General features: G+C 36.3%; 101 protein-coding genes and 6 pseudogenes. 44 read left to right on the top strand and 63 right to left on the bottom strand.

Going from position 1 to position 115,343, the window contains the following annotated elements; translation table 11 throughout:
• Positions 1-1,501: 1,501 nt before the first annotated feature.
• Both ACK1JC_RS01705 and ACK1JC_RS01700 read right to left on the bottom strand, forming a co-directional pair.
• Positions 1,502-3,292 carry a hypothetical protein gene (locus ACK1JC_RS01705; RefSeq protein ID WP_409510116.1) on the bottom strand — a complete coding sequence of 597 codons (1,791 nt, stop codon included), beginning with the start codon at positions 3,290-3,292 and terminating at the stop codon, positions 1,502-1,504.
• Positions 3,293-3,450: 158 nt separating this feature from the next.
• Positions 3,451-3,669, bottom strand: coding sequence for a hypothetical protein (locus ACK1JC_RS01700; RefSeq protein ID WP_409510115.1), 219 nt, complete (start codon positions 3,667-3,669; stop codon positions 3,451-3,453).
• A 256-nt stretch (positions 3,670-3,925) separates the two neighbouring features.
• Between ACK1JC_RS01700 and ACK1JC_RS01695 the strand changes: the two genes are divergently transcribed.
• From ACK1JC_RS01695 to ACK1JC_RS01670, 6 genes are all read left to right on the top strand, one after another.
• Positions 3,926-4,276, top strand: a complete 351-nt coding sequence (locus ACK1JC_RS01695; RefSeq protein ID WP_409510114.1) for a helix-turn-helix domain-containing protein — start codon at positions 3,926-3,928, stop codon at positions 4,274-4,276.
• 3 nt (positions 4,277-4,279) lie between these two features.
• Complete coding sequence (locus ACK1JC_RS01690; RefSeq protein WP_409510113.1) at positions 4,280-4,819, top strand: ImmA/IrrE family metallo-endopeptidase; 540 nt, start codon at positions 4,280-4,282, stop codon at positions 4,817-4,819.
• A 156-nt stretch (positions 4,820-4,975) separates the two neighbouring features.
• Complete coding sequence (locus ACK1JC_RS01685; RefSeq protein ID WP_409510112.1) at positions 4,976-5,128, top strand: hypothetical protein; 153 nt, start codon at positions 4,976-4,978, stop codon at positions 5,126-5,128.
• Between the two features lie 62 nt (positions 5,129-5,190).
• Positions 5,191-5,439 carry a hypothetical protein gene (locus ACK1JC_RS01680; RefSeq protein WP_409510111.1) on the top strand — a complete coding sequence of 83 codons (249 nt, stop codon included), beginning with the start codon at positions 5,191-5,193 and terminating at the stop codon, positions 5,437-5,439.
• 12 nt (positions 5,440-5,451) lie between these two features.
• Positions 5,452-5,673, top strand: a complete 222-nt coding sequence (locus ACK1JC_RS01675; RefSeq protein ID WP_409510110.1) for a hypothetical protein — start codon at positions 5,452-5,454, stop codon at positions 5,671-5,673.
• A gap of 11 nt (positions 5,674-5,684) precedes the next feature.
• Positions 5,685-5,873, top strand: coding sequence for a YodC family protein (locus ACK1JC_RS01670; protein WP_409510109.1), 189 nt, complete (start codon positions 5,685-5,687; stop codon positions 5,871-5,873).
• A 17-nt stretch (positions 5,874-5,890) separates the two neighbouring features.
• Here the strand turns inward: ACK1JC_RS01670 and ACK1JC_RS01665 are convergent, their stop codons facing one another.
• Both ACK1JC_RS01665 and ACK1JC_RS01660 read right to left on the bottom strand, forming a co-directional pair.
• A complete protein-coding gene (locus ACK1JC_RS01665) occupies positions 5,891-7,018 on the bottom strand; it encodes an HNH endonuclease (RefSeq protein WP_409510108.1) in 1,128 nt (375 codons plus the stop codon).
• Between the two features lie 69 nt (positions 7,019-7,087).
• A complete protein-coding gene (locus tag ACK1JC_RS01660) occupies positions 7,088-7,324 on the bottom strand; it encodes an Arc family DNA-binding protein (protein WP_409510107.1) in 237 nt (78 codons plus the stop codon).
• 334 nt (positions 7,325-7,658) lie between these two features.
• Between ACK1JC_RS01660 and ACK1JC_RS01655 the strand changes: the two genes are divergently transcribed.
• Positions 7,659-8,813 (top strand): MFS transporter, encoded by a 1,155-nt coding sequence (locus ACK1JC_RS01655; RefSeq protein ID WP_409510106.1) that lies wholly within the window; start codon positions 7,659-7,661, stop codon positions 8,811-8,813.
• Positions 8,814-8,898: 85 nt separating this feature from the next.
• On the opposite strand, the gene ACK1JC_RS01650 is transcribed toward ACK1JC_RS01655, so the two are convergent.
• Together ACK1JC_RS01650 and ACK1JC_RS01645 are read right to left on the bottom strand one after the other, a co-directional pair.
• Positions 8,899-10,395 (bottom strand): amidase, encoded by a 1,497-nt coding sequence (locus ACK1JC_RS01650; protein ID WP_409510105.1) that lies wholly within the window; start codon positions 10,393-10,395, stop codon positions 8,899-8,901.
• A gap of 51 nt (positions 10,396-10,446) precedes the next feature.
• Positions 10,447-11,931 carry a diguanylate cyclase gene (locus tag ACK1JC_RS01645; protein WP_409510104.1) on the bottom strand — a complete coding sequence of 495 codons (1,485 nt, stop codon included), beginning with the start codon at positions 11,929-11,931 and terminating at the stop codon, positions 10,447-10,449.
• A gap of 251 nt (positions 11,932-12,182) precedes the next feature.
• On the opposite strand from ACK1JC_RS01645, the gene ACK1JC_RS01640 reads away from it, so the two are divergent.
• Positions 12,183-12,647 carry a hypothetical protein gene (locus ACK1JC_RS01640; RefSeq protein WP_409510103.1) on the top strand — a complete coding sequence of 155 codons (465 nt, stop codon included), beginning with the start codon at positions 12,183-12,185 and terminating at the stop codon, positions 12,645-12,647.
• Between the two features lie 108 nt (positions 12,648-12,755).
• On the opposite strand, the gene accC is transcribed toward ACK1JC_RS01640, so the two are convergent.
• From accC to aroQ, 3 genes are read right to left on the bottom strand one after another with little or no spacing between them, the layout of a single operon-like run.
• Positions 12,756-14,120, bottom strand: coding sequence for an acetyl-CoA carboxylase biotin carboxylase subunit (gene accC / locus ACK1JC_RS01635; protein WP_409510102.1), 1,365 nt, complete (start codon positions 14,118-14,120; stop codon positions 12,756-12,758).
• Between the two features lie 16 nt (positions 14,121-14,136).
• A complete protein-coding gene (gene accB / locus ACK1JC_RS01630) occupies positions 14,137-14,553 on the bottom strand; it encodes an acetyl-CoA carboxylase biotin carboxyl carrier protein (RefSeq protein WP_409510101.1) in 417 nt (138 codons plus the stop codon).
• Positions 14,554-14,570: 17 nt separating this feature from the next.
• A complete protein-coding gene (gene aroQ, locus ACK1JC_RS01625; RefSeq protein ID WP_409510100.1) occupies positions 14,571-15,026 on the bottom strand; it encodes a type II 3-dehydroquinate dehydratase in 456 nt (151 codons plus the stop codon).
• 1,453 nt (positions 15,027-16,479) lie between these two features.
• On the opposite strand from aroQ, the gene ACK1JC_RS01620 reads away from it, so the two are divergent.
• The 4 genes from ACK1JC_RS01620 (at position 16,480) to ACK1JC_RS01605 (ending at position 18,193) form a co-directional block, all read left to right on the top strand.
• Positions 16,480-16,710: a hypothetical protein gene (locus ACK1JC_RS01620; RefSeq protein WP_409510099.1), complete on the top strand. Its 231-nt coding sequence runs from the start codon at positions 16,480-16,482 to the stop codon at positions 16,708-16,710.
• A 316-nt stretch (positions 16,711-17,026) separates the two neighbouring features.
• On the top strand, positions 17,027-17,131 hold the full coding sequence (locus tag ACK1JC_RS01615) for a hypothetical protein (RefSeq protein WP_409510208.1): 105 nt from the start codon (positions 17,027-17,029) through the stop codon (positions 17,129-17,131).
• A gap of 125 nt (positions 17,132-17,256) precedes the next feature.
• Positions 17,257-17,463 carry a hypothetical protein gene (locus ACK1JC_RS01610; RefSeq protein WP_409510098.1) on the top strand — a complete coding sequence of 69 codons (207 nt, stop codon included), beginning with the start codon at positions 17,257-17,259 and terminating at the stop codon, positions 17,461-17,463.
• A 4-nt stretch (positions 17,464-17,467) separates the two neighbouring features.
• Positions 17,468-18,193, top strand: coding sequence for an aminotransferase class I/II-fold pyridoxal phosphate-dependent enzyme (locus tag ACK1JC_RS01605; RefSeq protein WP_409510097.1), 726 nt, complete (start codon positions 17,468-17,470; stop codon positions 18,191-18,193).
• 112 nt (positions 18,194-18,305) lie between these two features.
• Here the strand turns inward: ACK1JC_RS01605 and ACK1JC_RS01600 are convergent, their stop codons facing one another.
• Positions 18,306-19,205: a DUF805 domain-containing protein gene (locus tag ACK1JC_RS01600; protein ID WP_409510096.1), complete on the bottom strand. Its 900-nt coding sequence runs from the start codon at positions 19,203-19,205 to the stop codon at positions 18,306-18,308.
• Between the two features lie 192 nt (positions 19,206-19,397).
• The gene (locus ACK1JC_RS01595) at positions 19,398-20,315 is read right to left on the bottom strand and encodes a LysR family transcriptional regulator (protein ID WP_409510095.1); all 918 of its coding nucleotides are present in this window, start codon (positions 20,313-20,315) and stop codon (positions 19,398-19,400) included.
• 93 nt (positions 20,316-20,408) lie between these two features.
• Between ACK1JC_RS01595 and ACK1JC_RS01590 the strand changes: the two genes are divergently transcribed.
• From ACK1JC_RS01590 to ACK1JC_RS01575, 4 genes are all read left to right on the top strand, one after another.
• The gene (locus tag ACK1JC_RS01590) at positions 20,409-21,653 is read left to right on the top strand and encodes an acyl-CoA dehydrogenase family protein (protein ID WP_409510094.1); all 1,245 of its coding nucleotides are present in this window, start codon (positions 20,409-20,411) and stop codon (positions 21,651-21,653) included.
• Between the two features lie 131 nt (positions 21,654-21,784).
• Entirely contained in the window at positions 21,785-22,906 is a 1,122-nt protein-coding gene (locus ACK1JC_RS01585) for a phosphotransferase family protein (RefSeq protein WP_409510093.1), read from the top strand.
• Positions 22,903-23,601: a histidine phosphatase family protein gene (locus ACK1JC_RS01580; protein ID WP_409510092.1), complete on the top strand. Its 699-nt coding sequence runs from the start codon at positions 22,903-22,905 to the stop codon at positions 23,599-23,601. Before ACK1JC_RS01585 ends, ACK1JC_RS01580 begins: the two co-directional genes overlap by 4 nt.
• A 40-nt stretch (positions 23,602-23,641) precedes the next feature.
• On the top strand, positions 23,642-24,385 hold the full coding sequence (locus tag ACK1JC_RS01575) for an SDR family oxidoreductase (protein ID WP_409510091.1): 744 nt from the start codon (positions 23,642-23,644) through the stop codon (positions 24,383-24,385).
• Positions 24,386-24,516: 131 nt separating this feature from the next.
• On the opposite strand, the gene ACK1JC_RS01570 is transcribed toward ACK1JC_RS01575, so the two are convergent.
• Positions 24,517-24,837 carry a hypothetical protein gene (locus ACK1JC_RS01570; RefSeq protein WP_409510090.1) on the bottom strand — a complete coding sequence of 107 codons (321 nt, stop codon included), beginning with the start codon at positions 24,835-24,837 and terminating at the stop codon, positions 24,517-24,519.
• 19 nt (positions 24,838-24,856) lie between these two features.
• Positions 24,857-25,000, bottom strand: a complete 144-nt coding sequence (locus ACK1JC_RS01565) for a hypothetical protein (RefSeq protein ID WP_409510089.1) — start codon at positions 24,998-25,000, stop codon at positions 24,857-24,859.
• A 216-nt stretch (positions 25,001-25,216) separates the two neighbouring features.
• Between ACK1JC_RS01565 and ACK1JC_RS01560 the strand changes: the two genes are divergently transcribed.
• Positions 25,217-25,945: an SGNH/GDSL hydrolase family protein gene (locus ACK1JC_RS01560; RefSeq protein ID WP_409510207.1), complete on the top strand. Its 729-nt coding sequence runs from the start codon at positions 25,217-25,219 to the stop codon at positions 25,943-25,945.
• Positions 25,946-25,970: 25 nt separating this feature from the next.
• A complete protein-coding gene (locus ACK1JC_RS01555; protein ID WP_409510088.1) occupies positions 25,971-26,564 on the top strand; it encodes a uracil-DNA glycosylase family protein in 594 nt (197 codons plus the stop codon).
• Positions 26,565-26,615: 51 nt separating this feature from the next.
• On the opposite strand, the gene ACK1JC_RS01550 is transcribed toward ACK1JC_RS01555, so the two are convergent.
• Positions 26,616-27,479: a DMT family transporter gene (locus tag ACK1JC_RS01550; RefSeq protein WP_409510087.1), complete on the bottom strand. Its 864-nt coding sequence runs from the start codon at positions 27,477-27,479 to the stop codon at positions 26,616-26,618.
• 160 nt (positions 27,480-27,639) lie between these two features.
• Between ACK1JC_RS01550 and ACK1JC_RS01545 the strand changes: the two genes are divergently transcribed.
• Complete coding sequence (locus tag ACK1JC_RS01545) at positions 27,640-29,046, top strand: PLP-dependent aminotransferase family protein (RefSeq protein ID WP_409510086.1); 1,407 nt, start codon at positions 27,640-27,642, stop codon at positions 29,044-29,046.
• A 39-nt stretch (positions 29,047-29,085) separates the two neighbouring features.
• Here ACK1JC_RS01545 and ACK1JC_RS01540 read toward each other — a convergent pair whose 3' ends face one another.
• On the bottom strand, positions 29,086-29,523 hold the full coding sequence (locus tag ACK1JC_RS01540) for a hypothetical protein (protein WP_409510085.1): 438 nt from the start codon (positions 29,521-29,523) through the stop codon (positions 29,086-29,088).
• 155 nt (positions 29,524-29,678) lie between these two features.
• Between ACK1JC_RS01540 and ACK1JC_RS01535 the strand changes: the two genes are divergently transcribed.
• Positions 29,679-30,326 carry a class I SAM-dependent methyltransferase gene (locus tag ACK1JC_RS01535; RefSeq protein WP_409510084.1) on the top strand — a complete coding sequence of 216 codons (648 nt, stop codon included), beginning with the start codon at positions 29,679-29,681 and terminating at the stop codon, positions 30,324-30,326.
• A 48-nt stretch (positions 30,327-30,374) separates the two neighbouring features.
• Here the strand turns inward: ACK1JC_RS01535 and ACK1JC_RS01530 are convergent, their stop codons facing one another.
• Entirely contained in the window at positions 30,375-31,892 is a 1,518-nt protein-coding gene (locus ACK1JC_RS01530) for a phospholipase D family protein (protein WP_409510083.1), read from the bottom strand.
• A 180-nt stretch (positions 31,893-32,072) separates the two neighbouring features.
• On the opposite strand from ACK1JC_RS01530, the gene ACK1JC_RS01525 reads away from it, so the two are divergent.
• Together ACK1JC_RS01525 and ACK1JC_RS01520 are read left to right on the top strand one after the other, a co-directional pair.
• A complete protein-coding gene (locus ACK1JC_RS01525; protein WP_409510082.1) occupies positions 32,073-33,182 on the top strand; it encodes an S-(hydroxymethyl)glutathione dehydrogenase/class III alcohol dehydrogenase in 1,110 nt (369 codons plus the stop codon).
• Between the two features lie 156 nt (positions 33,183-33,338).
• Complete coding sequence (locus ACK1JC_RS01520) at positions 33,339-33,617, top strand: I78 family peptidase inhibitor (RefSeq protein WP_409510081.1); 279 nt, start codon at positions 33,339-33,341, stop codon at positions 33,615-33,617.
• 58 nt (positions 33,618-33,675) lie between these two features.
• Here ACK1JC_RS01520 and ACK1JC_RS01515 read toward each other — a convergent pair whose 3' ends face one another.
• The 4 genes from ACK1JC_RS01515 to ACK1JC_RS01500 form a co-directional block, all read right to left on the bottom strand.
• On the bottom strand, positions 33,676-35,268 hold the full coding sequence (locus ACK1JC_RS01515) for an ATP-binding cassette domain-containing protein (RefSeq protein WP_409510080.1): 1,593 nt from the start codon (positions 35,266-35,268) through the stop codon (positions 33,676-33,678).
• Between the two features lie 304 nt (positions 35,269-35,572).
• A complete protein-coding gene (locus ACK1JC_RS01510) occupies positions 35,573-36,778 on the bottom strand; it encodes an aromatic amino acid transaminase (protein ID WP_409510079.1) in 1,206 nt (401 codons plus the stop codon).
• A gap of 298 nt (positions 36,779-37,076) precedes the next feature.
• Positions 37,077-38,372: a hypothetical protein gene (locus ACK1JC_RS01505; RefSeq protein WP_409510078.1), complete on the bottom strand. Its 1,296-nt coding sequence runs from the start codon at positions 38,370-38,372 to the stop codon at positions 37,077-37,079.
• Between the two features lie 94 nt (positions 38,373-38,466).
• On the bottom strand, positions 38,467-40,401 hold the full coding sequence (locus ACK1JC_RS01500) for a TonB-dependent receptor plug domain-containing protein (RefSeq protein WP_409510206.1): 1,935 nt from the start codon (positions 40,399-40,401) through the stop codon (positions 38,467-38,469).
• A 261-nt stretch (positions 40,402-40,662) separates the two neighbouring features.
• Here ACK1JC_RS01500 and ACK1JC_RS01495 point away from each other — a divergent pair, with 261 nt between their 5' ends.
• The 5 genes from ACK1JC_RS01495 (at position 40,663) to ACK1JC_RS01475 (ending at position 48,168) form a co-directional block, all read left to right on the top strand.
• Positions 40,663-41,673: a DUF6607 family protein gene (locus ACK1JC_RS01495; RefSeq protein ID WP_409510077.1), complete on the top strand. Its 1,011-nt coding sequence runs from the start codon at positions 40,663-40,665 to the stop codon at positions 41,671-41,673.
• A 217-nt stretch (positions 41,674-41,890) separates the two neighbouring features.
• Positions 41,891-42,664, top strand: coding sequence for an alpha/beta fold hydrolase (locus tag ACK1JC_RS01490; protein WP_409510076.1), 774 nt, complete (start codon positions 41,891-41,893; stop codon positions 42,662-42,664).
• 439 nt (positions 42,665-43,103) lie between these two features.
• Positions 43,104-45,230, top strand: a complete 2,127-nt coding sequence (locus ACK1JC_RS01485; protein WP_409510075.1) for an EAL domain-containing protein — start codon at positions 43,104-43,106, stop codon at positions 45,228-45,230.
• A 451-nt stretch (positions 45,231-45,681) separates the two neighbouring features.
• Complete coding sequence (locus ACK1JC_RS01480; protein WP_409510074.1) at positions 45,682-46,743, top strand: 3-deoxy-7-phosphoheptulonate synthase; 1,062 nt, start codon at positions 45,682-45,684, stop codon at positions 46,741-46,743.
• A 231-nt stretch (positions 46,744-46,974) separates the two neighbouring features.
• Positions 46,975-48,168, top strand: coding sequence for a PilT/PilU family type 4a pilus ATPase (locus tag ACK1JC_RS01475; protein ID WP_409510073.1), 1,194 nt, complete (start codon positions 46,975-46,977; stop codon positions 48,166-48,168).
• Between the two features lie 76 nt (positions 48,169-48,244).
• Here the strand turns inward: ACK1JC_RS01475 and gcvH are convergent, their stop codons facing one another.
• The 9 genes from gcvH to ACK1JC_RS01430 all read right to left on the bottom strand — a co-directional run bounded on the left by gcvH (position 48,245) and on the right by ACK1JC_RS01430 (position 57,189).
• Positions 48,245-48,619 carry a glycine cleavage system protein GcvH gene (gene gcvH / locus ACK1JC_RS01470; RefSeq protein WP_409510072.1) on the bottom strand — a complete coding sequence of 125 codons (375 nt, stop codon included), beginning with the start codon at positions 48,617-48,619 and terminating at the stop codon, positions 48,245-48,247.
• Between the two features lie 99 nt (positions 48,620-48,718).
• A complete protein-coding gene (locus tag ACK1JC_RS01465; RefSeq protein ID WP_409510071.1) occupies positions 48,719-49,750 on the bottom strand; it encodes a helix-turn-helix domain-containing protein in 1,032 nt (343 codons plus the stop codon).
• 102 nt (positions 49,751-49,852) lie between these two features.
• A complete protein-coding gene (locus ACK1JC_RS01460; RefSeq protein ID WP_409510070.1) occupies positions 49,853-50,296 on the bottom strand; it encodes a MaoC family dehydratase in 444 nt (147 codons plus the stop codon).
• Positions 50,297-52,150, bottom strand: a complete 1,854-nt coding sequence (locus tag ACK1JC_RS01455; protein ID WP_409510069.1) for an ABC transporter ATP-binding protein — start codon at positions 52,148-52,150, stop codon at positions 50,297-50,299.
• Between the two features lie 242 nt (positions 52,151-52,392).
• The gene (locus tag ACK1JC_RS01450; RefSeq protein ID WP_409510068.1) at positions 52,393-52,932 is read right to left on the bottom strand and encodes a DUF2058 domain-containing protein; all 540 of its coding nucleotides are present in this window, start codon (positions 52,930-52,932) and stop codon (positions 52,393-52,395) included.
• A gap of 12 nt (positions 52,933-52,944) precedes the next feature.
• A complete protein-coding gene (locus ACK1JC_RS01445) occupies positions 52,945-53,619 on the bottom strand; it encodes a YoaK family protein (RefSeq protein WP_409510067.1) in 675 nt (224 codons plus the stop codon).
• A 42-nt stretch (positions 53,620-53,661) separates the two neighbouring features.
• Positions 53,662-54,858 carry a serine/threonine transporter SstT gene (sstT, locus tag ACK1JC_RS01440; RefSeq protein WP_409510066.1) on the bottom strand — a complete coding sequence of 399 codons (1,197 nt, stop codon included), beginning with the start codon at positions 54,856-54,858 and terminating at the stop codon, positions 53,662-53,664.
• A gap of 178 nt (positions 54,859-55,036) precedes the next feature.
• A complete protein-coding gene (locus tag ACK1JC_RS01435; protein ID WP_409510065.1) occupies positions 55,037-56,779 on the bottom strand; it encodes a SulP family inorganic anion transporter in 1,743 nt (580 codons plus the stop codon).
• Positions 56,780-56,880: 101 nt separating this feature from the next.
• Positions 56,881-57,189, bottom strand: a complete 309-nt coding sequence (locus ACK1JC_RS01430) for a metalloregulator ArsR/SmtB family transcription factor (protein WP_409510064.1) — start codon at positions 57,187-57,189, stop codon at positions 56,881-56,883.
• Between the two features lie 885 nt (positions 57,190-58,074).
• On the opposite strand from ACK1JC_RS01430, the pseudogene ACK1JC_RS01425 reads away from it, so the two are divergent.
• Positions 58,075-58,297: pseudogene (locus tag ACK1JC_RS01425) on the top strand (integrase); the annotation flags it as partial.
• 508 nt (positions 58,298-58,805) lie between these two features.
• Here the strand turns inward: ACK1JC_RS01425 and madM are convergent.
• The 9 genes from madM to mdcA are packed head-to-tail and all read right to left on the bottom strand — an operon-like array spanning position 58,806 to position 66,100.
• Positions 58,806-59,561, bottom strand: coding sequence for a malonate transporter subunit MadM (gene madM / locus ACK1JC_RS01420; RefSeq protein WP_409510063.1), 756 nt, complete (start codon positions 59,559-59,561; stop codon positions 58,806-58,808).
• Positions 59,554-59,970, bottom strand: coding sequence for a malonate transporter subunit MadL (gene madL, locus ACK1JC_RS01415; protein WP_409510062.1), 417 nt, complete (start codon positions 59,968-59,970; stop codon positions 59,554-59,556). Before madL ends, madM begins: the two co-directional genes overlap by 8 nt.
• Positions 59,971-60,028: 58 nt before the next feature.
• The gene (mdcH, locus tag ACK1JC_RS01410; RefSeq protein WP_409510061.1) at positions 60,029-60,961 is read right to left on the bottom strand and encodes a malonate decarboxylase subunit epsilon; all 933 of its coding nucleotides are present in this window, start codon (positions 60,959-60,961) and stop codon (positions 60,029-60,031) included.
• On the bottom strand, positions 60,958-61,572 hold the full coding sequence (locus ACK1JC_RS01405; RefSeq protein WP_409510060.1) for a malonate decarboxylase holo-ACP synthase: 615 nt from the start codon (positions 61,570-61,572) through the stop codon (positions 60,958-60,960). Before ACK1JC_RS01405 ends, mdcH begins: the two co-directional genes overlap by 4 nt.
• Positions 61,573-61,576: 4 nt before the next feature.
• Positions 61,577-62,398 carry a biotin-independent malonate decarboxylase subunit gamma gene (gene mdcE, locus ACK1JC_RS01400; RefSeq protein WP_409510059.1) on the bottom strand — a complete coding sequence of 274 codons (822 nt, stop codon included), beginning with the start codon at positions 62,396-62,398 and terminating at the stop codon, positions 61,577-61,579.
• On the bottom strand, positions 62,395-63,231 hold the full coding sequence (locus ACK1JC_RS01395; RefSeq protein ID WP_409510205.1) for a biotin-independent malonate decarboxylase subunit beta: 837 nt from the start codon (positions 63,229-63,231) through the stop codon (positions 62,395-62,397). Before ACK1JC_RS01395 ends, mdcE begins: the two co-directional genes overlap by 4 nt.
• Positions 63,232-63,238: 7 nt before the next feature.
• Positions 63,239-63,538: a malonate decarboxylase subunit delta gene (locus tag ACK1JC_RS01390; RefSeq protein WP_409510058.1), complete on the bottom strand. Its 300-nt coding sequence runs from the start codon at positions 63,536-63,538 to the stop codon at positions 63,239-63,241.
• A gap of 25 nt (positions 63,539-63,563) precedes the next feature.
• Positions 63,564-64,421, bottom strand: a complete 858-nt coding sequence (locus ACK1JC_RS01385) for a triphosphoribosyl-dephospho-CoA synthase (RefSeq protein WP_409510057.1) — start codon at positions 64,419-64,421, stop codon at positions 63,564-63,566.
• On the bottom strand, positions 64,421-66,100 hold the full coding sequence (gene mdcA, locus ACK1JC_RS01380; RefSeq protein ID WP_409510056.1) for a malonate decarboxylase subunit alpha: 1,680 nt from the start codon (positions 66,098-66,100) through the stop codon (positions 64,421-64,423). Before mdcA ends, ACK1JC_RS01385 begins: the two co-directional genes overlap by 1 nt.
• A gap of 178 nt (positions 66,101-66,278) precedes the next feature.
• Between mdcA and ACK1JC_RS01375 the strand changes: the two are divergent.
• Both ACK1JC_RS01375 and ACK1JC_RS01370 read left to right on the top strand, forming a co-directional pair.
• Positions 66,279-66,450, top strand: a pseudogene (locus tag ACK1JC_RS01375) (IS1595 family transposase); the annotation flags it as partial.
• A gap of 511 nt (positions 66,451-66,961) precedes the next feature.
• Complete coding sequence (locus ACK1JC_RS01370; protein WP_409510055.1) at positions 66,962-67,438, top strand: spore coat U domain-containing protein; 477 nt, start codon at positions 66,962-66,964, stop codon at positions 67,436-67,438.
• A gap of 30 nt (positions 67,439-67,468) precedes the next feature.
• Here the strand turns inward: ACK1JC_RS01370 and ACK1JC_RS01365 are convergent, their stop codons facing one another.
• The 6 genes from ACK1JC_RS01365 to ACK1JC_RS01340 form a co-directional block, all read right to left on the bottom strand.
• Entirely contained in the window at positions 67,469-68,398 is a 930-nt protein-coding gene (locus ACK1JC_RS01365) for a spore coat protein U domain-containing protein (RefSeq protein ID WP_409510054.1), read from the bottom strand.
• Positions 68,399-68,490: 92 nt separating this feature from the next.
• Positions 68,491-69,525, bottom strand: a complete 1,035-nt coding sequence (locus tag ACK1JC_RS01360) for a fimbria/pilus outer membrane usher protein (protein WP_409510053.1) — start codon at positions 69,523-69,525, stop codon at positions 68,491-68,493.
• Complete coding sequence (locus ACK1JC_RS01355) at positions 69,434-70,873, bottom strand: fimbria/pilus outer membrane usher protein (protein ID WP_409510052.1); 1,440 nt, start codon at positions 70,871-70,873, stop codon at positions 69,434-69,436. Before ACK1JC_RS01355 ends, ACK1JC_RS01360 begins: the two co-directional genes overlap by 92 nt.
• A 6-nt stretch (positions 70,874-70,879) precedes the next feature.
• Positions 70,880-71,608, bottom strand: coding sequence for a molecular chaperone (locus ACK1JC_RS01350; protein ID WP_409510051.1), 729 nt, complete (start codon positions 71,606-71,608; stop codon positions 70,880-70,882).
• A gap of 62 nt (positions 71,609-71,670) precedes the next feature.
• A complete protein-coding gene (locus tag ACK1JC_RS01345; protein WP_409510050.1) occupies positions 71,671-72,138 on the bottom strand; it encodes a spore coat U domain-containing protein in 468 nt (155 codons plus the stop codon).
• A 615-nt stretch (positions 72,139-72,753) separates the two neighbouring features.
• On the bottom strand, positions 72,754-73,362 hold the full coding sequence (locus ACK1JC_RS01340) for a TetR/AcrR family transcriptional regulator (RefSeq protein ID WP_409510049.1): 609 nt from the start codon (positions 73,360-73,362) through the stop codon (positions 72,754-72,756).
• A 119-nt stretch (positions 73,363-73,481) separates the two neighbouring features.
• On the opposite strand from ACK1JC_RS01340, the gene ACK1JC_RS01335 reads away from it, so the two are divergent.
• The 7 genes and pseudogenes from ACK1JC_RS01335 to ACK1JC_RS01305 all read left to right on the top strand — a co-directional run bounded on the left by ACK1JC_RS01335 (position 73,482) and on the right by ACK1JC_RS01305 (position 81,564).
• Positions 73,482-74,078 (top strand): NAD(P)H-dependent oxidoreductase, encoded by a 597-nt coding sequence (locus ACK1JC_RS01335; protein ID WP_409510048.1) that lies wholly within the window; start codon positions 73,482-73,484, stop codon positions 74,076-74,078.
• Positions 74,075-74,549 (top strand): annotated as a pseudogene (locus tag ACK1JC_RS01330) (hypothetical protein); the annotation flags it as partial. The gene ACK1JC_RS01335 and the pseudogene ACK1JC_RS01330, both read left to right, overlap by 4 nt.
• Before the next feature lie 164 nt (positions 74,550-74,713).
• Positions 74,714-76,804: a TonB-dependent receptor gene (locus tag ACK1JC_RS01325; RefSeq protein WP_409510047.1), complete on the top strand. Its 2,091-nt coding sequence runs from the start codon at positions 74,714-74,716 to the stop codon at positions 76,802-76,804.
• Positions 76,805-77,280: 476 nt separating this feature from the next.
• Positions 77,281-77,621, top strand: a pseudogene (locus ACK1JC_RS01320) (transposase); the annotation flags it as partial.
• A 262-nt stretch (positions 77,622-77,883) separates the two neighbouring features.
• A complete protein-coding gene (locus ACK1JC_RS01315; protein WP_409510046.1) occupies positions 77,884-78,762 on the top strand; it encodes a homocysteine S-methyltransferase family protein in 879 nt (292 codons plus the stop codon).
• A 9-nt stretch (positions 78,763-78,771) separates the two neighbouring features.
• The gene (locus ACK1JC_RS01310) at positions 78,772-80,100 is read left to right on the top strand and encodes a basic amino acid/polyamine antiporter (RefSeq protein ID WP_409510045.1); all 1,329 of its coding nucleotides are present in this window, start codon (positions 78,772-78,774) and stop codon (positions 80,098-80,100) included.
• Between the two features lie 120 nt (positions 80,101-80,220).
• Positions 80,221-81,564, top strand: coding sequence for a PepSY-associated TM helix domain-containing protein (locus ACK1JC_RS01305; protein WP_409510044.1), 1,344 nt, complete (start codon positions 80,221-80,223; stop codon positions 81,562-81,564).
• 589 nt (positions 81,565-82,153) lie between these two features.
• Here ACK1JC_RS01305 and ACK1JC_RS01300 read toward each other — a convergent pair.
• From ACK1JC_RS01300 to ACK1JC_RS01285, 4 genes are all read right to left on the bottom strand, one after another.
• Positions 82,154-82,849, bottom strand: coding sequence for an LrgB family protein (locus ACK1JC_RS01300; RefSeq protein ID WP_409510043.1), 696 nt, complete (start codon positions 82,847-82,849; stop codon positions 82,154-82,156).
• A complete protein-coding gene (locus ACK1JC_RS01295) occupies positions 82,842-83,231 on the bottom strand; it encodes a CidA/LrgA family protein (RefSeq protein WP_409510042.1) in 390 nt (129 codons plus the stop codon). Before ACK1JC_RS01295 ends, ACK1JC_RS01300 begins: the two co-directional genes overlap by 8 nt.
• Before the next feature lies 1 nt (position 83,232).
• Entirely contained in the window at positions 83,233-84,885 is a 1,653-nt protein-coding gene (locus ACK1JC_RS01290; protein ID WP_409510041.1) for a nitrite/sulfite reductase, read from the bottom strand.
• A 67-nt stretch (positions 84,886-84,952) separates the two neighbouring features.
• On the bottom strand, positions 84,953-85,774 hold the full coding sequence (locus ACK1JC_RS01285; protein WP_409510040.1) for a hypothetical protein: 822 nt from the start codon (positions 85,772-85,774) through the stop codon (positions 84,953-84,955).
• A gap of 389 nt (positions 85,775-86,163) precedes the next feature.
• Between ACK1JC_RS01285 and ACK1JC_RS01280 the strand changes: the two genes are divergently transcribed.
• From ACK1JC_RS01280 to adeS, 6 genes are all read left to right on the top strand, one after another.
• On the top strand, positions 86,164-87,624 hold the full coding sequence (locus ACK1JC_RS01280; RefSeq protein WP_409510039.1) for a cytochrome ubiquinol oxidase subunit I: 1,461 nt from the start codon (positions 86,164-86,166) through the stop codon (positions 87,622-87,624).
• Complete coding sequence (cydB, locus tag ACK1JC_RS01275; RefSeq protein WP_409510038.1) at positions 87,617-88,621, top strand: cytochrome d ubiquinol oxidase subunit II; 1,005 nt, start codon at positions 87,617-87,619, stop codon at positions 88,619-88,621. Before ACK1JC_RS01280 ends, cydB begins: the two co-directional genes overlap by 8 nt.
• A gap of 18 nt (positions 88,622-88,639) precedes the next feature.
• Positions 88,640-88,765 (top strand): DUF2474 domain-containing protein, encoded by a 126-nt coding sequence (locus ACK1JC_RS01270; protein ID WP_409510037.1) that lies wholly within the window; start codon positions 88,640-88,642, stop codon positions 88,763-88,765.
• A 135-nt stretch (positions 88,766-88,900) separates the two neighbouring features.
• The gene (locus ACK1JC_RS01265) at positions 88,901-90,328 is read left to right on the top strand and encodes a PLP-dependent aminotransferase family protein (RefSeq protein ID WP_409510036.1); all 1,428 of its coding nucleotides are present in this window, start codon (positions 88,901-88,903) and stop codon (positions 90,326-90,328) included.
• Between the two features lie 481 nt (positions 90,329-90,809).
• Positions 90,810-91,535, top strand: coding sequence for an efflux system response regulator transcription factor AdeR (gene adeR / locus ACK1JC_RS01260; protein ID WP_409510035.1), 726 nt, complete (start codon positions 90,810-90,812; stop codon positions 91,533-91,535).
• A complete protein-coding gene (gene adeS / locus ACK1JC_RS01255; protein ID WP_409510034.1) occupies positions 91,525-92,631 on the top strand; it encodes a two-component sensor histidine kinase AdeS in 1,107 nt (368 codons plus the stop codon). The genes adeR and adeS overlap by 11 nt, the downstream gene beginning before the upstream one ends.
• Before the next feature lie 145 nt (positions 92,632-92,776).
• On the opposite strand, the gene ACK1JC_RS01250 is transcribed toward adeS, so the two are convergent.
• The 4 genes and pseudogenes from ACK1JC_RS01250 to ACK1JC_RS01235 all read right to left on the bottom strand — a co-directional run bounded on the left by ACK1JC_RS01250 (position 92,777) and on the right by ACK1JC_RS01235 (position 102,236).
• Entirely contained in the window at positions 92,777-95,878 is a 3,102-nt protein-coding gene (locus tag ACK1JC_RS01250; RefSeq protein ID WP_409510033.1) for a multidrug efflux RND transporter permease subunit, read from the bottom strand.
• The gene (locus ACK1JC_RS01245; RefSeq protein ID WP_409510032.1) at positions 95,878-97,044 is read right to left on the bottom strand and encodes an efflux RND transporter periplasmic adaptor subunit; all 1,167 of its coding nucleotides are present in this window, start codon (positions 97,042-97,044) and stop codon (positions 95,878-95,880) included. The genes ACK1JC_RS01250 and ACK1JC_RS01245 overlap by 1 nt, the downstream gene beginning before the upstream one ends.
• Positions 97,045-97,770: 726 nt before the next feature.
• Complete coding sequence (locus ACK1JC_RS01240) at positions 97,771-99,063, bottom strand: dicarboxylate/amino acid:cation symporter (RefSeq protein WP_409510031.1); 1,293 nt, start codon at positions 99,061-99,063, stop codon at positions 97,771-97,773.
• A 1,069-nt stretch (positions 99,064-100,132) separates the two neighbouring features.
• Positions 100,133-102,236, bottom strand: a pseudogene (locus ACK1JC_RS01235) (TonB-dependent siderophore receptor).
• A gap of 386 nt (positions 102,237-102,622) precedes the next feature.
• Between ACK1JC_RS01235 and ACK1JC_RS01230 the strand changes: the two are divergent.
• Positions 102,623-102,859: a VF530 family DNA-binding protein gene (locus ACK1JC_RS01230; protein WP_409510030.1), complete on the top strand. Its 237-nt coding sequence runs from the start codon at positions 102,623-102,625 to the stop codon at positions 102,857-102,859.
• 271 nt (positions 102,860-103,130) lie between these two features.
• Here ACK1JC_RS01230 and ACK1JC_RS01225 read toward each other — a convergent pair whose 3' ends face one another.
• The 11 genes and pseudogenes from ACK1JC_RS01225 to ACK1JC_RS01175 all read right to left on the bottom strand — a co-directional run.
• Positions 103,131-105,554: a glucose/quinate/shikimate family membrane-bound PQQ-dependent dehydrogenase gene (locus tag ACK1JC_RS01225; protein ID WP_409510029.1), complete on the bottom strand. Its 2,424-nt coding sequence runs from the start codon at positions 105,552-105,554 to the stop codon at positions 103,131-103,133.
• 179 nt (positions 105,555-105,733) lie between these two features.
• Positions 105,734-107,086, bottom strand: coding sequence for a carbohydrate porin (locus ACK1JC_RS01220; RefSeq protein ID WP_409510028.1), 1,353 nt, complete (start codon positions 107,084-107,086; stop codon positions 105,734-105,736).
• Between the two features lie 63 nt (positions 107,087-107,149).
• Entirely contained in the window at positions 107,150-108,610 is a 1,461-nt protein-coding gene (locus ACK1JC_RS01215) for a NosD domain-containing protein (RefSeq protein ID WP_409510027.1), read from the bottom strand.
• A 45-nt stretch (positions 108,611-108,655) separates the two neighbouring features.
• Positions 108,656-109,513 (bottom strand): type I 3-dehydroquinate dehydratase, encoded by an 858-nt coding sequence (aroD, locus tag ACK1JC_RS01210; protein WP_409510204.1) that lies wholly within the window; start codon positions 109,511-109,513, stop codon positions 108,656-108,658.
• Positions 109,514-109,651: 138 nt separating this feature from the next.
• Entirely contained in the window at positions 109,652-110,281 is a 630-nt protein-coding gene (pcaG, locus tag ACK1JC_RS01205) for a protocatechuate 3,4-dioxygenase subunit alpha (protein ID WP_409510026.1), read from the bottom strand.
• A 15-nt stretch (positions 110,282-110,296) separates the two neighbouring features.
• Positions 110,297-111,022 (bottom strand): protocatechuate 3,4-dioxygenase subunit beta, encoded by a 726-nt coding sequence (gene pcaH, locus ACK1JC_RS01200; protein ID WP_409510025.1) that lies wholly within the window; start codon positions 111,020-111,022, stop codon positions 110,297-110,299.
• Positions 111,023-111,048: 26 nt separating this feature from the next.
• Positions 111,049-111,483: a 4-carboxymuconolactone decarboxylase gene (gene pcaC / locus ACK1JC_RS01195; protein WP_409510024.1), complete on the bottom strand. Its 435-nt coding sequence runs from the start codon at positions 111,481-111,483 to the stop codon at positions 111,049-111,051.
• Positions 111,484-111,497: 14 nt separating this feature from the next.
• Positions 111,498-112,853 carry an MFS transporter gene (locus ACK1JC_RS01190; RefSeq protein ID WP_409510023.1) on the bottom strand — a complete coding sequence of 452 codons (1,356 nt, stop codon included), beginning with the start codon at positions 112,851-112,853 and terminating at the stop codon, positions 111,498-111,500.
• Between the two features lie 42 nt (positions 112,854-112,895).
• Positions 112,896-113,672, bottom strand: a complete 777-nt coding sequence (gene pcaD / locus ACK1JC_RS01185) for a 3-oxoadipate enol-lactonase (RefSeq protein ID WP_409510203.1) — start codon at positions 113,670-113,672, stop codon at positions 112,896-112,898.
• 8 nt (positions 113,673-113,680) lie between these two features.
• Positions 113,681-115,036: a 3-carboxy-cis,cis-muconate cycloisomerase gene (pcaB, locus tag ACK1JC_RS01180; protein ID WP_409510022.1), complete on the bottom strand. Its 1,356-nt coding sequence runs from the start codon at positions 115,034-115,036 to the stop codon at positions 113,681-113,683.
• Between the two features lie 23 nt (positions 115,037-115,059).
• Positions 115,060-115,343, bottom strand: a pseudogene (locus tag ACK1JC_RS01175) (acetyl-CoA C-acyltransferase); the annotation flags it as partial.

The raw sequence follows: 115,343 nt of genomic DNA, 5'->3' as shown, positions 1-115,343 counted from the left end.
GAATGAGTTGTATTTATTTTTAAATGATACTTCTGCTATTTATTAATAAATAAAAACATTCGGTTCTAGTGTTTTAGCAATTTAAAGCTGTTGTATTCAAGTAGAAATATTTAGTATTTTGTCATTAATAAGTTAATTCTTAAATGTTTTGAATTTATAAAAAGACAACTGAGGCTTGTAAATCGTCGTGCTAAAGAGCTTAAGTTATTTGAGAAAGCCCTCAATTGAGGGTTATTTCACATAAGTGCTATTATATTAAATGGTTGCTTATTCAGATGAGTCTTTGTTCAACTTGAAATTATTTTTGCCCTACGTAAATTGTTTTTGAAATCCTTATTACGCTGAAGTGTAAAACAAACATTATCATTTATACTTAATTTACTAAAATCTAATTTGTACTCTTTGATATTATTTCGGAAATAAAATTCACTATAATCATCAAATTTAAAATAATATACCTCAGCCCTTTGCCCCCTAGAACTGGATGCTGGATCAAAACCATTATAAGTGGGAGGGGTAATAATTGATAATATTTAGTATAAAAATAGAGTGTAGGTATAATAATAAAATACCTAACCCATATAACAGTTTTCTAAAAATCAATAATGATAAAAAGAAACAAGTAAATAAAATAAAACTTATATAAGAAAAATAATATTAAATAGTTATCATAAAAAATCATCTGAGGTTAATGAAGATGAGTGTGATACAACAATACACATCACTTGACACAGCCTAAACCGAGACTTTATTTGGTTATAATAGTTTCCTAGTCGACTTCTCTTATCATTAGTTCCAAATAGGATCACTCATGAGTTAAATTTTCCTAAAATTAACATAATACACCTTATGCGAAATGTTTGAAAGTTATCTTTAAGTATCAATGTTTTAAATGAAACTATGATGAGGTTTAGCGCACTATCATGGTTCTTTATGATGACTTACGTTTGTGATTTGATCAATAGAACAAAAGCTGTTTGAAAAAGTCCTTAATTGACGGCTTTTCTTACTTCTTGATTTGATGTTTTGGAGGATTTGATGATTTGTTGTTAATTAATTTATTACCTTTAATCATCTTGGTTGGTGAATAGCGCGAAAACGAAAAAAAGTAGCTTTTAAATACAAATATGCTATTTTGAAAAAAATATTAAGATAATAACAATGACACTTAAATTCACACTGATTACGTTTTTATGTTTATGCGTCTCATATAGTATGTACGCTTATTACGACTATAGGGAAACAGGAGGATTCATAAAAAATTCTGCTGAATACAATGGATACCGTTATTTTAAAGACAACAATATCGTTAATCTAACAAGTTGTAAGGCAGTGAATAAGGAGTTCGGAGAAGAGGCATCCAAAGAATGGATGACAGGATGCAACAAATATTTAGAAATGAATAAGTAAAATCCCTATAAGATATTAACTAGTTATAGAGATTTTACTTAATGTTAAGATTAACAGCTTTATGCTATGTAATCTCTAGAGCGACCAGGTATCATAAAACTGATAAGTCATTGAGTGAAATAATTTTATAATTTTTAAACACAGAACAATAAGTCTGAATTGCTTTTGCTGCTAACATTGCCTCTGCTGAGCTACTAGCTGTTAGGTGTATATAGGCAGCATATCCATGATCTTTTTCTACAGCGACCAACCCAAATCCAGATCTAGTAATATCGGGACTAACAGCATAATCTTTAACAATTCTTAAGGTATTTGGTGTTTTTGAATTAAACTTAGTACCTCGTAAGTCTGTTATTAGTCCACCAATTTTGTAATTTTTTTGGCTGTTAAATGCATTATGAATTGATTTTAGATATGCTTTTGAGTGATGTTCTGGTTCAGAATATTCATATGTCATACTTTTAGGCATTTCGGGGTTTTTAACAAGAATATTAAATATTTTTCTTGAGGAAATATCGTTTCCAACAATCTGATCCAAATTAATTTCCAATTTTTCCTTTTGAGTTTGCAATTCAGATAAATTATTTTTAATTAATTCCAATTCATCTGACTTGCGTTGGATATCATTTTTATATTTATCTTCCATATCTGAAACATAGCTTAAGAATTCATTCAATTCTTTAGCTTTATTTTCGAGATCCTGTTGAGTTTTTAGTTGATCTAATTTGGATGCTGATAAATCTGTATTTAAGTTATTTAGTGATTGGTTTAAATCATTTAATTTTTCAGAAAGAATAATTTCATTATTTTTGCTTTCAGATAATAAGCTTTGAAGTCCCTCGAATTTTTCTTTGGCTTCAGTGTATTCTTTTTTATATTCAGCCTTTTCTTGAAGAGTTTTTGACATATCAACATCATAAGCAGCTTGCTTTTCGTTTAGCTCAAGAAGTAGTTTTTCTTGAGTTTTCAGTTGATCTTCAAGCTTTAAAGATTCTTGAGTTCTATTTTTTTCAAGATTTTCTGTTCGCAAAATTTCAGAATGTAAAAATTGCTTTTCGCTGTTAATTTTTTCAAAATTATTAGCATATTCAGCAACTTTTTGACTATACATGTCTTTTTCATTGCTCAGGTTTTGAATTTTGTTAGATGATTCTGTTTGTAGTTCGTTGAAACTGTGCTGAATATCATCTTTATCTATTTTCATTCTATGTAAAAGATTTTCTTTGTGGAGAATATCTTTTTGAAGGCTATCTAAAGAGGTTTGAAGCTTTCTATTTCTAAATACTAAATTTAAAGTATAAGTGAGTAAGCCTAATGCGATGATCCAAATTGGAAGTACAGGATAAAATCGCCCCCATGCTATGTATTTAAAAAATGTAAAAGCATTCATATCACCAAAGGTTGATGGTTCGCCTTTTATCCATGCTGAGAATGCATCAGCATAATCCAATACTGATAAAAACATTGCATTAAATGAGGATTTAACGAGGTTTTGGTGACGTGTTAGCTTAGAAAGCTTAATAGAATAATCACCTTGAAACTCTTCTAATTTTTTGGATACAACGAGTGCATCTCGATCATCTTTATGCCTTTCATTATTCCAAGATACTATTACTTTGTTGTTTTGTGTAAGTTCACCTGAGCCAGCTGGATTGAGTTCTTGAATGCTTTTAATAAGCAAAGACAAGCATTCATCTTGTGGGGCATATTTGAGACACATTTTATTGGTTTCAGATTTTGCTTTAAGGATATTTTCATACCCATACTTTCGATTTTTTTCTTGGATATCGTAGTATCTTTGTTGATTAAAATACGTTACAAAGAAAATAATCAATAATGTGATGAATAACGCTAGAGTTGAAGTAATTGTCTTATTAGTCATAAAGAACTCAAAAGAGGTTAGGGCTAGATTTATGTTATTTATTAATGTTCAAGTAGTATCATAGAATAATAAAATAATTTCAATTAATACATATATTTAATTTTTAAAAATACAATATTGCTATCGCAGTAATTATTAGCTTTATTATTGTTAGCACGCTATTTCTTCTTCGGGCATTTTGTGCCATTTCCACCTGGCTGGCAATCACATGCATGCCCATCGCCGTCGCTGTCTAAACTTTTCCAACCCGTTTGCCCTGACTTTTTGCGTTGTTCATAGCAAGCTTGTGCTTCTTTTTGTGTTTTAAAGTCAGCGCACTTTTTGGCATAGGCTTGAATGGAAATGAACCCCAAAACTAAAATGAGTAAAAAATTCATAAATTATTTTGAAGTCAAAACATTACGTGAAGTCTAGAACTCTTAGCTCGTTTGCTCAATGAATGTAGGAGTAAAGTCGTATGAATAAAATGGCATCGATTAGCTGAAGGAAGCCTTTTTTTATTAAATTAACCTTTAGATTGATATTTTTAATCTTAGTGTTGAATTAAATTTGTAATTTATGTATTATTGTTTAATACTGTAAAAAGTATTTACTCTTTCAATAATGAATGAGTAACGCAATAGGGTTACGAAAATGTCTAAACTAACAGAATTTGGAAAAGCAATTAGGAAGCTTCGGATTGATTACGATAGCAACCTTAATGAACTTGCGACTTCTATTGGTGTTAGTTCAGCTTTCTTATCAGCTGTTGAAACAGGTAAAAAGCCAATAAGTGCTGAATTAATTACAAAAATTACAAATGCTCTAGGACTGACGAATAATGAAGAAAAGCTGTTAACTCATGCTGCAAGCCAAAGTGTAGAAAACGTAACAATCAAAACGCATGATGCTGAAGAAGCAGAGCTAGCATTAATGTTTGCTCGACGTATTCAAGCACAATCGGTTGATTTGGCTGAACTGAGAAAAATCTTAGAAGGGAATTAATATATGACATCTGGTTGTTCAGTGCCTCGAGGGTATAAAGTTTGCCCTTTGAGTGCACAAAGCATCAAGGATAAAGCTCGTACAGTACGGGATAAATTTTTCAATTTATTACCAACTGATGCCATTGATTTGGTGAGAATTCTTGAACATACATTGCATCAATATAAGGTGACATTTGAGGTTAGAGAAATTCACGAGATGCCTGATGTTGAAGGGTGGACAAACCCAGATGCAGCATTAGTTATTCTACGTGAAGATGTCTATGACGCTTTATGTGACCCCACAAATCCAATGCATAATCGCGCACGTTTTACTGCTGCCCATGAATTGGGACATTTGTTCCTTCATGAAGGAGTTACTTTTGCACGAGGATCATTACCTACTCATAAGCATTTCGAAGACTCAGAATGGCAAGCTGATATGTTTGCAGCTGAATTTTTAATGCCAACAGAGGTTTGTATTGGATTGTCAATTGAACAGATTCAAGCTCAGTTTAAAGTTGGTTACTTAGCAGCCAAAAATAAATTTAATTCTTTAAAATGAAAAAACTGATATGAAAGTTATCTCTCATATCAGTTTCGGATAGTACACCCAAGGGCTATTCGGCTAACTCAGATGACTACTATAAAGCGTAAGGAACTTCATTGTAGATCATTTAAGTTAGCTTTTCAAATCTCCTTGGGAGAGGAGGTGAGTTATGTGCTTAAGAAGTTAGGTACTCAAGAACCGCCACAAGGCATGAAATGGATCTTTTGTAGATTCCGTAAAGTACGAGGCAATTCTGGCAAGGTGTTGGATGCGCATGAGTATGGTTATGAGGCGTGGGCTTTTTTAGTTCGATGTGCAGCTTAAGCAATCTAGTGCACAGGTATTCATACTTGTGTGCTTTCTAAAATTTACAATGGAGTTTTATTATGATTATCTATTACTTACTCGTATTTCAAAGAACAATTTTTATATTTTCCTTTGGAGTACTTTTTACGGCGATTTTAGGAGCGTTTTTTCAGCCTACACCATTTTGGTTGTTGGGTGAAATTTATATGGATATGCAAACCATTCCATTAATAATACAAGGATTTATTCCTTGGATTGCACTAATTGGAACTCTTCGAATTTCATTCGAAGTTGCTTTGAAAGACTTTAGAAGAAGACATTATATATAAAAGGTAGAAATTATGACTCTATTATCAAGTCAAGTAGAATCGCTATTACGCATCGGTGCAAATGTTGATTTATCAAAAACTGAATCTAGATATTTAAGTTCACAACTCGAGCAGTTTGCGAGAATTGCAAGTAGTAATGAAGCCCACTTAACAATTTCTGCTAAGGGTTTACTTAGTTCTCAACTAGAGCAACTTGCTAGGGTTGGCAAAAAATATATAACTATTGTCGTGTAAGGAATTCAAAAATGAACGATTTTGAAGAAGGTGATATAGTTTATTTAAAGTCAGGTGGTCCAGCTATTACTATTACTGAAGTTGGCGATGGTGATAGTGTTTGGTGTACTTGGTTTTGTAAGAATAATGAGCTGCAAGGACAGGCATTTACAAAAGCATCATTAACCAGAAGTAAGCCTGATAAACCTGTTGTTGTTTAATAAATAAAAAAAGCACCTCATGGTGCTTTTTTTATTAAATTTTGAATATAAGGTTGTAGACTTTCAGCGATTTTTTGAGCTTTGATTTCACAGTTCTCTTCATGAGATAGAGATGTATCATGAAATTGATTTGTATATTCGAATGCTTTTTTAAAAGCTCTCTCAAATTCTCTTTCCCTAGAATAGCTTATAGCTCTATCCATTATGTGGCCAAAAGAAAGGCGAACTGATTCCTGTTTATACATTTCATAGTTATTAATTTTTTCAATTTGATCTGGTGTGAAGTTTAAGTCAATAATTAGATCAATTTCTTTACCAGTCATTGGATTTATTGTATAAATTATTTGCTTAGTTTCACCTAAATAATTATTAGACATACAAGCAACAATTCGTTGATAACCAAAATATTCAATATAGGCTAATATTTGACCTTTTTCTTTAATTGCATGTATGTATACAGTGTGAAAGGGGCATCCTAATTCTCGATTCTTCACTAAATCATCATTACAATCATAATATCCAAAGTTGGGTTCCCCATCATTAACTAGAAAATTAATTGCTAAGTCACAGTCAAATGGATTGATGCCACCAGATGTGGCTAAAGCTAAAGCAGACTTTATTGCAGATCGTCCAGATTTCTCAGAATCAAAGGTAAAATTATGTATTATTGGTTCATTAAGATAACTATCTTTAAAAACTATTTGTTCCTGTAATGATTGGATTGTTTCTTTTTTAAATTTATATTTTTTCTCAATCCCTTTAAGCATTTTATTGGCTTCATTAACTGTTCTAGCTTGAATTGCTATATCGAAACTATTTTCCTCCTTTTTAATTATGCTTAAGCTTGGGTTTAATGCTTGGAATGTTCCATCTGAAAATTGTTTGTATTCTACTCCACTTATAGTTTTTACTCTTAATGGTGGAACTTCACCTCTATCTTTTATTATTCCAAACATAGTACAAAAAGGAGCAAATATTTTTGCTAGTTCTGAATCCCAATTTTCCCCAGTTTTGTTATTACAGTCATTACAAATAAAATTACGAATCTTTTTCTTACCACCAATTGAATTAGGGATAATGTGTTCCTTAGTATTATTTTCTTCTGTTATTTGAGTTGAACAAAGTACACATTTAAATTCAGACATTCATTACACTCCAAAGTATTAATTAACTTTCTAACTTAACTTAGATTTAACCCCAAAAACTACCTAAAGTTAATTTTCATCATTTTTTTTTGAGAGTTGTTTTCCACGTTGAATTTCTTCACGAGTTAAGCTTATTGAGTTTTCACCAAGCTTCTTCATAACAACTGATAATAATTTCTCTAAGGGCACGCTTTCTAAATCCCCAATTTTTTGTTCAAAACTTTGCTCCAATCTAGCCACAATATCCGCATTCATTGATCGATTCAGCTCTTTAGCCGATTCTGCAATACTAGATCTATGTTGCATGACAATATGCTCTATATGAATTCTGCTATAAAGGATCTATGCAAAAAGCATGATTTAAAACTGCCAGATTATGACTATGGGCATATGTTTGAACTGAACATGCTACCTCATCAAAGATACTTATTGTTGAAGTGAAAATTAGACCGCCTTAGGGCGGTTTTTTCTTTATAATTGAATAGATAGATTACAGTCTACAAATTTTATTACAATTCACAAAATTATTTTTTGTAGACTGATTTGTAGACTGTTGATCTGCAAAAGTAAACAAATGACTGCAATCTAATGCAACCTTTAATTTTTGTAACTAATTGAAAATACAAGTGAATACAACTATATGCAACCTATGCAAATCCAACACAGACTAAGTGGATTCTACTTTTTCTACTACTGTATTGTTGGTACATTCATGCCATATTGGAGCTTGTATTTGCAAGATCAGGGATTTAGCTTTGAGCAGATTGGCATACTTTCTTCAATTGCAATTATTACCCGATTTTTTGCACCTTTTATATGGGGGTGGGTTGCAGATAAGTCTGGTAAACGCATGCGACTTGTTCGTATTGCAACATGGATGGAAGCCGTTATTTGGTTCCTGATTTTTATTATTCCCAATGATTTTCAATCCGTTGCTATGCTCATGCTAATTTTTAGCTTTTTCCAAAATGCTATATTGGCGCAATTTGAAGGCGTGACTTTATTTTGGCTTGGTGAACGCCGTGCAGAGCTTTATGGAAAAGTGCGTAAATGGGGTTCAATTGGTTTTATTGTTGGTGTATTTAGTATTGGGGCATTGCTTGAAATTGTTGATATTTCAATGTTACCCATTATGTTGTTATGTATCGCATTTACTGCATTTTTATGGTCGTTTACAGTCAAAGAGCCACAAGATGCACCGCAGTCGCAGAAACAACTCGAAGCATTATTACCTGTTTTAAAACGACCTGTGGTATCTGCCTTTTTTTGCATTGAATTTATTATGCTTTTTGCACAAGCCCCATTTTATAGTTTTTATAGTAATTATTTAAAAGCCAATGGTTTTAGTACAACAAGTATTGGCTTTCTATGGTCTGTCGGTGTGATTGCTGAAATTATAATGTTTGCCTATGCAACATTTTTTCTGAAAAAATTAAGTTGGCGTGTCTTGGTAAGTATTTGTCTGCTGATGACGGGATTACGTTTTATTATTGCAGGATCCTTTCCAAATAGTTTTAGCGCACAATTTTTATCACAGACGATGCACGCCTTTAGTTTTGGATTATTTCATATGATTGCAATGCGGATTATATTTCAAAACTTTACCGCAGGTCAGCAAGGGCGTGGGCAAGCATTGTATAGCACGATGTGGGGGCTTGGTGTGGCATCTGGAAGTTTACTTGCAGGGCATTATTGGCAAAGCCTAGGTGGGGAGATGATTTTTAAATTGGCAGGTTGTTCAATCATATTCGGACTTTTCTTAGTAAAAGTATTACCTTCAAAAATACAAGTATAAGAAATGATGTAGATTCGTATTTAAAATCATATCGTATTTAAATTAAATACGATATTTTAGATTGAATTACATTGTATTAAATAGCTTAGACAATAATGCTTTGATAGCATGAATGCCATGGTTGTGCATGTTCTAGTTGTGCCGCGAGTTGTAAAAGTACATCTTCTTGACCAAAAGGTGCAACAAACTGAGAACCTAAAGGTAGATTATTTTTGTTCCAATATAGGGGCACAGACATCGCAGGTAGCCCTGTAATATTGGCAAGTTGAGTAAAGGGTACCCATTGCAAATTATTTTTCACCAATTGATCAATCAGTTTACCTTTCGCCAAGATATGTGCTTTGTCAATTTTTAAAAGTGTTTTGAGAATTGGAATTTGCCAAGCAGGTGTTTTGACTTCACCATTTTTTGGTGCAACGGATGCAGTAGATGGGATGAGGTATAAATCATATTGCTCAAAAAACCGATTCATTTGTGTGATATAAACACCCCAGTTTTCGAGATTGCGAATATAGTCTAAAGCAGAGGTCTGCGCACCAAAAGCTGCAATAGCCAAAGTGTCTAACTCAAAATCACTATTTTTTGCGCCGTGCTGTAATTTTAGTTGTTGAACGGCATAAGCACATTGGCTAAACCAAGTGAGTGTAAAGTCTTTCGCAAGTTGCATACCATCAATTGCGGGTTTGCTTTCCGTTACATGATGCCCAAGTGATTCAAGTAGTTTAGCTGTGAGTTGAATCGCAAGAACCGCATCTTTAGATACTTTTGTGCCCACTGGTGATTCAGTACAAAATGCAATTCGTAATGGTTTTGGTGGTTTTGCAATCAGATTTAAATAAGATTCAGACGGAGGAGCAATATGAAAGGGGCTTTGATGGTTTGGGCCTTGCGTTGCATCTAACATCGCTGCGCTATCACGGACAGATTTGGTTAATACATGTTGCATTGCTGCGCCGTGCATGAGCTCACTAAAATGGGGACCCCATGGCGTACGACCACGACTCGGTTTTAAACCAAATAATCCACAATAGGATGCGGGAATGCGAATAGAGCCACCACCATCGCTTGCACCTGCAATTGGGACAATTCCAGCAGCTACAGCAGAAGCTGAACCACCTGAAGAACCACCACTATTATATTTTAAATTCCAAGGATTATGGCAACTACCCCAAGCTTTAGGTTCAGTAATGCCTTTGATCCCAAATTCAGGTGCATTGGTCAGCCCCATCGCAACGACACCTGCATTTTCCCAACGTTTAACAATTTCAGAGCTTTGATTTGAAATATAATGTGCTCGTTTTAGTGCATTTGAACCAAAAGAAGTTGCAACACCAGCATATTCTTGATGTAAATCTTTCAGTAAGAAAGGTAATCCGGTAAATGCACCCTGAGGCAAATTTTGTTGCTTTATTTTATTGCGAGCGTGTTCGTACATAGGGATGACGATAGCATTTAATTTAGGATTGACTTGTTCAGCTCGAGCATGTGCAGTTTCAAGTAATTCTTGCGCAGTCACTTGTTTAGATTTTACAAGTTGAGCCAATCCAAGCCCATCATATCGAACATATTCTGAAAATTTCATTTGCAATTCCTTTGCGGTATTTTTATCTATTGAATGTTGTTGATATTAACTTCATGAATGTTGCATTTGCATCTTTAATTCATTCTGTAAGGACGATTCAAGACAAAGTTGATTACGACCTTTCTCTTTGGCTTGATAGAGTGCATCATCGGCGCGTTTGACCAATTGTTGGAAAGGAATACAGTATGGCAAAGTTTGATAACTTAGACCAATACTGACACTAATATGCAGTATTTGACCATCTTCAAGGATAATCGGGGTTGAAAATGCTGTATTACAAATGCGTTGCGCAATTTCGACACTTTGTTGTAATGATAAATCTTTGAGTAAAATCGCAAACTCTTCCCCTCCTAAACGTCCAAACAGATCAGAATCGCGGATCTGTTTGCGGACTTGTACTGTGAATTCTTGTAATACAAGATCACCGACATTGTGACCATAAGTATCATTAATTTTTTTAAAATGATCTAAGTCTAAAATTAAAATAGTGACGGTCTTGGCTTGTTGGGGCTTTATTGGGGTAATTGTTACCGCACGTTCACTTTCCTCGTAGAAATAGCGACGGTTCATTGCAGTGGTTAAGCCATCATGATTGGCTAAATACAAAATTTGATGATAAAGCTTTTGTCGATTCATACTGATAATAGTCAGTGTGAGTGGTGTAAGAGCAAGCATGAATAAACCGATTCGCACTGAAATGGTAGTTGCTAAATAGGCATCAGGCGATTGAGCAATATAATATGCGGTTAAACTGTTATACATCATCATACAGACAAAGCAATTGATGATGGATACAAAGAATAAATTATAAGTGAGTGATGCCAAAACCAATGCAGCAATTGGGAACATGATAGCACCCGGACCAATAAAAAAGTGGGTCAAAATAACAGATACAATTACGGCAATAATTGGCGTGAGATTTTTTGGCTGAAAGGGAAGGGTTTTCCAATCTTTTATAAATCTTAGACATGTTTTTTTGTCTGGGATTGCTAAAAGAATCGGTAAGAAGGCAATGACATTAAGAATTTCGCCTGTCCACCACATACCAAAGTCGACCCAAAGTCGATCTGTAGACATAAATGTATTAGGGATATGAGGAATTGTTAAAACGGCAAATACTGGACTTGCAAGACAGCCCCCAAATGCACAGATAATGAATAAAAATAAAAAGGTCATCCCTTTATTGAATTCTTTAAAATCGAGTTTGAATAGGCGTAATAATGCCAAAGTCACAATTGGATTTAAAACATTGGCAATACTTAGAAAGAGCGTCAAGATAAAATAGTTACCAGTGACCAAATCGGCCAACATAAAACTTGTAAATGCGCCGAGCCATCCACCGACGTTTCTTAAATTTTTATAACGAAGAAATAGACCGAGTAATACGGCATTTGCAGGCCAAAAAATAGCGAGGAAAAATAGGGGTCTTCCTAATATTCCAGCAAGTGCGCAAACAAATATTATGATGCCAACAATACAAAAAGAACGAAAATTTTCTTTGAAAGATTGGTCTGAATATTGAATGGATAAAGACAAGTCAATTTCCTATTGTATTCGTTATAATGTTCGTGTGAGACATTAGTGCTAGAAATACTCACATCTTATTGTCTATTTCCATTAAGCATATATTTTTATGAAGAAAAATCAATATGATTTTGATGTAGTTTAGTTTTTTCGGATGATTTGATTCGAAAATACTCAGATTGTTTCTATATGGTTAATATTACATGATTTATTCTAAATTTATGCTAATTTATAAACATATGACATTAAGATGCTGATTAGGTATGAAAAAAACAGCTTTATTTATCACGTTATTGTTTTGTGGTTTTGATTTTGCAGTTGCAGCGGAAACTTTGCCAGCTAATGGTGTTCAGGCAAATACAATAAAAATTACGACTCGTCCCGAAATTTTAGGTCTATGGGGGATGGATATTCCTGGAAACAAGAAATGTGTTGAATATTATAACTTTCGTGGTAGCAATGAGGTTGTAGTAAATAGTGGTAAAGAGTGGTCAGCAGGTTTATATGACTATCAGCCATCTCCAGACAATACTTTAGAGAAATGGCCAGCGTTAGTTATGCAAATTAAGTATGAAAACAATGAAAAAGATTGTTCTGGTAATCAGGTTGATCAGTCGGGCGAAGTTTCGCAGTATTATGTCCGTTGGAAAAATAATTCAACATTGAATTTTTGTGCATCGGAAGCCGATGATAAGTGTTTTGCAACCTTACGCCGTGTTTTACCGTAATAATGATTGATGTAATTGAAATTAAAAATAAATAGATAAAATATGTAATCATAAAAAAACCTCTTACATAAAGAGGTTTTTTTGATTTAAATCTTTTCAAATGATGCATTAAGCATCTTTTTCATGACCTTGCAATTGTTTGAGTAGATGTTTTTCAAGGTAATGAATATCCATTGCTTGTTTGCAGAAGTTTTTATCTTGCAAAATTAAATCTTTATGCAAAGGAATATTGGTTTTAATACCTGTAAGGATCATCTCATCCAATGCTTGTTTCATACGTGCAATGGCAGTTTCACGATCTTGACCGTGTGCAATGAGTTTAGCAATCATCGAGTCGTAATACGGTGGAATGCTGTAATCCTGATAGATGTGTGAATCTAAACGAATACCTGCACCACCTGGTGCATAGAAACTTTCAATTTTACCTGGTGAAGGCATAAAAGTTGAAGGATCTTCAGCATTGATACGGCATTCAATCGCATGACCATGAACTTGAATATCTTCTTGTTGCAAGTTCAAACCTAAGCCTGCCGCAATACGAAGTTGTTGTTCAATAATATCAATGCCCGTCACCATTTCAGAAACAGGGTGTTCAACTTGAACACGAGTATTCATTTCAATAAAGAAGAATTCACCATCTTCAAATAGAAACTCAAATGTACCAGCACCCCGATATTGTATGAGCTTACATGCATTTACGCAGGCTTCTAAAATATCAGCGCGCGCTTGTTCAGGTAAACCTGGTGCTGGTGCTTCTTCAAGCACTTTTTGATGACGACGTTGCAAAGAGCAATCACGGTCGTATAAATGTACTGCATGACCATTACCGTCTGCAAGAACTTGAACTTCTACGTGACGTGGTTTTTGTAGGAAGCGTTCCATATACACAGTATCATCACCAAACCACATTTCAGCATCACGCTGTGCAGCTTGAACAGACTCAAGTAGTGTATCTACACGTTCAACAATACGCATACCACGACCACCACCACCTGAGGCAGCTTTAACGATCAGTGGGAAGCCAATTTCTTTCGCTTCGGCAAGGGCATTATTTGGAGTAACTGCATGAGCTGAACCTGGTACAGTTGGTACGCCTGCTTTACGCATTGCTAAAATGGCAGAAACTTTATTCCCCATTTGTCGAATATGTTCAGGACGTGGACCAATGAAAATAAAACCTGAGCTTTCTACGATTTCAGCAAATTCAGCATTTTCAGATAAAAAACCATAGCCTGGATGAATGGCATCTGCACCTGTAATTTCTGCCGCAGTAATAATGGCAGGAATATTAAGGTAACTTTCACTGCTTGCACCAGGACCAATACATACAGCTTCGTCTACAAAGCGTAAATGCATAAGGTCTTTATCTGCATCAGAATAGATGCCAACAGTTTTAATTCCGAGTGTTTTGCATGCCCGAGTGATGCGTAGCGCAATTTCACCCCGGTTTGCAATGAGAACTTTTTGCAACATATCAATCCCCAATCAATTACGCGCGGTAGCGGAATAGTGGTTGACCGAATTGGATCACATCGCCATTTTTAACTAAAATTTCTTCAATCACGCCACTTTGTGTTGCTTCAATTGGGTTCATGATTTTCATTGCTTCAATGATACCCAGTGTGTCACCAGCAGAAACTGTTTGACCGACATTGACAAAAGGTGCTTCACCTGGGTTTGGTGCAGAGTAAAATACGCCAACCATTGGAGATGTTTCTACTGCACCACGTGATGTAGCTTTAATGACTGGTGCTACTTCAGTTGGTGCTGCAACAGTAGCAACACCTGCAACCACAGGATTACGACGTGTCAGGGCGATTGATTGATCACCTTCCTTGACTTCAATGGCTTGAAGATCTGATTCGATCATCAAATCGATAAGCTTTTTGATTTTGCGAATATCCATGGGTTCGTCGTCCTAATTTATGATTGGATTGAAGATTGAAGTTTTTCAATTGCGTAATTGAGTGCGAAGGAATACCCTTTAGCACCTAAGCCACAAATTACGCCAATGGCTTTATCTGATAAATATGAGTGATGTCTAAAGGCTTCACGGGCATGAACATTAGACAAATGTACTTCAATAAAAGGGATGGCAACGCCAAGTAAGGCATCACGTAGAGCAACAGAGGTATGAGTTAGTGCAGCAGGGTTGATAATGATCATCTGTACACCATCTTGTTGAGCTTGATGAATACGATCTACAACCGCACCTTCCCAATTGCTTTGAAATGTGTCAAGACTAATATCTGATTGCTGAGCTTGAGCAATGAGTTGCTGATTGATGTCATTCAGCGTCAAGTGACCGTAAACTTCGGGCTCGCGTTTGCCCAATAAATTTAAATTTGGTCCGTGAATGACCAAAATGGTCGAACTCATTGTGTCTACTCCAATATATAAGTTGCAAGTTTCTTTGCAAGATGTCTGCAAAGTTTGCATATTATGGCATGTTTTTCTACATAAACTTTATAAATTCTTTGAATTGTCTTAGAAAAGCTATGCCATGAATTCGCTATATATTGTTAATTTTGTAAGTAATTGGCAATGTTAAAATATGACATTTTTTATATTTTTTTATAATATGTCCTTAGCGTGTATATTAAACCGAATTGGCGAAAACTATTCATTTGTTTTATGTAGCAGTTTTGTCCATGTTAATACTATTCATCGTGATGGTATTGTTCAATACGATAAGTAATCGCCTAACGAAAGATAAGATGTTCTGTGATATTTGGTATTTATATACTTTTAACCGTAGCCTGAATCCAAAGTATTTGTACGGAACAGTATTGATTTGAGAATAGTGAGTACTATTTTCATGTTGATCTATGCTCAATTTCGTATTACTCAACATAGCAACGAACAAGTGACTTTTATTGTATTGATATCAAATATTTATTTGATAAATTTCAGTTTTTAAATCAGTCCTGTATTATGAGTGTTACTTGATATTGTAAGGTCATGAATAAAAAATAATTAAACTATAAAAAATTGTTGTTTTTGTAAGGTGATTAATCTGATTGATTACTTTGTTTGGTTGATTGATATTTTTAATGTTCCGCTTATGTACCAACAGACTCAAGAAGTTTTAAGGGGTTTCGGATAGATATTTAAATAAAGTTTAGATGCTTTTAGAGTATTCGATTGACTTATTCGCTCATCAAAACTTCGTGTTCATTACGTGAAGGGACTTTAAATTCTCTGATGTCGTTGGCAAAAGTTAGGTTTTAGAATAATAAACACACGATAGTGAGAGTGTGTTGCAATTGGACTTAGTCTGAAAAACTTTTATTACGGTTTATGCTTAGTTTGAATGTCGCTTAAACAAGGCTTCTATTCAAACTTATAACCATTTTTCAACTTAAAACATTCATATTTTGGCTTTACTTTGATTTTTAGAACTTTAAATATACTGAAATTCATATATTTTTCACATTTTAAGTATTTTCTTATTTGTTAAGTTATTTACATAATTGAAATATTCACTTGAGTATATCCCCGAGAATTTTGCATCAAAAATCCTAAAATGACTGATTCCACAAGATTATTATTAAGTTTTACTAATTGTACATTCGTTTTTTATCGTTGTTCAACATCTGGACGTTATAAGTTCTTGAAGCAGACCACTATCTTTATGAAATTCAGACCACTTTAGACTCTATTCACTATAAAGTAGCGCAATGTAAATATGATTGAGTTGTTTTGGAGCAGAGATGTCAAATTTGAGTGAGTTTCCAATTGAATGCGGTATTAGCAGGCTGAGTCAATTGATCATTTTAATTCGTTAAAACATTGTTTGTTGTCTTGTGATCTATCAATAAATTTATCAGACATGACGACAGAACAGAATAAACAACGTCGTGGTCTTTCTTCTTCAAATTCAAAATTGAAAGGACATCAGTATCTTGTACAGTTGGCAGATGTTCAGATTCATCCTACTTATGTTTTTGCGCCACTCATTAGCAATTATTTTCTGAATTTACAGCACGAACAGGTATTACGATTGATCGAGTTACTGTGGAGCCAATACAAGAGAAATCACAGATCATTGATTTTGGGGTAGTTGAATAAATTGTTTTGGAAAAAGAAATCTGAGCATTTGGCACAAGCCTGTCAGTATATTGCATAGGACAATGCCTCTTTAATTGGTTTGCAATTGGGGATAGATGAGCATTATGCAGCACATTTGATAGATGATTTACTATATGGTGAGAGAGATGAATGAATTTATTCAATCTATTCAAACTTTATTGTTGTATAACGCTCAGTATAAGTTAAAGGTAGGGTTGTATTTGGCAGTTAAGCAAAGTATTCGGACTTAACAATGGGGACGGGATTTAAAATGCCCCTCAAGTTGTTTTCTTTCAGAAAGTTTAGGTATTTCTCGAGATACGGTTGAAAAGTCTTATCAGCAATTAGAACATGAAGGATGGTTATATCGCATTAAGGGCAAAGGAACCTTTATAAAAGTTAATGCTCAATGAAAAATTGAACTTAATACATCGACTACGTTGCCCGCCGTGTCAAGTAATGAGAATGTATTATCTGAAAGCCAACAGCTTTTACAGGTTTTATTTTCGATCAAAACTTACATTTTTTTGCAGATTGTATGCCTGAAATACGCCATTTTCCATTTCGAAAATGGTATGAAGCAGAAAAAGAAGTTTTGGCACAAGATGGGCTAAAAGTTTTCTTAAAAGATAACAGTTGTGGTCATGCTGTATTACGTCATGAAATTGCACAAATAACCAATCTTAATAGGCATACACATACTCATGGAAAATCCATTTTACTAAAATGCCAAACAATTATTTGAGATGATGGATACACATATTCAATATGTTGAGGTTGAACAACATGGCATACAACTTCATGATATTGACTATTTAAAAACAATCGATTTAAAAACCATTTATGTCACACCCGCCAATCAATTTCCAACTGGTGTAGAAATGAGTGTAGAGCGTAGGCAACAATTGAATGCACTTGCTCAGCAGACAGGTACCTATATCTTAAAAGATGATTATGATGCTTTTCTTATGGGACAACAGCAAAAACCTGCACTACTTGGTTTGAATCATCAACACACGATTTATTTAGGATCATTAAGTAAATATCTTTTACCAAGTCTAAAGCTCTCTTATTTAATTTTACCCAATGCACTGATTGAACCATTTAAGCATTATCGTAACTATATGGAAGGAAGTGCACCATCACAGTATATGCAATCTATTTTGGCGCAATTTATGCAAAAAGGAGACTATGCGGATTATTTAGCCGATATGCAGGCATTGTATTTGGGGCGTTATCAGTCATTTATTATTTTATTTGATCAATATTTAAGTGAATATTGTAAGATAGGCGAACAGCGTTCATGTATGCAAATGGCGTGTTATTTTAAGAAAAATATCCCAATCAAATTTGAACAAGTTTTGGTTGATGGTGTAGCGCTACAACAAATTTCATTAACTGCATTGAGTCAGTTTTATACAGATAAAGCTAAATACGGCTTTGTACTTGGTTTTTTCAGCCTTAAATCATACTGAAATCCAACTATGTATGATTCAACCAAGCACATTGATTCAACATGAATTGAAACGGCTTGGAGAATCCTAACCGTTGTATATGAATTAAATGAAATATTTTGCCTATTTCTATTTATTGTGATGATGCTGCATTAACTGCTGCTTCAGCCGCCGCTTGTGCATCACGAACAGCATCTTCAGCACTTTGTTGTACATGATTTGCTTCATTTTCAGCACGTTGTAACTCATTGTCTAACTGAATTTGTGCGGTTGTTTGAGTATCTTCTGATGCTTCAATTTGAGGCGATGTGTCACGATTCACATGTAATGGGCGCTGTTGAGTTTCTTCGTTATGAACATTTTGTTCGATAGGAGGGGCAACAGGAGTATGGTTTTCAGAATCATCACCATAAGGATATGCTGTATTTGAAGTTATTTCTGAATCAACCATACTTGGAAGTTGCTGGAATATTTCAGGTTTAGTCATCACAATACTAAGAAGAGCCACATAAAAGACTAAGAAAACAGCCATAAAAGCGAGATACAAATAGCCTAAGAACTTTTCAGCTTGTTCCGTTGGGCGAAACGCTCCGTAAGCATTTCGTTCCTTTGTTCCTCGTGCCACAAAAATATAAATTGAAAAAATGGTTCCAATAAGAGGAATAAAAATCAGTAAAGCCAACCAACCACTTTTATTTAAGTCATGCAAACGTCTAATACAGATAATAATAATGGAGGCTATAAATGCAATACACAGTAAGACAGCGAGTAAAATTGAAATGATGGTCAGCGGATGGCTAAAAGAATTTGTAGGGTCTTGTACGGCTGAAATTGCATATCCTGTAAGTCCAAGAGAAAATAAAATTGTAAAAATACACGAAAAACTCATCGCTAAAATAAAATTCCAAGCGAGGAAAGATAAACGAGTAAAACGCCCGCTAGGGGAGAGGGGACTATCCGAAGATGAGTTATTTATTGACTGAGGTGTTGTATTTCCAAAAGGAGTGTCCAGTGGATTACCTAAATTATTCATCAGGTGAATGTCCTTACTTTTATTTTAGAATGATTTGTTTCTATTTTAATCAATAAATTCATTGAAATACATTAAATAGCCTAAGCAAAATTTAAAAATAGTGAGATTCCGGAAAAATTAAGCTCAATAATCACTTGTTAAAACAACAATGAATTGATGAATACAAGATACTTGACCGATTTTACAAATAGCCTAAGTAAATATTTTAATCATTTCACCCCTCAAAAATAAATGCCTTGAATTCTCCAATAAATCTTTATACCAAAACATACCAATATTTAAAATCGGTAAATCAACAGGATAATCCAAAACATTTAACTTCTTTGGAATTTGAAAATGACTCAAAATTCCTTTGGGAATACTCAGCATCGCAGTAGGATATTGCTCCAAAATTTGCAACGCCGTGGAATAATGTTGGCATCTTAGGAAAATTTGCCGATTTTGTTTTTTCTTACTCAAATGAATGTCCTCAAGCAAAATTCCTTCACGCCGGGAAGAAACGCCTATATGCGGTGCTGAAAAAAAATCATCAGCAGTAATATGATTTTGATGAGTGCACAACACATAATAATCTTGAACAAGCGTTTTGAACTGAATTTTATCGCCATAATTTTGTTGTAAATCAATCACAAAATCTATTTGCTGTGCAGCAAGATCTGCCACAGCCGTTTTACGGTCTAGGCGAAAACTTTGAAACTGAATGTCTAAATTCAACTGATTAAAATGTTGAATTAAGCGTGGGAAAATAATTGGCTCAATTTCATCATGTACAGCAATTTTTAAAGTTTTGACCATACTGGAGTCAAACTGTTGTCGTTGCTGAGAAATATTTTGAATCGAAAATAACGCTTGACTGATAGGATGATAAATCTGCTCAGCAAAGGGGGTCGGGAGCATTTTAGCACCAGCACGAACAAATAAATCATCTTGCAACTGTTGCCGTAGGCGCTGTAAAGCATGACTTGCTGCCGATTGGCTGACGTAAAGCATTTGTGCCGCTTTCGAAATGCTTTTTTGCTCATAAATGGCGATAAAAAGTGGATAAAGATTAATATCTAAATGATGGAAAATAGACAAATCAATTTTTCTATTTTGATGAATTAAATTCATAGTAGACAATCAAATTAAATCATTTTATTCATAATAGTTTTAAGGTTAATGTGTTGTAAAGCATAAATGAACAGATAAATAAAGGATTTGATGATGTTTGAGCTTTCCGCACGTACACAAGATTATATTGAGCGTACCAAAGCATTTATAAAAAATGAAATTGAGCCTGTAGAAACAGAATTTTGGAATGACGTTCATCATCTTAATCAAGGAGGTGATTGGACAAAGTGGCAATGGCCTGCACAACTCGAAGTTTTAAAAAATAAAGCCAAAGTTGCGGGTTTGTGGAATATGTTCTTGCCAGATGCTGAACTTGGTCAAGGTTTATCAGTCCAAGAATATGCACATATTGCAGAACTTTCAGGGCGTAGTTTAATTGCTCCCATCGTTTTTAACTGTAATGCACCAGATAGCGGCAATATGGAAGTTTTATGGCGATATGGTACAGAATCACAAAAAGAACAATGGCTTAAATCTTTACTTGATGGAAAAATACGCTCAGTTTTTTGTATGACTGAGCCTGCTGTAGCATCGAGTGATGCGACCAATATGCAAGCTACAGCTGTTATTGAGGGTGATGAAATTGTTTTAAATGGGCGTAAATGGTGGTCATCAGGTTTGGGCGATCCAAATGCAAAAATCATTATTTTTATGGCACATACCCCTGATTCAACCAAAGACCGTCATCATCAACACTCAATGGTTCTTGTTCCTATCGATACACTTGGTGTAAAAATTGAACGTATGCTTCCTGTATTTGGTGACTACGATGCGCCTCATGGACATGGTGAAATCAGCTTCAATAATGTCCGTGTACCGATTACGAATTTTATTGGTGGTGCAGGGCAAGGTTTTGAAATTGCACAGGGTCGTTTAGGACCTGGACGTATTCATCATTGTATGCGTTGTATTGGTGCTGCAGAAAAATCACTAGAATTGATGATTGACCGAGGTATGGATCGTAAAGCTTTTGGGCAAGAGGTTTTAAAATTGGGTGGTAATCTTGAACGAGTTGCTGAAGCACGTGTTGCAATAGATCAAGCACGTTTGTTGACGTTGTATGCCGCGTTTAAAATGGATAAATTTGGCAATATGGCAGCACTCACTGAAATTTCAGCCATTAAAGTTGTTGCACCTTCGGTACTTGAAAAAGTAGTTGATATGGCAATCCAAATTCACGGTGGTATGGGCGTGTCACGTGATACTCCATTGACAGGATTTTTTGCACAAGCGCGTAGTCTACGCCTCGCTGATGGTCCTGACGAAGTTCATAAAGCGATGATTGCGAAATTAGAACTAAAAAAACGCGGATATGGATCACATAAAAGTAAGCATTAAAATTACGCATGTTATGCTGAGATCAGGATTTAATTTATCTATAATATTCAATGATGTTACTAAGTAAAAATATTATTGAATATTGAAACAAAGCGCGATAAAACATTAGGTTAACGATTTAGGGAATAAAAATGTCAACAATTGATCTTGGTGGTGCAGTACGTGCAGGTGAAGAACTTGATGTTCGTGCCGTTGGCAATTGGCTAATTGAACATGGTTCAGAAATATCAGGTCCTGTTGAAGTTACACAATATTCAGGTGGTGCATCGAATTGGACATATCGCCTAAAATATAAAAATGCTGATTTAATTTTACGTCGTCCACCAAAAGGCACTAAAGCCAAATCAGCACATGACATGGTTCGTGAATTTAACGTGCAAAATTGGCTTGCACCTTTTTACCCTGTAGTCCCTGAAATGGTTGCACTTTGTCAGGATGAATCCATTATTGGTTGTGACTTCTATGTAATGAAACGCATCGAAGGGATTATTCCGCGTGCAAAACTTCCACCTGAATTAAATTTTGGTGAAAAAGAAGTCCGTGAATTGTGCATTAATGGACTAAATAAACTCATTGAACTGCATGATGTGCCTTACAAAGGAACTAAACTTGAAAGTTTAGGTAAAGGAGATGGCTATTGTCGCCGTCAAGTTGAAGGTTGGGATATACGTTATGATAAAGCCCATACTATCAATGTTCCGAGTTTTAAGTTTGTCCGTGAATGGTTAAAAAATAATATTCCTGAAGATTCAAAAAGTTGTGTCATTCACAATGATTGGCGTTTTGACAATATCATTCTCGATCCTAAAAATCCAACGCAAGTGATTGGGGTGTTGGATTGGGAAATGGCAACTATTGGTGACCCTTTGATGGATTTAGGTTCCGCTTTGGCTTATTGGGTTGAAGACACAGATGGTCAAATTTTTAAATCAACACGGCGCCAACCGACTCATTTGAAAGGTATGTTTACTCGTAAAGAAGTGGTGGAATATTATCTTGAAAAAACAGGTTTAAAAACTGAAAATTGGGCATTTTATGAAGTATTTGGTATTTTTAGATTAGCTGTCATCGCACAGCAAATTTACTACCGTTACTATCATAAACAAACGGATAATCCTGCATTTAAAGATTTTTGGATCATCATTCATGCACTACATATTCGCGCCTTGAAATTGATTGGTAAGCAAAAAATTGAAGCCAATGAAATTGCACAAAAATATATCGAAAAAATGAAGGAATTATTACCAAAATGACCACGATCTATTTGGTTCGTCATGGACAAGCATCATTTGGTGCTGAGTCTTACGATAAATTGTCTACGACAGGTGAGCAACAAGCGACTGTGCTTGGACAATATTTTCAGAAAATTTTGAAAGAACAGCCTTATGTTGTTGCAGGTGGTATGCAACGGCATCGTCAAACGGCAGATTTTTCTTTAGCAGAATGTTTCCTTGATGCAACGCCTCATATTAATGTCGGCTGGAATGAGTTTAATCATCAACAAGTTTTTGCCAAATATGATGCACGTTTTAATGAACCGCATTTACTGAAACAAGACGTTGCTAAAGAAATTAGCCCTCGAGCATATTTAGCCAAAATTTTCGAAGGGGCTATTTCTCGTTGGACAGATGGCGAATATCACCATGAATATGATGAATGTTGGCCACATTTTAAAGCCCGTGTCGAAGATACTTTACAAAATTTATGTAATGAGTTGGCGCAATCAAAACCTCGATATGCCGTAGTATTCACGTCAGGTGGCGTGATTTCTGTTGCAGTGGGTAAATTACTTGGACTCAGCCCTGAAAAAACCTTTGCTTTAAATTGGGCGATTGCCAATGCAAGTTTGACGACTCTTCGCCTTGTCGGAAATGAGCCTCAACTTCTCAGCTTAAATGAACATCATTACCTAAAAGCCGAAGATGCTCAATTACTTACGTGGATTTAATTTATCGCTAAAATATTAAGATAAGGAAAGGAAGAATCGCATGGCGAAAACAATTTTAATTACAGGTGCAAGTTCAGGTATTGGTGCAGGAATGGCACGTGAATTTGCACAAAAGGGCTATAATTTAGCGATTTGTGCACGGCGTTTAGAGCGTCTAGAAAGTTTAAAAAAAGAATTAGAAAATCAATATGGCGTAAAAGTGATTGCCAAAGTATTGGATGTCACTAACTATGATCAAGTTTTCCAAGTTTTTCGTGAGTTTAAACAAGAGTTTGGTACGCTAGAGCGTGTTATTGTAAATGCTGGAATTGGCAATGGTCGTCGCATTGGCAGTGGTAAATTCGAAATTAACCGTGCCACTATTGAAACCAATTTCATTTCAGCTTTGGCACAATCTGAAGCTGCTGTAGAAATTTTTCGTGAACAAGAATTTGGTCATTTGGTGATGATTTCATCAATGAGTGCAATTCGTGGTATGCCAAAACATTTAACTGCTTATGGTGCAAGTAAAGCAGCAGTGGCTCATTTGGCAGAAGGTATTCGTGCAGAATTGCTCAATACACGTATAAAAGTGACCACAATTTTCCCGGGTTATATTCGTACTGAAATTAATGAAGGTGCGAAAAAACTTCCATTTGAAGTGGATGAGAAAACAGGATCACATTTACTCGTAAAAGCTATTGAAAAAGAGCCTGTAAAAGCCTATGTCCCACAATGGCCATGGTTGCCACTCGGTTTAGCGATGAAAGTATTACCTTTAAGCATTGTAAATAAGTTAGGTTAAACCGTTTTTATTTAATATTCCTTGTTCTTTTGGAATGAGTAACTAGTTTCGTAAGATGATAGTGGTGGTTTAAAAATTATTCCCAATCTGTTTACTTCGCAAGTTTTTTGGATATAGAGGAATATATTCCTCTATATTTTAGATGCAATTTTTTGTATGGATTGGTAAGATTTAACGATATATGCCAACTGTAAATAGCTTTCTGACTCCGTATCATCCAATAAAACACGGACTTTCACCCAATGCTGATCAGTAGAAGTGCCAAATATTTTAATTGTCGTATTACGTGGAATTTCAACAAATGAAATACTATCAATTTTCGGCTGATGACGTAATCTAACCCGAGAAATCGTTGAAGCACTGACAATACTATTTAACAATGCTAAGAAATCATTCAATGTCGATTCATCTAATGCATCTTTTTCGGGGTTAAAACACAGTACAAGAAACATGATTTTTTCAAGCCATTGCTTATAAGCTGATCCAAATATGTAACTGATCAACATACGATTGAATAAATTGATCTTTTTTAAGCAAAGTATGCCACGGATGTTCTTCACCAATGATATTATTGAGTGGTTTTTGATTTCCTAGACAAATTATTGATCCAAACATCCATTGTAATCATGATTGACTTAATTTATAGCGCATGAAAAAAGAATAAAAATAGATCGTATATTCAAGTTTGAAAATTATCATACAGGAGTATTTTGTTGAATACTTGATGATTTAGGAAGTGTTTTCAATACATCTCGAAATGAATTAATACATGTAGGAATGACATAAACGTGTAAGATATAGCAAGCGCCACACTTCTAATGCATCTTATAAATTATGCTGAAAATACTCACTGCTGCACTATTGCCATCCTTATTGATTCAAGGCTATTTTGTTAAAAAGAATACACTCCGATTACCTGAAGCCAAAGGACAACGTAACGGAGTGGTCAATAGTGGAAAAACAGCATTATCTATTCTTATTGTTGGAGATTCAGCTGCAGCGGGTGTTGGTGTCGAAAATCAACAAGATGCATTACTAGGCTCAATTTTAACAGAGCTTCAACACGACTTTGATCTGCGTTATCAGTTGGAAGCTAGAACAGGTGATACGACATTACAAGTTTTGGAAAGAATGCAAATGTTAGAAATGCAACGGTTTGATATTGTTATCACTTCCGTGGGTGTCAATGATGTCACTAAGTTAATTTCACCTCAAAAATGGATTCAGCAACAACAAGAATTTTATACTGTAATTGAAAGGAAATTTTCTCCCAAAATGGTTTTAGTTACTAGCGTTCCTCCAATGAATCTCTTTCCTGCCTTGCCAAACCCTTTAAGTTGGTTGTTTGGACAATATTCAAGTGCAATGAATAATAAATTAGAAAAACTCATTGAGCAAAAGCGAAAATTTGAAAATGCAGGCGACTATCATTTAATTCAATTTGATTTAGCGCATTTTAAAACATTAAATTTACAAATGGCAGAAGATGGGTTTCATCCAAGTAAAGAGATTTATCAACTTTGGGCAAAGCAAATTGTTGAAAAAATTCAACGTAAATAAGTAAAAGTATGGATTCTGAAACTATATGTCTATTATCGAAACCCATCCACTTGAACCATTCTTACCAGTAAATGCAAAATTGTTGATGCTTGGCAGTTTTCCACCACCAAAAACACGTTGGAAAATGGATTTTTATTATCCAAACTATCAAAATGATATGTGGCGAATTTTTGGTTTAATTTTTTTCAACGATAAAGAGCATTTCCTAGATTTATCTAATAAGAATTTTAAAGAACAACAAATCCGAAATTTTTTAACTGAAAAAGGCATTGCAATTTTTGACACGGCGTATCAGGTCATTCGTTTAACAGGAAATGCATCAGACAAATTTTTGCAGATTGAAACACCAACGGATCTAACAGAGCTTTTAGCCAAAATTCCTGAATGTCATAGCATTATGACGACAGGAGATAAAGCTACGGACACCTTAATGCTTTCAATGCCAAAAGAAACAGAAAAACCCAAAATTGGTCAAGCTGTTAAAACCATGTTTGCAGATCGCGAAATCACTTTGTATCGTATGCCTTCTTCCTCTAGAGCATATCCTTTGGCTTTAGAAAAGAAAGCAGAAGCTTATAGACAGTTGTTTGAAGATATTGGCTTAATATCTTCAAAGTAATTTATAAGTATTTCTTTATTAAAGTATCTTTAATAAAGAAATAAAATGTTTTTAAGCAAATTTCTTTGCTAACGCCACACAAATAATGGTTGCGATACAGACAACAATCATCGATAAATCAATTTTTTCATTAAGCAATAAATAGGAAAAGTAAAACCCAATAAAAGGTTGCAAGAGTTGAATTTGTCCTACTTTTGCGATTCCGCCTTGAGCTAAACCTTTATACCAAAATAGAAAACCAAGCCACATACTAAATACGGATACATAAATTAAGCCTAAAATTTGGGCGGTCTGTACAGCATTAAAATTGTTTGGGAAATAGTAGATTGTTCCAATGGACATCAGCGGTAATGTAATGACCAGTGCCCATGAGATGACTTGCCAACCACCTAAGTCTTTTGAGAGTTTTCCTCCTTCAGCATAACCTAAACCACAACTTATAACGGCAATTAACATATAGAAATCGCCAATGTTTAAATTAAAGTTTTGGTTTTGGTAAAACATATAACCCATTACACATGTACTACCTAAAATTGCAAATAACCAAAATTGCAAATTTGGCTTTTCTCCACCACGTAAAACAGCAAAAATAGCGGTAGCTAGCGGTAATAAGCCGACAAAAACAATCGCATGGGAAGAGGTTACACTTTGCAAAGCAAGTGCTGTAAATAATGGAAAACCGATAACAACACCCAAAGCTACAATGGTTAATGACTTGAATTGTTGAAAATTAGGCTTTGTTTGTTTAAGCAATAATAAGCACATGAGCCCGATGAATCCAGCGATTAAAGCCCGAACAGTAGTTAAAAATTCAGGACTAAATCCAATCACGGCGATTCGTGTCGCAGGTAATGATCCAGCAAAGATCGCTACACCAATAAAACCATTGATCCAACCTATATTTATTTTATTCATCAAAAAGTCACTCATGGCTTAAGTACTAAATTACGCATTGAAATTATGATGATTTAACGATATTTTTAAATAATGGAATAGCTACAATCAAATACAGTTTTTCGAAACTGTTATGCTTATTTAAACAATACAATTTTTAAATTTTATTGACGTATTTTATATGGCCAAAACTAAAATCACCTATACAGTGAAATTTATTCAAGATCAAATTTCAAATAAGTCTTTGATAGTAGGTGCTCGTTTACCTTCTGTTCGTCAGTTGGCGACACAACTCAATTATTCAATTTCGACGGTTGTGGAAGCCTATGCACGATTAGTAGCAGAAGGCATTTTAGAGTCTCGAAAAGGTTCTGGTTATTATGTATTAGGTAAAATTGAACCGACTCTAAATACTGAAACACCAATTCAATATCAGCGTGAAATTGATCCGCTTTGGATTTCTAGACAATCTTTAGAAGCAAATAAAGACACATTAAAGCCGGGTTGTGGTTGGTTACCAAGTCACTGGATGCCTGAACAAACGATTCGTAAAGCACTCAAGCAAGCTGCAAAATCTGAGCGTATTTTTTTAACCGATTATTCCAAGCCAAATGGACACAATGAACTAAGACAATATATTGCACGGAAAAAAGAACTTTATAATTTAAAAATAAATTTGAATCAGATTCTCATTACCGATTCAGCTACACAATCAATAGATCTTATTTTTAGAAATGTGCTGAAAGCGGGAGATGTTATTTTAATAGATGACCCTTGTTATTTTAATTTTAGAGCATTGATTCAAGCGCATGGACTTAAAGCCGTTGCCATACCGTTTACTGAGCATGGTCCAGATTTAGCAATATTTGAGCAAGCACTAAATCTTCAACCTAAAATTTATCTAACCAATTCAGCAATTCATAATCCCACAGGGGCAATCGTTTCGTTACAAACGATATATCAAATTTCTAAACTTGCAGAAAAATTTAATTTTTTGATCATTGAAGATGATATTTTTGCTGATTTTGAAACAACATCAGCACCACGTTATGCTGCACTAACAGGTTTTAAACAAGTCATTCAAATTGGTAGTTTTACCAAAACACTTTCAGCCGCTGTCCGCTGTGGATACATCATTTCCGAAGTACAACGCATTGATGCATTGATCGATTTAAGGATTGCAACAAATTTTAGTCATAGCCATTTAAATGCTGAAATTATTTATCAAGCATTAATTGATAGCAGTTATCCCAAGTATTTAGATGGATTGAAAAAACACTTATTAAAAACCATGAATGATACCATTCGGAAGCTTGCAGAATTAGAGATTCATCCTTGGATCATACCGACAGCAGGAATATTTTTGTGGTGCAAACTCCCTGATGGTATTCATGCTACTGATTTATCAAAATTATGTTTAAAATATGATGTGATCTTAGCGCCAGGGAACTCATTTAGCCAAACTGAAAATGCTGGGCAGTTTATGCGATTTAATGTTGCACAATGCATTGATCAAAAAGTATTTGATGTATTAGCTTTGGCACTTTCAGCATTAAAGAACATCGAAATTGGAAAAGAAGATGGTTAATTCTACAATTTTAGACCCATTAGCATTTTATCTAATGCATTAGTCTTCATATTCCACATAATCCCATAAATTAAGTCGAGCTTTTATTTCTTGACGAATATGAGGCAGAAGAGGAAGTAATGTTCCATCAATCCATAGACTGAGCAGTTGGGTGCTAATAGGGCAGTTATTTTCATCAATGATTTGTGCACCTTTGACAACGACTAGGGTTTCATCCACAGTAATAGCTTCTATACCTTTAAATAAAACTTGTAATTCATGACCTGTATCAACAATTTGCCACTCAAGTTCTATTTCAATATTTTGATTCGACTTCAGTACGACTTGACCTTGTAAAATATCATGTTCTTGAATACAGTTATATTCGACACGAACCTTACTTAAAAACCAATGTTGTTCTTTAAGATCATCTAAGGTTTTACGGGGAACTAAAATATTACTGAGATTGAATTGCTGACTTAAATCAAAAAACTGCATGGGGAGAAGAGCTAACTAAAAATAGGGCATTAAGCAAGTTGAGCATAGTAAAACAATAATAAAGCTGAGTAAAATTATTCCTATATATATTGAAAATAAGTATAAATAGTTATTTGCTGGCGATGATAAAACTAGAAGCCAAAAAGGATAAGTTTATGAATATTCAAGATGTACCAAGTCCAATCGACCTCAGAAACCCTCAAGATGCATTAAATTGGGCAAATGAAGCCAATGATAAACGTCCTTGGCGTTATGACTTTTTTGATTATTATGTCAGTTTAATTCAAGAATTAGAACAACAACGAGATCATATTAAAAATACTCTCCCAATCCACGTTTTAGAAATAGGTTCAGGTCCAGGCTTTTTAGCAAAACATCTACTAAGTCATTGTCTAAATATCCACTATAGCGCTGTAGATTTTTCTCAAGCGATGCATGAGCTTTCTAAAAATAAGTTACTTTCTGGCGAGTTAGAGCGAGCAAGTTATGTTATTGCAGATTTTAAAACATCACAATGGCGAGATGAGTTAGCACATTACGACGTCGTGATTATTCATCAAGCATTACATGAGTTAAGACATAAACATCATGCTACTCAATTTCATATTGAAGTTAAAAGCCTACTTAAACCTAATGCAAGTTATTTAGTATGTGATCATATTTTTGCTACTGATGCGATGCAAAATAACGAACTGTATATGTCGAAATATGAACATTTTCAGCGTTTAAAACAAGCTAGCTATCAGCACGTTAATTTAGTTAAAGAGCATCAAGGTTTATGTCTGTTTTTAACAAAGATCTAAATGGTAGGCTAAATTCATAAAAGTACGAACAGTGTAATTTATATGTAATTACATTAACCATTCAATTGGTAAATAAGAAACAGAATACATCATAAAACGTTGGAATTTTGTTGTCTGCGGATCATGGCTGTACGTTTGAATTTTTCCATTTGACTGATGGTCATACCAAATTAATTCACCCCGATCATTGAGTTTTACCTCATAAGCAACTTTGTATTTATGTTCATTGAACAACTGACTAATTTGTTTTTCTAAATCTACTGATTTGACGACTAAACCAACTTCAGTGTTAAGGTGAAATGAACGTGGATCAAGATTAAAGGAGCCAATAAAAACCTGATCATCTTGGCTTATAAATTTCGCGTGTAGACTCGATTTACTTTTACCTTTTTCGGGGATCACATTACCTGTTGCTATTTCGTACCAAGTACGGCGCTTACGTTCAATGTAGGGTTTAAATTCATACAGTTTTATGCCATTTTTGAGCAGATCTTTACGATATTTTTGATAAAATGCATGTACTAATACAACATCATTGGCTACAAATGAATTGGTCAGGACACTAACATCAATATTATTCTTGGAAAGATTGGTTAGATAATTTGTTCCAACTTGAGTAGGTACAAAATAAGCCGCAATCAAATCTAAATTTTTCTTTGGTCGTCCCATTTCTCTTTCAATTTGATACATAATCAATTGCTGATCTTTCGCTTGATCTAAAGTTTTAGCAGGTGAATCCGCGAGGAATTTTGCTTCTGCCCATTGCATCCGATTTTCTTTTAATTGTTGTGCTAGCTGTTTTTGTTCTGCATCCACTTTATCATCTGTAGAGTGATCTTGTTTTTCTAAATCTTTGTATTGCGCTCGAAGTTTGGTTAAATCTTTTTCTGTACCTGTATCAAGCAATTGCTGTGCAGGATAACTCAGTGGATGATACCAAAAATCAGCAAAAACAGTATTTGCATGGTGTACAGCAGTACCTAAAAATAATATATCCATGTCGGTAAATTGAAATGATGAACTTGCATCAAAATATTCACTACTTATATTGCGCCCACCTGTAACTGCAATCGTGCCATCCGCTATAATTAATTTATTGTGCATTCTGCGGTTAATTTTTGCAGCACGTAATAAATAATCTATAACTCTAAAATTTCGATATTTATAAGGATTATAAAATTTGATATGAATATTTGGATGTGCCATTAAAGCTTTTAACTGTGGGTCTAGTTTTGTACCATTTTGATCATCGATTAAGAGCTGAACTTGAACACCACGATCAGCAGCTTTCAACAACTCATATAATACCAATTTACCAATAAAATCATCGGCCCAAATGTAATATTGTAAATCTAAGGTATGACGTGCTTCACGAATTAAATGTATACGTGCAGCAATACTTTGAAAGGCGTCGCTCATAGCAATATAACCAGTTTTTCCAGCATCGACTTGAGCACGTTCTTGCGACGTTTTAATCCATTGTTCAGGATGAGTTTGTGTTTCTTGATGTAGTTTAGATTCTTGATTGCGTGGAAGTGCATAGCCCGTTAATAGCATAATCATCATCGTTACACCGAATATTGAAATAATCTTTACAGATTCATTTTGTGAATTTTTAACAATCATTGGTCTTTTTTTAATCCATGATTAATACAGCATATCATTCCTTTATACCTTGAATCTGTAAAGTAAAAAAGGTTACTGTATTGGCTCTGTTTATGTAATTCAATAAAGGATGTGCTCACGATGAAATCACGTGCTGCAGTGGCATTTGGACCAGGACAACCGCTACAAATTGTAGAGCTTGATGTTGCGCCACCACAAAAAGGTGAAGTACTCATAAAAATCAGCCATACAGGCGTGTGCCATACCGATGCATTTACCTTATCAGGTGATGATCCTGAAGGTGTTTTTCCTGCCGTTCTAGGACATGAAGGCGCAGGTGTCGTTGTTGAAGTTGGCGAAGGTGTGACTTCAGTAAAACCTGGCGATCATGTTATTCCATTATATACGGCAGAATGTGGCGAATGTTTATTCTGCAAATCTGATAAAACCAATTTATGTGTTGCAGTACGCTCAACACAAGGCAAAGGCGTAATGCCTGATGGTACAACTCGTTTTTCTTATAACGGCGAACCTATTTACCATTATATGGGCTGTTCAACATTTAGTGAATATACCGTTGTTGCTGAAGTTTCATTGGCAAAAATTAGTCCTGAAGCTAATCCTGAGCAAGTGTGCTTGCTTGGATGTGGTGTAACGACAGGTTTAGGCGCAGTATCCAATACAGCAAAAGTTCAAGCAGGTGATAGTGTTGCTGTCTTTGGACTGGGCGGTATTGGACTTGCAGTTGTACAAGGTGCACGTAAAGCTAAAGCAGGTCGTATTATTGTCATAGATACAAATGCTGAAAAATTCAAATTAGCTGAAGAATTTGGCGCAACAGACTTCTTAAATCCAAAAGATTATGATCTACCAATTCAGCAAGTGATTGTCGAAATGACTGGTTGGGGCGTAGACCATTCATTTGAATGCATCGGTAATGTCAATGTCATGCGCTCAGCACTTGAATGTGCCCATCGTGGTTGGGGACAATCAGTGATTATTGGTGTTGCAGGATCGGGTCAAGAAATTTCAACTCGTCCGTTCCAATTGGTGACTGGTCGTAAGTGGATGGGAACAGCTTTTGGTGGTGTAAAAGGTCGTACTCAATTACCAAAAATGGTTGAAGAAGCCATGAAAGGTGATATTCAGCTTGAACCTTTTGTTACACATACAATGGGTTTAGAAAAAATCAATGAAGCCTTTGATTTAATGCATGAAGGTAAATCGATTCGCACGGTCATTCATTTTTAAAATTAATTAATTTATAGAAAAATTAATTTAGAGAAAGCTTACAGATCAATATTCGTTAGCTTTCTCATTTACATGATAAGTACATAAAATTTAGATATTTCATACCGATATATTTACTTTTTTTTGTTATGGTATATTTTTTGGATGATGATTCTTATGAAAAAAATTTTATTTTTAGCTGCTCTTTCTTTAGCCGTTTCTGCATGTACTTCTACACCATCGCAGAGTCCAACTACATTATGTATTGCAGATCAAGCAACGCTTTTAATTGGTCAAAATGACTTATCAGAAGCAAAAATTAAGTCACTGACCAAAGCAAGTCATGTACGTAAAGTAGGACCAAATCAACCTGTTACAATGGATTATAGAGAAGATCGCGTGACTGTTGTTGTTGATCCAACAACCAAAAAAATTATTCAAGCATCATGTGGTTAATTCATAATTGGTTTAAACACCTGAATAAATTAAATTTATTCAGGTGTCTGTTTAAAGGCTAATTCAATACATATTCATCAATAATTCCACATTGATCTACAAAAATATCATCATGTGAAACTAAGATGCTTGCACCTTTAAATTGTGAGATTGCTTGTGCAAGTAATGCTTTAGATTCAATATCTAAATGATTTTCAGGTTCATCTAAAAGCAATAAATCAACATTTTGCTGTGCATGGCTGATAGCAAGTAATGCCACTTTTAGTTTTTCACCGCCACTGAGTTGCGCAATTTGAAGTAGAGATTTTTCACGGCGAATGCGTAATTGCCCCAATAAACCACGCCACTCAACCTCAAGAATATTGGGATTAAAGCGTGTTAGGTTTTCTATAACAGTGAGTTCATTATCTAATAAGCTAAAGTTTTGATCTAAATAAATACTTTGTCCAATTTTGAAAATATCTACATTTTGTAAATCGTTTTGAATTATTCCATGCTGATGAATCATTTTTAGTAAAGTCGATTTACCAACACCATTTTTACCCTTCAGATGAAGTTTCTCACCCATATGAACAGCAAATTTTATGCTTAGATCAGGTCGGTAAGGTATTTTGACATCATTAAGTCTTAAAATTTCACCCGATTGAGTAGAGTGAAAATGAAATTCAAATTTTTGAGGCTTAATTTTTTCAAATTGTTTCTGTTTTTCATTTAAATTTTCATAGCTTTCTTCATTTTGACGAACTTGTTGTGCTTTAAGTTTTCCAAAGCTGTGTCCAGCTCGTTCTTTCTTAAAATCTAACAAAACTTTTGCTTGAGAACTTGCTGCTCTTAATTGAATTCCTTTACGTTGTCTTTTCTGTGTTTTCATCAGAGTTTCATGTTGTTGCTGACATTGTAGTTTTAATGTACGTTTTTCCTGTTGAATTGATTGTGTTAAGGCATTCAATTGTAGCTGATATTGCTCAAAGTAATCGTCATAATTCCCAGATACATGCCTTAATCCAAGATCACTTAAAGCAAAAATATGCTGAGCGTGCTGCAACAATTGGCGATCATGACTAATTATACAAACACCACCTTTATGCGTATGAATTGATTCTATTAACCATTGACGAGCAGAGGCATCCAAATGATTACTTGGTTCATCTAAAAGTAAATAATGATCCTGTTTTAAGAATAAACGGCACAATGCTAATTTAGTTTTTTGACCTTCGCTGAGTTGATGCACAGGAAACTCTAAATCTGTCGGTAAATTAGCATTGAGCAAAATGTTTTGCCATTGTTGTGGTAAATCCCAACAATGTTCAACCAAATCATAATCTTCAAAAGTTGCTGTATTATTTTCAATACGTAAAAAAGCATGATGTAAATGCTCAACTCCTAAGGTATGTGCAATTGTATTTGTATTCAAACGCTGTAGTTGAGGTAAATAATCATGTGGTATATTCCATGAAATATTCCCTGAAAAAGCAAATTCTGAATTATTTTGAGCATGTAAAAGCTTAAAAAGAAGTGATTTTCCTAAACCATTGCGACCAATCAATGCCGATATTTGTCCCGAAAATAGTACAAAATTAAGCTGATCAAACATTAATTGAGTTGGAAATTCAAAGCTTAAATTAGAAATTACACAAGCTTGCTGAGTCATAACAATCCCCATAGTTTGAGGACGTGCAAAATGATTTTGTAGGAATATAGTGCTATAAATAAAACGTATATGTTAAAAAAATAAACGAAAATATAGTTATAGAGAAATCTTGCCTAGAGTATGGTCTATTTTACACATCAAAAAAAATTAAAAAATAATGATGAGAAAATGACTTACTTCATTGGCGTTACTCTTTATAAGGAAGGGGCGAGGAATAGATATTGTACAAAAATAACTCAAATTGTCAAATCTAAATAGATCTCTAGTTAACTAAAGATCTATTTAATTTATAAATTTTGTTGTGTTAAGCGACTGTTTTTAACACATCCACAAAAGATGTTGCCACATAGTCAATATTTTTCAAGTTCAAGCCTGCAGCACAAATACGACCGCTACGAAGCAAGTAAATACCGTATTGATCTTTTAAAGTATCAACTTGGTTTGCAGTTAAACCTGTATAACTGAACATACCTTGTTGCTTCACAAGATAGCTAAAATCACGTCCTGGTAATGCAGCTTCAAGTTTTGCTTGCAGTAAAAGACGCATTTGAATAATACGTTCACGCATTTCGTTCAATTCGGCATGCCATTGTGCAGTCAATTCAGGGCTGTTCAAGACAGTATCAACCACTAACGCACCTGTTGTTGGTGGGCTAGAGTAGATACGACGTACAGTTGCTTTAAGTTGACCTAAAACTTTTAATGCAGTTTCTTGATCGTCTGCCACGAACGTTAAGCCACCAACACGCTCGCCATAAATTGAGAAGATTTTTGAAAATGAATTACTAACAATAAAATTCATACCCGATTTGTCGAGCGCACGAATTGCATAAGCATCTTCTTCAAGACCTTGACCAAAACCCTGATAGGCAATATCGAGGAATGGTATTAAATCACGCTCTTTTAATACAGTAATCACGCGATCCCATTGCTCAGCTGTTAAATCCGCGCCTGTTGGGTTGTGACAACAAGGGTGGAGCAAGACAATACCTTTTGCAGGAATAGTCTGTAAATCTGCCAACATTCCTTCAATATCAACACCATTGGTAGATGCATCAAAATAAGTATAAAAATGTGATTTCACGCCTGCGCCATTAAAAATCGCAATGTGATTGTCCCAAGTCGGTTGGCTGACCCAAATATCAGAATCAGGAAAATATTTATTTAAGAAATCTGCACCGACTTTGAGTGCACCTGAACCACCCAAAGTTTGAATCGTCACTGCACGACCATTTTGGCGAGCTTGTGAGTTTTCACCCAATACCAATTGTTGTGTAGAAGCGTTATAAGACTTTGAACCATCCATAGGTAAATAAAGTTTTACCTTTTCATTAAGCGGTTCAATTTTTTTCAATGCTGTTTTAACTGCTTCAAGTTGAGGAACAATCGTGTCCTCATTGTAGTAAAGACCAATACTCAAATTGACTTTATTACTACGCTCATCCTTTCCGAACTCTTCCATAAGAGAAAGAATCGGGTCTCCTGCATAAGCATCTACATGTTGAAACATGGTCAAAGTCCTACAATAATGGTAATGATTAAACGATATTTGTCGTGCTCGATCATATATGTATATCGAAGTCTGACTCAACAGCAGAAATACGAAATTTTCTTATAATTCATTCAACTTTGGTTTATAACAGGCATCATTTTTGCATATTTAGCGTTATTAACGATAAACATGGAGCCAAAGCTCCATGTTGTATAGTTATAGGTTGTAACAATGAATTATGACGATTTCATCGTACTTATCCAATCTATCCCAAAGAAAAGAGTAGAGAAGACCTATCATCTAGAACTCATTTCATTTATTTGCTCGGTTGAACATCAAATTCGAAGGTCCATGTCGATTGACTGGCAGCCTTTGCTGGATCGGCATAGCTAATTTCTTTTAAATGTACACGTGCATAACTTGAACCTTTATTACCACGAATCATCGTTGCATTGTCAATATTGGCTTTGAGCATATGAGGAGCTTGTAAACCATCGGCCTGAGCTGTCTCAATGGTTGGATAATAATTATACCAACCATAATTTAACTTGGCAGGATAAGCCCCTTGGTAAGCAGGATTCAACACAGAAGTAATCGTATTTGAACCCCATTTTGAAACTGTTGCTGTTGTTGTAGCTTTTAAATCTGTTAAGGTCGCTGTAAAAGCATTACTATCCTTAAATTTCTCAGTGATGACTTTACCATCTGCATCATAAAAGCCTGTAGGTTGAGAGGCAACAACACTTCCGACTTGAGCATTTTGTTGGACATTATAGCGGTTGAAAGCTAATTGCCATGACCCCGTGCTTTTGTCACTAATTGTGCCTGTATTTAAGTCAACATATGCCCAACCTTTACTTGCATCAACTGTCAATGTTCGAACATCTTCAGGATTTGCTGTATTGATATAGCGTAAAGAGACATAACCTGAGGTAGAACCTTGATAATAATTGTAAATTTGTACAGCAAATACAGGTTTCTCAACCGTACCAATGACTTTGGTTGAACTATTATCAGTTGTGACTAAATAAGTCTTAAAATTCGGTGACATACGATGATCACCAAATACATCATATTCAAAGAAACTACTTATACCATTTTTACTGTCCATAAATGCATTACTAAATGCATCGACAATCCATGCTTGAGCAGGCAATGCACCTGCTTGAGTTGCATCTTTTTCTTTACTGAGCGTTGCCCATCTTGCATCAAATGGAGAATATAAAGCACCACCTGTTCCTGAGCCACTCACCCCGCTATTGGTAAATAACAATGGCGTTCGTGTACCCATTGCAAATTTCAAATCCCAATCACTGTCATCACAACTGATTTGTGCTTGCATATCAATGTCATAACAATAAGAAGTATTGGATGCAGGTTGAATTTTCCATTCTTTTGCTTTGACTGTAAATAAATCGGTAGAAGCGGGTGGTGTAACATTACCACCGCCTGTATTTGAGTTTGAATTGTCATTTGATGAACCGCCACCACCACATGCAGTTAAAATTAGCCCCAATGTAGTTAATGCCATGACTTTAGAGAGCTGTGTCATGGTTAAAGATGTCGTAAAGCTCGACATTATTGTTTTACTCAAATCAGAACGATTGTTCATGTACTACTTCCTTAGTTTTAAAGCATCTTGTTGAAAAATGGTTGAATTATAAAATTTAAAAATCTTTCTAGATTTCAGACTGATCTAACTGTGATTAATGATTTAAACTTTTTTGCCAATTGAAACGTAGACCCATATAGCTATAACGCCCCGCAATCGGGCGATAATCAAATGCTGCACTAAAATCACGTTGTTCATCAAAGATATTGTCCATACCTGCGAATGCCGTCAGATAAGGCGAAAATTGCCACTCAATTTGACCATCTAAACTGAACCAATCAGGCGAGGTATATTTGTTGGCGCTATCACCAAATTCATCACTTTGGTAACGTGCACGTAAGCTGACATCCAATGCATCCGTGAAGGCATAATCGACACCAAGTCGGGCAATGTGCTCAGGTCGGCGAGTGAGATCTAAATCTGTCGATTTATCTTTAGCTTGTGTATAGGTATAAGCTGCATTGAGGCGTGTTTGTGGGGAAAGTTGCCACTGCGCTGTGGTTTCAATTCCTTTCGTTTCAGCTTGAGCAACATTGCTATAAGAATATTGGGTAATACCATTGATCACGGCGGCATTGTCATAATCTGTTTGAATCAAGTCTTTAATATCATTCCAAAAGAGGTTGATATCTGCATTCCATAGATCATTTTTGACTAGACTTAAACCAAGTTGATAACTGTCTGATTGTTCAGGTTTTAAGTTTGGATTACCAATTACTATATAACCCAAATGACTATGATCAAAAGAATAGAATCGTTCTTTTAAATTCGGAACCCTATAACCTTGTCCATAGCTGAAACGTAGATCGGCAAGTAAGTCATTCTGTTCATAAAAACGATATTTTGTGCTTAATTTAAATGCATTATGATCGCCAAAATCATCATCATTTTGGAAACGCCAACCTATTACAGCGTCTAGCTTATCGCTAAGTTTTAAATCATTTTGTAGATAAAATTCATGACGATCTCGACTGACAGCGCCACCTTGCATTTCAAATTTTCCATTATTGTTCTGTTCGAGTTTTTCTTCATGCCAATCGTAACCCAATTGCCAATTTTGATTACGCCACTTAGGCAAACTCAGTTGTGTGCTGACATGATTATTTTCTTGATTTGAATGGCGTAATGCCGATAAATAACCATCTAAAGTTTGTGTGGATGTAGTGTCATAAGTTTCATGTACACCTTTGATATCGAGCTTTAAATCATCAAGAATATTCCATTGACTGCCTGCGCTAAAACGCTGACGCTCAATATCTTCTACTTTGTATTGCTGTAAATAAAAAGGTGGAACAAAATTTAAACTTCGTTGATGATCTGTTTCTTGGTAATCATTAAAATCTGCCCATAGTAAAAATTGATCAGACGGCTGCCATGCACCGTATAAAGCATATTGTTGACGTTTTTGTTGATCACCTTGCAAAGGGTATAAATCGGGATCTACCGCAAAGCCATCATTTGACAACAGATCAGCACTGACACGCCCTTTGAAACGACCTTGTGCTGCTTCAATATTTATTTTTTCATGGTGATTGTTCGCCGAAGCACTTTTACCGTTGGCATTTTGTTTGCCATAACTGCCTATATCGACTTGACCTGAAATAGATATGCCATCTTTGACTTTTTGGCTAATAATATTAATGACTCCGCCCATGGCAGACGAGCCATATTGTGCCGATGCTGCACCTTTTACTACCTCAATGCGCTCAACACCGTTGATTAAATATTGATCCAAGTCAACCGTGGAACTGGCACTTGCTGCCAGGGGTAGACCATCAATTAAAATAAGAACTTGATCGCTGGTTAAGCCTTGCAATGAAATTTCATAGCCCGATTTTCCATGAATTTCTCTTAATAAAATACCGGGAACATTCTCAAGCGCATCTTTGAGCGTCAGGGCATTGGTACGTTGTAATTCTTTTTGATCAATAATTTCTGTTTTGATCGGGCTGTCCGTCAATTTTTTTTCAGATCGTGTTGCGGTAATCACAATCGGCTGCATTTTTTGATCCGCATTCAATTCCGCCATAGCACTATTTGGGGTACCTAGACCACAACCAATCAGTGCCAAACTTAAGACAGCAAGACGAAATGGAATCGGTTGCGTATTCACAAAAAAACACTTGTTCACGGTGGTTCGCTATTGAAAATATTTATAATTGCAAATGGTAATGATTATCATAATAATTTACAATAGTAATCTGATAGATTTCAGAATACAGAAAATAGCGTTAAAATGCCAATGTAAATGAAATAAATCAGTATCTTAAGACAAGCTTGGAATGTATTTATGAAACAACGTGTGAATTATTTTTTTATGATGTTACTGGCTTTGGGGTGCTCAGTAACTCATGCTGAAATACAAAAAACAACAGTAACCACGGATGCACAGATGGATTTGAAACAAGCATTTTTACAAAAAAGTCTGCATGAAAACCTGACTCAAGAACAGGCACGTCAGGCTATTTTAAAAATGGCAGGTGAATATAAAGTTGATTTTCGTTTTGAAGAATTGTATGCGCTTAAAGCAGGTTATAAATTAAAAGAAAATGATCTATCTGAGGGGCACGAAACCGTTATTGTGCTTGAAAACACCGCCAATAAAGTTTCTTTACAACATATTTTGATTGGTGAAGGGCATGTTGTGAAGCATTGGCGCCAAGATTGGGAATATCAACCAACGCAAATGTGGAGCTATATAGGCAATTATCGTTGGCAAAAAATTGCATTAAAAGCTGAAGAAGCACAGGGCAAATGGTTACAAACCGTTTGGCAAGTGGATGATTCTCCACGCTATGCAGGTTTGGGGTTTTGGGAGAAAAATAATGGCGTAATCTCTTGGACATCTAATGAAACTTATCGTCCATTACCACGACGTGAACATACAACACGTGATGATTACGATGTGATTATTGGTATTAATCGTCAGGCTTTAACTGCAACGGGTTGGGTACATGAACAGGATAATGTCAAATTTGACAGTAAAACTAATACCGTACTTGCACGTGAACTTGGCGTAAACCACTATACTTTAGTTAAAGATTTTGATTTTAAACCAGCTTATGAATATTGGGACAAAAACAAAGACTATTGGGCAACCGTTCGTCAAACTTGGAAACAAGCTTTTGAACAAAATGAAGTACTTGCTTTGAAATTTGCAGGAAAAGATGAAAAAGCACATTACAGCTATTTTAGTGATCAAGCTAAAGCGACAGCAAAGAATAAGGTGGATAATCAAAAGCTTCAAAAACAAGTCAGAACTTTACTCAATCAACAATTGGTTATTGGTCAAGTAAAATAAATGAAACTAAGATTGAAAATGAATTATTTTATTCAGACTTAAATGCCATCATAACCGATGACACAAAATCCTTATGGGATGCTTAGGCATCCCATTTTTATGTTTAAATGTTCTAGATCAACGTTGTAATATTTAGGGAAAATTATGATTGAATAAATAAAAAATTAGCATAATACTCTGCTTCGAAGTAGATCTATATTTTTCAGGGAAACATGTCATGCTACTCAATTTTGAATTTCAAAAAAGCGCTGAGCCACAGTCTAAACCGACAATTGTACTGATCCATGGGCTTTTTGGCAGTTTGAGTAATTTAGGTATGATTGCACGTGTCTTAGAATTGGAATATTCCGTTCTTCAATTGGATGTACGTAACCATGGCAAATCTGCACATGATAAAGACATGAACTATACGGTCATGGCACAAGATGTCATAGAAACATTAGACCATTTAAACATTGAACAATTCTCTGTAATTGGACATTCCATGGGTGGAAAAATTGCCATGAAATTGACTGAACTCGCTCCAAAACGCTTACAAAATTTGATTGTTTTAGATATGTGCCCATTTGCTTATCAAGAAAATCACCACGATTCTATTTTTAAGGCATTATTTGCAGTAGAACAAGCTAACGTAGCAAGCCGTAAAGAAGCTTATGAAATCATGCAAAATTTCTTAAAAGAAGAGATGGTAATCCAATTCTTACTTAAAGGATTTAATAAAGGTCGCTGGTTGTTTAATGTCCAATTTATTTTTGATCATTATGCAGATATTATTGGTTGGCAGGCGCTTAAATTATGGTCAAAACGTACATTATTTATTCGAGGTGGACAATCTCCATATATCTCTAAAGATGAGCATATAGAAGCAATTGATCAACAATTCGATCATGTTGAATTAGAAACAATTGAAAATGCAGGGCATTGGTTACATGCTGAACAACCTGAGCAAGTAATTATCATTATTAAAAATTACTTAAATAAAAATCAATAGTATTAAAAATATTAAAAGCCTAAAATAAACCATATATTTTTAGGCTTTATTTTAAAAGTAAAATGAAAATCAAGATACTGTTTTAATTATTATTTTTAAAAAATGGATTATAATAATGATAACTATGTAAAATTATCTTCATATAACGAACTGATCAATTTCCTTAATATTTAAATAATATAGGTATTTAAAAAGTAATAAAAATATTATCAGGCTATTGCTTGTTAATTGATCTGAAAGTGAGTAAATTAGAGCCATTGATGAGGAATATCAATACATATAAAATGTGATTTATTTCACACTTATAATTTTTTCATATATAATTAGACATAATGAACAAACCGTTTAATTAAACTAAATATTTAACGCGATTAAAAATTACACAGTTGTTTTATTCAGTTTATATTAAATAGTGTGCGGATAATCCAAAGGAAACTATATGCCACGCAGCTACTTGCAAAGTGATTCTATTTTGAATCAGGCCGATACATCTCCGAAAGTCATTATTCCATCTAAAGGACAAATGAGTGATGCCTTACAATTCGCTTTTGACTTATTACCTCATTTAGTTTGGGTAACTGGTGTGTCTACTCGCTATGCAAATAGTGCACTGAAGCAATATATTGGTGTCGAAAATCATCATATCTCTGAAACAGAATGGATGAAATTCATTCATCCAGAAGATGCTGAACATATGTATAACCTTTGGACACATGCACAAAAAACAGGAAAAAAATTCGAAAAAGAATGTCGAATTAAAAACTATCATACTGGTGAGTATGAGTGGTTTCTATTATCAGCACAAAGTATGCAATCCAATATAGCCGACTTCAATTGGATGATTAGCTGTACAAATATTCATGAACGTGCAGTTTTATTACGTGAAACTTCTGACATGTTACGTGCACATACCGACATGCTTGATGTGAGTGTAGATTGTATTAAGATCGTTCGTCCGAATGGCACAGTTTCACATATGAACCGCTCCGGTTGCTTGGCTTTATTGGGTCGAGAACGTGAGAAAAAATTTGGGATGAAATGGTTAGACCTGTTGCCACCCGAAGTACGCAGTAAAGGGCAAAAAGCAATTAACGATGCCATTAAAGGTAAAAATAGTCGTTTTGCTGGTATGAGTGGTATAGGTGAAGGTCGCCAATATTGGGATAATATTCTTACGCCTGTAGTTAATGAGAATGGAGAAACGACAAGTATTTTATGTGTTTCACGTGATGTAACCTTACAAAAAATTGCTGAAAATAAGCTTCGAATTTCTAGCGAAATGGACGAACTTACAGGATTAATGAATAGACGCTCATTCAAGAAAGCTCTGAAAGCATCCATCATGCAATCTCGTGAATTCAAGAAAATCGTGGGTATGATTCTTGTGGATCTGGATCATTTTAAACATATCAATGACACACTTGGTCACTCTGCGGGTGATCACCTTCTTAAAGTTCTCTCAAAACGTTTGATGAATTGTCTTGAAGACAATGCTTATGTGGCTCGTTTGGGTGGTGATGAATTCGCTATTATTATTTCCAACATGACTGATGCGGAAGAAATGCATCAAGTTGCATCAAAAGTTTTAGAACAGCTCGATGCGCCCGTTACTTATCAAGGTAAGCTCATCAATAGCGGAATGAGTATGGGGGGCGCTATTTATCCAACCGATGCTAAAGATGCTTTAGGATTGATGAAATGTGCTGATACCGCACTTAATGACCTTAAAGATCGTGGTCGTGGTGGTTTTCGAAGATTTAGCTATGAAATGTATGAAATTTCTGCATTACGAATCCAACAACTTGATACAGCACGAGAGATTTTACGTAGTAATTTGATTGAACCTTATTATCAGCCCAAAGTACGTTTAGATACACGAGAACTCATTGGTTTTGAGGCTTTATTACGTTGGCATGATGCCGAAGGTGTAGTTCAATTACCATCAACAATTGTTGAAGCATTCAATGACTACGAATTGGCAAGTAAAATCACTGAAACCATGCAAACACGCATTTTCCAAGATATTGCAATGTGGTTAGAGCAAGGCATTGATACTGTTCCAATCTCAATTAACGCTTCACCTGTAGAATTTATGCGAGATAATTACGCTGAAAAGTTATTAAAACGATTAAGTACTTATAATATTCCACATGAATTGGTTGAAATTGAAATTACCGAACATATGTTGGCAGAGCGTGGCTATGAATATGTCATTCGCGCTTTGAAAAAAATGAAAAATGCAGGGGTGCGTATTGCACTAGATGATTTTGGTACAGGGCATTCATCTTTTACCCATCTCAGTGATTATCCTGTAGATTGTTTAAAAATTGATTGTGGTTTTGTCAACCGCATGAATGAAGAAAAGCCGATTAATGCCATTGTTGAAGGTATTGCTAAATTGGGACCAATTCTGTCATTAGATATTATTGCCGAAGGTATTGAAACCGATTTACAACTACAACGTTTACAGGCTGTTGGCTGTAATATGGGGCAGGGTTTCTTATTTAGCCGTGCAATCTGTGCGGATGAAGCCATTTGCATGATGCAAAATCATGCACCGATATAAATACTGAGATAAACATTTTAAATTGCTATAGATATTCGACATGTTACTTATTTTTATTCAATTCTTTTAGAAATAACTTGTCAAATTCACAAACACAGCGTATTGTAACTTTAATGAACATATTTTATTGTGAAGACATAAAATGTTAAAACAACCTTTGATTTTAAACGTATATTATTTTTGGCAATATTTTAAATAGTTGCCTAGACACGTTCGGGCACAATTTAGTTGCCCATCAAAGTTTACACCTGATCGGCAACGATCAGGTTTTTTTATGCTTTACATTTAGCAATTTTCGGAGATTCCAATGAACACTTTTACTTATACATATTTTAGCAACTTTTCTTGGTCAAACTTTTTTCAGGTTATTTCTGAAAATCTACAAACGCATAGACATCAAACGCTCAAATAAAAGATCGGACTGATAGAGATAGTCCAAAGGAATAGACCAATGAAAATGCTTAATCAAACCCCAATACAAGATACAGTACACAGTAATAATGAAACTTTACTGAGCTTACCACATCAATTAAAACAACAATTTCAATTATCAGAAATATTAACAAAGCAAGTAAACACACACCGTCAAACCATTGAAAATATTTTAAATGGTACAGATCCACGTCTCATGGTAATTACGGGTCCATGCTCAATCCATGATCCTATTGCTGCACTCGAATACGCTAAAAAACTAAAAAAAATCCAGACACAAGTTCAAGATCAAATTTTTATTGTGATGCGAACTTATATTGAAAAACCACGTACAACTGTCGGTTGGAAAGGCTTTTTATACGATCCTTTACTTGATGGTTCAGGCAATATGCAACTTGGGCTAGAGCGTTCTCGTGAACTTTTTTTACAAATTATAGAAATGGGCTTACCCATTGCCACTGAAATTTTAAGCCCAATGGCAACGGCTTATTTTGATGATTTACTCAGTTGGGGCGCAATTGGCGCGCGTACCAGTGAGTCACAAATTCATCGTGAGATTTCAAGCCAAATGCCATTCAGTATTGGCTTCAAAAATGGTACAGATGGTTCAATTCAGATTGCATTGGATGCCATTCAGTCAGCAGCACATCCACATCAGTTTTTAGGGATGAGCCAACAAGGTTTGCCTGCGATTTTACATTCGCAAGGCAATCCAAAACCGCATTTAATTTTACGTGGTTCAAATACAGGCACCAATTATCAATTGGCTGAAATTGAAAAAATACGTACAAAGCAACATGATTTACCTGCATTGGTGATTGATTGTAGTCATGGCAATAGCCGTAAAAACCCAATGCTACAGCCTGAAATTCTTGAACAAATTATTCGTGAGAGAGATTTAACTCAAGTTCGTGGGGTAATGTTAGAAAGCTATTTAGTCGATGGTCAGCAAAAAATTAGCGATCATATGACTTATGGTCAATCTGTTACAGATGGTTGTTTAAGTTGGAATAAAACTGAACATTTGCTGCTAAAAGTTGCACAGCAGTTAGAAAATATACAATTAAAACTTTCAGCGTAGATGTTGATTCAAAAATAGGAAGATCATCTCAGGATGATCTTTTTTGTTTTTATTTACATATTTTGATTTCTTTGAGATTTAAAACTCATTTTTTTATTTTTTATTTTTTATTTAGGTATTTAAATATATATCTTTTAAATCAATGCAATATAAAATTATAAAAATGCTCAGTATCAAAGATACGTGCATAAACTTTATAAAAATAGTGAAAATTTAAGGTCTGTGGATAATATGTTTACTGAAGAATTATTGGATGAAGCACGGCGCTTTATGTTCCATATGTTAACAAAAGTGGTCGAATACGGTGGTTCTGATTTATTTATCTCTGCTGATTTTCCACCAAGTATTAAGCATCAAGGCTTGATGAAACCCATTGGACAACAGGCATTAACCTCAGATAAAACACGTTTATTTGCCTATAGTTTAATGAATGAACGCCAGCGTAAAGAGTTTGAACAAGAATTAGAATGCAACTTCGCAATTTCAGTACCTAATGTTTCTCGCTATCGAGTGAATGTATTTCAACAACAACTACAAGTGGGTATGGTCATTCGTACGATTACCGCTGAAATTCCTAACTTTACCAAGCTGAAATTACCACCATCGCTGAAAAATGTGATTATGGAAAAACGTGGTTTAATTTTAGTGGTCGGTGGGACAGGTTCAGGTAAATCGACTTCTCTTGCAGCAATGATTGATCATCGGAATGAAAATTCAGCAGGGCATATAATTACGGTTGAAGACCCTGTTGAATATGTACATAAACATAAAAAATCGATGGTAACGCATCGTGAAGTAGGTGTAGATAGCCATTCTTGGCACAGTGCATTAAAAAATACCTTACGTCAGGCACCCGATGTGATTTTGATTGGTGAAATTCGTGATACAGAAACTATGGAGCATGCCATAGCCTTTGCTGAAACTGGACATTTATGTTTAGGTACATTGCATGCCAATAATGCGAATCAAACACTTGATCGTATTATTAACTTTTTTCCTGAAGAACGTCGTAATCAACTATTGATGGATTTATCTTCAAATATGAAAGCGATTATTTCTCAACGTTTAGTTCGTACACAAGATGGCCAAGGGCGTCGAGCTGCTGTTGAAATTATGTTGAATACACCTTTGATGGCTGAAAATATTCTCAAAGGACAATTTTATACCTTAAAAGAAATTATGACCAAATCTCGTGAATTAGGCATGCAAACTTTCGATCAAGCCTTATTTGATTTATATGATGAAGGCTCCATTTCATACGATGAAGCAATGCGAAATTCGGATTCTGTTAATGAATTACGTTTAAAAATAAAATTAGAATCAAGACGCAAAGAAGGTACAGCACCTCAACATACAACATCGCTCAATATGGTACAGGAGGCAGTCACATCGCCTGAAGAAGCATCGGAAGTTGTAGAAACTTAATACTTTCTATATATGTAGAAATTAAAAAAATCAGCCATTCGGCTGATTTTTTTATGATTTATTAATCTGAAATAGATTATAAACCTGCTTCATATTCAGTACTGCTCAGTAATTTTTCGACATCTGCCATATTGTAAGGCTTGATTTTATAAATCCAACCTTTGCCATACGGTGCATCATTGACAAAATCAGGATCATCTTCAAGTTCAGTATTCACTTCAACCACAACACCTGAAACAGGCGCATGAATATCAGAAGCCGTTTTTACAGACTCCACAACACCCGCTTGTTGACCTGCAGTGAGTTGAGTCCCCACTTCAGGTGCTTCAACGTAAACTAAATCGCCCAATGCATCTTGTGCATGGTCAGAAATACCAGTAATGACAAGATCACCTTCAATTTTCACCCATTCATGGGTAGTTGCATATTTAAGGTCTGAAGGATGGTTCATGGTAACTCCCTAAAAGTAATCTATTATTTTTGCAAAATGTTATACCGCTTTTTGACTAAAAATAAAAGTATTTCAAAACACTGAGTTTATTGGTCTTGCTTATAAGTAAGGGTCTTTCCGCCAATTGCTTGGGCTACGACCGCTCCACCTTTTAAATGCTCGGCTAAAATTGGCGACATCCGAATAACCGAGTTCATCGGCAATTTGTTCAAGTGAATAATCTGTACGTGATAATAATGACGTTGCATGACGATAACGTACTTCATCAACTAGTGTGGAAAATGATGTATTTTCAGCAGCGAGTTGACGTTTCAGTGTCCGATCAGACATATGTAGAAGTTCTGCGACGCTTTCAATACTTAAATAATGCTGTTCAGAATTGGTTAGAATATCACGGACACGCATAGCGAGGCGACGGCGTTCACCCAAAGCAGAAAGCTCTGCTTCACATTGATTAATTGCAATTTGGCTCGCAATGGGATCAGCATTGACCATTTTTAAGCCTAAATATTTTTTATCAAAACTTGCCAATAAATGCGGCTGTGAAAAGCGCATGTTGTACTGATCTTGAAATTTTGAATTGTATTTTTCAAAACCTTCAGGCATTGGAAAATCAAAATCAATATCACCTTCCAAATGATTAATGCCCGTCAGTGCCTTTGCCATGGTCATAATACCAAAGGTGAGTCCCATGACAATTTCGGTTCTTAAAGGTTCAATTTCAATATCGCACTGCAATTGTAATGTCGCTTTTTCACCAAAAGTCGAAAAATATAGCTGTAAAAATGGCATACGGAGCTGGATAAAACGGTTTGCCAAAACCAAAGCATCGGTAATATCATTGGCAGTCATAATGGCATAGCCGATAAAACCATGAATTGAAATACGCATTTGCGTACCTAAATGATAGCCTAAAGTACTTTCACCAGTCATTTTTAAGGCATGTTTGACAAGTTCATTGGCAACAGGTGTTGGAATACGGTAGTCAGGTTCAGCAAGTTGTTCACTGGTAAAGTGAAAAGGTGCAAATAAACTCTCCGCGCTATAGCCCCATCGAGAAACAATATCGAGCAATAAAAGTCCATAAACACCCGGAATTCCATGGTTCTGACGATTTGACATTGTTTTCATTTGCGATCCGTGCTCTCACATTTTATGTGTGTTGGCTGAGTTTTATCTTGTCATAAAAAATGTCAGCAATATAGATAAATTGTCCGACATAGCCCTTTGACTTTATTCAATGTCTCGTCTAAATACAACAATTTTGGTAGTGGAAATGAGTAAAACATCATCATGCTGATTTTTCGCTTGTGTTACATAGCTCACCATCGCACGGTCATGTTTAGTTCGAGAGGGAGTAATCGATACAATTTCAACTTCAACGTGAATATGATCACCTGGTCGAGTTGGTTTAGGCCAACGTAAACTTGACTCAGAACCAATTAAACCCTTAGCGATAGGAAAGCATTCTGTCCATAAACGCATGGTCACCGCAGCAGTGTGCCATCCACTAGCAGCAATGCCTTGAAAAATAAGATGGTCTTTGGCTTTTTCAACATCAGTATGGAAGACTTGCGGATCAAATTTTTGTGCAAATTCTAAAATTTCCTCTAAAGTCATTTCATAAGAACGACTTTTAAAATGATCACCTACATTTAAATCTTCTAAATACAACATTTATTCCGCTTCCTCTGCTTTCGGTTTTTCTTGTTCCACTAAAAACTCACCTGTTTGGCGTTGCCACAGTTGAGCATAAATTCCATTTTGTGCAATCAGTTCTTCATGCGTGCCTTGTTCCGCAATATGTCCTTGATCCAAGACAATTAAACGATCCATTTGAGCAATAGTTGATAGTCGATGTGCAATGGCAATGACCGTTTTATCTTGCATTAAATCATCTAGGCTTGATTGAATGGCTGCTTCAACCTCAGAATCAAGCGCACTCGTTGCTTCATCTAAAATTAAAATAGGTGCATCTTTTAAAAATACACGAGCAATGGCAATCCGTTGGCGTTGTCCACCAGAAAGTTTTACACCACGTTCACCGACATAAGCGTCATAGCCATGTTGACCTCGGAGATCGCTTAATTGTGGAATAAATTCATCTGCTTTGGCTTTACGCACAGCAGCATACATGTCTTCATCTGTTGCATCAGGACGACCATATTTAATATTTTCAGCAACAGAGCGATGCAATAGGGAAGTGTCCTGAGTTACCATCGCAATATTTTTTCTTAAACTGTCCTGTGTAACATTTTGAATATTTTGATCATCAATGCAAATACGACCTTGGTTAATGGTGTAGAAGTTTAGAAGTAGTTGAATCAGAGTTGATTTTCCTGCGCCTGAACGTCCAACAATACCAATTTTTTCACCTGCTTTAATTTCTAAATTAAATTGATCAATGACTTTCTTTTCGTTATAGGCAAAGCTGACATCTTTAAATTCAATTTTACCTTGCGTGATTTGCAATGGTTTGGCATCGGGTGCATCTTGGATGTTAATAGATTTACCCATGGTCATCATACCATCTTGAATTGTTCCAACATTTTCAAATAGGGCAGAGGTTTGCCACATCATAAATGCAGCCATACTATTGAGTTTTAAAATCATAGCAGTCGTTGCAGCAATGACACCAATAGCGGCTTGACCATTTAACCAAAGCCAAACGGCTGTACCCAATACACCAAAGAAAAGAACGGCTGTAAGTAGATTAATGCAAATTTCATACATTGAGCCTAAACGCATTTGTTTAAACACAGTGATCATAAAGGTCTGCATGGATTCTTTAGCATATTTGCTTTCACGACCGGCATGTGCAAAGAGTTTTACAGTTTGAATGTTGGTATAGGCATCGGTTACACGTCCAGTCATCACCGCTCGTGCATCGGCTTGTTGTTTAGAAATTCTACCTAGACGTGGAATAAAAAAACATGCTGCGCCAATAAAAAGCGCCAACCAAAGCATTAAAGGTAGTAATAAAAGTGGAGAAATATTACCAAGAACAACACTAATGGTAATAAAGTAAATAATGACATAGGTCAGCATATCACCCAAAATCACCCAAAACTCACGTACAGCAAGAGAAGTTTGCATGACTTTGGCAGATAAACGCCCAGCAAAATCGCTATGGAAAAAATCAAGACTTTGTTGCAAAAGTAAATTATGAAAGCGCCAACGCAAACGCATTGGGAAACTGCTGTATAAAATCTGATGACGTACAATAGATTGTATACTTGAAAATATAATATTTCCGAGTAAGAAAAAGCTCAAAATCATCAAATTACTTTTATGATTGGTAATAAAGGTTTCAGGTGTAGAACTCGTTAACCAGTCAACCAAATGACCAATCTGTGCAAAAAAGATCGCTTCAAAACTTGCTGTTGCTGCTGTAAGTAAAATTAACATTAGCAAATAACGTCGAACGCCATAGGCTGCTTGCCAAACAAAAGCAAAAAATGTTTTTGGCAATGGTTCATTTAAGCCTTTTTCGGGATAAGGATCGACCAGACGTTCAAACCATTGCAGCATATCACCCTCGGGTATTTTGAATAGAGATTATGAAAAACAAACAGATATATCGATAAAAAACGATAATAGAGATGATTTTAACTTATTTCGGGAAAAAAGTACGCCAATCACCCGAATTAAATCTTAAATTTAACTCGATAGTGTTACAGCAAGGCATTTTTTGAAAATAAAAAATTTGAAAATAAAAAATCCCTGACACAAGGGGAGGGATTTTTATGTAGTGACTTAAAATGAAAGGTAATTTACCACATCAAATCATCAGGAATGACATAAGCTGCATACGGATCTTCTTCATCCGTGACATCATTGTTGGTTGTACTTGCATTACTTACAATAATAAAGCCAAGCATTTTTTCATTAATACGATCAGCCAAAGCTTTCGGTAAAAATGCATAAGATTCTTGATCTTTTGCAATCACCAAACTACCCGATACCAAAGCATTATAAATTTGTTGATTAATATAAAGCTTTTTAACTTTAGCATCATCAATAAATTGATAAACGTTGTCACCATCAGTATCTCTAATTTTATGTTGACCAATCATTTGAATCACAGCCGCTTTCAATGCTTTTTCATCTAAAGCACGCTGTTTTTCTTCATTCAGCGCCTGATCACGTGCAACTTTTTCTTGCTGATCTTTGGCAATTTTTGCTTGTAATTCAGCTTCAGTGCCTTGACCTGTACGTTGCTCATGCTGTGCTTGTTTGCTGAGTTTTTTTGCTTTTTTATTATCGACTAACCCAGCTTTCAATAATTGAGCCTGCAAAGCGTTCTTTACCATGACTACGATCCATTACTTTTGACAATGTAAAAATTTATACGAAATAATGCCATAAACAATGCACAGTGTCAGGCTGAGCATTGCAGGAATCAAAAACGCATGTAATTGTAAATAAGGATGGGCAATGCATGCAATCACACCGCCCAAGATAAATCCAATTAAGATTAAAAGATGTAAAATAATTTTACGAATATCGGTTTTTAAGCCTTTTAAATGATAACCAAATGCTAAACCAAGATCTGTTAAAACGCCCGATAAATGCGTGGTGCGAATAATTACACCTTGATAATGACTCACCATCGCATTTTGTACACCCATTGCAACACATGCCCAAAGCAAAGCATAACGTGGAAAATAAGGGATAAACGACCAACATAACAGAATGAAAATAGTGACTAAAATCAGTGGAATACCATAACGCCGACCAAGCTGAAAATGGCTATTTCCGAGAATAAAACCACTATAGCTTGCACCAATCATATAGCTAAGAATAACTAACGATAAATAGACCAGTTGCGAAGATTGCCCTGAAACGAGCGCTTGAGAAAGCAGGCTAGCATTGCCTGTCATATGGGATACAGATTGATGTAATACAGTAATCAATCCTAAAACATTAATCATGCCCGCATTGATTGCGAGCATGAAAGCACCAAATTGAATCCAGTTGGGTAAACGTTGAAATGGCATTGCGATATTTTTACTTTAATCTTCAATGCCTTCCAATATCGCTTATTTTCTAGATAAATCAACTGCTGCGGTAAATAAAACATCTGTAGATGAGTTAAGTGCTGTTTCAGTTGAGTCTTGTAATACCGAAATTACCATACCAATTGCAACGACTTGCATCGCAACGGTAGAGTCGATACCGAACAGACCACAGGCAACAGGAATCAATAATAATGAGCCACCCGCAACACCAGAAGCACCACACGCCGTCACAACAGCCACCACAGATAAAATAATCATGGTTACAAGGCTCACTTCAATATGTAATGTATTGACAGCAGCCAAAGTTAAAACAGTAATGGTTACTGCAGCACCAGCCATATTAATGGTCGCACCTAAAGGAATCGCAACACTTGCAGTCGATTCAGTCACACCTAAACGTTTTGCTAAATCAAGATTCACAGGAATATTAGCCGCTGAACTTCGGGTGAAAAATGCGGTAATACCACTTTCCTTTAAGCATTTTATGACCAAAGGATACGGGTTTTTACGCATGACTACACCAACAATAATCGGGTTAATCACCAATGCTACAAAGAGCATTGTTCCAACCAAAACAGCAAGTAAATGTGCATAATTTTCAAGTGTTTCAAGACCAGCTTGTGCAAATGTTGCAACTACAAGACCAAAAATACCCAAAGGAGCAAAATTAATGACAATACGAATAATTGAATTTACGGCATGCGAGATGTCAGTAATAACTGCTCGTGTCACGTCTGAACCATGACGTAATGCAGCACCTAGACCCACAGCCCATGCCAAAATACCAATGAAGTTTGCTTCATGCAATGCTGTAATTGGATTAGTAATAAAGCTCAGCAATAAGTTTTTCATTACTTCAGCAATACTTCCCGGAGGTTGCATCTGAGTTTCAGGATTGATTGTTAAGAACAAAGTACTTGGGAATAAAACACTTGCAACGACAGCACTAAATGCCGCCAACAACATCCCTATGCCATACAAACCTAAAATAGGTTTTAAGTTACTTGCGCCTTCACCCACTTTAAAATTAGCAATAGATGCAAGTACCAAGACAAACACCAAGATCGGTGCAACCGACTTCAATGCCTTAATAAACAAATCACCCAACAAGCTTACATATGGAGCAGCTTGTGGAAATAAAGTCGCAACCAAACCACCCAAAGCGATAGCAATAATGATGCGAGAAACCAGACTTAACCGAGCCAGGGCTGAGAACATAACTGAGCCTTACCAAGTGCACATTGCACAAATCAAGAAAACAAGCGGAGTATTTTATACTGAAAATACATTTATCAGATACATTTATTAACCATATAAAATATCATATTCAATTAAAACGAATTTTTTTCGAATTTAAATATATGAATATACATGAATTTATAGACCAATCTTAAAATTAAGTAGAAATTTGGGCTTCTGTCTGATGTAAAGTCTGCATTGCTTGGTAATGAGTAAGAAATACTTTTCCACTTAAATCGTGGGTAAGTTTAGAGCGGTTGAGACGATCCATCACAGGACCTTTGACTTCAGACAAATGTAACTGAATCCCTAATTTATCTAATTCTTGATTAATTTCTTCTAAAGTTTCAAGTGCACTCAAATCAATACTACTAATGCTTGTACAATTCAAAACGACATGCTTGAGCTGTGTATTTTGACTAATTTCAGCAATAATAAATTCTTTTAAAGAGTTGGCATTTAAGAAACTTAAGCTTTCATCAATACGAACCGACACAATACTGGGTAAAGTAATCACTTGATGACGACTGATATTACGAAAATGTTCTGTACCTTGAATTTGCCCAATCACTGCTATATGCGGACGACTAATACGCCATAAAAGTAGAATAAAAGTCGAGAAAACCCCAATCATCAAACCAGTAGAAATATCTAAAAATAAAACACCAAAGAAAGTGACCCACATGGCAATACCATCGGCTTTCGAATATTTCCATGTCTCAATAAAAGGTCTGAAATCGACAAGCTTCCAAATAGAAACGATGATGGTTGCACTTAAAATTGCAAGCGGTAATTCACGGAAAGCATTAGTGAAATACATGCTCACAACAACAATGAATAACGATGATAAAACGCCTGCCATAGGTGTTTTTGCACCCGCATCGGCATTGACCACAGTGCGTGATAAACTCCCTGTAACAGGAAATGATGAGGATAAACCTGCACCAATATTGGCAAGACCAAGAGCAATAAGTTCCTGATTACTATTTAGTTTGCTGCGTTGTTGAAATGCTGTTGCCTGAGCAATAGAAATAGATTCAACAAAACTCACCATCGCAATCATTGCAGCACCAGGAAGTAGCTTAATAACAAGTTCCCAACTCCAAAATGGCATACTTAAAGGTGGAAAACCTGATGGAATTTCCCCCACAGTTTTGATGCCGTAGTCTTCTAAATGTAGAAAATGCACCATCAAAATTGAAATAAGAACTAAAAGTAAGGGGAGGGCTTTCATCCAAAAGGACAGGGTATGTTTACTAATGATTTTTTGAATAGCTGTAATTTGAGTAATTTTGGGTAACATGACCAAAAACAAAATCGCACTTAAGCCTAAAATCATTGTTGGAGTTTGAATGTAAGGGAAATATTGCCAAGCACTGACTAGAAATTCAGAAATATTATTGGTCAGTAATGGTACATCAAACAGATATTTAACCTGACTCAACGCAATGAGTACGGCAGAAGCAATGATAAAGCTTTTAATGACGGGATGGCTAATTAAACGAATCAAAAATCCGAAACGAAATAAGCCCAAAATAAAGGAAATAATACCAACCAATAATGCCAATAAACACGCTGCTTGAATATATACAGGGGAACCTGCCTCAAACATCGGATTCAATGTAGCAAAAGTCATCATTGAAATCAGGGCAACAGGTCCAATAGACAGGGTTGAACTTCCGCCAATCAATGCATAAATGATCATAGGAATAATGCTAGCGTACAATCCAGTTATTGGCGGTAAACCTGCGACCATTGCATATGCCATACCTTGCGGAACAAGCATTGCAATAACAATGAGTGCTGAAAGTAAATCTGATTTAAATTTTGATGAGCTGTAGTCCTGTAACCATCGCCATGCAGGAAACCAACGGGCGATGTTTGATGCGGATTTTGACATAAAAGGTTCTTTATCACATTTACATATATATTATGCATGAAAAGTGATAAAAAGACAGGCAAATTGCGAATGTTTACTTATGATATTTTTTTAGATTTTATTCATTTTGGGCAATATAAGTCATAAAGCTGATTGAGTACTAAAACAAGTTTTTCATCTTTAATCGAGTAAAAAATTTGTTTCCCATCACGTCGCGTATTCACAACATCACTTTTACGTAGCATCATTAATTGTTGCGAGAGTGTTGGTTGTGTAATATGGGTTAATTGTTCAATTTGCGAAACGTTAAGTTCTTCATAAGCCAAATGACATAAAATGAGTAATCGATCAGTATTTCCTAATGATTTTAAAATAGTAACGACTGAATCCGCTGCATTACGCATTGCCTCAATTTTTAGATTCTGACTCATTAAAATTTCCAAAGTGATCAACAACGATAAGTATAACGTGATTGTAAATAAAAGATAAAATTAATCTGTTATAAATTAGATATTATGACTAATTGATTTAACACAGCATTAATTATGCCTATAGAGCAAATCAATTTGTAGAGTCACAAACAAAGTTTGGTGCTCAAATGCAGATTTACAGTGTTAATCCAATTCCCAAGAAAAATCCTTAACAACCAAATACATAATTATACCAATTTCGCATAATGTATATTATGTTAAATAGGATATCTAAGACTGTAGCCTACACAACACTGTTGTAGCTACAGATCAGCACCGTGAATCTTGGAATTATATTCACGGTGCTGACTATCCTAATGAACATAATATTCGTTATGCAAAATCCTGCGCTATCTAAGTCGGTCGATGTGATGATCTAATTTTATAAATAATAATTTGAGTTGGTCTATTTCTTCAAAGTTGTTTGTCTGTAGATCACGAACATGGTCTAAGTACTTCTCCAGTGATTCACGTATAAAAATAAAATATAGTTCAAATAACTATCTGTAATGGCTTCAATAATTAGCTTTGTACTATCTTTTTCATGATTTGGGCACAGTAACGAATAGGTTTTTATTGAAATAAAGCTTGGAATTGCAAAAATAATGAATAGAACAAGCTTACTAGATTCAAAGATTTCCAATAATCCCCTATATTAAAGATAAAAACTGACTTTATTAGAATTTATAATAGTCATTAAAACGTGATTATTTGGATCATCTATCATATTTTGTAAATCGCTTTGTGATACTTCATCCAAAGTACTATGTCTTGTCGATACATGGTTAGGATGAGAATGCCAATCACGGATATAGTGAACAATATAGATTACTTAGGCTAATTTAACCTAAACAAAATCGTGTGACTATCACTCATTGTTTTAGATCAACTTTTTTTGAACGGTCAGCCGATAAAACGAATTATTCTCGTGAGATATGTGAGCATGTTCTTTACCCCTAAACTTCTTGATGAAGTCGAAGCCACTTAATTATATTTATGTAATGCTTTTCTTGAAAAACGTGAGTGTTTGATGGCTGATTGGGAAATATTTTGTAATTTGTGTGATTAATATAAATAAATGGCATAAAAAAACTGTACCTAATTGAAATAAATTTCTATAAATTAGCCACTTATAATATTACAATTGAAAGTTACCAATACGTTCAGCACACATCTGTAGAATTTATATCCAAATTGTAACTCAAATTTGAGAGATCTTATTTTTAAAGGATTGTGTAACAAAGCCGATATAATGAGCAAAAATATGAGTAAGTTTATCCCTATCAGAAGCATTAAAATCTATGGTAAAAGCGAATCCTTAGCTTAATTTTTGTTTCTATAAGTCTTGAACGAGGATAGTCCCTATTTTTGTTTTTAAATTAGAATCTTACCAAGTTTTTTATTTTCCTGTATTTAATTATTAAAAATAAAATATATATTTCAAATATTTATTGTATAAGACCCGATTAAACCATGCACTTTAGTATATTATGGCAAATCCCATCAGCGCTGAAGGATAAACTCGATGGAAATAGATGAAGAACTCACACTAAAAAAAATTCAAATTTTTTTAGCTTTTATGCGATTACGCATAAAAACAATATAGTAGGTCCCATTAAGCAGCCTAAACCTGTGTGGAAAGTTGCAGTTAATGCACCATAAGGTACTAAACGACGATCTGTTGCAGCTAATCCTGCTGATACACCACTTACCGTTCCAGCTAATCCACCAAAAATCATAGCTGAACGTGGATTATCTAAGCCCATAAATTTTGCAGTCATAGGTGTAGAGACCATAACACAAATCGCTTTTACTAAACCTGTTGCAATAGATAAAGCCATAACTTCTGAACTTGCTCCAATTGCGGCACCTGTAACTGGTCCAACAATATAGGTTACTGCGCCTGCACCAATGGTGGTAATGCTGACTGCATCGCGATAACCAAAAATCCAAGCAAAGATACAACCGACAATGAAAGGAAAAATAGTTCCTAAGAAGAGTGCCAACACACCAATAAAGCCCGCTTTTTTCGCTTCAGTTGCTTGTACTTCAAATGCTGTTGCTACGATAGCAAAATCACGTAGCATCGCTCCACCCATCAAGCCAACCCCTGTAAACAAAGCAATGTCTGTAATGCCCTTTTGGCCACCTGTTACACTTCCGCCGATGTAAGCTAATATTAAACCAATTACAATTGCAATTGCAGAAGCATGCACACGACCTTTGGTTAAATATTTTGACAGCTTGGTTGAAAGCCACATTATTAAAGCAATCAAAGCAAACGCTGTCACTAAACCCAAATGGGTTAAACCATCTAACATTAAATCAAACATGGGCTTTATCTCCTACTTTAACTGTATTGAACTCATCTTCATCTGGTAAAGGTTCGCCTTTTTTATAACGACTTAAACCAGCAATCGTAAGAGTACATACAGCCACTGTAGTAATAGCCGCGAATATCGCCATATGACCACTTGATACCGCAGAAATCACATTTTGTTGTGCTGCCATTGCAACCACAATTGGAATATACATAGTGCCCCAAAACACCACACCCATTTCCGTTTCCGCAGTCATGAAGCCACGTTTATCCATCCAGATTCGAATAAAAATAAGTAAAATCATGGCAATACCAACACCACCAACATTTGATTTCACACCAAACAATACACCTAACATGTCACCCACCACTACACCTACAAGTGTACATAGTGCGAGTAAACCAACGCCGTAAATAATCATGGTAATTCCCTCATTTTCCTTGGGTTATTCCAGTTTCAATTGTCCTTAATATCAATGTTCAATCAGCAATTATTGCCTGTTGACGCATTGCAACTATCAGACTGTCTCTGCGAGTTGTTTGAAATGACAAAACGCTACCTTCTTTAAAAACTTTTCTTGCTAGTCCAGTTAAAACTGAACCTGGTAAACCTTCGATTTGTAACCTTACACCTCGTTCCCACGCCACTTGAACTGTGCTTTCCCAATCAATGGTTCGACACATGTTAAAAATTAAATCTTGTTTAATTTGTTCTGTTGCATGTACTAATCGTGCGGATGTACCACTTAAATACTTAAACTTTGCTGGATATAAAGCAATATTCTCCATCGCCTGAACCAACTGTTGTGCCTGTTCATCCAATAATTCGCAATGTGATGGCACACTAACATTTAATTTTTTAGCAATCGCTCCCTGATTTTTTGCAATCTCCACGACCTGCTCCATTGCTTGTTCTGAACCAGAAATCACAATTTGGTTAGCCGCATTTAAATTTGCGATATAGACCTTCCCTACTTTTTGATAGACCTCGGTAACCCATGTAATCACTTGCGACTTATCGGCATTCATAATTGCAGTCATTCCGTAGCCAAAAGGATAAGCCTTTTGCATAAGCTGACCGCGTAATGACACTAATTTCAAACCATCCTCAAAACTGTAAACACCCGCCACTGCTGCTGCTGTCCATGCCCCAATCGATAAACCTGCGACATAATCAGGTTGAACCGCTGCATCAAGTAAAATTGCAGAACTGATATATCCCGCCAAATATAAGCACAGTTGTACAGCTTCAGTTGAAGCGAGGGCTTCGGGTTGATCTAAGGTCAGTACATCACGCTGCAAAGCCACAGAAGCACGCTCTAAATAATGTCGTACTAAAGGATGCTCAGGTAAGTCATGAAGCATATTAACTTTTTGAGCACCCTGTCCTGGATATACCCACATCGTGCTCATATAAATTCCTTTTCCTGCCAAGGGTTTTCGACTAATACCGCAGCATGGCTAGATTTAAGCAAAATTTTACTTGAACCTGTTGCCCATTCCTTCAATGCCACACCACCTTGTGGCGTTTGTAACTGCACATCCAACTTTTCTGTCGTTTCTTCCAATTGAATCAACATCTGATGCGCAAGCTGCTTATCCAAATAATTTGGCATTCGCATGATTAAATCAATATCACTCTGTGCATGTACAGTTTGAATACCTGTAGCAAGCTCAAAACCAACACTGCCTGTGTAGCCCCATTGCACTGCAAAGCGATTCAGAACTTTTGAAATACTGACTAAGCGCTGTTGCAAATGTGGAAATTGACATAAATCAACATTCACTAACTGCTCTGGACTCACACAACGTATAACTGCAGATTTTTGCATCTGTGTGGCATAACGCTGATGGCGCGCACTGCCACGTATGCCGACTGCAACCATCGATGGATCTGTGATGGCCCGCCTAACCACGACTGGATGTCCAGCTTGCAGGGCTTCTATTGCCCATGCAGGTGCTGAATTTTCCAGTGTTTGAGTGGTCAGGCCCCATAACAAATCATGGGGTTGCAGGGCTTCCATGCTGTTACCAATCCGCAGCCAAGCGATCACGAACCAATTTGGATGCTTGTCGATTTACACCATGTAAACGATTTTCTAGTCCAACAGAACCTTGTTGTTGCACATCAACAATTGCTTGCTCAATGCGTTGCTGAACTTGTGCAACATCTGCATCAGTGGGTTGAATAGGATTGGATACCGTTAAAATATCTGTCAGCAACCCCAAACTAGAATAACTTTCAATGTCATAGGCCATCGGCGGAATACTGGCAGCCAACTTTTCTAACTCGTCAACAGAACGTAAAGTCACACGAGCAGCCGACTCTTTACCCATTGCATGTACCATGACCCCTTCATCATTCAGGGCAAAAATACGATTAGCCTGATAACCATGCGCAAGAAAAGCACCTGACATCGATTTGCCCACCAGTAGACTAATTATAGGATGTTTGGCTAATCTAGCTCTGGCATAACTATCGACAGCACCAGCTAAAGCTAGATAAATCCCGAGCACTTCTTCACGGCGGCCATAAGCTTGACTTGGTACATCAACCACACAAATAATAGCACGCTTAGACTCAAGCTGATGGTCTTGTTGAATCACATCATCAACTGCTTCAGCCAAAGTCCAACCTTCTAAGACACCTACTTCACCGTTACGGGCACGTGGATATAAATTTTCTGTATTGGGTACGACAGCAATTACGCGAACAGCCTGTTGCTGAAAATGACCATCTGCAACCAAAACAGAATCGGTATATTCTGTAACTTGGCGACAACCCGTCGTGAGTGCATTAAACCAATTTAAGCCACGCACTGAAGTGTTTTGATCAATATCATGACTCATAATGACGCTCCTTGATAAAGTGCTTGTACTTGCGCTGGTGTCAATTGCTCAGCAGTATCAATATTTTCTAGACGTGGCAGATAAAACTGATAATTCGAACTGCGATGTAACTGTGGTACACCTTGGGTCATAAAATCTTGAATCTGTTGTTTAATTTGATTACGGTTATCTTCAACAAAACTGTCAATCATGGCACTAGCAGTACGTTGTTGCCCACCTGTGATACTCCAAATAAATGGACGGTCTTTCGAGTCGTACTCTTGCACTCCTGCTTCTTGCTCAATGACTTGTGGCCCATTGAGTCCCAGACGACCTTCTTGCGTCATGATTAAATAACTGCATAATCCCGCAGCAATTGACATGCCACCAAAACATCCAACACTACCTGCAACCACACCAATCACTGGACGATACTGGCGTAAATCTACAATCGCAGCATGAATTTCGGCAATCGCTGCCAAACCTAAATTGGCTTCTTGTAAACGCACACCGCCTGTTTCAAGCAACAAAATCGCGGTGGTTGGAATTCCTTTGCGGTTATCTTCAGCCGCCAGTTCAAGCGCACCTGCGATTTTTGCGCCACCGACCTCTCCCAGACTCCCGCCCTGAAAAAGACCTTCAATTGAAATCACGACTACAGGTTGATGTTGGATAATGCCTTTGGCCACCACCACACCATCATCCGCTTGGGGAACGATATTTTGCTTCATCAACCACGGTGACATCACGCGTGCAAAAGGATCTAATAATTCACGGAAGCTATTTTCATCTAAAAGTGCTTTGACACGTTCACGTGCGTTCAGTTCAATAAAACTGGGCTTATTGAGTAACATTGCTAAATCAGCCACGGTTCACTTCCTCCAATGCTTGTTCAAAACGTAAACGTACTACACCTGGGGTTGCACCAAAGTCATGAATATCTGCATGAACTGCGGGGGGAGTTTGCGCACTGAACATCCGTTCAAATAAATTTTTCCAACGCTTCGAGCTTCCATCCACAGATGTGACCACTTGAATGGTTATTTTCCCTATTTCATTCGGCTGCATTAATATTTCAAGGTCGCCTGAACCTACGCAACCAACCAAAGCTTTTTTAGCTGGTGCGGTACTTGCAGGAAACTCAAAATTCAGTATTTCCATTACTTTTCTTCCTATTTATTTTGAATTAAAGTTGTTCAACGCGGTCAAGGAATAAAGTCGCCGCCAATAAATCGGCTACTCCTCCTGGGGAAGCATTCAAACGCATTAAATCTATTTCTAAAAAATTGAATGCACGCTTGCCTGTGTCCGTGGCATACCCCCCTAATTCAAGTACATATTGCGCACCTTTCTGCATTCGCTTTAAACCTAATTCGCCCGAACGGTACAACACACAGGTATCTTTAAGTGTTGCCATCATGGCCAACAAACTGTCTACTCGCGCTACGACTTCAGGGTGATGCTTTGCACGACTGGCACGTAACTGAGGTAAGCCAAAATGCATAATCACTGGGAAAGCCTGTTGTGCCTGAAGTTTTGCACCACCTGCACCATATTTTTTCTGCACATATTGCCCATGACTTTGCTGTTGTTGCGGTATAAATCTATCTTCTAAACAAGCAATTTCTGCTGCAATTTGACAAATTTCGCTTGCCTTGATATTCATTTTCTGGCTATGCATAGCTGTTGCCGTAACCAATAAACCCAAAGCCCAAATTGCACCACGATGTGTATTTATTCCTTGAGTTTCCATCAACATCACAGCTTCACCATCACGTCCAATTTGCCCAATCGCTTCACGTAAATGCTGTGAAACAGTGCCATGTTCTAAAGCTACTTGAGCCATAGCCTCAAACATTGGTTCTAGGCTTTTGGCTGAGCGCTCCATCAGTTCTAGCGTTAAATCATGATGTGCACCATTCCCTCTACGATCGACCAATGCCGGTTTCGGGGTTAAATTCACCTCATCAATTAAAGCATGGACAGCAAATTCAGCTAACAAACTGCTATAAGATCGTTTCTGATTCTGTACAAATGCATTCATTACCAACTCCTGAATTTTGCAGGCGGTTGATATAAACCATCAGACCATGTTACTAAGTCACTGATATTTTTTGCTGCTAATAATTCACGTGTTGCATCTGTACGACGAATACCTAAATCTTCAGGGAAAACCACCAATCCTTCTTGTCTTAAACGTTCTGTTGTTTTAGGATCTTGCTTAAGCCCAATTTCAGTCACGCCTGCAACTGCTGCAATCATTTCTTCCCGTTCTTGTAGGCTGCTAGCTTTATACAAGTAAGCAATGCCTTCTTCGGTCAATAAGTGGGTGACGTCATCGCCGTAAATCATAATCGGTGCTAAAGGCATATTGGATTTTTTAGCGACATCGACTGCATCTAAAGTTTCCACAAAAGTAGGTTTACCACCCTCTTGAAAGGTTTCAACCATTTGAACCACAAGTTTTTTACCACGTGATAAATAAGTATCGGTTTCTGTCGCACCTACTAAACGCATATCCAGCCAAGCAGGTGTAGCATGACGACGACCTCGTGGATCATGTCCCATATTCGGTGCACCGCCAAATCCTGCTAAACGACCTTTGGTGACCGTTGATGAATGACCTTGGCCATCTACTTGTAATGTTGCTCCAATAAACAAATCAACTGCATATTGTCCAGCAAGTTGACACATCATACGATTAGAGCGTAAGGAACCATCACGACCAGTAAAAAAGATATCTGAACGGGCTGCAATATATTTTTCCATGCCTAGTTCCGTACCGAAACAATGCACACTTTCCACCCAACCTGATTCAATTGCAGGGATTAAAGTTGGATGTGGGTTCAAGGTCCAATTACGACAAATTTTGCCTTTTAAACCCAATGATTCGCCATAAGTCGGTAAAATCAATTCTATCGCAGCGGTATTAAACCCAATACCATGATTAAGTGACTGAACATTGTGTCGCTCGTAAATACCGCGAATGGCCATCATTGCCATGAGTACATGCATGGAAGTAATATGCTTTGGATCACGTGTAAATAGCGGCTCGATATAAAAAGGCTTGTCTGCAACCACAACAAAATCGACCCATGAAGCAGGAATATCAACACGTGGTAAATCAGTAACATCTTCAACTAGCTCATTGACCTGTACAATCACAATTCCATCGCTAAATGCAGCAGGTTCAATCAATGCAGGCGTATCTTCTGTACTTGGTCCTGTATAAATATTGCCCTGACGATCAGCTTTAAAGCCTGCAGATAACACTACATTTGGAATTAGGTCGACCAATAGACGTGAATAGAGTTCGATATAAGTATGAATCGCACCGACTTCCAATAAACCATCTTCAAGTAATTGGCTGATACGCAAACTTTGTGTACCTGCAAATGAGAAATCTAGTTTTTTAGCGATACCTTTTTCAAATAAATCAAGATGTTCTGAACGACCTACGCTCGGCATGATCATATGTAAATTATTTAACACAGCAGGATTAGTTTGCGCCAATGAACGCGATAAAAAATCAGCCTGCTTTTGGTTATTTCCCTCTAATACAACACGATCACCTGATGTAATCAGTATTTCTAATACTTTAATAATATCTTGAGTCGGAATCACTACACCATCTGTATACTGGCATACTTGATCAATTTTTAATTGTTTTCTCTGACGGCGTGTATTCCACTTACGCTCTTCATGCTGAACAGAACCTTCCATGTCATTATCTTAGTTTTGTATTGTCGTCTAAGTCTATAAAAGCCTTTTATTCGGGTTTAATCAATCAACCTTGAATCACTTTTATTAACTTGAAGTTAATACAAATTTTGAATATTCATGTAAATATATTTGAAATTAATGAAAATGATTTAAACAAAAAAGATTTTCCAGATAAAAAATCGCAGAGGCGAAATTCATACAGATTATTCGCCTTTTTCCCCATGAATTTTACAGCAACAGACACCGCTGAATTAACCAATATTTCTGTTCGTTCAATTAATTCAATCTTCATCAAAATTCGTCATAAAATAGCCCAAACATGTGAAGAAATTTCTCCTATTGAAGGTGTGAATGTTTTTTCTACATCTTAAACAGACGAACTACCCTTTCAATCATCAGCACAGTAATTTGTCTCAATTTGCTTAAAATACTCCGTGAAAACCCTCTTTAGCTTCCTAAGCTCCTACCTAAGTACTGCTTTAAAATATTCTTATTCTTTATCACTTCATCGCATAATTATTATTTGAAGTACAATAGGCCTCTTGCATTAGTCGAAATTTGAACAGGGATGACCTTTGATAAGATATTGCATAAATCGAAAATGACTAAAAACCTCGCTTACACAAGAGGTCTAATATGTATAACAAACTGAGCTCATATACATAGATTATTCAAACGAATTCATTCTTTTCGTGTAAATGAACGTTTAGCTCCAAAAGAAACTTATAATTCGTAGAAAAAATATAGTATATTTAACCAAAGAGTATATTTATACATATTGCAAATATGATTTTATTTTTATGCTCCATAGTAAATTTAAGATTATTCTTACTCAAATTATTTACACAACATTATAATTTTATGAAAACATCTATTTATGCTTTAGTTATTTCCATTTTGATTACTTCATCCACAGTTTTATTTGCGGAGAGTCACGATTCGTCAAATTTTAATATCAAGATTACAATTAAAGAGTCTTGTAATATTTCATCTAAAACTACATCAGATGTGGATTTTGGAACAGTTGAACGCTCTTCGCCAGAGGTTTCAACGCAAGGTAAGTTGAATGTCACTTGCACTCAAGGCACGCCTTATAATATTTCGCTTAAAAGTAAGCGTCTCATGACTACTCAAACAACACAAATGACGATTCCATACCAGATCTACCAAGACTCAACTCAACAAGTTATTTGGGGCAGTGATGTAAATAATGCTTATACCAATACAGGCACAGGTACAACACAAAATATTCCTATCTGGAGCAAAGTTACTGCTGAGCATACCAATGTTCCAGCAGGAAACTATTCAGATACGGTAACTGCTGTCATTAACTATTAACCTCATTCTTTCTGGCTCTAACTATTCACTTTAATAAGTTAGAGTCACTGTTACAGTATCAACATAATCACCAGCAGGAATTATTAAAGCTTGTGCTGGAACTTTGCCATAAATTGAGATTTGTTGCGTACCACTCGTACCAGTACCTTGTGAATCACCTGTACTTTCCCACGGCTGAGATAAATCGGCACTCCTATATAATCCATATGGAATAAATTGATTGCCATTTCGCATACGACGAGTCGAACCATTATAATTTAAGCCATTATCCAGACTAACTCTCCATGTTGTATTTGTTGGACATAACAAACTGATGGAGGTATAACTGCTCACAGCGTGATTTAAATCGCTCACTTGACCAAAATTTAAATCAGGCATGTTATTCAAAACACAACTATTTTCATAATTAGTATCAATTTCAAAATTGTTATTTGCTTGTTTATTTTCAGTAATGACATCTGCAACTGTTGGAACTTTATTTTCACTAAAAGCATATAACATAGACATTGGAATATTATAGCTCTTATAGTGATCAGCCTTTACATTTTGTCCCGCATAAATCTTTCCATAAATCGGGATATTATAAACAACCTTATTTTCGTTAACAGCAACAACCTTATATACACATTTTAAAGTTGAAGGATTTATATGTGTATCTATACGCTGACTAAGTGCTGGATCATAAAATAAGTCATAAGATAGATAAGCAAACTCCCAAGTATCAGAAATAAGACGTCTACGATTATTGGATAAAGCTGGTTCACCTGGCTGGAAGTAAAAACAGACTGCTGTATTCACAGGTTTCGTTTGATGATCTATTTGACAAGTCACGGTTGCATTGGTATTGCTTGATGTACCTTTACTATTCACCATCCCGAAGCTTAATTTGTTCGCTGAAACCCAACAACTTCCAGAAGGTGCAGCTTGAGTTTCTGGACTATAAATCAAGCAAAATAGCATAAATAAAATTCCAACGTTCAATAGAAGATTGCGGAAAATTAATCTTATTGTCATGTTTGATACGCTTATCTCAGGCAAAATAGCAAACTGATTTATTCGCATGTCTGGTTTCCTAAATCGATAAAGCCAAATTGATCTTTCAAATCAAGCAGCTTCAGTTGACAATATTGTCCTTCATTTTCTATATAAATATTTGAGGATACTGGATTTTCTAAATATACCAAGCCATCACGAGCAACAATAGTAAGCTCTTTACTCTCGCTTGTTGGTAGCTGATCTTGATTCCAGACGCGACTTCCCATTGGGAATATTTGTCCTAAATTATTCAACAATGTAAATTGCACAGTTTTAATTCGATATAGCGGGAATTTGATATATACGCCTGCCCCATTCTGCGGTACTGCATCTATTCGAGTCGTTTCAATTTTATAATCATAAGGTAGACCTAAAGCATCAATTGAAACACTATTATGCTGATAAGCATTTAAATCTTTAACCAACAACAAACCCTTTTTATTCGTTTTGCCAACACTTCTATTTTCAAGTTGCACAGGCACATTTTGCATACCATCTGTAGATACTACAGCAAAAGAACCGAGGGATTGGCGCATTGCAAATAAATCATAATCCATCATCACAACACTTCCCCGAGCTGATGCCATAGAAGTCGTGTAATTCTGACCATTTGCTTTTGAATTTTGTATACCTACGTTCCATTCACCATAATCATTCTGACGTTGTAACTGACCCTGTATCATATAATTTTGTTGATCAGTAAAATTTGCATCAGCCTGCCATCCCCAATCTGGTTGATCTTGTACTGCAGTACGGCGAGCATTCACTGCATATTGCGTATGATCACGATCATGCTGAACAGAAGCCTTCGCATTAGTTTTGCGATCAAGCGGAATATTTAAAGACAAGTAAAATGAATTTTCTTGATTGCCCAAATCACGCGTCATACTCAAATTTAAGTATTGCCGTGATGGAAAGACATAAGACCAGTTAAAAATCAGAAACTCATTTTCAGATTGGTCATATTGCTGACGAGCATAGCTTCCACCAAACTGACCATAATTTGTATTGACACCTAAAAAAAGCCTGATCTGACTTTTGGATATAAGCATAGTCCTGTATTGTTGCAATATCAGCAAAATCCTCTGTTGCTTGCTGATGATTCAGTGAAAAGTTAAAAGTCCGATTGCTCCATTGGTAACCCAAGACATAATGTTGCCCAATTTGATCATTTAATTGACTATAACTATACGAACCATTAAAAATACCATACGTTTTCGGTAAACGATGAATCAATCCAAGCCCTGCAAGCTGTAAATCAGGTGCAATTTCTGCGTGACTTTCAATCGTTGTATCTTGAGTTAAACCATATCGATATGAACCATTTGCAACAAAATCATCATCATATTTGAATGACTTCAATGCATAATTGAGCTTGTTCACACCAAAATTAATATCCCAATCGGATAAGCCTTGACGTAATAATTGTGCTGTACCAAATAAGGAAACATTCACGATACGCTGTTGACCATTTAAATCAGTGATTACAAGTTGGGCATCACCCGCACCCGATATCGACGGTACAGTTTGTAAATTAAACTGTCCAGGTTGTGCCTGACTAGTACTTTGCTTCACGCCATTAATGAGTAAATCAATAGATGATGGTAAGAGTACTGAGCCTTTAAACGATTCAAGTGGAGATGTCACTTGATAAGGTTGTAATTCAAAATTACGAGATAACTTTAAACCCGAAATACGTGTTGAACGCGTCCAATCCAATGCTCTAGATTGCGCATCACCAATTCGTAATGAAATTGCCTTATTTTGGAAATCTTTTTGCCAATACGTATCTAATATTGTACTTTGTACTCTCTCATCAGGATCTTGATCGTTATAAAGATGATTGGCTGAAACACTAAAAATACTTCCTTCAGATAATCCCCATAAACGTAATTCATTCCAGGCACTTAGAGTTATATTATTTTGATTATGCTGAGCATATACATCGTAATTGAACATAATACCGGGCTTATTTTGCTCAGGTCGTATTACGGCTTGCTTAGCGGTTTCATATCCTAGTATCTGTTCATTACCATTTAATAATAACTCAGTGGCTGTAATCTCAATAATTTGTTCAGAAATATTATAAACATAATGTAAACCAATAATATCATTAAGTTTTATAAACTGTACTTTATCATCCATATGAGAAATTACCGATTGAAACTTCAATTTTTGCAAAGTTTCACGGTCAATCAGTAAGTCGTCACCAATTTGCTTAAAATGCCCAAGAATAGATTGCGTAGATTGATTTAATACAATATTAAGATATAAATCTTGACTCGTATTCAACTGAGGTGAAATTTCACTCTCTTCTGCGAAAGATGCTGTTGTGAACTGACAGCACAGACTAACGCCTGCGATCTGAACCCATTTGCCATATCGCTTCGAAAAATTCATCAAAAATTATTTAAGATTCAAAATTTGAGGGTTGCTATCCATATTAATTTTTGCTTCAAATTTTCCATTAGGAAGCATTTGTAGTTGTTCGGGAAAGTTCCAAGACATATTTTGTTGTGCCAATACATAACCAAGTAAACCTTTTATTAGAGGAATTTTTTCACCATTTGGATTGATATAATTCAATTGGCTTATACGTACATGGCTATTGGTATGATTTCGAACTGAGATGGTATTTTGATGATATGCAAACTCAACCTGATCTAATGATGTTAAACCATTACGAGAAGCAATCACTTGATTAGGTTGAAAAAAAACAGGAACAGAATACTGTAACAATAATTGCAGACCTGTACGGTCTTCTTGTAATTTAGTACTTGGTAATTCATCAATGATGAGACGATAAGTTTGTTCTTGCGATTGAGGTAGATTAACAATTTTAATGACACGAATCAGTTGCTTTTCACCTGCTGGAATTTCTGTCACCATGGGACTAGCAACAATATTTTTCGTTGCAGTAAGTACATCTTGACCGTCTTTTTGGACCCACTCCTGCACACGTGTTTGTGCACGAATGGGTTGATCACTAGTATTGGTTAACCAAATTTCTTTTGCATTTTCAGTTGTAGAAAACTTTAAAGAAATCGGTGCAACTTGAAGACTTGCCGCCCACGCAGAGATCGTACAACTACTCATTGCTGTAGCTAATACCCAAGCGAATGCATATTTCTTCATTTGCCCAATACCCTTATCATTTATGCCGTGATATTACTGGAAATCAAATAATCAAATTGAAATTAGTAAGTTACCGTTGCAACCACTGTATCTAAATAATCACCAGCTTCAACATTCGTATTTCCTGCCAATTTTGCATAAACAGAAAGTGATTGAGAATTTCCCGAACCTGTATTCGACAACAGATTTTGTTGATCCCACGCAATCGAATTTTGTAAATCTTGATATAAGTTATAAGCAATTGTACTTGCTGAGCCTAATTTGCTCATTTTCCCATTACCAGCTAAAGCAATTTTATATGGTGTACCCAAAGTACATGTAATATCTAATTGACCATCAGCAATGCGATCGACATTGGTTGAACGATCTAATGCTACAAAATTAATATCTTTTGCATTGCTAAACTTACAAGACTCATTTACAGTAATTTTTACTTTAAATTCCGTCGAATCAGTTGCAGCAATAGATGGAGAACTTACAACAACTAAGCTTGCACCTAGAAGTAGAGAAGAAACGATAATGTTTCGCATAATGACACCAAAATGTGATAAGTCATACAAATTTGCGATGTATTATAGACTTAAAATTAACCGTGTAAAGAATTTACTTTTACAAGTCATTTACAAGCCCCAATTAAACAAATATAAAAATCATCAAAATATAATTGCATTATTAGAATATTTTTTAATTTTTACAAAGTGTTAGTTAAATAAATTTAATACGATTTTCAATTATAATTATTTTGTAACAAGAACACATAAAATGACTTTTTTAGTTAAATAATTTTATATTCTTATAAAAAACTATATATAAAAGTTTAAAATTCATACAATTTAAATTATATGTAGGGTTAAATTTAAATTAATCCAATTCGTTCTATTTAATTTCTTACTCTACAATTTTTTCGTCTTCGACTGAAAGATATATGCTGAAATTATAGGAGACTTCCAATTGGGATATTCTAGACATCTAACTTCTAAAATTTCTCTACCATTTAATTCGGTGTCTTAAAATTCAATTCTTTTTGAGTTTTCTGCTGAATATAAAATAAGTCCATGTAAATTTGCTAATGTACAGCCTTTGTAAAATATGCTTTTTGTTCTTCCCTTGTTTTATAATTTCGATCGGTTTGGTTGTACAAAGATTTAAATTGAAATACCGTCTCGAACTAAATAATTAATAATAATTTGTATATATTTATTTAGATCATCTTTAAAAAGCATATATTGTAAGGCTAAACCATAACTTAATGAGATAAGTTCTAAACTCTTTGACTCAGCCTCTTCAGGAGTAATCTTTTTATAAGCAGAGAAAAGTTTAAACAAAATATTAGTAATTTGTTCTTTATGAATTTGCCAAATATATTTATATTCATTAGCAAAATCTTTATCACGTATTGCATACATTTGTAGTTCAATTGAAATTTTTAACCATGATTCATTTTTAAAAAAATCAGTAAGCCATAATTCTAGTTTTTCTTGTAGTGAAGAAGAATTTACACTTATATCAGTTAATATTTGTTGTAATTGAGCATTTTCTTTTTCAAATTGAATCCGCATAAGAGTCAGTAAAAATTCTTCTTTATTGTTAAAATTTGAGTAAAAAGCACCTTGAGTAAATCCCGCATATTTTGAAATATTTCTAATAGATACAGAACTATACCCTTGCTCAGAGATCAATTCGAATCCAGCCTTGATTAAGTATAAACGAGTTTGTAATTGTTTATCATTACGAGAAATTTGATCCTTTTCCATATATCGCTACTAATTATAAATATCACTTGATATCTTAAATTAAATACGATAGTTTTGCGATTAACTTTTCAGATATCAGTCGATATCTTAAATTTAAATTTCAAAACACAGGGAAACTTATGAGTGTAGCCCCATCAAAAAAAATTGTAGTTATTAATGGCCATCCTTCTCAAACTAGTTTTAATCATTCTTTGGTTCACACTTATCTCGAAGCAACTATTCAATTCGATGTTCAAGTTGAGTTAATCGAAATAGGTCAATTAAATTTTGATCCTAATTTAAAATTTGGCTATGAAAAAAGAATAGACTTGGAATATGATTTATTAGAATCGTGGAAAAAAATTATAAATGCTGATCATCTCGTATGGATTTTTCCTGTTTGGTGGGGCGGCTTACCTGCTATTACAAAAGGATTTATAGATCGTCTTTTTCTACCCTCAATGGCTTTTAGTTATTATGACAATAGCAACCGTATTCGTGGCAATCTTCAAAATAAAACAGCTCGAATTGTGACTACTTTAGATCAACCAGGATGGACTTATAAGTGGTATTTTGGCGAGCCTAGTACTAGGCAACTCAAACAAGCAACTTTACAATTTTGTGGAGTTAAAAAAGTTAAAACAGATTATATCGGTTCTATACGAGGCTCAAGTCTAGCTCAACGAGAAAAATGGTTACAATCTATGGTAAAAATGGCACAACAGGACTGCTCATAATAAAAAGTTTTGGTTTTGCGAGCATCTGTTTGTTTTTCATTTTGAGAAGTATCAACGTTTATGGCGATCAAGCATGGTTAATAATGCCGACATCTATCGAAACGATAATGAGCTTTATGAAGCTGACCAAATATCCTCCATCATTGCTGATTATATTATTTAATGTTGATTTGGGTGTAGTCCTTTTAGTTTTGCTTCAAAAAGTTGAAAGTAAAAACTGGATAAACCCATTGATTGTTTTGGCTTCGTTCTAATGTTCTTTTATATTGCACACTTATATGTGCTCAAAGCTCTCTATCTAGTTGCGGTAACACTATTTGATACTCCTTATGGCGAATATTTAGGAATATCTCGTTTTCGTCTTTATGGCATATTTCTTTCACTTTAAGTATTTTACTCTAGCCACTGAATCTAAAATTCTCAGATTTTAAACATAAGAATAAGCATACTCACATTCTAAAATATTTTTAGATGAATACTTTCCAAACCTAAATAACCTTTCACTTTAGTTACTATGGTGATAATTCATTTTTTGATGTTATCACCATGAAAAATAGAAGAAGATATAAATTTATATTTCACAAAGTTAACTTATGTAATAGTATAACATTACATAAATTAACTTTCTATTTACTATGATTTCAAAATTATACTTATTGACATCTTGTTCACTTCTATCCCACTTTACTTGGGCTCAAACTGCTGATCTTCCAGAAAAACTCCCAACTATTGTAATTGAGGCTGAACAGACAACAAATAATTTAACAAAAAACTTAGTAACCACTAAATTTACCCATGATGTTATCGATGTTCCTTTTAGTCGAAGTTTTGTGTCTGAAGAAATGTTAAAACAGCAAGATATTCAACGTATAGATGATGTTTTAAATCAAGTCAGTGGCGTATTTAGTCAAACGAATTATGGTGGCGGCTTCTGGGATAATTTTTCATTTCGTGGATTTAGTAGCGACCCGAATATCGGACCTCAAATTATTAGAAATGGATTAAGTGTAAATCGGGGTCTAAGTGCTTCTCGGGATATGGTTAATATTGAATCTCTAGAGTTTCTAAAAGGTCCAATGGCTGCACTATATGGTCGAGGAGAAACAGGTGGTTTACTCAATATCAATACTAAAAAGCCATCTTGGGAATCCTCTAGTGAGATCAATTTAAGAGCCAATAGTTTAGAAAAATATCGTGCTAGTTTTGAGCATACCGCCCCCATTAATGACCAATTTGCATATCGCTTTGCTATTGCACATGAAGACAATCAAAGTTTTCGGGACCATGTAAGTAATTCACGCTGGTTTTTATCTCCCCAATTAAGTTGGAAGTTATCCGATCGAACTCAATTGGACTTAGATACAGAGTTTACTCACGTAAAAGGATTATTTGATCGTGGTGTTAGTGCTTATCAGAAGAAAATTGTGATGAATCCAAAAACCTATACAGGTGAACCAAGCGATGGAGATCATTTACAAACTGATAATTTTTATCAAATTCGGCTCACGCATCAATTAAATGACGATTGGAATGTTAAAAGTGCTGTGAGTTTGAAAGATAGTTTATTAAAAGGCTTTTCAAGTGAACCTCGTCGTATACAAAGCGATGGTCGTACTTTAGAGAGGCAGCGACGTTATCGTGATAATAAAAGTGATGATGTATTATTCCAAACAGAAATTTTAGGCACGATCCAGCAAGACTGGGCAAAACATGAAATATTGCTGAGTGCAGAAACAGGACAAATGAAATATCACCAATTACAGCTACGCCGTAATCATAGTTCAGACATACCCAACACAATAGATATTTACCAACCTACCTATGGAAAATTTTTACCAGACCTTCCTTTGTTTGTTGACACTGAAGATCGACAAAAATACTTCGCCTTCAATGTCCAAGATCAGGTATTTTTAAATGATCAATGGAGTGTTTTACTTGGTCTACGCTTTGATCATGTCACACAAGAATTTGTGAATAAAATTGCCATGACCTCAAATCAAAAAGACTTACAACAAACCAGTCCACGTTTTGGTTTGAACTATCGTTTAAGTGATGCATGGTCAGTCTATGCCAATTATGGACAATCATTTGCAATTAATAGTGGAATGGATCGCAATAATCAAACCTTTGACCCAGAAAAAGGTCAAAGTTATGAGATAGGCAGTAAATACCAACTCAACTCTCAAAGTCTGATTAGTGTTGCATTATTTAAAATGGATAAGGAAAATGTGCTAACTACAGACCCAATAGATAGTAACTTTCAGATTACTGCAGGAGAAGTTTCCAGCCAAGGGATAGAGCTAGATATCGAAACACAACTGAATAACCAATTATCGCTTCGCGCCAATTATAGTTACACAGATGCACAAATTGAGAAGGATCAAGTGCTTGCTAAAGGTTCACGCCTAAGTAATGTTCCTAAACATAGTGGTTCAATCAGTACAAACTATGAATGGTTGTTATCTGACAACTCAAATGTAGGCATTGGGGCAACAGCTGTTCATGTTGGGAAACGTAGTGGTCATAGCACTGATAATGGATTCAATCTTCCTGAATATACATTACTTAATTTAAATGCTTACTATGCTCCAAGTAAGCAAATACGTTATCAGTTCAACCTGAATAATCTTCTAGACAAAACCTATTACACGGCGAGTTATAGTGAAATGTGGATACAACCTGGTGAACCGTTGAATTCATCATTAGCAGTACAATGGAAATTTTAAATGCTTAAGTGAATACATTAAGGCTAGCTCTTGTCGCAGATCTACTACTAAATGAATTCGTAACTGGCATTGAAGGTGTTAGACAGTCACCAACCATCAACGGAGTGGATCTGGCAGAGGGCTTTCAAGCTATTTAGGTCATCCCGTATCTTATATCTTATTGTAGCTTGGAATCCGAGGCTTTTGGCGAAATGACCACGCCTTTATTTGGCTCTAATGCAGCAGCAGGTGTCGTTGCAAGTCATCAGATGCAAATGCGGGCTTCCACAAATGTAATTGATCATAATTAGCATATGCTTGGGTTGACGCCTCGCACACTATTACAATGGTTAACGACTTTGTTGCACAAATCTAGCATATAGACTTATTGGGCAATAACATTTCAAAATGAATAGGTCTCCCCCTAAAATCTATCGCATAACCAATGGGTCTTCGTATAATCGGCCTTCATTAATCGAGGCAACATTTCCATTTAGAATAATGTCAGTGATTCACGAGTACTAGAAGATTTACTTGCCCAATTTCCCTTGGATGAGTAAATTTATTCTGTCTATACAGATGGGGCTTATGACACAAAGCATTGCCGACAAGTCATTTAGATCGAGATGTACATGCGATCACTCTGCCAACGAAGAATGCAAAGGCTTGGAAGGTTCAGCAAGCGTGGTCTATGGAGCAGAATGAGTCATTGAAAACAATCAAATGGCCAGTAGAATCTCTTTGGAAAAAATGGTCTGGTTATCATCGTAGAATTTTGTTTGAAACTAAGATGCATTGCATCAAATTATTAGGCGATAAATTAACAGCAAGGAGCTTCCCTTTATGCCTTAAATTTAAGTTACTAAAAGAAGATTTAAATTTTTATATAACAAAGTCTTATAAACATTAAATCAACTCTATTCTTTTTAAAATTAAAATAAGTTAATAATTGTACTATTACGATTTTAAAAATATTAAATTTTGATTGCTTATCAATTTTAAGTTCAAAAGATATAAGAAAATCTGGTCTTTTTAATACTTAACACTTAAGTAAGTTCAATTATAATTATCTTCTTAAAAATTTTACATGATTTAGCTTTATGAAAATATTAGATGGTGGTTTTGGTCGAGAACTTGCACGTAGAGGAGCACCTTTTCGTCAACCAGAGTGGTCTGCTTTAGCATTAACAGAAGCACCTGATATTGTAAAAGAAGTTCATTTAGACTTTATTCGTGCTGGTGCTGAAATAATTACAACGAATAACTATGCTGTCGTTCCATTTCATATTGGTCAAGATCGCTTTGACAAAGAAGTTAAAGACTTAGTACAAGTCGCTGTAAACCAAGCGAAACAAGCAGTTAAGGAAAGTGGTCAAAAAGTTTTAATAGCGGGATGTTTGCCACCACTTTTTGGTTCATATCGTGCTGACTTATTTCAAGAAGATGAAGCTGAAAAGTTAGTAAAACCAATTATTGATACACTTACTCCACATGTTGACTTTTGGCTAGCTGAAACTCAGTCTTGCTTAAAAGAAGTTGAAACCGTTCACGCATTACTACCAAAAGATCACCGTGATTTTTGGGTATCATTTACCCTGCAAGATGAAATAAAACGAGAACAGCCTTTACTTAGATCGGGGGAAAGTATTCAACAAGCTGCTGCAACTATTATACGTGTGGGCGCTACAGCTGTACTGTTTAACTGTTGCCAACCTGAGATTATTTTACAAGCCATCTTAGAAATTAAAAAAATTCTGCCAGAACATGTACAAATTGGCGCTTATGCCAATGCATTTCCGCCGCAGAACAGTCAAGCAACTGCAAATGATGGTTTAGATGAAGTACGTGCAGACTTAAATCCAGATTTATATTTAAAATTTGCTCAAGAATGGCAAGCAGCAGGTGCCTCTCTAATTGGTGGATGTTGTGGGATAGGTCCAGAGCATATTTCAATACTCTCAAAATTCTTTAAGCAGTAAATTTCGCACATGTCTACCACTAAAATTGGCTTACTTTCTTTAACCGCTCTTGTTTTCAGTTCAATGGTCGGTTCTGGCGTATTTAGCCTTCCTCAAAATATGGCTTCTGTATCCAACGGCCAAGCTTTACTTATTGCTTGGCTCATTACAGGTATTGGAATTCTTTTTCTCGCATTTGCACTGCTCTATTTAACTCGGCAACGACCAGATTTAGATGGAGGAATCTATAATTATGCACGTGAAGGTTTTGGAGAACTTATTGGTTTTTGCTCCGCATGGGGTTATTGGCTGTGTACTACCATTGGTATTGTCGGATATGTTGTGATTGCTTTCTCTGGCGTAGGTATGTTCACGGATCGCCCTGATCATGTTTTTTTTGGTGAAGGTAACACAATTTATGCACTTATTGGCTCTTCAATATTTGTATGGATGGTTCATTGGTTGGTCAGTCGAGGAATAAAAGAGGCATCATTGGTTAATTTAATCGCGACTATAGCCAAAATTGTACCCATCGTCATATTCATCGTCTTTACTTTCCTTGCATTTAAACTCGACCTTTTTAAACTCAATTATTTTGATTTTTCATTACAAATGCCAGTATGGGAACAAGTCAGGAATCTCATGTTGATTACACTTTGGGTTTTTACAGGTATTGAAGGTGCTGTTGTTTTATCATCTCGTGCAAGGAATCGAAATGACATTGGTCGTGCTACGGTATTAGGTGTATTACTGGCATTAAGTTTTTATGTCTTAGTGACGGTTCTTTCTTATGGTGTGACCAGCCGTATAGAAATAGCCAATATGCATAACCCATCAATGGCTACTATTTTAGAGCAACTAATTGGCTTACCAGGCACCATCATTATTACTTTAGGATTAATTATTTCGGTAAGTTCTTCTTATTTAAGCTGGACACTTTTTGCTACAGAAATCCCCTTTCTCGCTGCAAAGAATAAAGCTTTTCCTAAGGTTTTTCTGAAAACCAATCAAAATAATGTGCCGATTGCATCATTATGGTTAACATCAGTTGTGGTTCAAATTTCATTGATTGCAGTATGCTTTTTCGACAAAAACTATACTCAATTATTATTAATTTCTTCCGTAATGATCTTATTACCTTACTTTTTAGTTTCAGCTTTTTATTTAAAAGAATCATGGAAAAATAAAAGAACCAAACATATCTGGATTGCATTGATTGCTGTGATCTATGCCTCTTGGTTACTTTATGCCGCTGGAATTTCTCTCCTTCTACTTTCAGGTTGTTTATATTTAGTTGGTTTATCTATTTTCTTGTATAGCAGATATACAAATAAAATAGAGGTTTGCAACAATTTATAAAGTTTAAATTAGGATGGCTATCGTCATCCTAATTTAAATATTAAAAAGGATATACATGTTTATATTTAATTTAAGATCAAGTAAGCTTTTAGCATTAGCTCCCAAAAATTGTGTTAGAAAATGAATTCAAACTTTAATTTTTGGCAAGTATTTTTCCGTTTATTACACATGTATGCTGGAGTTTTTATTGCTCCATTTATTTTTATTGCTGCACTCTCCGGCCTTTTTTATGCTGCAACGCCTCAAATTGAACAATTTATTTATAAAGATGTTTTATACATCGAACAAAGTCATTTAAAGATAAACCCTCTCAGCCAGCAAATTGAAAAAGCTAAGCAATTGTTATCTCCTACTGCTCAAATTACTGAAGTGCGTCCTTCTCCCGCAGTAAATCAGACAACACGGATTATTTTTTCAGATTCAGAATTAAAGTTGAATAATGAAGCCATCTTCATTGATCCTTACACACTTGAAGTAAAAGGTCAGTTAGCTGTATATGGAACAAGTGGCTTACTACCTTTTAGAACTAGGTTGGATCATTTACATCGAGATTTATTACTCGGAAGCTGGGGAAGATTTTATAGTGAACTCGCAGCAAGTTGGTTAGCAATTTTGATTTTTACAGGATTTTTTCAATGGTATAAACGTCATAATATGGTAGGCAAGAACAAGAACAATCAGAATAATTACATCAAAAAGCATAGCACTATTGGCTTAGTACTATTCCCTCTACTGCTCTTTGTTGCAGTGACTGGCTTAACTTGGTCTGAGTATGCCGGTGAAAATATTCGAATATTTCGACAAGCGCTTAGTTGGCAAACACCTGTTTTAGCGACATCTATCAAAGCCGAATCTACATCTAGAATGATTATGCATCATGAAGATCATTCGATGGTTCATAATGATGCTCCCGTACAAGTCACTTCTAGTGACTTCGACATAGCATTAGATCTCGCTAGAAAACATGGTATAGATGCCGCTCAGATACAAATCAAACCACCTTTAGATAAAGATCAAGCTTGGAGTATTTCTGAGATTCAACTCCATTGGCCTACGCAAGCAGATCGCATTGCAATTGATATTTCAAATCACAGAGTAATTGATAAGCTGTATTTTGATGACTATCCATTAATTGCTAAATTGACACGCTGGGGTGTCGATGCCCACATCGGAATTTTATTTGGTTGGATAAACCAGTTGATACTCATCATTTACTCACTAGCACTATGTGTAATGATTCTTTATGCATATTTAGCTTGGTACAAAAAAACAAACTTCAAACAAACGGTAATACAATTTTCAAATTTTTTCTTAAGTGTGTGGACAAATTCAAACATGCTTCAACGAGTTACTCTAGGAACTATATTGATTATTTTTGGGGTGCTACTGCCTTTATTTGGATTCAGCCTAATTGTTGGATTAGTCGCTATCTTTATTGGCAGCATTAATGAGAGAAAAGCTTAACTAATCAGTTAGGCTTTTCTCATTAATTCAAAATCTAAATAGGCTTCGTAAAGTAGACCAGTCTTTGTATCCAAAACCTCCACATAGTCCTGCTGCCATAAAATTGTATTTTGCTCAAATACACCATTAAGCTGAATTTTAAGCTTCACATTATCAGTGAATACAAATTTTCCTTGGAATATTTCAGGTTTTTAGCGTCCACTATTACTAGTCCTAACCAATTTAAATGTTTTGTCTTCCTTAACATCCAAACTGAGTGTTGCTTTAAGGGATTCACTCTCCTGCACCCAGTAATTTGTATAGCTTGCGACGTAGTAATCTTGATCAATGAGATTATAAATATTCGATTGCGCGCACAAGTCTAGTCATAGCTGAGAAATAGCTCTGAACTATTAGGTTAAATATGCCAATGACAGTCTGGTAAATGATCAAACGCTGAAAGCTGACTATAGGAAGACCCATTGGTTGTGCGATAGTTTTTAGGAGGAGGCCTATTCATTTTGAAATGTTATTGCCCAATAAGTCTATATGCTAGATTTGTGCAACAAATCTTATGTGACGTTAAATTTACATTCGATTCCATACCTAATTAAACCAGATACTTCATTAGTATGATCACGGTAGGTGCAAATAGAACCATCATAATTCCTGAAATAATCATCGAGAGGCTGGCAATCACTCCCTCCAATTCATGTCGTTGTCTCGCCCGAGCAATACCCATGGCATGTGCGGCATTGCCCAATGCTGCACCAGAAGCAATACGATTTTTAAACCGCATCCATGACAGCAAAACATCTCCTAACAACATACCGACCAAACCAGTAATTACAGTAAAAAGCGGAATCAAACTGATTGAGCCACCAATTTTTTCAGTAAGCACCAAAGCAAAAGGAATTGAAATAGAACGCGCCAACAAACTATTTTTAACAATGTCATCAAAGTTAAATAGGCTCGCAAAAAACCAGCTGCTGAAAATACCCACCAACATGGCGAGACTAGAACTAATGATCAGCACTTTAAAACGTTGCCGAATCATATTTCGATAACGAAATACTGGGATAGCAAACGCCACCGTAATTGGACCAAGCATAGCCACTAAATATTGAGTATAATGGTAATAGTCTTGAAATTGCTGCTGTAAAATAAATATCAATGCAATGCTTAGAATAGGGACAATAATAATCGGAGATAAATAGATTTTTTGCGTTCGAACAAAGAGTTGCTTTACCATAAAATAGCACAGCACTGTCCAAACCAAGTAAAAAATACCCCAAAACTCAGTCATACTGATCTTCCTGTTTTAAGAGCAATCGTATGGTGGATACAGAAGCCATCATCACCAAAGCCGTACTGATCAAAATCACCAGCAATATTTTCCAGCCACTAGCAATCAATAAGTCCTGATATTGAATTACGCCAACAACGGGCGGAATAAAAAATAGCAATAGTTCAGCCAGTAACAGATCAGCACCCTGTTCAATATGAGTTAACTTCAACCAGTTCAATTCAAGCAAAAATAAAAGCAGAAAAAAACCGAGTACGCCTGAGGCCAAAGGTAGGTTAAATAGCTTTTGTAATATATAAGCACAACCCCAAACTGCCAAAATGATCACAATTTGATGGCTATAAATTTTCATCCTACTTAACAGATTACGAACATCGAACATGTCAATTTATGTCCGCATAAGCCCGCTCTTTAAAGGGCTGAATAGAGACACGTTTGTATGTTTCTAAAAAAGATTCATGCTCCAAACGCATATCCAGATAAGTATTTAAAATTTCTTCCAAGACATCAGGAATATCTTCTGCGGGAAATGACGGTCCTAAAATATTGCCGATGGATGCATCATGATCTGAGTTGCCACCTAAAGTAATTTGATAATATTCAGCACCTTTTTTATCTACACCTAAGATACCAATATTACCAACATGGTGATGTCCACAAGCATTCATACATCCCGATATATTCAGATCAACTTTACCCAAGTTATATAACGTATCTAAATCATCAAAACGGCGAGCAATCGCTTCATACACAGGAATGGATTTAGCATTTGCCAATGAACAAAAGTCACCACCTGGACAGCAAATCATATCGGTCAGAAATCCAATATGCGCGCGTGCTAAATTGCCACGATCTAACACTTGCCATAGTTCAAATAAATCTTTTTGTCGTACATCGGTTAAGGCAATATTTTGTTCATGTGTAGTACGTAGCTCACCAAAGGTATATTGTTCAGCCAAATCTGCAATTAAACACATTTCATCAGAAGTCATATCACCTGGTGCTACACCTGCACGTTTCAAGCTAATCGTAACGATACGATAGCCCTCCACCTTATGTGCATGGGTATTGATATTGAACCAGTGTTTAAACTTTGGATACTTCTGAAATAAAGCCTCAAAATTTTGTTGGTCTAAGTGTTCATACGTAAACGGTTGAAATACTGCATCCATTTGATCTAAAACACTAGGTTGAACCTTGAGCAAAGTTTGAGTATGTATAAACTCAGCTTCAACTTTTTCAGCAAAGCCCGCTGGGGTTAAAGCTTTCACTAAAATTTTAATGCGAGCTTTGTATTTATTGTCACGGCGTCCATGCAAGTTATACACCCGCATGATGGCATCTAAATAGGCAATTAAATCTTCGCGTCCTAAAAAGTGCTTAATTACATGTCCAGCCAAAGGTGTACGCCCAAGCCCACCACCAACTTTAATTTGATAGCCCAACTCACCGACATCATTTTTAACCAGATAAACTCCAACATCATGAAAAGTCGTGGCGGCACGGTCTTGTTCAGGATGTGCGCAGACCGCAATCTTAAATTTACGTGGTAGGAATGAAAACTCAGGATGGAAAGTACTCCACTGACGAATCAGCTCACAGGTCGGTCTTGGGTCTGTTAGCTCACCTTTAACAACACCTGCATACTGATCTGTAGTGGTATTTCGAATACAGTTGCCACTGGTTTGAATAGAATGCATATGAACCGTGGCCAGTTCTTGCAAAATATCAGGTACATCTTCAAGCTGTGGCCAATTTAGTTGAATATTTTGACGGGTTGAAATGTGTGCATAACCACGATCATACTCCTGTGCAATCTCGGCTAACTTACGTAATTGTGCAGAGTTCATTAAGCCATAAGGCACTGCCAAACGTAGCATTGGTGCATAACGCTGAATATATAAACCATTTTGTAAACGTAGTGGCCGGTATTCTTCTTCTGTCAGTTTTCCTTCTAAATAACGTTGGGTTTGGTCGCGAAACTGTGCGACACGCTCATTTAATAAATTTTGATCAAAGTCTGTATATAAGAACATGGGGATGACCTAATATATGTATAAATATGAAGGAAAGTCTGCTTTGAATAAGGTATCAAAACGCAAGCTATGCTAGAAAAGTTGCCTGCTTTCGAGACACACCATGTTGTAGACAGGTCTGCATATACTCGGCATAGACCGATAATTTTTCATAAATATGCTCTGCATAGAACATATCTTCGACCAACTGCGTTGCCTGCTTTTGGTTATAACCGCCATAACTCAACAATATCTGAGCATTCAATGTGGCGAATTTCTCGCATAAATCGATATATTGCTGATCTTTGTTTTTAAAAAATAATTTCCGCATATTCCATTCAGTACTATCAATAATGATATCTTGCGGATTGGTATGAATAATATAAATTTTGACCTTAAAAAACTGTTCCAACTCTTTAAGTTTTCGCTTATTAAGTGGCAATCCTGTCACTAAAAAAATCTGTGAAACATCAGTTCGACACAATGCTTTAATCAAGGAAAAATAGAAAAAATCCTCATCACTTAAATGAGTATCAGGTAAGTCTAAATAGATATTTAGCGCCTCAAGTACATCATCTATTTTTAGATTTTGTTTTGACTCAACTTGATAGTAACGATTGAGAATATTGAGTACGGTCGATGTCGCTGGGCTGTTATAAATTACAGGATGATTCAAGTTAGCCAAGATAAAAGGGGCAAATAAATATGCGACATCCGCTTGTTTGTCTTGGATAGTAGATTGCACAATATATTGAACTTTAGCTTTGGAAATCTCTCGCAATACTTTAGCACGTAGCAATGTTGCCTCTAAATTTACATATTGCAATTGTAATTGATCCTTTAATTCCTCAGTCAAACTTCGTGTCTCTATGAGTTCTAAGATTACATTCAATTTATCTGTCACAAACATTGCATCACCATTTCACTTCGAACCTATTTTTCATGAGAGTTTTGCATTATTGTTCAATGTTACCCATCTTGATTAACCCGAATATGATGCATTAAAAAATAGCCACTCATGAGACTAAAATAAATTTTGTCGTGTTGTCACTCAAATGTATAGCTACAAAAGCACTGGGAAAAAATATAACAGTGATAAAAATTACACTTCAAACTGTTATATTTTTTTAAGTAATTTTCTGTACCTACCCATTATCTAAATTGTCATGCAAGATAAAGTAATTTCTTTTGATCGGTGGTTTAAATGAAACGATCTCTTACCTTTCATCCTGTTTTACAAAGCCTTTACTCTATCAACCCTATAAAACTGTCTGATCTATTCACAGTATGGAGAGTAATATGAGCCTCGGACTCACAGCTTTAGAATTAGCCCGCATTCAATTTGCTTTTACTGTTTCTTTTCATATTATTTTCCCTGCAACATCTATTGGTTTAGCATGCTTCCTTGCTATGTTGGAGTGGAAGTGGCTACGCACTCAAAACCCAGTTTATAAAGCCTTATTTAAGTATTGGATTAAGATTTTTGCAGTGGCATTTGCTATGGGGGTCGTTTCTGGTATTGTCATGGCCTATCAGTTTGGTACGAACTGGAGTGAATTCTCACGCATAGCAGGCAGTATCACTGGACCTCTCCTCACTTATGAAGTTATGAGTGCCTTCTTTTTAGAGGCGGGATTCCTCGGAATTATGTTATTTGGTTGGGGACGAGTCAGCCCTAAAGCACATTTTTTTGCCACATTGATGGTCGCTATTGGCACCTGTATTTCCATGTTTTGGATTTTATCCTCCAACAGTTGGATGCAAACCCCACAAGGATTTGCCATTGAAAATGGCATAATTATACCAACTGACTGGTGGGCCATTGTCTTTAATCCTTCATTCCCCTACCGATTTGCCCATATGGCAGTGGCGGCATTCCTCGTTTCATCGCTTTTGGTAGTTGGTACAGCTGCCTGGCATTTATTCAAAGGTCGCCGTGATGAGTTGGTTAAAAAATCATTCTCCATGGGTTTATGGATGGTTTTGGTCACGTCATGTTTACAAGTCGTAATTGGAGACAACCACGGTTTAAATACCCTAAAACACCAACCTGCAAAATTGGCAGCAATTGAGGGACATTGGGAAACTAACCGTGATCATGCAATGCCATTGTTGCTGTTTGCAATTCCAGATATGGAAAGTGAACGTAATACAACTGAACTCGGAATTCCTTATTTAGGTAGTCTCATCCTCACGCACTCATTAGATGGTCAAGTCACAGGCTTAAAAGATTTTTCACCTGAAGATCGCCCAAATGTACCCATTGTCTTTTGGAGCTTTCGTGTCATGGTCAGCCTAGGAATGCTGATGGTACTACTCTCTTTGACTGCATTATGGTTACGTAAGAAAGGTTCATTATATGAAAGCTCATTGTTCCATAAATTTGCAATTATTATGGGTCCTACAGGTTATATCGCCTTGTTAGCAGGCTGGGTGACGACTGAGGTTGGTCGTCAACCATGGTTAGTTTATGGTGTTCTTCGTACTAAGGATGGTCTATCTCACTCTGTTACAGCCGATCAGGTGGGTCTCAGTTTAATTATTTTTGTATTGGTTTATACCGTAGTGTTTGGTAGTGGTATTTATTACATGCTCAAACTGATTAAAGCAGGTCCTGCTCTCTTAGACAGTTTACAGCCTGAAAAAACAGCCGGTCCAGGTCATTTTAAAACCCCATTACGTCCATTGAGTGCAGTTGAGGAGTCTCTAGATTCGATAGAACGCTCTGCTCAAGAAAACAAGGAGAAACCGCATGATTGATCTCGTTATGGTCTGGGTCGGTATTATCGGACTCGGTATTCTTATTTATGTCGTTATGGATGGTTTCGATTTGGGCATTGGCATTCTGTTTCCTTTTATTAGCGGAACGCAAGAACGTGATGTCATGATGAATACCGTAGCTCCTGTTTGGGATGGCAATGAAACATGGATGGTTCTGGGTGGTGCTGGGTTATTCGCTGCGTTTCCTCTAGTGTATTCAACCGTTTTATCAGCGCTGTATTTACCAATTATATTTATGGTGGTGGCCTTGATTTTCCGCGGTGTGGCTTTTGAATTCCGTTTCAAAGCCACGCGTACTAAATACCTCTGGGATCTCGCATTTATCTGGGGGTCAATCTTATCTAGCTTTTTCCAAGGCGTGATTTTAGGGGCTTATATCCAAGGTATTCAGACCACCAATGGAATTTACAGTGGTGGCGGATGGGACTGGTTCACCCCATTTACATGTTTTACAGGTCTAGGTGTAGTGGTCATGTACGCTACCCTAGGTTGTGGTTGGCTCATTTGGAAAACTGAAAAAGAGATACAGCAACGCATGTTTCACCTGATGCCTAGACTGATTATTGCCTTACTCTTTATCTTTGGTGTGGTGAGCTTATATACCCCATTCACCCATCCTGAGATTTCACAGCGTTGGTTCTCTTTACCCAATATATTCTATTTCAGCCCAGTGCCAATTTTAGTCTTATTGTTTGTTGGGTTGATTATATTGGCATGCAAAAAACAGCATGATTTAAAACCCTTTATCTATACTTTAGCTTTAGTATTTTTGGCTTTTACTGGGTTCATCATCAGCTTATGGCCGAATATTATTCCACCATCTGTGACCATTTGGCAGGCCGCCGCACCTGAATCAAGTCTAAAATTTACGTTAGTCGGTGCAGTCATTTTAATCCCGATTATTATTGCCTATACTTTCTTGTCTTATTGGGTATTTCGTGACAAAGTTCGTATTGGAGATGAGGGTTATCATTAATTTTAGGAGGCACTTTTAATGAATAAATTGATGACTAAAATGAGTTCTAGCCAATGGTTCATTGTCCTATGGCTAGTTGGATTTATAGGCTTAGCTCTCATTGCAGGACTGTTCAGATTTTTATTATATTTCGCTTATCCGTGATTATTTTAATAACATCAAATTATTTCTAAATTGGACTTAATTGACTTGTTACAGTAGTCAACTACGATAAAAGAATATGGATAGAAAGTGATTTATCCATATTCTTTCTACATTATTATAATGATCTAAATTTTTATGTATAAATCTGAAAAACTTGCGAATAGCCTGAAACTACTGATTGAAAATGGCATTTGGAAAACCAATGAAAAATTGCCTTCTTTACGTCATCAAGCAGAACTATCTGGTTTTAGCTTGATTACAGTGATGAATGCGTATCAAGAACTAGAAGCACAAGGACTCATCTATTCAAAAGAAAAGTCAGGTTATTTTGTCATCGCACAAGAAGTATCAAATAATGAACATAACCAAAATGTCATGCTAAATCCTAAAATTGAAATTAATTCAACCGTATTTAAATATTTAAAATCTATTCAACCCGACAATATTATACCTTTTGGAACAGCTTTTCCTGATAGCCAATTACTCTACTCATCAAAACTTATTCAGACCTTTAGTCAACTCGCTAGACATAGATTCAACTATGAACAAAATCCTAGCTTACCCCCTGGCAATTTTGCCTTACGTAAATTGATCGCTCAACGTTATTGTATTCAAGGAATTGAAACTGTTCCATCAGACATTGTAATTACATCTGGTGGTCTAGATGCATTGAACTTGTCGTTACAAGCAATGACTCGGGTGGGTGATTATATTTTATTACAACAAACAATTTTTTATGGTGCATGGCAGGCAGCAGAGCGATTGGGTTTAAAAGTAATTACGATTCCAGAACATCCTGATCATGGAATTGATCTAGAAGCCTTTGAACAAGCAATTCAAAAATATCCCATTAAGGTTTGCTTACTGATGCTAAATTGCCATAATCCAATTGGTTTTACAGTAAGTGATGACATTAAATTTCAATTAGCCAAGTTATTACATCAATATAAAGTTCATTTAATTGAAGATGATGTATATGAGGATCTATATTATGATCATAAAAAACCACTATCTATGAAATATTATGATCAACAAAACCTGGTTCTTCATTGTTCTTCATTTTCAAAAACATTAGGCGCAAGCTTTCGTGTGGGGTGGGTTCATGCAGGAAAGTTTTCCGAATCTATTCAACATATTCAATTAATGAGTACATTATCAGTCAATTCATTTATTCAAAATGCATTGATTGAATATTTGTCACATCGCCATTATGAAAAGCACTTAAAAGCCTTACGCTTATCATTGAAACGTAATAAAAAACAGTTTTATAATTATCTTACAGAACATTTATCGCCTGTATGTAAAATTGAATATCATCCGTCAGGTTACTTTTTGTGGATTGAATTACCTGAATATATTGATAGTATTTATATTTACAAAATGTTATTAGATCAAAATATCAGTATTGCACCGAGTGTCTTATTTAATGCAAACTTTGTAAAGCAAAATAATTTTTTACGTATTAATTGTTCTTTTGACTTCAATAATCGTATTGAATCTATTTTGTCACAGATAGTTTATTGTATTAAATCTACTATAAAAGACCACTCTATACAGTCTTGATTTATGTTTCTAACGTATAAATTAATTCAAAAAAAATAGCATCTATGCTGTTGTATTTTCAACACAAAAATATAACAGCTAAATAAATTGGTTTAGGTTATGTATGTTATTTGCGAAAATTTCTCATAAAAAAGCAAATAATAGAATTTTTTATAATTTTAAATTTTCTATTTTATCAAGACTTGCTTAAAGTCATTTTTCAGTTTTAGCCAATACTTTTTTTTCTTCATGATGTGATAAATACTAATAAAGATTTGCGTCTGTGTCGATATCACTGCTCCCCTATTCATTCGAATACCAAAATTTATTACCTTGAATGTTTGACTACTTATTTTTTTAGGTTCTTTAACATCTTTTTTACTAGTTCAGCAGAAACCCTTATGGAAGCATAGTTCTTATCAGTGATAACCTTATTACTCACTATCTCATTAGTTTTGTTAAATGCTAAACTATATTAAAAGCTTTAATTTAGAATGAATTTATGTATCAGAACTTACAACATAGCTTTGAAAATAGCGTAATTCTCGTTGTTGAAGATGATTATGATATTGGTGACATCCTTGAAAAATATATAAAAAATGAGAACATGAAAGTCATTCGTGCAATGGATGGACAACAAGCATTAGAATGTATTAAAACACATCATATTGATCTTATTCTTCTTGATATTAAGCTGCCTAAGTTAAATGGTTGGGATATTTTACAAATTATTCGTCAAAACAATAATTTACCAGTCATTATACTTACAGCATTAGATGATCAAGTGAATAAAATAATGGGGCTTAAGATGGGAGCAGATGATTTTATTATAAAACCATTTAATCCGAATGAAGTGATTGCCAGAATTCAAGCCGTTTTAAGACGAAGTGTTTTTCAAAAGTCTCCAGAAAATATTATTGTTTACAAAAGCATAGAAATAAACCTTGAAAATCATCAGGTGTATATTTTACAAAATACGTATAAACAATTACTTAGCTTAACTTTAACTGAGTTTAATATTTTAGTTCTAATGGCTAAAACACCCAATAAAGTTTTTACCCGCAACGAGTTAATTCAGAATTGTCTGCCTGAGCGAGATGCACTTGACCGCACAGTTGATAGCCATATAAGCAAATTAAGAAAAAAACTTGAGGAAATCCAAGTGCTAGGATTATTGATAAATGTTCGTGGCGTTGGTTATCGGTTAGATCAAAGCAATGAAATTTAAAATTATAAAAAATTCAATTGGTATTAATTCCCAATTTATTCTCATGATGAGCCTTCTAAATTTAGGCGTTACATTTTTATCTTTTGCATTGGGATACTTCGTATATAGTTGGGCAATTAAGATTGGCTTTATAGATTCCCAAAGTCTTAATTCCAATGAATTTTATATTACATCTGTAGACTTTATTTGGTTATTTTTAGTTTTATTAACTGGTTTTTTTCTATCAACCCTTTTAGCTTATCGATATGGTAAACGCTATACACAACCTATTAGTGAGTTAGCCAATGTTATCCAACAAATTCAGCAAGGCAATTTATCATTAAGAATTGAAGAACCACATCATCATATTCCTCATGAACTCAGGTCACTGATTCAAAATCTTAACGCGATGGCGAATCAACTAGAAGTTTCGGTAAAAAACTCAACAATCTGGAATGCAGCTATCGCACATGAACTCAGGACACCTGTGACTATTTTACAAGGCAGATTACAAGGTATTGTTGATGGCGTATTTACAGCCGATCACAAACTACATCAAAGTTTATTAAATCAAGTCGAAGGATTATCTTATTTAGTTGAAGACCTGCGCACACTGACTTTAATTGAAAATAAGCAATTTCGCTTAGAGCTACAAAGGACGAATTTGAAAGCCAGTATTTATAAATGCTTGCAAATGTTTCATGAGCGCTTTCAATTCAAAGGTTTAAATGAAGTGGTTAATTTGACTGATGTAAACGTGTTATGTGATGTAAGACGTATGGAGCAAGTTTTAATTGCATTTTTCTCAAATGTCTTAAGATATGCCAATCCAGGGCAGCTGATGATTACGACTTATAAAACACAAGAAAATTGGATTTTAATGTTAGAGGATGAAGGTCCAGGAATTGATGAGTCTCATCTTGAGCACTTATTCAAACCGTTCTACCGCTTGGAAGATTCCCGATCTCGTTTAGATGGTGGTACTGGCTTAGGACTAGCCGTCATTGATGCGATCATTGAGGCTCATCAAGGTCGCCTAAATTACTCTAAATCAAAGACATTAGGTGGAAGCTGTTTTACAATACAATTAAAAACTTATTCACCCTTGAATCAGTAAAAATTGATTCCAGTGAAAAAATATATCAGTCACAATCAGATGATCTAGTACATCTTAAACTGAGTAGAAACAAAGAAAATATGAAGTAAGTTGAAGACTAAATGGTGAGCTAAAAATTGCGCTTTCAGCTCACCAATTTAGCGTATCAATTTGATATTTTTTGTTTAGAGAGTTTTTCTACAGTTCCCATTACAACGATAAAAAAGATAGGGACAAAAACAATAGCGAGCAAAGTTGCACTGATCATTCCCCCAAAGACGCCTGTACCAATTGCCTTTTGGGTTTCAGAGCTTGCACCAGATGCAATAACCAATGGGATAACACCACAAGTAAATGCGAGCGAAGTCATTAAAATTGGACGTAAACGCAATTTTGCAGCGGCAACAGTTGCTTCAACTAAGCCCATACCTTCTTCTCTGAGTGCTTTCGCAAATTCAACAATTAAAATGGCATTTTTAGCTGATAATCCGATAATCGTAATCATGCCGACCTTAAAGAAAATATCATTTGGCATACCTCGAATCATGATCGCGATAAAGGCACCAATTAATCCTAATGGTACAACTAACATCACTGACAGCGGAATTGACCAACTTTCATAAAGTGCAGCTAAGACCAAAAATACAACGAGCATTGATAAAAGTAGTAAAAATGTCGTTTGTGATTCTGACTGCTTCTCTTCTAAAGAAATACCCGTCCATTCATAACCGACACCTTTAGGGAGTTGTTTGATTAATGATTCCATTTCTGCCATAGCTTGACCAGAAGATATACCAGGCGCAGGACTGCCTGTGATACTTAATGATGGGCGTCCATTATAGCGATTGTACTGTTGTGGAGAATGTTGCCATATAGGTACAATAATCTCAGACATTGATACCAATTTACCACTTAGACTATTGACCTTGATTTGTAAAATATCATCAACATTCATACGTGATTTGGCATCAAGTTGCACAATCACTTGCTGCATACGATCTTGATTTGGAAAATCATTGATATACATTGAACCCATTGAGGTTGAAATAATATCTGTGACATCACTAAAATTAACACCAAGTGCTTGTAGCTTTTCACGATCAATTTTAAGTTGCACTGAACTTCCATCAGGTAAACCTTCAGGATAAACATCTACAACCTTTTTACTTTGAGCAGCAAGTCCAAGTAATTGTTCTTCTGCTTTGCGCAATGCTGGCATACCAATATTGCCACGATCTTGTAATCGTAATGTAAAACCAGAAGAGTTACCTAACTCATCAATGGCTGGAGGCAATACAGACATTGCTTGTCCTTCAGAACTTTCAGCCATCGCCTTATTTGCATTACTTACGACTTGTTGTGCAGTAATCGTACGGTCTTCAAATGGTAAAAGATTAGTAAAGTACATTGCTGTATTTTGTCCAGACCCACTGAACCCGAACCCCAAAACTGCCATATTGTCCTTAATGCCTGTTTCTTGATCCAAGTGTGTTTGAAACTCAGAGACAATTTTTCGAGTACGTTCTTGTGTTGCATCAGCAGGAAGTTGAATGGATGTCATAAACCAACCCTGATCTTCTTCTGGCATAAATGCAGTAGGAACTTGTTTAAGGCTAAGAATAAGAACAATAATAATACCAAGGAAACATAACATGGCAGCAACTTTATGTTTGATAACCTTAAATAAATTATGTTCATATTTATTATTTAACTTTTCAAAACTACGATCAAACCATGCAAAGATCCCTTTTTTCTCATGATCTTTATCAATCGGTTTTAACATCGTTGCACATAAAGCAGGTGTTAAGGTTAAAGCGAGAAAAGCTGAAAATAGTATAGAAACTGACATGGTAATGGTAAATTGGCGATAGATAATACCAACTGCACCCGATGCCAATGCCATCGGCAAGAATACTGCTGCTAAAACCAAGGTAATCCCAATAATTGGATTGGTGATTTCCTTCATGGCTTTAGATGTTGCTTCAACAGGTGATAATCCTTCCGATGCCATGATCCTTTCAACATTTTCAATCACAACAATCGCATCATCGACAATAATTCCGATCGCCAACACCATACCAAACATGGTCAGTACATTAATTGAAAAGCCTGCAAGTAGCATTACGGAGAATGTTCCTAATAGTGCTATAGGCGCAACAATGGCAGGAATTAAGGTATATCTAACATTATGAAGAAATATAAACATCACAATGAAAACTAAAACCATTGCTTCTAGCAATGTCACAATGACTTTTTGAATTGAAATTTTAACAAATGGAGCGGTATCATAAGGAATTGAAAATTTCATTCCTTCAGGCAAAGAAGCACTTAATTGATCTATTTTTGCTTTTACACCTTCAGCCGTTTTTACAGCATTTGCACCTGGACTCATTTGTATTGCGATAGCTGTAGAAGGATTTCCATTTTCTAAAATTGCAAAATTATACGACTGCCCACCCACTTCGATACGGGCTACATCAGACAGGCGTACGTTGGCACCATTTTGATTGGAACGTAAGCTAATATTTTTAAACTGTTCAACAGTTTCTAGTTGTCCTTGTGCAGTCAAAGGAATCGTAATTTGTTGTCCAGTTAAAGCGGGAACATCACCTATACGACCTGGTGATATGGGCAAATTTTGATTTTGAATGGCTGTATTGACATCTTTAATGCTTAAGCCATAAGAAACTAAACGATCTGGATCTACCCAAATACGCATTGCTTTTTCAGCACCAAAATTTTGTACCTTCCCAACACCTTCAACACGTTTAAGTTCTTCAATGACATAGCGGGTCATATAGTCGCTGAGATCAATTTCTGAATATTTATTGTCAGGTGAGTTTAAGCCAACCATCATCAAAAAGCCTGATGAGGCTGCATCTACCATGAGTCCTTGTTGTCGCACAGGCTGAGGTAATCTCGATTCTATCGCTTTGATTTTGTTCTGAACATCGACTTGAGCAAGCTCGACATCAGTACCTGGTTTAAAAGTCGCTGTAATCGTTGCACTACCTGAGCTATCTGAACTTGAACTGTAATAAAGTAAATTTTTTACACCTGACATTTCTCGTTCAATGAGCGTTACCACACTATCATTGAGTGTTTTTGGTGTAGCACCTGGATACATAGCTGTAATACTAATTTGAGGGGGAGCCACGCTTGGAAAGCGAGCAATTGGTAGTTTAGGAATACTGAGTACACCTAATAAAATAATAAATAAGGCAATCACCCATGCAAAAATTGGACGACGAATAAAAAATTGAGCCATTATTTCTGCCCCCCATTTTCATTATTCGTTACAGGTGCTTGCCATTGTTTTACTTTTAGTTGCTGATTGGGTTGAATACGGTCAACACCCTCGACAATAATTTTTTCACCAGCTTGAATACCTTGAGTTACAACGTAGCTATTTTGATAACGCTGACCCAGTTGCACAGTTTTACTTTGTGCCTGCCCCTTTTGGTCGATAACAGTTACATTCGCCTTACCACTAATATCATGTTGTATAGCCTGCTCTGGTACTAAAATCGCATTATCAACTTTTGCTCGGCTCATGTTGACACGGACATACATACCAGGAAGTAATTTTTGATTGTCATTATTCGCTAAAATACGAATCGTTACATCACCCGTATCAGGATCTACCTTGGTATCTGAAAATAAAATTTCACCTGTTACACTGTACGGTTGACCTTGGCTATTTAAGATTTCTACATGATGGCTTGCATCAGACAAGTTTCCTTGCTGCAAGGCTTCCTGTAATTTTTCATAATCCGTAATGGATTGTTTTACATCAATATATACCTTATTAATTTGCTGTATTAACGCCATCGCATTCGTATCACCTTGACTTACTAAAGCACCTTCGGTCACTAAAAGCTCACCGATAATTCCAGAGATTGGTGCTGTAACTGTTGCATACTTTAAATTCAGTTGTTGTCTAGAAAGTATGGCTTCCATTTGTGCAACATCAGCTTTCGCTTTACGGTATTCTGCTTCAGTATTGTTAAATTCTTGCTTACTAATTGCATTAACTATGACTAATTCGGCATAGCGCTTCAACAAAACCTGTAAACGTGCAGCTTCAGATTCTGCTCGATTCAAACTTGCTTGATTGCTTTTTACATCCGCTTGGAATATTTCAGAATTCAGCTTAAAAAGTGATTGACCCGCTTGAATATATGAGCCTTGTTTAAACAGAACTTTATCAACAATTCCGCCGACTTGAGGTCGAATTTCAGCCATACGATATGCGACTACTCGCCCTGGAAGGTTTTCAATTAAACTAATTGATTGCGCTTGTACAGTCAGGGCACTTACTGTTACCTCAGGTATTTCAGCAGTATTTTGGTCTGAATTTTCTGATTTTGCACAACCCATCAAAAGCACAGTCGTGATAACAACAGTACTCACTAAACGATGACTTTGCTTCATGGTTTTTACTAGATAGTATTAGATCGTACTATTTTGAAAAAACTTTGTTTACGGATGGCTAATATTGTGTGGAGATTGTGTGGAGAAAGCAGGAAAATTGCATAATTATCATTTTGGAGACCATGGAAATTACTTCTAAAATTAAAGGGTTTAAAATAGATTTTTCCTTAAAGTAGAGCTAAGACTCATTCTGTTTAAAATAAATGAATCTCAAATACGCAAATCATTTTATACTTTTTAGGTTGTTCTTGGATTTTTACAGCTAAGTTCATGAACTTATAAAACATAAGATATCTAAGACTGTAGCCTACATAACGTTGTTGTAGCTACAAATCAGTACCGTGAAGCTTAGAAATTATATTCACGTTGCTGACTATCCTAATGAACATAATATTCGTTCTGCAAAACCCTACGCTATCTAAGTCGATCTATGTGGTGATCTAGTTTTATAAATAATAATTTGATTTGTTTGGGGGGGGGGGGTCTAAAAATCCCATTCACCACGAGCAAACTTATGTTATTGATTATTTTTAACCTGACTATTATTAATCAACCATCATTTCACACATTGCATCATTTTCTTATTCTACACTCAGCAACCAGATCATATTTTTTGTATTCGATTTCAAATAGTTGATATTCCATTATTTATTAAATGGCACATTTTTTGTCAATAAAAAAACCACATAAAGTGGTATTTTTTATCTAACTTGAAGCGTTTAATGCTTAAAGAGAATTCGTTTGCTCACTTGGAGTAAGTGGTTGAACTAAAACGATCTCACCTTCCTCTACTTTATGTCCTTCAGTTTTAGCAATGACCGCGGTTGCCACACTATTACCAATAATATTCGTTGCAGTACGTCCCATGTCTAAGAAGTGGTCTACTGCAAGAATCAGCAAAATACCCGCTTCTGGAAGTTTAAACATTGTTAATGTTGCAGCAATCACTACCAACGATGCGCGAGAAACACCTGCAATTCCCTTACTAGTGATCATCAGTGTAAGTAATATTAATATTTGTTGTGAGATACTTAAATCAATGTTATAGGCTTGAGCAATGAATAACACTGCAAATGACATATAAATCATTGAACCATCAAGATTAAATGAGTAGCCTAGTGGAAGTACAAAGCTAGTAATACGCTTTGGTACACCAAATTTTTCCAATGCTACAATTAGTTTTGGGTAAGCGGATTCACTACTTGCTGTTGCAAAACCTAATACTACAGGTTCACGAACAGTCTTAAGCAAACGAAATACATCTTTTTTCAAAAAGATATAGCCAACAGTAATAATCACAGCCCAAAGAATGAAAAGACTGGCATAAAAAGAGCCTATAAAAACACTATAGTCTATAATTATTTGTGGTCCTTTTAAGGTAATTGCAGAAGCAATTGCCGAGAAAACAGCAATAGGAGAAAACATCATAACGTAATCGGTAATACGGAACATAACACGACACAATTCATCAATAATTTTCGCAATTACCGTACTCTCATCTTGCTGATGATGAACATAAGCTAAGGCTGAGCCAAAGAAAATAGAGAATATAAGAATCTGTAAGATTTCATTGTTCGCCATCGCCTCGGCGAAACTTTTTGGAAAGATATGTGTAATAAAAGCTTGTATATTTAAACTTGTTGCACTGATACCCACATCAACAGGTGCTGTAGGAATTGGGAGATTCATTCCTGCACCAGGTTGTAATAGGTTTGCCATGCTCATACCTAAAAGTAAAGAAATGAGAGATGCACCAATAAACCAACTCATGGCCTTAAGTGTAATAGAGCCTAATGATGATGACTTACCCATTGAAATCAGCCCTGAAACAATTGTTGCAAAGACCAATGGTGCAATAATCATTTTAATTAATCTTAAGAATACATCTGTAAGAATTTTAAAATATGATGCAATATTTTCAGCTTGAGTCGAACTCAAATGACTATGAAAAAGCCAACCAATTAGTATTCCAGAAACCATAGCAACTAAAATAAATTTTAATAGTTTTTTCTGATCCATAAAAACTTCCTTTTAATACCCTAAAATCGATAAAAACATCTCATTTTTTATAAAATGTTTTTATGTTGTTCCATCCAAGTCAAATATCCATTTAACTTAGGGCTGTTGGCAAAATTTATAGAAAGTAGATCAGAATTAAAAATGCAAAAATGGATATTTCTATGCAAAATTTGCATGGAAATATCCACAATAATATATAAAATGCCAATGACATTATTCATTTAATAAATCTAAAGATTGTTAATATTTTTTAAAAAGCCGCATCTGGTTACTGATAATTAAACATTTCCGATCATAATATTTCTTTACAACTTCTTAGACTTCTTTTCGCTTATGAATGGAGGCATTATTTAGAATTAACAAACAGTTTCGAGATGAAATATCTTTCAATAAATACTCAAGCCAACTTGTAAAAAGCTTATGTTCACATGTTCGATTAAACACAGTAAAAGTGATACGCTGAACTTGATCGGACTGCACTGAGACTAGTCCATCCCATTTTATGTAGTCTTGATATTAGAACACCATAAGAAACTTCATACGCGAAGTGACTCTTAAATAACGCAATGAGTAAATAACGCAATGAGATATTTGCTTGTTGAAAATGGCATATTTTAACAAAGGTTTAATCAGTGGCTAGATTCAGAATAACTGAAGCCCTGCCCATATTTTCAAATTTTGGTTGAGCGAGTTTTCTTATTTATTTTTAATCAAAATATTCTTAATCAAAACCCAATGTTGTACGAGCAATATGGAAAGTCATATATACTTTTGATTTGTGTCCTGTAGAATCATACGCTTGCATCACTTTCACATAAATCTTCGGAGTAAAATTTTGGCATATTTTTATAGCTAAATCATTTTTTATACTGTAGCTCAAAATAGATTTTTAGCTATCAAATCCAATCCAATATCAATCACTATTCTGATTAAATAATATCTAATTTTGCGTATTCTTTAGTTTATACTTTTCCTACTAGAGAGCTAAGCCATTAGTCAACATTCTTGGGGCATTACGAAAGAATAAGTTGACTACAGCTTAGCTATACTAAAAATAGTTTTCGATATTTTAGTATTTAAATTTCACATTTAAACGAACCATTAATGGATCACCCCAATTGACCAACTGAGCATTCGGCGTTGTTCCAGCCAAATATTCTTTATCAAATAAGTTTTTAATGCTTAAGCCTGCGCCCCAACTTTCCGCTTCATAACCTGCATTTACGTCAATTAATGTGTAACTTGGCAAATAAACAAAATCTGTATTGCGTTGAGCCGTACGTGAACCTTGATAGCGAATACCCGCTCCGATATTCCACCCTAGCTTATCTGGACTAAAATAATATTGAGTAGATAATGAACCTGCATTTTCAGGCACATGATTAGTTCGTTTACCAATCTCACTAGCAATCACGCTTTCAGTGACTTTTGCTGTAGGAATATAACTATATGTTGCCGATACATTCCATTGCTTAGTTAATGCTGCGGCAAGTTCTGCTTCAAATCCTTGGGTAACTTGCTCCCCTGTTTGAATTGAAAAATTTCCAGACGCATCTGATTCGGTGACATTTTTACGGGTCAAATCATAATATGCCATATAGCCTTGCAAGCGCTGATCCAAAGCCTGAAACTTTATGCCTACCTCTGCTTGTTTACCTTCCTCTGGATTGAGCAAGGTGCCGTTTTCACCAGAATCAGTTACAGGCATAAATGAAGTGGAATAACTAAAATAGGGTGCAAACATATCATTGATGCGATACATAACTGAAGCACTGCCTGTAAAAGCATTATCTGAATTTTTAGTGGTCGTGTTTTTTAACACACTATCAATTTCAACTTGAGTCCAATCATGACGACCTGACAATCCAATAATCCAGCGATCATCAATTTTAATGGTATTTCGTATATAAACCTGCATATTGACTATAGGTAATTTCCTGACTAGGTGCGCCTATTTTTTTAATACTAACATTGCCATAGCTCGGATTATTCGCATTAAAATCATTAATCGTATCTGTTCGACGATAATAATCACTGCGCTCTCGCATCATATCTACACCAGCCATCACATCATAGCTGACAGAACCGAAATCAAAATTACGCTGTAAGTTATTATCTAAAGTATAGTTAGTATCTTGCTTGTCTTGATTGTTAATTGCCCGTTTAATGATTGGTAGCGTATTTGTCCCTGATGCTAATATTGCATTCCCTTTTGTATCCGTTTTTGTTACTGCAAAATTTTGTTTAAAAGTCCAATCATTATCAAAGTAATGCGCATAATTTGCGCCAACCCGATACACATCTACATCATAGCCATAACCAGGCTCACCAAAAAATAAGCTTGGTGAATACTTTTTATAATTACCGTTACTATAGGGAATACCCTGCTGACGAATATAATCACGATGCTGATAACTAGCAATAACTGATAAATCATCTTTATCGTCTAAATCAAAATTATATGATGATGCAATATATTGATTTTTAAAATAAACATAATCTGTTGGATCATCTTGATCCGATACTCGTCCAACTACACGAAAAGCGCCTTTTTCAGTTTCGTTAGGCGCATAGTTAATGTCAAACGTACCTTCTTTTAAGCCATAGCTGCCATAACTTAAACCAGCACGTGAAAATGATTCTGCTTGTGGTCGTTTAGTGGTCAAATTGACAAGACCTCCTGGCAAAGCCAATCCAAAGCCCACAGAAGTAGGACCTTTTACGACTTCAATAGACTCAAGCCCAGAAATATCTTCTGCTCTTAGTACATTGTCTGATGCTTGTACACGTAATCCATCAATATAAGTTTGTGAACTAGAAATTTGCCCACGGATAATAAAATCATCCCAACCCCGACGTCCATATTGCCCAGATGTAACCCCTGCAACCCCATCTAAAGCCTCTGCAACTGTTTTGGCTTGTTTCTGTTCTAATTGTTGATTCGTAAGAACACTAATCGACTGTGCGGTTTCAAATAAAGGGGCACTTGACCGAAGCACTGCACTAGCTTTTTGTGCAGCATAGGCTTTTTCGCTATTTTCAGCCTGTATAGTAATGACGGGCAATTGATTAATGCTAGGAGTTTTCTCTACATCAGAGTCCGATTGAGCCTGTGATGCAGTTGCCATCAAGGCAAGTACTGAAAATGCTAAGGTAGATTTATTAAACCACATGACACAAAAACCACAAATACAAACATAAACCTTAATTATAATCATTTTCATTTATTATTGTTGCTATTTATTTAAATAAGTTAAATATTAAAATGCTTTGTTGTACAAAAAATTAAAAATAAAGTTCCCATATCACCTCAAATTTAAGAGACTACTTGGCTATGAGGTCGTCCTAGCTCCATAAATTTATTGATGAGTACAGCTGTTTAGTCCTGTCTTATGATCAAATCTATATCTCGACTCTCTTTACACATAGTTATAGGTTTTGTTCAGAGCATCATTAGATTCTGTAGGTGAGATTGTATAGCTCCAGATTATTCCAAGCCTCTCATTTTCCCACTAGCTTAGGTTATAATAATTCCCTCCCAAAATATGGTTGATCTATTATGAACACCTCCAATGACCCTTTACACGGCAAAAAACTTACTGATATTTTGGATGAATTATTGGATTACTACGGCGGCTTTGAAGGCTTAAATCGTAAAATTGAAATTAGATGTTTCTGCATAGATCCAAGTGTTAAATCATCATTGCGATTCTTACGTACCACACCATGGGCACGTGAAAAAGTAGAAAACTTATATTTGTATGTCTTACGCCAAAAAGCCAAACAGAAATCGTAGCTATCAAAAACCTAGCCTTAGCATACTATTTTATATCAAATAATAATCTACACTTATTGAATAGTCGCCAATTTTGTAGACACCTTTGAATTAGTGGTTGGACTGCTACCACTCTCCTAAATAATACTGTGACTAAATCTAGAACTTGCCAAATCTTATAGTGAATTATGTTTTGTACTATAAATGCTGAAAGATAGATCAAAAATCAACCAAATGCATAGTTGATTTTTGATTTATAAAAAAGATCAATCCCTTTGAGTCTATCAATACATTACTTTTCTAAAGCATATGCAATCACATAATCGCCATGATCAGGTGACTGACGTGCCCCACCTGCGGAAATGACCACATATTGTTTACCTGTTTTTGGAGAAATGTAGCTCATTGGTGTACCTTGGCTACCCACAGGTAAACGCGCTTTCCATAATTCTTCACCATTTGATGAATTGAAAGCACGTAAGTAGAAGTCTTGCGTTGCAGCAAAGAATACTAAACCACCTTGTGTCGCCATTGGACCACCAATGGTTGGCATACCAATCGGTGCTTTTAAACCCATTTTAATACCCATTGGACCTGTATCTTCAACTGTGCCTAAAGGTATCTGCCAAGCCACTTGACGCGTTTTCATATCAATCGCAGTCATGGTCCCGAAAGGTGGCTTTTGACATGGAATGCCTAGTACCGACATAAAGCGATTTTTATTTACTTTATATGGTGTGCCTTTCATTGGTACTGCCCCCATCCCAGTATTAACCTTCTCTCCACCGCTAGCTTCAAGTTTCAAGTCTTCAGGCGTTTGTTTAATTAGCTGAATCCACAAACCTAGGCGCATGTCGTTGACAAACATATAACGATGCGTTGGATCGAATGCAATACTACCCCAATTCATACCACCTAATGAACCCGGAAAACTTAAAGAAATATCAGAACCTGGTGCCGTGAATAGACCATCATAACGCATCGATTTAAAATTAATACGACACATCAATTGATCAAATGGCGTTGCGCCCCACATATCCGATTCAGTCAAGGTTTGATTACCAATTTGTGGCATTTCAACTGAACGTGGTTGGGTTAAACTGTACTGTTCATCAGGAATATCTGCCGCTTTTACAGATTGCTCTACTACTTTAGTTAGTGGTTGACCAGTAACACGGTCAAGTACAAAGAACTGACCCGACTTGGTTCCTATTACAACAGCAGGTTTGGTTTGTCCGTTTTGCATTGGAAAATCGATCAAACTTGGTTGCATCGGTAAATCGAAATCCCAGAGATCATTGTGAACGGTTTGATAAACCCACTTTTCTTTACCTGTGGTTGCATCTAAAGCCAGAACAGAAGAATTGTATTTATGATCCACAGGTTGACGGTTTCCGCCCCACACATCGACTGATGAACTTCCCATCGGTAAGAATACAGCGTTCATTTTCGGGTCATAAGACATTGCAGCCCAAGAGTTAGCTGAACTACGTTTATAAATTTCACCTGGTTTTAATACATAGTTTGGATTTGAATTGCGTGGATCAAAGGCCCAACGTAGTTGTCCAGTAATCACATCATAGGCACGGATAACGCCACCTGGCATATCCGCTGCAAAGTTATCAGCAATACGACTCCCGACGATGATGCTAGTACCTGCAATGGTTGGCGCCGAGGTCACCTCAAAACGAGGTGCTTGCGTGCCCGCGCCTAGACCTTCCAATAAGTTCACTGTTCCATCGACACCAAAGTCTTTACAGCGTTCGCCCGTATCTGCATTGACGGCAATTAAACGACCATCAGGGGTATTGGTATAAACACGACGTGGACATGCAGTATTATTTGCGACCAAAGTAACAGCATTAGCGCCTGTTAAAGTTGGTTGCACCAAGGCTTGAGTTGAGTCAAAGTAACCTACACCACGACACCGTTCCCAAGCATCGGCTTTAGAGTTTACTTCGGCTTTCCAAATTTGTTTACCTGAGTCTGCATCTAAGGCAATGATGTTGTTATGCGGTGTACATAAAAAGACTTTCTCACCAACCTGTAAAGGGGTGAGCTGGTCTTCTGCACCATTACCTGTACCTGAGGTCATATCTCCTGTTTGAAAGCGCCATGCTTCCTTTAGCTTGGACACATTATTACGGTTAATCTGATCCAGTGCAGCAAAACGACTCCCACCAGCATCATTACCATAGTGTGACCAGTTCACTTGTTGAGTTTGCGCTGTTACAGGCACCAGTGGTAGTTCTTCACCATTGGCTTTCACCGTTGGGTGTGGAATAAACATACCATACAAACCACCGAGCATGCCTAACACCGTCAAACCACCTAAGGCATATGCTGGTGCTGATGGTGCAATTTGAAATTGGTACTTACGAATAAAAGGTAAAGTAAAACATAGTGCAGCAAATAATCCCGCAGGGAACATTAAACGTGAATGGAGTGCCCAAAAATCCCAACCCGCATCAAACACTGCCCAGATAATAGTCCCTAGAAAAACCAATGCAAATATCCAGACACCCAATGTTTTTTTTCTAAAAATAAACACTGCTGAAATGATGGTCAATAAACCTGCTATCAGGAAATACCATGAACCACCTAGACTAATCAGTTTTCCACCACCGATTAAATAAAATAAGCCAGTTAGCAATAAAGCCAAACCTAATATAAAGCACCATATTTTAAATATGGGTTGAGATTGCGCTTCGGACATACTTTTTACTCCAAATGCTGTGTTTTAAATGATCTCTCCTACTTTATTTTGAGCATCATTCATATCACATCCAAACTTTTGAGCATCCACAATTAACTTGCTTCAACAATGAAAAAAGAGTGTTTAAATTCAGCAACAGTATCGCTTACATTTTAAACACTCTTTCACTTTAAATACGATTAAAAATTTATCTTAATGCTAAGACCTGCCACCCAAGCATCATCCACTTCTTTCACACCAGAAGGTTGATATATATATTGCAGGTTGGGTCTGAGCATTACCGCAGGTGACCACTGATAGGTATAATTCAATTCAACATTGAGTTCGTCATGTTGAATTGGGACATAATCGTTGGCAAGCGCGTCATAACGGTAATAACCACGACCTTCATTGGTGGCTATTTGCTTGTTCGTAACACGGTCATTTACCACATAGTTAGCCAATCCAAAACCGATGGAATCATTTGGGCGGCTATCAAAAGGGCCTTTGTACCAAAGTGCTAACTGTTGCGTACTTTCAACAGCGGTCGTGTCTCGGTCATTGATGACCCCATTAAAACTGATATATAAACCGCGTTTAGGATCAGCCCCGTGTTGGGTCAGTTGTTGTTGAGCATTCAACCAGAAACTATATTTACCATCGTGGATTATTCCTGACGTACCTACATCTTTAGCTTCTGCTGTGGAATACAGTGCACCGAGTTTATATTCGCCCTGTAGACCATTAAATGTAGCAAGTTTAGGTTTCCATGCCAGTTCAACTGGAATGGTGGCCCCTTCGACATTGTCCATATCTAGATTAAAGCCATCACTGTCCGAGTCTGTTTTGACATTATCTGGGTTGACTTCATAGACCCCAACGCCAAGTGACCAGTCTGGTGCAAATTGGTATTTAACATTGGTGCCCCATAAGCTAACAGGCCAGTTATACCAAATCGAACCGATGGATTTTCCAAGCTGCCCACCACACAAAAGTAAGTTCTGAAATTCACATTGTGAGCTGTTAAAGTCATCAGACATGCCCATACGACCAATCTTAAATTGGACATTGTTGTCGTCAAAACCTGTTTTGATCCATGCTTGAGTTAAGCGCCAAATTTTGCCACGACCATAAATTTCTTGGCTGTTGCCTAACGTACTTGCACGAGGGTCTTTAATTCGTTCAAGCGTTAAGGCATTACCATCACGTTTAGTCACCATAATTGCTGCGGTAGTATTTTCCCAACCTGCAATTTTGTTTAAATCAAAATTGGCACCTAAGGTCAACTGTGCAGCATTATCAAAACTACTGTCATCATTATAACCACCAGCCAAATTGGTCGCTGCTTGACTCATAATCGAAGCTGTAAATTTATAACCTTGATCTTCTAGTTGCTTCCGCTCACCGTTCCAATCACCGAATAGCCATTGACGATCTGCCGAATAAAACTCATTGGCTGAAGTAAATTGACAACAAAGTAACGCCAAAGATAATGTACCAATTTTTACAAAATGTGTTTTTAAAATTGATGGTTTTAATAATTGTTGTTGCATAACCAAATATCCTTTTTTTTGTGAGGAAAGCTCAACTCAAGTGAACTTTCCATGCGATTTTTATTATTTAATATGAATGGCTGAGCTCAATTCAGAAGTTGCACCTAAATGGTCGGTCATATTGGCGGTGACATTAGCCAGACCACTTGCCACCTTCCAGATTGCTTGACCTTGACCTTGCGCATTTGTCATCACAACTTGAGTACCTAAATATTGCTCTGCTTCTTGACTCTTCGTTTGAGGATTTGCAAAGAACTCAACCTGATAGCGTTGATTCGGTTGTGCTTGAACTATAGCAGTGACTTGACCTTTGCTATAACTTAAACGTGGTGCTTGAATGTTTTGGTTTGGGATCGCGTTACAGCCTTGTTCATTCGGCTGGGTACAGGTTTTTTGAAGTTTCGCAGCCTCAATAACCACACCACCACCACGAGAACCGACAAAACCTGCATGCTCTAGCGCTGGCACTGCAAACACAATTGAGCCTAACCGTTGATTGGATACACACGAACCACCCGCTTCACAGCGTTTAATATCTTTGCCATTATTCCATATTAAATTTTTGGTCAAGGTTGTGCGGGCATTGACATCTTTTTCTGAACGTATTGCAATACCCAGACGATTCCCATGGACTCTATTGCTGTCAAAAATGTTGCCATCACCTGTGAGATTAAAGCCAATTGAGTTATTAGTCAGTTCATTATAAGCAATGTAATTACGCTTCCCCCAGTTAATTTGCAAACCATCCGAATAGTTTTCAAATTTGTTCCCAACGACTGCATTGTCATTGCCCCACAGAATTTCAATACCTTGAGATGGCTCAGGATTAGCTTTGGTTGAGGTGAACAAGTTATTCGCTATAAGGTTAAATGCTGCACCACGGGTAAGCTCAAGACCATCGCCATTATCCACAAACAGGTTATTCAAAACTTTGTTATTATTGGTAGTCGTCGAGGTTGGATTACCCTTACCATCATCACCAGTCAGCATCACACCTGAACCACCATAGTTATTACTAATACGGTTATTTTGAATCAAGTTATTACTTGAACGGTTCACCAAAACGCCAATACAGAAACGATGAATATCAAGACCTTTTAGCGTTATACCATTTACATCTTGCAGGACTAAACCTGGTAAGGTCATGGTACGGACATTAGTCCCATACTGTTCAGGATTTGCTCCTGGACATGCTTTAGCACCCTCACCTTTAATATAGTTTGAACCATCAAGCGCAATAAACTCGCCTGTTTTATCCCATTGCGTTCCAATTATCTTCACTGAAGATTTAATTGGTGGTAAAGGCTGATTCAGTTTAATGGCATAGGGTGCTTGTCCTACCGCTTGGATGAGAATTTCATTTTCTTGTGCAGTATTGGAATTGGATTGTTCAATTGCCCAACGTAGGGATCCTTTTGCCGTATCATCCTGATAGCGGTCTACCACATAGGTTTCTGCACTGACTAAACCTGAAGTAGCTAAACTCAATACTAATGTGGTCAAACGTAAGGTTGATGGTTTCATATTTTAAATCCTTTTCTATCCATGAATATAAATAACACAGTGCATTTAAGGGGTTGGCTGTACTGTTTTCAATAACTGTTTGAGTTGAGTCACATCAATTTGACCCGGCGCAGAGGCTTCACCAATCATGCCGAAACTTAAACTGCCCCCCATATTGGCAGTTGCGACACGTGAAATCGTCCCTAACTGCCCCATCGACATAGTCAGCAATGGTTTTTGACTTTTTTGACTTACAGCCAGCGTGGCATTCATGAGGGTAAAGACATCTTGTTTTGACTTGGGCATCACCGCAATTTTAAGAATATCGGCACCCATTTGATCTTGTTTTAGCAAGCGATTTTCAATATCTTGTTGCTCAGGTGTTTTTGCAAAATCATGATTCGACATAATCACCAACACGTTCTTGTTATGCGCCAATTTGATTAATTTCGTTATACTGCCTACATCTCGAAACATTTCAATATCGAGCAATTGCATAAATGGCTTTTTCAGGTAGTCGCTATAAATCTTTTCATAGTCTTGGTCAGACACCGTCATTTTCCCGCCTTCGTTATGAGTACGAATGGTGGCAATTAAGGGTTTCTCTTTTAAAATTTGATTGAGTTGCTGACCAAGTGCGATGACTTTTTGGGTGTCGGCAGAGAATTCCAATAAATCGATGCGAAATTCAGCTACGTCTGCATTTGGATTACTAGCAATAACTTGCGCTTGAGCAATGGCTTGCTCTGCTGTTTTTGCGGTAATCGGTACAATAGTTTTGACAGGTAAGTCACCAATATTGAGATTTTTTACCATATAATGTTGTGTCGTAGGAACAACTTCGGCTGAAAATACCGTAGGTGTTGCGGCTAAAACAGCACTACTTAAGCAAAGTTGCATTGCAATTTTTTTAATCTTCATTATTACATTTCCTTGTATTTTCAATAGTCTTCTTCTGTCATCAAGAGCAAATATACGTGGGATGGATGAAATGGATCATGCCATCACCACGTATAAACATTTTTCTCTCATTGATATAAATTGTTTTACGTTTAGTTTGGCTTAGATATCTAAAAAGACAGTTTCATCTTCACCTTGAACACGAATATCAAAGCGGTACACCACCTCACCATCCCGCTCTTCACGTTTTGCGATGAGGGTTTGACGACGAGGTGCCCACTCAATACCTTTCAGTACAGGATCTTGTGCATTAGCTTGGGCTTCATCTTCAAAATACACACGGGTATTCAAGCCAATGTTAATTCCGCGAGCAAAGATAATCAGTGCAATATGAGGTGCCTGAGTTGTCCCTTTACGTCCTAAAACTGAACCCGGTTTAATGGTATTGAAACTCCAAAAACCAGTTTCGAAATCTGCGCCTGTACGTCCCCAACCATGGAAGTGTGGATCGGCTACTTTACCTTGAATATCCTCCGCACTTGGATACACACCGTTGGCATCCGCCTGCCAAATTTCAATCAAAACATCACGTAGTGGTAAACCTAAGCCGTCAAATACTTGACCTTCTAAGCGAATACGTTCGCCTAATGTTTTTTCTTGAACTAACTGATTGTTAAAATTATTTTTAAATACTTCGATGTTTGCTTGTTGTGGCAACAAACCAATGTGTACATATGGCCCACCTGTTTGAGATGGAGTTTCATGCAACTCTTGAAAGTTCCAATGGTTCATGTTGTTCTCCCTGAATTAAGTCAAATCATTTTCAAAATAAGTCGCACGACGCCCACGTAAAGTGATGTCAAAACGATAACAACGACTGTCTGCTTCAATAAAGTTACTCTTGTCTTCAAGAGCAATCAGTGCGCGACGTTGTTCTTCTGAAGGAATGGTTTTAATAATCGGACACGAATCAATCAATGTATCGCCTTGAAAATAGAACTGTGAAATGAGTCGCTGTGCCCACCCATCAGCAAGTAATGAAAAATGGATATGCGCAGGACGCCATTCATTAATACGGTTACGCCAAGGATATGGACCTGGCTTGATGGTGCGAAATACAAAATATCCATTTGCATCGGTCATCATGCGACCACAGCCGCCAAAGTTTGGATCCATCGCACCAATAAACTGATCATTTGGATGGCGATAACGACCAGAAGCATTGGCTTGCCACACTTCGAGCAAAGCATTTTTTACAGGGCGACCAAATTGATCACGAACATAGCCATGCACAATAATGCGCTCACCAATCGGTAAAGCTTCTTTGGCATAATTTAAAATCAAATCGTTATCTTTAGGCCCAAACTGTTCGGCACTAAACTGTGGTGAAGTCACTTCTGTTAAAGTTTCTGCAATCGAAATCAAAGCATTTTTTGGCGAGCGTAATACACTGGTTTTATAGCCTGGTGCATATGCTGGCGGATGATCTTCTGTATTGCGTTGTGCATAAGCACCTAAAGTAATTTGCGACATGTGACGTCCCTCTAAATCTTGTACCATTACTCTTGATTAGTTTGTTCTTGGCTGAGCTGCTGCTCGCTCAGTTTTTGCGGAGCAATGCCCAAATCTGCAAAAACTTCTTCTGCCATGTGCATGGCTGCATTGGCTGCGGGTAAACCGGCATATAGTGAGCAGTGCAATATCAACTCTTTTAAATCGTCTTTGGTCACACCATTGTTAAAACAAGCACGTAAATGCATACGAAGTTCATCTTCACGACCCAATGCCAATAACACAGCAATCGTGACTAAGCTACGGGTGTGACGTGGCATCCCTGGTCTAGACCAGACCTCACCCCACGCAAAACGACTAATAAAATTTTGAAAGTCAGTATTGAAATCATTCAAGTTTTCAAGTGAACGATCTACATGCTTTTCACCCAGTACTTCAGTGCGTACGGTAATTCCTTGTTCATAACGTTGTTCATCATTCATAGGAGAAACCTCAATTAAGTCGCATCGGTATGTGCGACCAGTGATTTAACAAAAATAGCGACTGCTGCTGCTGTTGCTGGAATTAAGAGCAAGCTTAAAATGGCGGTAAATGACCAATCATTACCCAGTAAAACTGCGCCGATCCATGCACCAAATACCGCGCCAAAACGACCAATACCCGACATCCACGCAATACCTGTTGCACGGCACTGAGTTGGATAAAAACGAGCGCTTAGTGCAGGCATTGCCGACTGCGCACCATTAATCGCAACTCCTGCACAAAGCACTAAAATGGCAAGTAATGTTGGATTAGCTAAGTTCTGTCCTACGGTAAATGCAAAAATCCCTGCGACAAAGTAAAAACATGCAATAATCCGATTCGGGTTGAAACGATCCATTGCCCAACCAATAAATAATGCACTGAGCACACCGCCAAACTGGAATAAACCACCAATAAATGCAGCACGTTCCATGGTTGCACCAGTTTCACGCATCAAAGTTGGCAACCAACTGGTGAGCAGATAAATCATCACCAAACCCATAAAATAGGTCAGCCACAATAAAACCGTACCTTTGACATATTTCTGAGAGAACAACATGCTAAACACGCCTTTCTTCTTCGCATCGTCAGTTTTTTCTTCAGGCACATGAAATTCAGTTGCACCCTCTACTTGAGTTGGTGCAATACGTGACAAAATTTGATGAACTTTTGCCTTATCACGTCCTTTAACAATCAAGAAACGATATGATTCTGGTAGGAAGAAAACCACCACAAACATCAAGATCAGTGGAGACCAACCGCCCAATAAGAATAAGCTGTGCCAACCAAAGGTTGGGATCAACCAACTGCTGATGAAGCCACCTGTCGCCATACCTAAGTTGTAACCACAGAACATACAGGTCACGAGTAACGAACGAGATCGTTGTGGGCAATATTCAGAAAATAGTGTGGTTGCATTCGGCATCGCTGCACCTAAACCAATACCCGTTAAAAAGCGTAGTACCACCAAGGTATTTAAGTCAGCCGCATAGGCCGATGCCAAAGTAAAGCCACCAAAAATCAGCATCGAAATACTTAAAACAATCTTTCGCCCAAAGCGGTCAGCGGTTGGACCAGACACCAAAGCGCCAATAATCATCCCGCCTAAAGCCGCACTCATGACTGGCCCCAGTTGCGAGCGGTCTATCCCCCAGTCTTGCGCCAAAGCTGGAGCAATAAAACCCATTGCAGCAGTATCAATACCGTCAACAAAAACAATGAGAAAACATACAATTGCGATCAACCACTGATATTTGCTAATCGGTGCATCATTAATCAGTGCTTGTGCGTCTATACTCGTTTTTTGAGTAGCGTATTCCTGAGACGCCATACCTGCCTCCTTGGGCTGAAAGTCCTTTTAAAAATCCTTAAACTATTGAATCGATCCAATAAACTGACTGAGAGCTTGATTAAACAGCTCAGGTTGCTCAATATTGGACAGATGCGATGCATCAATCACCGCTAATTCACTATTTTGAATCTGTTCTTGCATATAGATGCCATCTGCCACTGTCGTGACAGGGTCAAACACGCCTGCAATTACTAAAGTTGGAATGTGAATCTGTTGAATTTGAGTAGATAGATCTGCTTGCGCAAGCGCTCGGCAAGATTCTGCATAACCCAATGCTGGCGTAGTCGCTAAAGACTGAATGGTACGTTGAGCCAAAGCATCGTGTTGATAATCAAACTGCTCACTAAACCAACGTGTGTGCGTAGTCGCAACCAAGTCTAATAAGCCATTGGCCGTCACAGTATCTGCACGCGCATTCCAACCGTCTTCATTCCAAATTTTGGCTGCTGAATTCGCAACAGTGATGCTGTGAAAACGATCTGCATGGTGAATACCTAACAACAAAGCCGTCATGCCACCCATTGAAATGCCGCAGAAATGTGCTTTTTCAATGTTTAAATCGTTCATAATATCGATCACATCTTCTGCAAGATTTTGTATAGTGGTGTGCTCAATCACATCACTTTTCCCATGACCACGGGTGTCATAAGTCACCACTTTAAACTGTTGTTCAAAGGCGAAAACCTGGGGTTGCCACATGTCTTTATCTGTGCCCAATGAATTTGAAAATATAATCACTGGTGCATTGTCTTGCCCACTGATTGTCACGGATAAAGTTTTGCCTTGACGATTGGTCATCGTGATATTCACTTTGCCTCTCCTTTTGCTTCCTGCAGAACTGCATCAATCTGATCTTGAATATTGCCGAGATATAATGCAGGTTTAAAAATTTCTGAAATCTGACTTTCACTAAAATAGGCCTTGACTGGATCAAGTTCAGTAATGACCTCTTTTAAGTGAACACTTTTTTCAACCGCCGTTTTGCATGCAGCTTCAACCACATGATGTGCCTGTAAGCGCCCCATATGCGGTGCCAAAGCCATCATCACAGCTTCGGCCATAATCAAACCCTGTGTGCAATCTAAATTTCGTTGCATGTTTTCAGCATTGATCTGCATCCCTTGTAAAACATCTAAAGTACGCTCTAAAGCACCCGCACAAAGTTGGAAAATTTCAGGTAATGCTAGCCATTCTGCATGCCATCCGCCTATGCTACGCTCATGTTCCTGTACCATGCTTTGATATAAACTCGACATCAAAACTGGAACACGATTAGCTGCTGCCAGAACGGAAGCAGCAGCAACAGGATTACGTTTATGTGGCATTGTTGATGACCCACCACGCCCTTTCGCTGCGGGCTCAAATACTTCTGCAATTTCAGTTTGCATCATCAATGACCAGTCACGCGCCATTTTTCCCAAATTGCCTGTCACCATCGCTAAAACACTTGAGATCTCAACAATTCGATCGCGCTCACCATGCCATGTACAGTTCGGTACTGTCAGTTGTAGCTGTGCTGAAAATGCATGAATGACCGCTGTTCCTTGAGTTTGTAATGAAGCCAATGAACCAACAGCTCCACCCAATTGCGCCGTGAAGACACGCGCTTTCATGGCTTCAATACGTGCTAAATCACGATGAAATGCCGAAGCCCAGCGTGCGAATTTATGCCCCAAAGTAATCGGTAAGCCTTGTTGTAACCATGTGCGTCCAATCATCACTTGCGAGCGATACTGTTCAGCTTGATTCAATGCAGTGCGGTAACATTGATGAATTAAAGACTCAATCAGTTTCAGTGCTGTTCGACATTGCAGAATACAGGCAGTATCTAAAATATCTTGACTGGTTGCACCCCAATGTACGTAACGTGCAGCATCTACATCGCTTTGTTTCACAATTGCAGTTAATTGCTTCACAAAAGGAATCGCGATATTACCGGCCAAACCTGTTGCAATCGCTAAAGCATCAAAATCAATTTGATTAATCGCAGTATGGGTAATTTGAGATATTGCGATTGCGGCAGATTCAGGAATGATACCAACCTGAGCCTGTACTTTTGCCAAGGCAACTTCAGCCTCAATCATGTAAGACACCAATGCACGATCACTGAAAATTTCAGTCACCTCTTTTTGGTAAAATAAGCTGGCATATAACTGGCTCATGATCGATATTCCTAAAATTTTTCTTAAATTTTCTTAATAATCAAAGCAATACCTTGACCAACCCCAATACACATTGAGCAAAGCGCATATGTACCACCTGTTACTTCAAGTTGGTTGAGTGCTGTGGTGACTAGACGTGCACCCGAAGCACCCAACGGATGACCTAATGCAATAGCACCACCATTTGGATTGACATGTGCTGCACCATCTTCAAGACCTAAATCACGAGTAACCGCCAAAGCTTGAGCTGAAAATGCTTCATTTAGTTCAATCACATCCATCTGCTCTAATGTTAGATTGGCTTGTT

Source organism: Acinetobacter sp. TY2, assembly GCF_046269225.1.
Lineage (GTDB): Bacteria > Pseudomonadota > Gammaproteobacteria > Pseudomonadales > Moraxellaceae > Acinetobacter.
The sequence above is the reverse complement of the archived record's forward strand: the minus strand, read 5'-3'. Positions and strand labels throughout refer to the sequence as shown.

Coding starts and splice junctions, on each gene's coding strand:
- cydB (WP_409510038.1), top strand. CDS start 87,617: ATGATTGATCTCGTTATGGTCTGGGTCGGTATTATCGGACTCGGTATT.
- ACK1JC_RS01345 (WP_409510050.1), bottom strand. CDS start 72,138: ATGCGAAACATTATCGTTTCTTCTCTACTTCTAGGTGCAAGCTTAGTT.
- ACK1JC_RS01640 (WP_409510103.1), top strand. CDS start 12,183: ATGAAAAAAACAGCTTTATTTATCACGTTATTGTTTTGTGGTTTTGAT.
- ACK1JC_RS01340 (WP_409510049.1), bottom strand. CDS start 73,362: ATGGAAAAGGATCAAATTTCTCGTAATGATAAACAATTACAAACTCGT.
- ACK1JC_RS01565 (WP_409510089.1), bottom strand. CDS start 25,000: ATGTTTGGATCAATAATTTGTCTAGGAAATCAAAAACCACTCAATAAT.
- ACK1JC_RS01315 (WP_409510046.1), top strand. CDS start 77,884: ATGAAAATATTAGATGGTGGTTTTGGTCGAGAACTTGCACGTAGAGGA.
- ACK1JC_RS01610 (WP_409510098.1), top strand. CDS start 17,257: ATGCCTGAAATACGCCATTTTCCATTTCGAAAATGGTATGAAGCAGAA.
- ACK1JC_RS01325 (WP_409510047.1), top strand. CDS start 74,714: ATGATTTCAAAATTATACTTATTGACATCTTGTTCACTTCTATCCCAC.
- ACK1JC_RS01465 (WP_409510071.1), bottom strand. CDS start 49,750: ATGAAAACAATGTCAAATCGTCAGAACCATGGAATTCCGGGTGTTTAT.
- ACK1JC_RS01365 (WP_409510054.1), bottom strand. CDS start 68,398: ATGCTATTTTGCTTGATTTATAGTCCAGAAACTCAAGCTGCACCTTCT.
- ACK1JC_RS01525 (WP_409510082.1), top strand. CDS start 32,073: ATGAAATCACGTGCTGCAGTGGCATTTGGACCAGGACAACCGCTACAA.
- ACK1JC_RS01240 (WP_409510031.1), bottom strand. CDS start 99,063: ATGGATCAGAAAAAACTATTAAAATTTATTTTAGTTGCTATGGTTTCT.
- aroQ (WP_409510100.1), bottom strand. CDS start 15,026: ATGAGTTCGACCATTTTGGTCATTCACGGACCAAATTTAAATTTATTG.
- ACK1JC_RS01650 (WP_409510105.1), bottom strand. CDS start 10,395: ATGAAATTTTCAGAATATGTTCGATATGATGGGCTTGGATTGGCTCAA.
- pcaH (WP_409510025.1), bottom strand. CDS start 111,022: ATGTCGCAAATTACTTTAGGTGCTTATGCACAACGCAATACAGAAGAT.
- gcvH (WP_409510072.1), bottom strand. CDS start 48,619: ATGAACCATCCTTCAGACCTTAAATATGCAACTACCCATGAATGGGTG.
- ACK1JC_RS01395 (WP_409510205.1), bottom strand. CDS start 63,231: ATGTTACTCAATAAGCCCAGTTTTATTGAACTGAACGCACGTGAACGT.
- ACK1JC_RS01215 (WP_409510027.1), bottom strand. CDS start 108,610: ATGAAACCATCAACCTTACGTTTGACCACATTAGTATTGAGTTTAGCT.
- ACK1JC_RS01605 (WP_409510097.1), top strand. CDS start 17,468: ATGGATACACATATTCAATATGTTGAGGTTGAACAACATGGCATACAA.
- ACK1JC_RS01580 (WP_409510092.1), top strand. CDS start 22,903: ATGACCACGATCTATTTGGTTCGTCATGGACAAGCATCATTTGGTGCT.
- ACK1JC_RS01545 (WP_409510086.1), top strand. CDS start 27,640: ATGGCCAAAACTAAAATCACCTATACAGTGAAATTTATTCAAGATCAA.
- ACK1JC_RS01490 (WP_409510076.1), top strand. CDS start 41,891: ATGCTACTCAATTTTGAATTTCAAAAAAGCGCTGAGCCACAGTCTAAA.
- ACK1JC_RS01475 (WP_409510073.1), top strand. CDS start 46,975: ATGTTTACTGAAGAATTATTGGATGAAGCACGGCGCTTTATGTTCCAT.
- accB (WP_409510101.1), bottom strand. CDS start 14,553: ATGGATATTCGCAAAATCAAAAAGCTTATCGATTTGATGATCGAATCA.
- ACK1JC_RS01485 (WP_409510075.1), top strand. CDS start 43,104: ATGCCACGCAGCTACTTGCAAAGTGATTCTATTTTGAATCAGGCCGAT.
- ACK1JC_RS01250 (WP_409510033.1), bottom strand. CDS start 95,878: ATGGCTCAATTTTTTATTCGTCGTCCAATTTTTGCATGGGTGATTGCC.
- ACK1JC_RS01555 (WP_409510088.1), top strand. CDS start 25,971: ATGTCTATTATCGAAACCCATCCACTTGAACCATTCTTACCAGTAAAT.
- ACK1JC_RS01385 (WP_409510057.1), bottom strand. CDS start 64,421: ATGAATGCATTTGTACAGAATCAGAAACGATCTTATAGCAGTTTGTTA.
- sstT (WP_409510066.1), bottom strand. CDS start 54,858: ATGTTCTCAGCCCTGGCTCGGTTAAGTCTGGTTTCTCGCATCATTATT.
- pcaB (WP_409510022.1), bottom strand. CDS start 115,036: ATGAGCCAGTTATATGCCAGCTTATTTTACCAAAAAGAGGTGACTGAA.
- pcaG (WP_409510026.1), bottom strand. CDS start 110,281: ATGAACCATTGGAACTTTCAAGAGTTGCATGAAACTCCATCTCAAACA.
- ACK1JC_RS01530 (WP_409510083.1), bottom strand. CDS start 31,892: ATGATGATTATGCTATTAACGGGCTATGCACTTCCACGCAATCAAGAA.
- accC (WP_409510102.1), bottom strand. CDS start 14,120: ATGTTGCAAAAAGTTCTCATTGCAAACCGGGGTGAAATTGCGCTACGC.
- ACK1JC_RS01285 (WP_409510040.1), bottom strand. CDS start 85,774: ATGTTTGTGACAGATAAATTGAATGTAATCTTAGAACTCATAGAGACA.
- ACK1JC_RS01665 (WP_409510108.1), bottom strand. CDS start 7,018: ATGTCTGAATTTAAATGTGTACTTTGTTCAACTCAAATAACAGAAGAA.
- ACK1JC_RS01445 (WP_409510067.1), bottom strand. CDS start 53,619: ATGCCATTTCAACGTTTACCCAACTGGATTCAATTTGGTGCTTTCATG.
- ACK1JC_RS01520 (WP_409510081.1), top strand. CDS start 33,339: ATGAAAAAAATTTTATTTTTAGCTGCTCTTTCTTTAGCCGTTTCTGCA.
- ACK1JC_RS01655 (WP_409510106.1), top strand. CDS start 7,659: ATGCAACCTATGCAAATCCAACACAGACTAAGTGGATTCTACTTTTTC.
- ACK1JC_RS01295 (WP_409510042.1), bottom strand. CDS start 83,231: ATGTTCGATGTTCGTAATCTGTTAAGTAGGATGAAAATTTATAGCCAT.
- ACK1JC_RS01300 (WP_409510043.1), bottom strand. CDS start 82,849: ATGACTGAGTTTTGGGGTATTTTTTACTTGGTTTGGACAGTGCTGTGC.
- ACK1JC_RS01590 (WP_409510094.1), top strand. CDS start 20,409: ATGTTTGAGCTTTCCGCACGTACACAAGATTATATTGAGCGTACCAAA.
- ACK1JC_RS01405 (WP_409510060.1), bottom strand. CDS start 61,572: ATGGAAGCCCTGCAACCCCATGATTTGTTATGGGGCCTGACCACTCAA.
- ACK1JC_RS01305 (WP_409510044.1), top strand. CDS start 80,221: ATGAATTCAAACTTTAATTTTTGGCAAGTATTTTTCCGTTTATTACAC.
- ACK1JC_RS01595 (WP_409510095.1), bottom strand. CDS start 20,315: ATGAATTTAATTCATCAAAATAGAAAAATTGATTTGTCTATTTTCCAT.
- ACK1JC_RS01500 (WP_409510206.1), bottom strand. CDS start 40,401: ATGGCGGAATTGAATGCGGATCAAAAAATGCAGCCGATTGTGATTACC.
- ACK1JC_RS01620 (WP_409510099.1), top strand. CDS start 16,480: ATGACGACAGAACAGAATAAACAACGTCGTGGTCTTTCTTCTTCAAAT.
- ACK1JC_RS01460 (WP_409510070.1), bottom strand. CDS start 50,296: ATGTTGTATTTAGAAGATTTAAATGTAGGTGATCATTTTAAAAGTCGT.
- ACK1JC_RS01355 (WP_409510052.1), bottom strand. CDS start 70,873: ATGAATTTTTCGAAGCGATATGGCAAATGGGTTCAGATCGCAGGCGTT.
- ACK1JC_RS01455 (WP_409510069.1), bottom strand. CDS start 52,150: ATGCTGCAATGGTTTGAACGTCTGGTCGATCCTTATCCCGAAAAAGGC.
- ACK1JC_RS01575 (WP_409510091.1), top strand. CDS start 23,642: ATGGCGAAAACAATTTTAATTACAGGTGCAAGTTCAGGTATTGGTGCA.
- madM (WP_409510063.1), bottom strand. CDS start 59,561: ATGTTTGATTTAATGTTAGATGGTTTAACCCATTTGGGTTTAGTGACA.
- ACK1JC_RS01225 (WP_409510029.1), bottom strand. CDS start 105,554: ATGTCCGAAGCGCAATCTCAACCCATATTTAAAATATGGTGCTTTATA.
- ACK1JC_RS01370 (WP_409510055.1), top strand. CDS start 66,962: ATGAAAACATCTATTTATGCTTTAGTTATTTCCATTTTGATTACTTCA.
- ACK1JC_RS01570 (WP_409510090.1), bottom strand. CDS start 24,837: ATGTTTCTTGTACTGTGTTTTAACCCCGAAAAAGATGCATTAGATGAA.
- ACK1JC_RS01265 (WP_409510036.1), top strand. CDS start 88,901: ATGTATAAATCTGAAAAACTTGCGAATAGCCTGAAACTACTGATTGAA.
- ACK1JC_RS01680 (WP_409510111.1), top strand. CDS start 5,191: ATGATTATCTATTACTTACTCGTATTTCAAAGAACAATTTTTATATTT.
- ACK1JC_RS01495 (WP_409510077.1), top strand. CDS start 40,663: ATGAAACAACGTGTGAATTATTTTTTTATGATGTTACTGGCTTTGGGG.
- ACK1JC_RS01290 (WP_409510041.1), bottom strand. CDS start 84,885: ATGTTCTTATATACAGACTTTGATCAAAATTTATTAAATGAGCGTGTC.
- ACK1JC_RS01535 (WP_409510084.1), top strand. CDS start 29,679: ATGAATATTCAAGATGTACCAAGTCCAATCGACCTCAGAAACCCTCAA.
- madL (WP_409510062.1), bottom strand. CDS start 59,970: ATGATTATTTACGGCGTTGGTTTACTCGCACTATGTACACTTGTAGGT.
- ACK1JC_RS01190 (WP_409510023.1), bottom strand. CDS start 112,853: ATGGCGTCTCAGGAATACGCTACTCAAAAAACGAGTATAGACGCACAA.
- ACK1JC_RS01675 (WP_409510110.1), top strand. CDS start 5,452: ATGACTCTATTATCAAGTCAAGTAGAATCGCTATTACGCATCGGTGCA.
- ACK1JC_RS01270 (WP_409510037.1), top strand. CDS start 88,640: ATGAATAAATTGATGACTAAAATGAGTTCTAGCCAATGGTTCATTGTC.
- ACK1JC_RS01705 (WP_409510116.1), bottom strand. CDS start 3,292: ATGACTAATAAGACAATTACTTCAACTCTAGCGTTATTCATCACATTA.
- ACK1JC_RS01510 (WP_409510079.1), bottom strand. CDS start 36,778: ATGTTTCAACATGTAGATGCTTATGCAGGAGACCCGATTCTTTCTCTT.
- ACK1JC_RS01310 (WP_409510045.1), top strand. CDS start 78,772: ATGTCTACCACTAAAATTGGCTTACTTTCTTTAACCGCTCTTGTTTTC.
- pcaC (WP_409510024.1), bottom strand. CDS start 111,483: ATGAATGATGAACAACGTTATGAACAAGGAATTACCGTACGCACTGAA.
- ACK1JC_RS01550 (WP_409510087.1), bottom strand. CDS start 27,479: ATGAATAAAATAAATATAGGTTGGATCAATGGTTTTATTGGTGTAGCG.
- ACK1JC_RS01350 (WP_409510051.1), bottom strand. CDS start 71,608: ATGAAGAAATATGCATTCGCTTGGGTATTAGCTACAGCAATGAGTAGT.
- ACK1JC_RS01585 (WP_409510093.1), top strand. CDS start 21,785: ATGTCAACAATTGATCTTGGTGGTGCAGTACGTGCAGGTGAAGAACTT.
- adeS (WP_409510034.1), top strand. CDS start 91,525: ATGAAATTTAAAATTATAAAAAATTCAATTGGTATTAATTCCCAATTT.
- ACK1JC_RS01430 (WP_409510064.1), bottom strand. CDS start 57,189: ATGAGTCAGAATCTAAAAATTGAGGCAATGCGTAATGCAGCGGATTCA.
- ACK1JC_RS01700 (WP_409510115.1), bottom strand. CDS start 3,669: ATGAATTTTTTACTCATTTTAGTTTTGGGGTTCATTTCCATTCAAGCC.
- ACK1JC_RS01335 (WP_409510048.1), top strand. CDS start 73,482: ATGAGTGTAGCCCCATCAAAAAAAATTGTAGTTATTAATGGCCATCCT.
- ACK1JC_RS01670 (WP_409510109.1), top strand. CDS start 5,685: ATGAACGATTTTGAAGAAGGTGATATAGTTTATTTAAAGTCAGGTGGT.
- ACK1JC_RS01690 (WP_409510113.1), top strand. CDS start 4,280: ATGACATCTGGTTGTTCAGTGCCTCGAGGGTATAAAGTTTGCCCTTTG.
- adeR (WP_409510035.1), top strand. CDS start 90,810: ATGTATCAGAACTTACAACATAGCTTTGAAAATAGCGTAATTCTCGTT.
- ACK1JC_RS01540 (WP_409510085.1), bottom strand. CDS start 29,523: ATGCAGTTTTTTGATTTAAGTCAGCAATTCAATCTCAGTAATATTTTA.
- ACK1JC_RS01450 (WP_409510068.1), bottom strand. CDS start 52,932: ATGGTAAAGAACGCTTTGCAGGCTCAATTATTGAAAGCTGGGTTAGTC.
- ACK1JC_RS01230 (WP_409510030.1), top strand. CDS start 102,623: ATGAACACCTCCAATGACCCTTTACACGGCAAAAAACTTACTGATATT.
- mdcA (WP_409510056.1), bottom strand. CDS start 66,100: ATGGAAGGTTCTGTTCAGCATGAAGAGCGTAAGTGGAATACACGCCGT.
- ACK1JC_RS01505 (WP_409510078.1), bottom strand. CDS start 38,372: ATGAACAATCGTTCTGATTTGAGTAAAACAATAATGTCGAGCTTTACG.
- ACK1JC_RS01245 (WP_409510032.1), bottom strand. CDS start 97,044: ATGAAGCAAAGTCATCGTTTAGTGAGTACTGTTGTTATCACGACTGTG.
- ACK1JC_RS01360 (WP_409510053.1), bottom strand. CDS start 69,525: ATGCTTATATCCAAAAGTCAGATCAGGCTTTTTTTAGGTGTCAATACA.
- ACK1JC_RS01695 (WP_409510114.1), top strand. CDS start 3,926: ATGTCTAAACTAACAGAATTTGGAAAAGCAATTAGGAAGCTTCGGATT.
- ACK1JC_RS01390 (WP_409510058.1), bottom strand. CDS start 63,538: ATGGAAATACTGAATTTTGAGTTTCCTGCAAGTACCGCACCAGCTAAA.
- ACK1JC_RS01220 (WP_409510028.1), bottom strand. CDS start 107,086: ATGCAACAACAATTATTAAAACCATCAATTTTAAAAACACATTTTGTA.
- ACK1JC_RS01515 (WP_409510080.1), bottom strand. CDS start 35,268: ATGACTCAGCAAGCTTGTGTAATTTCTAATTTAAGCTTTGAATTTCCA.
- pcaD (WP_409510203.1), bottom strand. CDS start 113,672: ATGACCAATCGTCAAGGCAAAACTTTATCCGTGACAATCAGTGGGCAA.
- mdcH (WP_409510061.1), bottom strand. CDS start 60,961: ATGAGCACGATGTGGGTATATCCAGGACAGGGTGCTCAAAAAGTTAAT.
- ACK1JC_RS01435 (WP_409510065.1), bottom strand. CDS start 56,779: ATGTCAAAATCCGCATCAAACATCGCCCGTTGGTTTCCTGCATGGCGA.
- ACK1JC_RS01480 (WP_409510074.1), top strand. CDS start 45,682: ATGAAAATGCTTAATCAAACCCCAATACAAGATACAGTACACAGTAAT.
- mdcE (WP_409510059.1), bottom strand. CDS start 62,398: ATGAGTCATGATATTGATCAAAACACTTCAGTGCGTGGCTTAAATTGG.
- ACK1JC_RS01280 (WP_409510039.1), top strand. CDS start 86,164: ATGAGCCTCGGACTCACAGCTTTAGAATTAGCCCGCATTCAATTTGCT.
- ACK1JC_RS01600 (WP_409510096.1), bottom strand. CDS start 19,205: ATGAATAATTTAGGTAATCCACTGGACACTCCTTTTGGAAATACAACA.
- ACK1JC_RS01660 (WP_409510107.1), bottom strand. CDS start 7,324: ATGCAACATAGATCTAGTATTGCAGAATCGGCTAAAGAGCTGAATCGA.